This window comes from Arthrobacter sp. 01N442 (genome assembly GCF_056399345.1).
Genome location: NZ_JBFTRD010000004.1, coordinates 678,786 through 792,059 on the forward strand (window position 1 = coordinate 678,786; position 113,274 = coordinate 792,059).

The following is a 113,274-nucleotide window of genomic DNA, read 5'->3' on the forward strand; positions in this document are numbered from 1 at the left end:
TCCCCCAGGCTCTGCTCGATCCGGTCAAGGATGACGGCGTTGTTGCTGCTGCCGGCCACGGTCATGTTTTTCTTCCGGCGCCGGAGCGTCACGCCGCACTCGATGTCTGCGCCAACGGACTGGCTCAGGGTGGAGGCGGAAAATTCCGCGAGGCGGTCAAGGAAGTCTTCGACGCTGTCGGTACCCACAATGAGGTCCTGCAGCTGGATGGCGGCGTCGTTCCCGGCGTACTTGCTCATGGCCTAAATGTAGCGGCTAAACGTACCCGTCGACGATTGCGGCGGCAATCTCCCGGTACGCCCGGCGGGTCTCGGGCCGGAGCGAGTCGAGCGTGACGAGGTCGCCGTCGGCCACGCCGCGGTCATGCGGGACGGCGATCAGCTGCCGGCAGATGCCGGAGAGGTGGTCCTCGATGGCATCCTTGTCCACGCGGGAGGAGACTTCGTCCTTGTCCGTGATGACCACGACGGCGTTCCGTGCGAGGTCCTCGTAGCCGTGGCTGGCGAGCCAGTGCAGCGTGCTGCGGGCGCGCTTGGCGCCGCTGACGGCGTAGCCTGCCGCGATGATCAAGTTGTCCGTGGACTGCAGGATCCCGCTCATCGCGTTGTGCGTAACGCCGGTGCCGCAGTCGGTGAGGGCCACGGAATAGTAGCCGGAGATGAGCTTGCGGATCCGCAGGTATTCCTCCGCGGTGAGCGAATCGGACACCTCCGGGTCCTGTTCGCCGGCGATCAGGTGCAGGCGGCCGGCGTGGTGCATGTAGCGGGCCAGCGCGGTGAGCGAATCGATGGATTCGACGTTGCGGAGCAGGTCGCTGATGGTCCGCGGGGCCTGCTGCTGGTAGATCCCCTCACCGAGGGCGCGCTCGACGAGGTCACCCGAGTCCGGGTTGGCATCGATGGCGCACGGCGGGTCGCCGCGGTATTCGGCCAAGGTCAGCCCGACGCCGACCGTGGTGGACGTCTTGCCGATGCCGCCCTTGAGGCTCAGCACCGCCGTGTTGTAGCTGCCCTGGAGCTGGCGGGAAATCCGGCGTGCCAGTTCGTCCTCTTCACGTTGCCGGGCGCTCGGGCCCAAATTCAGGCTGCCGCCCGTCAGTTTGTAGAGGGCGCCGCGCACCCCGCCGACCGGGCGGGGCTTCTGTTCCCGGACAAAGAGGCCCGGGGAGCTGATGAAGTCCGGAACCGGCCCGTTGGCCAGTGCGGCCGCACGGCTGGCCGAGCGGGTGGCACGGGTGGGCTGTGGCGGCACGGAGCCGGCTGCCGCGGGGGCCTCGGGGGCTTCGGGCCCTGCCGGCTCCTCCGGGGTTACCGGTTCCTCCGGCGCTGCCGGCTCCTCGGGCACTGCCGACGTCGGCGGGGCGGCGGGCGGCCGCGGCGCGGCCGGTACCTGGCTGATCACCGGGGTGGCCCCGGTAAGCGGGTTTCCAAAACGCTCATCTGCGGCTTCGGCGGCCTGCGCCCAGGAACTGCTGCGCAGCGGAGCCGTGCGGGAAGGGGCCCCTGAGGGCTCCGCGGGGATACTGCGGGGGTTGACGACCGGCATGGTTCCTGTCCGGACAGCGGAGGCCTCACCGTCGGCGCGACGCAGGTCGCGGCGACGGCGGAGTTCAGGCTGTCCTGAGTTTTCAGCAGTGGCAGCTGAGTTGTCTTCCACCGATTCGGGCATCTTTTGGTTTCTCCCCCAGGACTCACAGCGGAGCACGCTGCGGCGCTTGTTGTGACTACTTTCAAACAGCAAGTCTAGGCGCAGTCGCCAGTACCCTTAGCTCCTGCCCAAATCGGGGCCGGATTCGGGGCCCATTCGGGGCCCAATTGGCGGCGCAATTCGGGGCCCGTTCGCGGCACGTTCCGGGCCGCATCAGTGGTGGGCGCGGGTCTCCTGCAGGCGCCGGATGAACCACCGGGACTGTTCCGGACCGTACGGCAGGATCGGCACGGCCTTGGTGGCGTCGTTCGGCGTCTCCCGGGTGGCCTGGGTGGCCTGCCGCACGGCCGTGCTCATGGTGTTGGCCATGGTTTTGACGAACTGGTCACTGCACGGTTCGCCGTGGCCCGGGATCAGGAACTCGTAGCGGTGCCGCAACGCGGACAGGTGCCGCAGGGCATCGGCCCATTCCTCCGGGAAGGAATCCTCGAACGACGGGTGGGCGCCCTGCTCCACCAGATCACCGGCGAACAGTGTGGTGCCGGTGCCGACCAGCAGGTCGCCGTCGGTGTGCCCGCGGCCCAGGTAGAACAGCGTTGCCGTCTGGCCGCCCAAATCCACCAGCACCGGCTGGTCCTTGACGATCGCGTTGGGCACCACCAGTTCCACCGACTGGCCCTCGCCGGCCGCCATTTCCGGTTCCGCCGCCTCCACGAAGTGCCGCTGGGCGTCCCCGTTCTCCTCGATGTCCGCCGCGCAGTTTTCGTGCCCCCAGAACTCGGTCACGCCGTCTTCGGCGAACACGGCGTTGCCAAAGAAGTGGTCGTAGTGCGCATGCGTGTTGACCACCACCAGCGGCAGCTGCGTCTTTTCCCGGACGGCATCCAGGATCTCGCGGCCCTGCCGCGGCCCGCCGCCGGTGTCGATCACCATGGCGCGTTCGGCGCCCACAACCAGTCCGGTGTTGAGCAGGGATCCTTGCGTGGTCAGTACGTAGTTGTCCTGACCGACCTCGAGCCATCGTGACATGAAATCTCCGTATTCCGACGCTGCGCCGGCATGGTTGGTGCGATGTTCTGGCCTCGATTCTACCCGCGGGGTACCCGGAATTCCCGGCAGCGGCACCGGCGCCGCCTCCCGCCGCTGCTCCCCAACGCCCGGCGCCTACGCCGGCAGGATGCCCGAGCGGCTCAGCAGCGCCCGGGTTTTCGGATGCTGCGGGGCCGTGAAGATCCGGCTGGGCGGCCCCTCTTCCACGATGATGCCCTGGTCCATGACGACGATCCGGTCGGCTATGTCCCGCGCGAACTGCATCTCATGGGTGACGATCACCATGGTGGTCCCCTGCTGGGCGATTTTCTTGATCACCGACAGCACCTCGCCCACCAGCTCCGGATCCAACGCGGACGTGGGCTCATCGAAGAGCATGACACTCGGTTGCATGGCCAGGGCACGGGCAATCGCCACCCGCTGCTTCTGGCCGCCGGAAAGCTTGCTGGGGTAGTTGTCCATCTTGTCCCCCAGGCCCACCATTTCGAGGTTGGGGACGGCAATCTCCCTGGCCTCCGCCGCAGGCAGTTTCTTGACGTCACGCAGCGGCGCCATGACATTGCCCAGCGCGGTCTTGTTCAGGAAGAGGTTGAAGTGCTGGAACACGAAGCCGATGTCGGTCCGCTTCCGGGCCGTGACGGACGCCTTCTCGGCGATCAGTTCGCCGTTGCGCTCCTCGTAGCCGATCAGGTGGCCGTTGACGTAGATGCGGCCGGCGTCGATGGTCTCCAGCTTGTTGATGCAGCGCAGCAGAGTACTCTTGCCGGACCCGCTGGAGCCCAGGATGGCGATCGTTTCGCCCCGGTGGACCACAAGGTCCACGCCCTTGAGCACTTCCACCCGCTTCTGCACATGGGCCTTGCCGGTGAGCCGTTTCCACCAGGCCTGCTTTGAGGTCGAGACAAAGGTCTTGTATACGTCCCGGACGTCGATAATGGTCTCTTCAGCCATTGGCCCGTGCCTTTCGTTCAAGCACCACCACGACGCGCGAGAGTGGAAGGCTGATTATCAGATAGAGAATGGCCGCTGCCGTGTAGATGGCCGTGGTCTGGAATGTCTGGCTGTTGAGGATGTTGGCGGTCTTCAGGATCTCCGTCACGGCGATCACCGACGTCAAGGCGGTGTCCTTGATCATGGCAATGAAGTAGTTGCCGATCGGCCCCATGGAAACCACGAAGGATTGCGGTATGACCACTTTCCATAGGGTCTTGTTGGGCGTGTACCCGAGGGACAGCGCGGCTTCGGTCTGGCCGTGCTCCACGGAAAGGATCGCCGAGCGGAAAACCTCCGACAGATAGGCCGCGTAGTTGAGGCCCAGGCCCAGGATGCCGGCCGGTACCGGGTCGATGCTCACGCCGATGCTGGGAAGCACGAAGAAGATGTAAACCAGCTGTACCAGCAGCGGGGTACCGCGGAGCACCTCAAGGTAGACGGTGGCTATGCCGCGGAGGATCTTGATCGTGGAGATGCGCGCCAAGGCGATCAGGAGTCCCAGCACGAGAGCCAGCGCCATGGCGCCCAGCGCCAGTTGTACGACGACGGGTACCGCCTGCAGGAGCGCCGGGAACACGGCCATGGTGTTGGTAACGAAGTCCACTGGGAATCCCTAGCTTAGGGTCGGGCAGTGGCCGGCGTGCGCCGCGATGATGATGCGGCCGCCCGCCGGCCCTGCATGAGTCTGGAACTTATTTGACGGCGTTGGCTTCGGTCAGCCCGTACTTCTTGAGGATCTCCTGGTACTTGGGGGTCTTCTTCAGGTCCGCCAGCCCGGAGTTCAGGTCCTGGAGCAGTTGCGAATCGTCCTTGCGGACGCCCGCGCCGATGATCCCGGGATAGAACGGCTTGTACGGCGAGACAAGCTTCAGCTTGGGGTTCGGTTTCTGCACCAGGCTGTAGCCGATCACCGCACTGTCCGTGAAGACCGCGTCAACTTGCTTGTTCTCCACCGCAGCAAGCAGGGCCGCCTGCGAGTCGAAGAGCTTGACCTGGCTGCCGCCGAGGCTGTCAACGAGGTCCTTGAACACTGTGCCGGTCTGGGCGCCAAGGATCTTGCCCTTCACGTCATCGCGCGAGGCCAGCGTCGAATCCGCCGGAACCACCATTGCTTCACCCTCGGTGTACCAGGGGTCGGTGAAGTTGATCTGCTTCTTCCGCTCGTCCGTGATGTACATGGCGTCGACGATGACGTCGGCTTTCTTGGCGTTGAGCGCCGCGATCAGGGTCGCGTACTCGGAGGTGAAGACCTTGATCTTCCAGCCTTTGGCCTGGGCGATGGCGTTGATCATCTCGCCGTCGATGCCTTTGAGCTCTCCGGAGGCCTGGTCGGTGAAGGAGAACGGGGCGTCGTTGGACGTTGCGATCGTGATGGTTTTCTCGCCGCCGCCGCTGGCCCCGGACCCTGACCCGCCGCCGGACGAGCCACAGGCTGTCATGGCCAGGGCCACTGCGACGCCCATGGGCACCAATGCAGCAAAGCGCTTGCGGAGGATTTTTCTATTCATCATGAGGTGCCTTTGCTAGAGATGGATTTCTACCGGTTGAAGCGGTCCAGCCGCAGTGTGGCGGTTGCCTTATGGGCTGCCATTCCTTCGGTGTCGGAGATCGTGGTGACGTAGTTGGCCAGTCGCGGGGTTGCACTCTTTTCGATGCGCTGGAACGTGAGGGGTTTGAGGAACCGGGACACGGAGAGCCCCGCGGATGATCGCGCGCCGCCTCCGGTCGGGAGCACATGGTTCGTGCCGGATGAGCCCTTGTCGGAGTAGGCCACCGTTGACCACTGGCCCAGGAAAATGGAGCCGTAGTTCTGCAGGTTTTCGTGGTAGTAGGCATCGTCCGAGGTCTGTATTTCCAGGTGTTCCGGTGCCAGCAGGTCCATGATCCGCACTGCCGTTTCCCGGTCCTCGGCCACGTAGACGGTGCCGTAGTCCCGCCAGGCCGGCCCAGCAATCTCCCGGGTGGCCAGGGTCCGCAGCTGCTTGTTGATCTGCCGGATGACCTCCTCTCCGAGCGAGCGGGAGGTCGTTACGAGGGATGCCGGGGACTGCGGGCCGTGTTCGGCCTGGCCAAGGAGGTCCGCGGCGACGAGTTCGGCGTCGGCAGATTCGTCTGCGATGACGGCGACCTCGGACGGACCGGCCAGCAGATCGATCCCGACGCGTCCGAACAGCTGCCGCTTGGCCTCGGTCACGTAGGCGTTTCCTGCGCCGACCAGGATGTCGGCCGGCTGCTCCCCCAGCAGTCCGAAGGCCATGGCAGCCATGGCCTGGACGCCGCCGAGGGCAAACGCCCTGTCCACCCCGGCCAAATAGGCGGAGTACAGCACCGCGGGGTTTCCGCGGCCTTCGGCTGTGGGCGGCGTGCAGGCCAGGACGTTCTGGACGCCGGCGGCTTTGGCCACTCCCACCGTCATAAAGGCGCTGGCGAGTATCGGAAACCGGCCCGACGGAAGGTAGGCACCCACGCGCGCCACCGGGACGTATTTTTGTCCGGTGAAGACTCCTGGGATGAGCTCGATTTCAAAATCGGAGAGGTGCTCTCGTTGCTCCACCGCGAACAACCTGGTTCGCTCGGCACTGGCCATCAGGGCCTCCCGCAGCTCCGCGGAGAGGGCCTCGCCGGTCTTCGCCAGCACCTTCTCGCCGATCTCCAGGCTCTCGCCCTGCCACCCGTCCAGCTCCCGGGCGTATTTGAGGGCCGCGTCCATGCCGTTGGCCTCAATGTCGCTCAGCATCGAGGAGACGGTCGCCACAACTTCGGGAAGCCGTTGCGCCGGCACGTCCTCGATGCCGGGGGCCTTGAGGGTGACAAAGTTTCCGGGAATGTGAGCCTTGTCACTGTCGGTGATGTGCATGGCTACAAGGTACTTACGCCCGGGCCATCGCACAACGGGACCCCGTCATGTGTCTTGCATAGGGTTGCCCTATGCTTTGACTAGCTGATTCCGCGCCAGCGGGCAGTGCATCCCATGCCTGAAGATCGTTCACAAACCCGCGGATTGCCTTCTGATAGTTAGGGTGAGCCATGACACTCGCGCAACTCCGGGCCTTCCTTGCGGCCTACGAACTCGGGTCTTTCACTGCCGCGGCACGAAAACTGGAAACAAGCCAGGCGTCCGTCTCCGAGCTCATCAGCAGGCTCGAACACGAACTCAACCACAGCCTCTTCACCCGGGGCGGCCGGCAACTCATTCCCACCACTGCCGCTGTTGAGCTGCAGGTGCACGCGCTGCAGTCCGTCACGTCCTTCGACAACGGCATGGAGGCGCTGAGGTCAATGTCGGCGCTGGAGGGTGGCGTCTGCACCTTCGGTGTGCTGCGCTATGGAGCCCACTACGACCTGGCCGATCTGGTGCAGCGCTTCCACCGCCGGTATCCCAAGGTGAAGGTGCGCCTGGTGGGGTTGAACTCCGTGTCGGTGGCCGAGTCCGTCGCGTCGGGCGAGGTTGAGGCCGGGCTCATTGTCCTGCCGGTTGCCGCGGCAGGGCTCCAGGTCAGGACACTGTTCCGGGACGAAGTCTTCTTCGTCTCGGCCACCCGGGACCCCTCACGCGGCCCCATGACCATCGAGGAACTGGCGGCGTCGAAGCTGGTGCTCTACGACGCGTTCGCCGGCTGGCGCGACCCTACCCGCCGGCAGATATTGGAGCGTGCCCACCTCAAGGGGCTGAAGATCGATCCGGCGATCGAGGTGGAGCATGTCGATACGGCCCTGGGACTGGTGGCTGCCGGCGCCGCGGACACTTTCGTTCCGCAGGCCATTGCCAGCGGCCCGGGATTTCCGAAAAACGTCCATGCCGTCCCGTTTGCGGAACCACTGTTCGACACGATCGCCCTGATCCAGCGGGAGGGCACTTTCCTGTCGCCGGCGACCCGCAAGATGGCCCAGATGGCCGCCCGCACCCTGCTGTCCCGGGTGGCGCCGGACATCCGGCCCGTCGTGCAGTAGCCCCGGCCGTCTCTTACAGATCGGCCAGCACGGACCCCGGGTTCTCGATCGCGTCGGCAACGTAGCGCAGGAATCCGCCGGCGGTTCCGCCGTCGCAGACGCGGTGGTCGAAGGTAAGCGTCAGCTCGGTGACCTTCCGCACGGCGAGCTCGCCGTTGACCACCCACGGCTTGTCGATGATGCGCCCGACGCCGAGAATCCCCACCTCGGGGTGGTTGATGATCGCCGCGGAGCCGTCCACGCCGAAGACGCCGTAGTTGTTCAGCGTGAAGGTTCCGCTGCCCAGTTCCGCAGGCGTCGCCTTGCCGTCGCGGACGACGGCGGTGAGCCGCCGGATCTCCGCGTCCAGTTCGCGGGCACTCAGTTTGTCCGCGTTCCGCACGGAGGGGACCATCAGGCCCCTGTCCGTCTGCGCCGCGAAGCCGAGGTTGACGCCGTCGAAGGCCACGATTTCCTGGCTGGCCCCGCCGGCGGCGTCCTCGGTGGTCACGATCCGGGTGTTCAGCTCCGGGAACTTCTTGAGCCCGGCGGTGACGAAGCGGGCAATGAATGCCAGCAGCCCCGGGGTGTGGTGCGGGTCGGTCTTCTTCAGCGCGGCACGCAGCTCCACCAGCGCCGTGGCGTCCACGTCCACCCAGACGGTGGCCTCGGGAATCTCCGAGCGGCTGCGGCTCATGTTCGCGGCCACGGCCTTTCGCACGCCCCGGACCGGGGTGCGCCCGGAGATGCCAAGCCCGGTCCGCGCGTCGGTGGCACCGCCAGTCTCGCCCGCCGGCACCGGCGCCTCATCAGGCTGCGCGGCAGGGCGCTCAACCGCCGGAGCAGGCTTGATCGCGGCCTCGACGTCGCGGCGCATGATCAGCCCGCTGGTGCCCGAGCCTTGGAGTTCCCCCAAATCAACCCCATGGTCCCGCGCCATCCGCCGCACCAGCGGAGAAATCACAGCCCCCAGCTTCCCCGGAACCCGGGTCCGCAGGAGCAAAAGGTCGTCAGCAGCCTTCTCAGCATCCGAGACCAGGGCAGCAGCTTCGCCCACCGCAGTGCCGGCCGAACCCTTCCGAGCCCGAGTCCGCCGAGTAACCCCATGCCCGCCCGGCGTCCCGTACCCGATCAGCACGTTTCCGGACCCGGCTTTCTCCTCCTCGCGGTAAACCTCGGCAGCAACAGCGGCCGGCGATTCGGCCACAACGGAAGGCGAGTCAGCGACAGCGGCCGGCGAGTCGACAGCGCTACCAGCCGACGCAGGCATTGCCGCCCCGGGAGTGGCATCGGGCCTGTCGGAGCCGGCAGCATCGTCCGCAGGACGGATGCTGTCCGGCGAAGGGGCGGGGGCGGCATTGCCTGTGGCGGCGCCAGCCGCGGCAGCTCCACTAGCGCCAGCCGCGACTCCAACCGGCATCACCGAAATCAAAGGCTTACCGACGTCGAGCGTCTGGCCGGGCTCGCCGTGCAGCACGGCAACGGTGCCAGCGTACGGGGAGGGAACCTCGACCATGGACTTGGCCGTCTCAACCTCGGCGATCGGCTGGTCCACGCGGATTTCGTCGCCCACGGCCACAAGCCAGTTGATGAGTTCGGCTTCGGTCAGGCCCTCGCCGAGGTCCGGCAGGAGGAATACTTTGGGTTCGCTCATGGTCAGTCTTCCCACTGGAGGTCGTCAACGGCGTCGAGGATGCGGTCCACGCCGGGCAGGTAGTAGTGCTCGAGTTTCGGCGCCGGGTAGGGCACGTCGAAGCCCGTGACGCGGCGAATCGGCGCGGCGAGGTGATGGAAGCAGCGTTCCTGGACCCGGGCCACGATCTCCGAGGCGACGGAGGCGAAGCCGTGGGCCTCGGCAATCACAACGGCTCGGCCGGTCTTGCGGACCGAGGCGCAGACCGTCTCGTCGTCGAACGGCACGATCGAGCGGACGTCGATCACCTCGAGTGAGCGTCCCTCCTCGGCGGCGGCGGCCGCGGCCGCGAGCGCTGTCGGAACGGACGGGCCGTAGGCGATCAGCGTGGCGTCGGTGCCGGGGCGGGCGACGGCGGCTCGGCCCTCGGAGGAGGTCCCGCGTTCGGTGTTCGCGGCGTGCTCGGCGCGCAGGGCGTCCAGGTCCACTTGGTCCTTGGACCAGTACAGCTTCTTGGGCTCCATGAACATCACCGGATCATCCGAGTCGATGGCTTCGCGGAGCATCCGGTAGCCGTCGGCCACGGTGGCCGGCGTGAAGACCTTGAGGCCGGCGGTGTGCGCGTAGTAGGCCTCGGAGGAGTCGCAGTGGTGTTCCACTCCGCCGATCCCGCCGGCGTACGGTACGCGGATGACGATGGGCAACTTCACGGTGCCCTTGGTGCGGTTGTGCATCTTGGCCACGTGGCTGACGATCTGTTCGAACGCCGGGTAGGCGAAGGCGTCGAACTGCATCTCCATGACCGGGCGCATGCCGTTCATCGCCATGCCCACGGCCATGCCCACGATGCCGGACTCGGCCAGCGGGGTGTCGAAGCAGCGGCTTGTCCCGAAGGTCTTGGTGAGACCGTCGGTGATGCGGAAAACGCCACCGAGCATCCCGACGTCTTCGCCGAAGACCAGGACGGAGTCATCGGCGTGCATGGCGTCGGCCATGGCGGTGTTGAGCGCCTTGGCGAGGGTGATGTTCTGCGGACCTGATTTTTCGGCCTCAACCGCGGCCTTGGCGGCAGCCCGGGCCGTGGCAGCGCTGACGTTGCCGTTCGCCTCGGAGGAGGTGGTGATGGTGGGGCTCATCGTGCGGACTCCTCGGAAGTCGTGGCGGAGGCGGCGTCGCGGGCCAGTTCGTCGGCGAGCATGGCGGACTGTTCCTTCAGCTGCGGGGTCGGGGTGGAGAAGACGTACTTGAAGAGATCCTGGGGATCCACCGGGACGTCCTCGCCCAGGCCCTCGCGCAGCTGCGCGGCCACGGCTTCGGCCTTGCCGGCGATCCGGGCGGCGCCGTCGTCGTCGAGCAGCCCGCGCTCGGTCAGGTAGGTCTTCATCCGGCTCAGCGGATCCTTGGCCACCCATTCGGCCACTTCGCTGTCCTGCCGGTAGCGGGTGGCGTCGTCGGCGTTGGTGTGCGCCTGCATCCGGTAGGTGTGCGCTTCCACCAGGAGCGGGCCGGAGCCCTCGCGGGCCAGCTTCACGGCCCGGCCCAGCACGGCGAGCAGCGCCACAATGTCGTTGCCGTCCACGCGTTCGCCGGCCATGCCGTAACCAACGGCCTTGTGCGCGAGCGACGGCGCAACCGACTGGTGTGCCAGCGGCACGGAAATGGCGTACTGGTTGTTCTGGACGAAGAAGACCACCGGGAGGTGGAACACGGCGGCGAAGTTCAGCGCCTCGTGGAAGTCCCCCTCGCTGGTCGCGCCGTCGCCGCACATGGCCAGCACCACGGTGTCCTCGCCGCGCAGTTTGGCTGCGTGGGCAACGCCGACGGCGTGGAGCAGCTGGGTGGTGAGCGGCGTGCACTGGATGCCGACCTTGTGCTTGGCCGGGTCATAGCCGCCGTGCCAGTCGCCGCGGAAAAGCGTCATGGTCTGGACCGGGTCCACGCCGCGGGCCATCACGGCCACGGAGTCGCGGTAGGTGGGGAAGATCCAGTCGCCGTCGGAGAGGCAGAGCGCCGCCGCGACCTGGCAGGCCTCCTGGCCGTGGCTGGAGGGGTAGACGGCCATCCGGCCCTGCCGGACCAGGGCGGAGTTTTGGTCGTTGACGCGGCGTCCGACGACGAGCTGCTCGTAGGCGGCCATCAGTTCCGCGTCCCCGGGGAGGCTGTATTCGTGGCCGGGCTGGGCGCCCTGCTCGGTGTGGGCGTTCACCGCGCCGTCGGGTCCGACGATCTGGATCGGGTGCCGGGCGGGCAGCATGTAGTCCTCGACCGTGATGCCGAACTTGCGCACAGCCTCGCTGGCGGCGTTTTCCGCCATGGCGGAGGCCGCCGGTCCGGGAACCGGGTGTTGCGCGTCCACAGGCTGCTGCGCAGGGTGGTCTGCGGAGATCGTCATTGGTCCGTCCTTCTGTAGCCACTATTCCGTCCCAGTATGGCCCCGGGAGCTGTTTCGTATCCACCTCTGGGCAAAATCGTGGAGAAGTCCCGGAATTTGCCCTAATCTGGAAGACAGAATGTAAATGTGAGCTGGATTACCGGCGGGGGTCGTGGACAAATGGCAGGAACAGAAGCGGATCAGGCGGTTCCGCTGGATGACGTGGACCGGGACATCATTGCGGAGCTGACCCGGGATGGGCGGATGTCCGTGACCCAGGTGGCCGAGAACGTCCACATTTCGCGCGCCCACGCGTACACCCGGATTGCCCGGCTGACCGGCGAGGGTGTGCTCACCAAATTCACGGCGCTGGTAGATCCAATCAAGGCCGGGCTGAAATCCTCCGCTTATGTGACCCTGAAGGTCCGCCAGCATTCCTGGCGAGAACTGAGGGAGCTGCTTCGCGCGATTCCCGAGGTGCACCACATCGCGCTGGTAGGCGGGGACTTCGACGTCATCCTGCTGGTCCGCGCGGTGGACAACGTGGATCTGCGCCGCGTGATCTTCGACCAGCTGCAGTCCATGCCCGGGGTCCTGGATACGCAGACGTTCCTGGTGTTCGAGGACCTGGATACGCGCTAGCTGCCGGAAGGGCGTTAGTTGATGAAGCCCTTGAGCCAGATTTTGAGTTCTTCGCCGAACTCCACGCGCTCGGAGGCCAGCGAAATGACGGCCTTGAGGTAGCTGAGTTTGTCTCCGGTGTCATAGCGCCGGCCCTGGAAGATGACGCCGTGGACGCCGCCACCCTCGGCGTCGGAGGCGGCGAGGGTCTGCAGCGCGTCGGTGAGCTGGATCTCGCCGCCACGGCCGGGGCCCGTCTCTTCGAGGACGTCGAAGACGGCCGGGTGGAGCACGTACCGGCCGATCACGGCCAGGTTCGACGGCGCGTCCCCGGGCGCGGGTTTCTCCACCAGGCCGTTCACCTTGAAGTACTCCTCGCCGGCCACCGGGGTGACGGCGGCGCAGCCGTAGGAACTGATTTGGGAGGGGTCCACCTCGATCAGCGCCACCACCGAGCCGCCGGTCTTGGCCTGTACGTCGATCATGGCGCCCAGCAGTTCGTCGCGTTCGTCGATCAGGTCGTCTCCGAGGAGCACCGCGAAGGGCTCGTCGCCGACGTGCTGCCTGGCGCACAGCACCGCGTGCCCCAACCCTTGGGGATCCCCCTGGCGGAGGTAGTGGATGGGGGCGATGCTGGAGGCGTGCTGCACCGCCTCCAGCCGTTCCAGGTCCCCTTTGAGCTCCAGCCTCCGCTCAAGGGCGGGCGCCCGGTCGAAGTGGTCCTCCAGGGCGCGTTTCTGCCGCCCGGTGATCATCAACAGGTCCGTGAGTCCGGCCCGGACCGCCTCTTCCACCACGTACTGGATGGCGGGCTGGTCCACGACAGGCAACATTTCCTTCGGCATCGCCTTCGTTGCCGGCAGGAAGCGGGTGCCCAAGCCCGCAGCGGGTATGACAGCCTTGGTTACGGATTTCCCCAAATTCATAACCGAACCTTACAAGCGGGTCCGGGAAATGAGAATGCTTCGGAGCAAAGACGGGTACCCGCTGGGCTTACCCTCGCCGTCCTTCGACCGGGGTCCGGGAGGAGCCAGCCTCCGCAAGGATACGCACGACGGCGTCCCTCAGGGCAGCGCGCGAGGCCTGGCCGGTGAGGGCCACCAGCGAGCTCCGCAGCCCCTCCCCTGGCTCATTGTCCGCGGCGTCGTCCCGGCCGCCTCCGGGCAACCCCAACAGGCCGCTCGGCTGCCGGGCGAGAATGTCCACGTCTGCGGGCAACTCCCGCTCGGGGTCGGCGACAACTGCTACCGGATACCCGGCCACGCAGGCCTGGACCACGGCCGAACTCGTCACGGCCACCACGCCGTCGCCCGGCTGGAGCTTTGCAAAGAAGTCACCCTCGGCCAGTTCGGTCCGGTCCGCTAGTTCCGCAATGGGTTCCCAGCTGCCGAGGTCCGTATGGTTCCGGGCCCTGGGGTGCAGCCTGAGTTCACTGGCCACACCCCGATCGCGCAGTTCCGAGACCAGCCCCCGCAACGAGAGGCCTTCGGTTTCGGAGAGCTCCTCCATCGAGTGGCAGAGGATGACACGCCGCAGCCGGCCGGCCGGCGGACGGAACTCTTCGGCTTCCGGACGCCCGATCACCACCCGCGCGGTCCCGGGGCTGTGCCGGCCGAACCACTCGTCCTGCGCCGCTCCCCAGACGCCCACCCAGTCCGCGAGGACCGGGATGTAATTCATCTGGTTCGGCGTTCCGTGCACCAGGGTCATCGTCGGAATGCCCAGCTTCTTGGCCACCCAGACCAGCGGGCGGCAGTAACTGTCACGGTCAAAGTCCGTCAGCACCAGCGCGGCCCCGGCCACTGCGTCTTCCGCCGCTTGGTACCGCACGGCCTGGGCAAGGAAAAGATATTCCCCGTACACGCGGGCCACCGGAAGGGTCCGTAGGGCCCCGGCGGGAAGCGCCCGCCGGAGCCGGACTGCGCGGGCCAGGCGCTGCCAGCTCGAGACCTGCAGCATTGAAGCCGGCGCCAGCCCGGGAAACGAGAACCCCACCTCCAATTCTTTGGAGGCGTGTCTGGCGTCGGCGACGAGTTCCGCAGAGTGGCCAGCCAGCGCGGCGCCCACGGCCGCGGCCAGAATGGCGCCGTGCGCGACGGGGCTGGCAAACGCGGTCAGGACGGTGCCGTCCACGGGGCGGCGGCCGGCACCGCGACGCCGTAACGCGCCGCCGAGCAGGGCGCCGAAGCCCGCGGCTGCCCGGAGCCCCTGGCGATCCAACGACGTTTCCGCCCCGATTGCCAGGGAGGCGGCAATCTCCAACCCCAGCTCCGTGCTAGCCACGGCGGAGCGAGGCGAGGCTGTTCCGCACCATCCGCCAAGCCGCCAGTACGCTTCCGGCTGCTGACTTCGCCAGCGATTGGAGCCAGGGGAAGCCCGGTTTGCCGATCGCGGCTCGGGGCCGCCGCGGCAGGGGTTCCGCGCCCCACCGCGTGGCCCTCAGGTAGTCCATGCCGTGCGTCTCGTCCGGCTCCAGGTACGAGCCCTCCGCCCATTCGTTCCAGGCGTTGACGAAGACCATGCCGTGCTGCCGCCGCGCCTCGCTGGCGCGGGCAAACTGCAGCCAGCGGCGGTAGCCTTCGGGCGAGGAATCCAGGTAGATCGTGGAGTTGTTGGAGCGCCGCGCGGTGTTGTCCCACCCAGGGGCAACGGCGCGGTAGCGCACAAAGCCGGGCTCCGGGCGGCGCATAAAGCGGTCCACCATCCGCGGGTAGGACATGATGCGACCGCGGAAGTCCGGGCTTAGCCCGGCCGGCGGAACCAGCTTGGCGGCGGCCAGGGTGTTGGAGCCGACCGGGGGGAACTCGCTGACGGCGTCGAAGCCGAACGGGGCCGGACGGATGCCGGGCTTGGTCTCGGCCGCGATGAGTTCCAGCGGGCCCACGCCGTGCTGGTCGGCCAGTTCACGCCACGTCCGCGCGAACTGCGGGGCGTCGGGCAGGTGGTCCACCCGGTGCACCATAATGACGGCGCGCCCGTCGTTGCGCAGGTAGCGGGGGTCCCGGAGGTAGGGCAGGAAGTCCAGGAAGACCTGTTCTGCCGTGCCCTCCGCGTAGTCCTGGCCGATCAGTACGGACTGATCCTGGCCGTCCCAGCGCCGCGTCCAGTTTTCGTTGGCCCAGGAGATGCAGAACGGGAAATCGGGCCCGCGTTCGACGTAATCGTCAATGGGGCGTTCCAGCAGCCGCTTGCCAGCGAACCAGTAGTAGTAGAAGCAGAAAGCATCGACGTCGTTGGCCCGGGCGAGCTCGGCCTGCCGGTCGGCGACACCGGCCACCGTCAGGTCGTAGTAGCCGAGGTCGGCGGGCCGACGCGGGTGGTCATGTCCGTCGAAGAGGGCCGTGGCCTTCCGGACGTTCGTCCACTCGGTGAAGCCTGTCCCCCACCACTCATCGTTTTCGGGAATCGCGTGGTACTGCGGGAGGTAGAACGCCACCGTGAGGGGGCGGTTGGCTGCCTCCGCGGGAACCGGTGTCCCGCCGTCGTCGAGCGCACCCTGTGGCACACCGGACCCGCTCCGGGCGGCGGCGGTGACGACGACGCCCACCGCCACGGCGAGCAGCAGGAAGCCCAGCACCTCGTAAAGGGAGCCGCGAAGGACCATAAACAGGAGGGCGCCCACGGGTGCGGCCATCGCCCGGCCCGACAACGTCGCCGTAGTGCCGGGGAATCGGGGACCTGCCCAGGCCAGGAGAACGCCCATCAGGATGAACGCCGCGAAGACTCCCAGGAAGCCACCTACCAGGTGGGCTTCGCCCCAGAGCGGCATGGAGACGTTGGTGTAGTTCATCCCCGTCAGCTTGGCGACGACGGGTCCGCTGGCGTGCCCCTGGACGAGGTTGGACAGCACCGGGATCCAGCGCAGGAAGGGTGCGATGAAGAGGTCCAGACGGTCCGGCATTCCGGCAGGGATGGACTGCACTGAGACCTCGCGCAGCAGCATCTCGAACGCATCGAAATCAAAGTTGAGCAGGGTGGCGCTCGGCAGGGATGCGCCCACGGACGTGGAGCCGGTCCCGTCGCCGCGCATGAGGTCCAGGGTCGGGAAGACGGTGACGAACACCAACACGGTGGATGCCGGCAGCCACCGGAGCCATTTGCTGTTGATCAGGTACGCCGCTACAACGGCCACGACGAAGCTCCCCGTGAGGAACCGTGAACCGATCAGGGGGTTGGTCACGATTGCTCCGGCGACGACGGCCGCCACCAGGAGTTTTCCGGACACCTTGATTCCGCTGCGGTACAAGGCAATGCCGGCGGCGGGGATGGCGATAGCGCCGGCTTCGGCGAGGAAGTACAGCGAACCGCCGCCCGGGAGGTCAGCTACGCGAAGCAAGGTCTCCCGGAAAGCCACCCGGCCGGTCGTCAGTCCGGATCCCATCAGCGCTGCGAACAGCAGGCCGGTGACGACCTGCGCCCACAGCATTGCGGTCATGGCTACACCGATCCCCGGCTGCCACCACCGCGGGCCGCGGCCCGACGTCGTCGGTTCAGGCCGCCAGGGCAGGCGGCGTGCAGCGAAGTAGCCGATTGCTGCTGCGGCGAGCCCGGCCAGGACCACCTGCTGCGCCGTCGCGACGGTCCCGGCCGCGAACGTTCCCTTCCAGGGGAACCGTGAGGCTGCCAGCTGGAAGGCCGGGGCCAAGGCCATGAAGATGAACGCCCAGGTCCAGAAAATGGTCCAGGCAATGTTGAAGGTCTGGCTCACCACGCAGCGGTACAGCATCACCGAGGTGACAACCAGTGTGATGACGGCCTGGCAGATCAGCCACCCGTCGCGGGTTGCCCCGAAGGTGACCGCTCCGGCGCCCCAGATGGCAAGGGAAAACAGGACCGCAGCCGAGAAGACCCGCACTACGCGCCCGGCGTGTGGCAAGGGCTTGGATACGGACGGTTGGAAAGCTTCGGCCCAGCGGTTGGCCATCACCGGGGCGCTCATTTGCCGGCCCCAACCGGCTGGCCGGAACGCTCAATAATCGCGGCGTAACGGCGTTGCGCCGGCCGCCGCACGGGCAGCAGCAACAGGGGGTGCCTCCGGTAAAACCTCACGGCGGAGGCGACTTCCCGCACCCAGGGCATGAGCCTCACGCCGTGCGTCTCGCGGCGCCAGCCATGGACCCACCGGGACGTGGGATCCACGATCACCGGCGCATTGTTCCGCCAGGCGTCGAGGCCCATGGCGTGGTCCTCGTAGTAGAGGAAGAACCGCTGATCCCAGCCGCCGGTGGTTTTGAAGTATTCCGTGGAGCCGCAGACGGCTGCGCCCATAGCCCAGGCAACGTAGGTGGGCGCCTCGGACGTTGACGGCAGGTACGCCTCGGCGTCTGCACCGGGAAGCGAGATCCCGCGGTGGGCGAATTTGTCCATCAGGAACGGCAGGCCCCTGCCATTGGGCTGCAAGGTCCCGTCGGGGTTGACCAGCTGGGGTGCGACGACGGCGCCGTGCGTCCGGCTCATCTCGGCCAGCCGGGGCAGATCGGCCGCGTTCACGGACACGTCCGGGTTGACGAAGGCGACATAGGGAGTCTCGACCAGCGCGAGGGCAGCGTTGTTGGCGGTGGCGAAGCCGAGGTTTTCTGCCTGCGTGATGACTTCGGCGCCAAGGCCACGGGCCACCGCGACGGAATCGTCTGTTGATCCGTTATCCACCACGATCCAGCGGTAGGGCTTGGGCGTCTCGGCGGCCCACCACTGTTGAAGATCAGCCGAACTGTTGTAGCTGACCGTGATGATGGTCCAGTTGGATGCGGTCATGTGAGGGTCCTCCTTGTACGCCCCGCCCAGATGCTGCCGGCCAGAATGGCCAATGAGCGTGCGGGAGGTGAGTGGTGTGCAACGACGGCACGAATGATGATGTTAGCAAGCTGCAGGTTGGCGGAACGTGCGGCGAACGCCTTCACGATCCGCAGTTTTTCCTCAGGAATAGGTGCCCGCTCGAGGAGCGTCCGGCACATCCGGGCCCTCCAGCCGAAGCGGTGTTCACTGAGGTGGTCCAGTTGGCCGCCAAGCCCTCCGGCCGAAGCGCCCCGAAGTTTGGCAAGGCGGCTGGCGGCGGAGCGCCCCAGCTCTTCGCCGATAACGTTTGCCCCGTGCTGCTGGTAGTCCTGGACGACGTCGGGCAGGATTTTGAGTCCGCCGTCGACGTCGGCGCAAAGCGCGAGCCAGTGGTCGTGGTACGCGGCGTCGGTCGGCGCCGGGAAAGGCAGTGCCACCTTAAGGAGCGAGCCCCGCATGACAGACAGGCTGCCGGTGACGCAGTTGTCGAGGAGCAGCGGGCCGAGTCCGTGCATGGTCCGGTCGGTGAAGGTGTCCGGCGCTGCGTCGTCCCCGCCGCGCAAATCAACGATTCGCGCCTGGCCAGCCACCAAGGCATGCGATTCCAGCGCCGGCACCATGATCTCGAGCTTGTTCGGATACCAGTAGTCGTCCTGGTCGGCCAGGGCCACCCACGCGGCGTCGGGGTGTACCTCCGCCATGGTCCGTTCGAAGTTCCGGTAGAAGCCGAGGCGCTCGGGGAATTCGCGGATGACGAAGCGGGCGTCGGAGCCGACGACGTCGCCGATCTGCCGGACCGCTTCTGGATCGCGCCCGTCGATGCCGATCACGCACGTCCAGTCCGCCAGTGTCTGGGCGGCGATTGACTCGAGCTGCACCCGCAGCAGGCCGGGGTCCGGCCGATACACGGCGAGGCAGATGGCGCCAGGTTGATTAGGCCGCACTGGGGGTCCTCACTTGGGCGGTGATGTGCCGCCTGTTCTGGAATACGCCGAGGGCAAGCGCCGCGACGGAGACGATCAGGGCCACCCGGAAGTCACCGGTAAGGGCGCCCGCCGCGAGGGCCGTCAGCCCCAGCGCCGAGGTCATGATGCCGCCAAGCGTGGGGGCCATCGGAAGCCCGGTGCGGCGGCGAAGCCAGAGGCTCCAGAGCCACTGGAACAGCTGGAATGCCGGGATCGCGGCGGCGACCGCCCACAAGGGGCCGGACGCTTGTCCTGCGATGACCGCGGCCAGGGTTACGGCCGCGGCAGCTGCCAGCGGCGTGGTCAGCGCCAGCAGCCCGGTGCGTCCGCTGAGGAACACGAGGTGGGTGTTGACCAGGTAGGCGCTCATGGCCGCCGTTGCTGCTGCGACCACCATGGCGCTCTGCACGACGCCCGGCTGGTCGGCCACCGGACCGCCCACCAGATGGATGACCGGCGGACCCACGACCGCGAATCCGGCCAGGAGCAGGAGCACCAAGAGGGACACAGTGCGGAAGGTGCTGCCCAGGAGGGCGGTTCGTTGCGCTTCCGGGCTTCGGTAGACCATTGGCGCCCAGGCGTTGTTGATCGCGCCCAGCAGCACCATCGGTGTCGAGCCAAGCGTGATGGCCAGTTGCAGGCCACCGGCGATCGCCACCCCGGAGGATGCCACGGTGACCGCCACCAGGACCACCAGCAGAAGCGAGCTCGCAACTTGGTGCGGGACCGTCGGCAGCCCGACGCGGAGCGCTGCGAGCGTCTCTTGCACGGTGATTCTTGGGCGCGAGCCGCGGCAGGCCCAAAGCATGGAGAGGGCGCCGACGGCCAAGTGCCCGGCGGCGACGAAGGGCAGGTAATTGGCCGCGGTCGCCCCGGCCAGCGAGGCCATGATCAAGCCGAGGCCGATGGGGACGACGGCGGAGAGCGCCGCGAAGAAGGTGAAGGCACGGACATTCTCGGAAGCGCGGAACATGGACTGGCTCCCGGTCAGCACCGATAGCCCCACCGCGGAGATCAACGGCCAGACCACCAGGCCGCGATGGCCCGCGGGCATCATGAGCGGCGCCCACAGCGGCGCCGCGGCCAGAAGTACCCCGGCGAGCAGCACCGCGAGCAGGGCACTCGCGGCCGCAATGCCCCGTGCCCCCGCCAGGCCCGACTTCTCCACGATTGCGTGGCGCGTGATGGACGTGGCGAATCCGAGGCCCAGCAGGACTGCTCCGAGCTGGTAAAGCGTGATGGACACGCCCACCAAGCCGTATTCGAAGGGTCCCAGCAAGCGGGTCAGGACCGGGGTGAGTCCGAGCGTCACCAGGATGGGCGCCACTGTCGCGACGGCGTAAACGCTGCCCTGGCCCAGCAGTTTCCGGCCGATGGCGGGCGCGGCTTGCCCCTCGATCAAACGGGCCGCCATCTAGCGCGTCACCGTCCGAAGGACCATCAGTAGGCCCCTTCACTGGCGTAGACGGCGCGCAGGGTGCGGGCGAGGATGCGCATGTCGGTCGTCAGCGACCAGTTCTCAACGTAGTACAGGTCCAGCCGGGCGCTGTCGTCAGGGCTGAGGTTGTTGCGGCCGCTCACCTGCCACAGGCCGGTAATCCCAGGCTTGACGTAGAGCCGCCGCGTCAGGTGGTTGTCGTAGAGGTCAACCTCCCGCTGGATTTGCGGGCGCGGACCGACGAGGGCCATATCCCCGGCAAGAACGTTGATCAGCTGCGGCAGTTCGTCGATCGAGTAGCGGCGCAGGATGCGGCCCAGACGGGTGACCCGGGGGTCTTTCTTAGCCTTGTAGAAGACCCGGAAGCCGTCCTCCGCGTCCAGCACACTGTCCAGGTCGTCCTGGGCGTTGGCCACCATGGACCGGAACTTCCACATGCCGAAAGGCTTGCCGCGGAGGCCGATCCGTTCCTGGCGGAAGAACACCGGGCCCTTGCTGTCAAGCTTGATGGCGATCGCGACGGCGATGAAGACGGGCAGGAGTGCGACGAAACCGACCGCCGACACCAGGAAGTCCGCCGTCCGCTTTACAAACAGCTTGGCGCCTTCGTAGTCGGGGAGCTCCACGTGAACCAGCGGAAGACCCTCGACCGGCCGGACGTGGATCCTCGGCCCGGCAATATTGGTCAGTTCGGACGCGACGATCAGCTCGGCGCGGATTTCTTCCAGCGCCCAGCCGAGGTCCCGGATGTATTCAAAGCGCGGCTTGGTCTGGCCTGCGACGACGACGGCGTCCGCCCGGGCGCGGAGGACGGCGCTCACGATGGTCTCAGGGGGCCCGACGACGTCGACGACGTGGCCGGAGATGTTTAGCGAACCTGATTCGGGCCCGTCGAGGAGGGCAGCCCCGACCACCCGGTATCCCGCTTCGGGGAGCTGATCGAGCCGCCGGACGACGCGGTTAAGGTCGTCGTGGGCGCCGACCACCAGCACGCGGGAGGAGTACTCGCCCCTGCGTCGCTGCTTGGTGAGCCATTTGCGCCAGAGCCACCGGCTGAGCAAAAGTCCCAGGGCCCCCACCGGGAAGGAAAGGGCCAGGTAGCTGCGGGCAATGTCGATCTGGAACACCATGGCGATGATCGCCGTCAAGCCAAAGACCCGGAGAGTTGCGGCCAATGAACGACGGTATTCATCGGCACCGAGCCCCAGCACCTTTGCATCGGCTGTCTTGTAGACGATGAGGGAAAAACACCAGGCCAGGCCGATTAGTACCGACAAGAGTTCGTAGCTGAACCTGAAGCTAGTTCCCTGGACGGGCTCACTCGGGGGCCCGAACTTGGCAGCCTGCGCCAACATCACTGCCGCCGCGACAACGACGAAATCAGTAAAGCGCAGCCACCGCGTGTGCCTTTTCAGAACGTTGGTTACCCGGTCCTGGCTGGGAATCTCTGCTGCCGGGACCTCGACTGTCGTCAGAGTTTCCACGAGTCGAAATTCTTCCGCTTAGCAGCGGATTCGCTGGCGCCGCAGACTGCGGCTCGGCAACTTCCCCCAAACAATGCACTTCCCCTTACTTGAACTTGCTGGTGCCCCCACGCTGGAACAAATTCGTCCGTGCCGGCACTAGAGCAGACTACACCGCCCGGCATAACAGCTTTCGCTGCGAACTCCCCGGACCTGGCGCGTGCCTGCGCGGCTGCTTATTTTCCTTGCTTCGAAGCCTGCACGTATGCGGCCATGGAGTCCGATTTCAAGGCCTCGGACACTTTGCGGATTTCGTTGTAGTCCGGCACGACAATTGACTGGCCGTCAGCGGAGGTGCCGGTGCCCAGGTTCGGCAGGGTGAACATGGAGACGTTGGAGGTCCGCACGTCCTTGAGCTGCACGCCCAGCGCCGCCACGGCGCCGGCGTCCAAGGATTTGTCAACGCTGACGAACGGAGAGAACTTGGTCACGATGTCGTTGATGGTGACGGGGTTGGACAGGGTGCCCGCCGTCAGCATCTTGGACATCACTGCCTTCAGGAAGGCCTGCTGGTTCTTCACACGCTGGTAGTCGCCGTCGGGGAAGGCGTAGCGTTCCCGTACGTAGGCCAGCGCCGTGGCGCCGTCCATCAGCTGCTTGCCCTTGGCGAACGTCTTGCCGGGCATGTGGAAGGACTTGAATTCGTAGGGCACGTCAATTTCGACTCCGCCGAGTGCGTCTGTCAGCGCCTCGAACCCTGCAAAGTCCATGCCGGCAACATGGTCGATGCGCACGCCGAACAGGCCCTCAAGCGTCTGGACCACCAGGGGCACTCCGCCGTTCGCGAGAGCGGCGTTGATCTTTGCTTCGCCCTTGCCCGGGATATCAATCCAGGTGTCGCGCATGACGGACATCACATAGATGTTTTTACGGTCAGCCGGAATGTGAAGCAGCATCAGGGTGTCCGAGCGCTGGTCGCTCGCTTGTCCGTCCTTGGATGCGTCCACCGAAGCGCTGCGGGCATCGCTGCCCATCAACAAGATGTTTACCGGAGCCGGCTTGCCGTCTTTGCCTTCCGCGGCCGCGGGCCGCAGGCTCTCGTCCGGGAATGCCGACTCGATTTTCTGGGTGTTGTTGTTGAAACTACTGGCGAGGTTATAGGCGTAGGCGCCCACCGCGACGCCGGCAATCGCCAGAACTGCAACCACGGAGATGATGACTATGAGAAGAGGCCGCCTGGATTTCTTCTTCGACAGGTGGCGGGAATTAGCCGGCTCCCGCTTGCCGCCATTTTCGGTGCCTTCATACGACTCGGTCACAGTCGCCCACTCCCCCAACTAGAATCCACAAGGGCTCAATAGTAACCGAATGGGGCATGGACATCTGACAGCTGCGATGCTCCCCTCACGGCTGGAAACCAGCCGTAATTGGCAGAAACACTGTTCGGGACCGTTGTGCGTGGAGCTTGTGAAGGGCACCGCTCAAGGTTTTTAAAGGTTGCCGCAGGCAGGATGAGCCTATTAGCCAACTCTTGGAGATGGTCATGAAACCTCATTCCCGTGGTCCTTCAATTCCAGAGTTCGATCGCCGGCGTTTCGGCCTTGTTATTGGCGGTGGCGCGCTGCTGCCGGCCGCTTTAGGGAAAGCCACCCTCCCCGATGCGCGGCTGACGGTCCCTGCGAGCCTTGCCAGCGGCCAACTGGTGCTCAACGTCCAGGACTATGGCGCCAAGGGCGACGGCAAGACTGACGACACAGCGGCCCTGCAGGCCGCCATTGACGCAGCGCAGCCGGGGTCGACGGTTTACTTCCCTGGCACCGGGTCGGGCGCCTGGTACACGGTCAGTTCGAGTCTTAGCGTGACCAAGCCGAACATACGGTTTCTCGGGCAGCCCCGCGATGGATATGCCGTGTCAATCCGGCCGTCCGCCCCGAACATCGCCGTCATCGTTGTGAAGCACGCGGGATTCGTTTTCGAGGACATGGCGATCATCGGCGACGGCGGCGGCAACATGACGGCGACAACCGTGACGGGCATCGACCTTTACGGTTCCACGAACGCCGACGTCGACTGCTGCATTATCGGCGGCACCATCCAGTGGTGCCGGATCGGCATCATTGTCCGCGGCCGCAATGCTGCCATCACGAGAACGCTGTTCTCGGGTTGTGCCCGGGCCATCGTCGTCGACGGGCTGGCGGCATTCCACGTCGGTGCCGGCGCCGGTAACGGGAACCGCGGGAACACCATCGAAAACTGCCGGTTCCACGGAACGGGAACGGCGGCCGTCGACATCACCACCACGGCAAAGGTCCGGCACATGCTCATAGCCGGCAACTACTTCGACTCCAACGGTTTGGGGTCACACGTGCGTGCCACGGGGACAAGCACGGCGGCCCACGAGAAGCTGACGATCCGCGACAACAAGTCAACGGAAGTTGCCGCCGTCGTCTACGCACTCACGTACGTCAACAATTCGACCATCGACGGCATAGACATCATGGGGGACACGACCGCCCTGAACTACGCCAATGGCATTGAGCTGAACAACTGCAGCACGGTGATGGTCCGGAACGTCTTCGGCGTCCAACTTGGCGGCGGCGGAATTTACGCCCGCAATTGCTCCTTCCTGGTCATCGAAAGCATCAAGTGGCGCGCCCTCGGAATGGGAGGACGGGCCGCCCATGGCTTCGACATCGACTCCACCAACTCACGATGCACACTGGACGGTCTTCGAGTGGAACGGACCACCGGCTGGGGGTTGAGCGGCTCTCCGGCCGACTCCTCCATGACCAACCACGAATTCCTCGCCTGCGCCCTCGGTGGCATCAACTCGGAGACCCTCCTTAGCAGGGCAAGCCAAGGACGGAACGTGTACATCGAAGGCGCCGGCGGCCGGAAACAGGACTATGCGTCGAAGTCGTTCGATCTCGCCGTAGGTGCAGTCACACCCCTGGCAACAATCGTGGCGAACAGCAATTACAGCTCGTTCGAGGTCGAGGTGAAGGTGGTAGGCCGCAACGCGGCCGGAACGGTGTATGCCAGATACATCCGCTACGTGCGTCCGGAAAACGGTGCGCCGCAATACACAACACCGGTGGCTGACGTAATCCAAGGCACCCTCACCCTGTCCTTCTCGACCTCCGGGACCACCGGAGTTTCGGTGTCCGCGAAGGCAAGCGGTTCCTCGGCCTTCGTGACAGCGCATGTCACCGCCCTGGCGGGCGGCGGCGCGTCGAGCGCCAACGCCCGTGGCGTCACCGTGAGAATGGCCTAGACCGTCGCAGCTTCCGGCGCAGCTTTCCTAACGACGATTTTGTCCTTCAGCTTCAAAATCGGACTTTCCACAAAACGGAAACTCAGCCATGCCGCGGCGTAGGTGAGCACGGCCGCGATCACGGTCATCGTCCCGCCATGTTTGTAGCCCAGCATCCCCAAAGCCGAAAGCACCATGTAGTGCCAGAGGTACAGTCCATAGCTGAGCACTCCGAAGTGGACGAAGATGCGGGATGAGAAGAAGCGGACGAGGGGTCCCCGACCAAACGCCAGATGCAGGATGAGGAACGGAACAGTGAGGCTCACGAGCGGCAGTGTCCAGTCACGCCCAATCGCGCCCACCGACTCCAGGTACGCACATGCGACGAACAGACCCACCGAGAGGTACGCCAACGCCGGGCTCTGCCATGTACGCCGCTCGACGAGGAACGCTACCAGGCAACCAATAAGTAGCCCGCCGGCCTTCAACAGCGGGTTGTAGGGCTGGTCCGCTCCGAAAAGCGACCACGCGGCTAGCCCTCCGGCCGCGAGGACTGCCAGGAAGAACTCCGGTCGGCGGAACCGGAGCAACACCAGCAGCAGGATCGGCCAGACAAGGTAGAACTGCTCTTCCATCGCCAACGACCACGTATGCGACAAATGACCGATGTAGGTTCCAGTCACCGTCATCCAGATGTTCGAAATATAGGCGAGCGCCACTCCCGTCACTTTCAGCAGCGCGATCGGCAGCGCATGCCGCAGAGCGACGAAGAAAACAATGAACGCCACACACGCCAAGAGCAAGGCCGGATAAAGTCGCAGCGCCCGCTTCAGGTAGAAGGCACGCAAATCAATCCGCCCGTCACGCCGGTACTCCTTTAGCAGGATCCGCGTGATCAGGAACCCGCTGATCACGAAGAAGACGTCTACCCCTAGTCCGCCGGGGAACCGGAGCGCGGGCAATGCGTGGACGGTGAATACCATCCCCACCGACAGTGCCCGCAAGCCGTCAAGCGCAGGCATGTACTGCAGCGATTTTGAACGCAACCGATCCCCCATAGTTTAAAAGTCAACGACCCAATGCTACCCAGCACTTCTTTCCGCGCTGAACGGGCGCTTTGCTGCCGGGTTCCCGCCGAAGCCGGGCACGCCGGCCGGGCCACATAGTGAGTCGTCAATTTTTCTTCCACCGTAGGCGGCATGAGTTCGCCCGGCCGACCGGCGCATTGCGCCTGCCCTAACCGGCAAGGGCTAAGCATCAGCGGGGCTTGAACACGCAGAATTGCGGCGCCGCCAGGGGGCGAGCCCCGGGTTAGCCCTTGAAAACAGGCGTGCGCTTCTCCTGGAACGCGAGGAACCCCTCGGCGTAGTCTTCGCTCTTGCAGAGACGGGCCTGCTCGGCGTTCTCCTCCTCCATCGCTTCCCAGAGGCCAAGGCGCTGGTCGCGGAGGTGCGCCACCAATTCCTTGCTGGCGTTGAAAGCTCCGGTGGCGCCAGTGGCAACCTTGGCCACGATGGACCGGGTGTTCTCCAGCAGGTCCTCCGCAGGCATGGCGCGGCTGAAGAGCCCCTGCGCCACTGCTTCCGCCCCGCTCATGAGCTCGGCCGTGTAGATCAGGTCCAGGGTGCGGTGCATCCCAAGCCGTTCGGTGAAGTACCAGTGCCCGCCGGAATCCAGCGTGGCCCCGAGCTTCGCGAAAGGGGATCCGAACTTCGCCGTGTCCGCGACGTACACGACGTCCGTGGCCAGCAGCAGGCCGAGTCCCACGCCCAGGCATGCGCCCTGCGCTGCGGCGAAGGTGGGCGCCGGGAAGGAGCTCATCTTCTTCAGCAACGGCTGGACCAGGCCGCCCAGGTAGGCCTGGGCGTCGTCGTTCGCGGGGGTCACTCCGGCGATGTCCCTGCCCGCGCAGAAGGCACGGCCCTCGCCGCGGAGCAGCAGTGCCCGCACCTCCCCGCGGGAGGCGGCCTCGGCCGCGTCGTCGTACGCCTGTGCCAGATCCTGGAGCGCCTGCTCGTCCAGCGAGTTCAGCTTCTGCGGCGCGTTCAGGACAACCTCAGCAATGCCGTCGGCGATGGTCAGGGAAATCATGCGGCTCCTTGGGTGGTGAAGGCTTAGACGTCGAAGTCGACGGTGACTTCGGGGGTGGTGGGGTGGGACTGGCAGGTCAGGACGTAGCCCTTGTCCAGTTCGTCCTGCTCCAGCGCGTAGTTCTCGTCCATCGTGACCGAGCCGCTGACCACCTTCGCGCGGCAGGTGCCGCAGACGCCGCCGGCGCAGGCGAAGGGGACGTCCGGGCGGACCCGCAGGGCCGCGTTGAGGATGGATTCGCGGGCGTGCGTGGGGCTCGCGACTTCGCCCTGGAGGCCGTCGAGCTTGAAGGTGATCTTGTACGTCTCCTTGGACTCGTCCGCGATCACGGGGCGGCCGATGTTGCCCTCGGGGCGGTCCGGCTTGCCGGTGGTGAACAGTTCGAAGCGGATGTGGTCCGGTTCGACGCCACGTTCGGCCAGGGTGTCGCGGCACAGCTGGACGAGCTCGAACGGCCCGCAGAGGAACCATTCGTCGACGTCGTCCGCGTGGATCGCGGTGCCCAGCAGCGCCTGCAGCTTTTCGGCGTCGATCCGGCCGCTGAGCAGCGGGGCGATCCGCTGCTCACGGGACAGCACGTGGTGCAGCGCGAGCCTGGCCGGGTACTTGTCCTTGAGGTCCGCGAGTTCCTCGAGGAACATCACGTCCATGGCGGCCTTGTTGGCGTAGATGAGGTCGAAGCGGGTTTCCGGGTGGGCTGCGAGCAGCGTCCGGGCAATGGCGATCACGGGAGTGATGCCGGAGCCGGCGGCAATCGCGACGAACGCACCGGGCTCCCCCGCGAGCTCTTCCGGATGGTTCATCGAGTTCATCAGGTTCTGCTCTTTGCCGTCACGTCCATGCTTGGACACGAACGCGCCCATCGGGCTCATGACGTCCAGGACGTCCCCGGCCTTGAGCTCGGCGTTGACCCAGGTGGAGAAGAGTCCGCCGAGGTCCTTCTTGACGGCCACGCGGATTTCGCTGCTGCCGTCCGCAAAGCTGCGCGGTTCGGCGCAGATCGAGTAGCTGCGCCGAATCTCCTTCGGCTCACCGGACTCATCCGGCAGCGTGGTGCGCAGGGCGACGTACTGGCCGGGGAGGTAATCGAACTGGCCGGCGAGCTCAGCCGGAACGCCGAAGGTCACCTCGACCGCGTCGTCGGTGAGTCGGCGGACTTCGTTCACCGTCAGGGCGTGGAAGGACGCACGACGGCGGCCGGTGGCTGCGGCCGACTCGGCGGCGGTCTGGCGGACAACAGTCATGGAGGCACCTGTTCCTTACAAAACTTTGAAGTAGTCGAACGGTTCCTTGCAGTCCTGGCACACGTACAGCGCCTTGCAGGAAGTGGAACCGAAGCGGGTGAGTTCCTTGGTGTTCAGCGATGAACACTGCGGGCATTTGACGGCGAGGGACAGGCGGATCGGCCCGGCGTGCCGTACGGCGCTGGAATGGCCGGAGGGCGGGGCGATCCCGTACTCCTCCAGCTTGGCCTTGCCGGACTCGCTCATCCAGTCGGTGGTCCATGCCGGGGAGAGAACCATCTCGACGTCGACGATGGGGTAACCCTCCCGGTGGAAGGCGGTCTTGAGGTCGTCGCGGATGGCGTCCATGGCAGGGCAGCCCGAGTACGTGGGCGTGATGGTGACCTGCACTGCGGGAACCATCCCGCCGTCGTCGGCCTTCGGTTCCTTGGTCACCCGCACGTCGCGCAGAATCCCGAGGTCCGCGATGGTGAGGACCGGAATTTCCGGGTCGCAGACGGTGGCGGCGACGTCCCAGGCCTTCTGGTCCGCAGTCTTCTGCTCCCCCGGAGCTGTGGCGTCGGCGGTGGGGTGGCTGATGAACATGTCCGGCATGGCTACCAGCTCGCTCCGGGGAATTCGCGCGCCAGGACCTGCATCTCTGCGAGGAGGTAGCCCAGGTGCTCGGAGTGGAGTCCGCGGCGGCCGCCGCCCGGGGCGGGCTGGACCTGCGGTACGTCGAGTTCCGCTTCTGCGAGCACCGCGCCCGTGAGGCGGTCGAAGTCGGCGCGCAGGCTGGACGGCTCGACGGCGGCGCCGGACGCGCTGAGGCGGCCGGTGAGCTCGTCGTCGCGGAAGAGTTCGTCGACGTAGGGCCAGATGACCTTGAAGCCGTGGATCATCCGCTGGCGGGACTCGTCCGTGCCCAGGGCCAGGCGCAGCACCCACTGGGCGCTGTGGTCGCGGTGGTAGTCCACTTCCTTGACGGCCTTCGCCGCGATGCCGGCGAGGGTGGCGTCGGTGGAGTCGACCAGCCGGCGGTACAGCTCGAACTGGTAGTAGCTCACGACGAATTGCCGGGCGATGGTGACGGCGAAGTCGCCGTTGGGCTGTTCGAACAGCTCCACAGAGCGGAATTCATGCTCGCGGCGGAAGTACGCGAGCTCGTCCTCGCTCTTTCCGTCCAGGCCGCCGGCGTAGCTCAGGAACGAGCGGGCGTGGCCCAGCTGGTCCAGCGCGATGTTGCCGAGGGCGATGTCCTCTTCGAGTTCCGGCGCCCGGGAGATCCAGTGGCCCAGGCGCTGGGCCAGGACCAGGGCGTCGTCGCCCAGGCGCAGGGCGAACTCGGCGACGTCCTCGCTGGGCTTGGCGGTACCGCGGCTGACTGCCAAGGCGATGTCCTCCGGGCGGAGGGCATTGCCCGGAGTGATCCGGGTGGCGCTGGCCGCGCCGTCGCCGCCGGCTCCTGCACCGGTGACACCAACGGAGATGTCCCCGTGGCCGCCGTCGTGGACGTTGGCTTCAGTCGCTGCTTCGGGAGTGCTCACAGGTGCTTCACGCCTTCGCTCTTGGTGTAGTACGTCGCGTGCCGGTAATCCTTGCCCTGCGGCGACTCGAAGAAGGAGCCCTTGGAGTCCGGGTCGCTGGACGCGATGGCGTCCGCGGGGACCACCCAGATGGAGACGCCTTCATTGCGGCGGGTGTAGAGGTCGCGCGCGTTGCGCAGCGCCATGGCGGCGTCGGGGGCATGCAGCGAGCCGGCATGAACGTGGGAGAGGCCGCGGCTGGAGCGGACGAAGACTTCCCAGATGGGCCAGACGTTGCCTGCGTGGGGTTCGGGGGTTGTCATGCCACTTCCTTCTCTGCGTGCTTTTTGGCCTGCTTTTCCGCGTAGGCAGCGGCTGCTTCGCGCACCCAGGCGCCGTTCTCGTGGGCTTCGCGGCGCCGTTCCAGACGCTGGGCGTTGCACGGCCCGCGGCCGGCCAGGACCTCGTGGAATTCATCCCAGTCCAGCGGCCCGTGCTCCCACTTCTTGGTTTCTTCGTTGAAACGGATGTCCTTGTCCGGGAGGGTGAGCCCCAGGACCTTGACCTGCTCCATCATCATGCCGACGAAGCGGTTGCGGAGCTCGTCGTTGCTGAAACGCTTGATGTTCCAGGCCATGGACTGCTTGGAGTTGGGGGAATCGTCGTCCGGCGGGCCGAACATCATCAGGGCCGGCGCGTACCAGCGGTTCACCGCGTCCTGGGCCATCTGCTTCTGCTCGGGGGTGCCGTTCGAGAGTTCCAGCAGGATTTCGAAGCCCTGCCGCTGGTGGAAGGACTCTTCCTTGCAGACGCGGACCATGGCGCGGCCGTAGGGGCCGAAGGAGGCCCGGCAGAGCGGCACCTGGTTGGCGATCGCGGCGCCGTCGACCATCCAGCCGATGGCACCCATGTCCGCCCAGGTCCGGGCCGGGTAATTGAAGATGGAGGAGTACTTGGCCTTGCCGTCCATCAGGTCCTGCATCATCGCATCGCGCGGCTGGCCGAGGGTCTCGGCTGCGGAGTAGAGGTAGAGGCCGTGGCCGGCCTCGTCCTGGACCTTGGCCATCAGGATGGCCTTGCGCTTGAGGCTCGGGGCGCGGGAGATCCAGTTGGCTTCCGGCTGCATGCCGATGATCTCCGAGTGGGCGTGCTGTGAGATCTGGCGCAGCAGGGTCTTGCGGTAGGCCGGCGGCATCCAGTCACGGGGTTCGATCCGGGAGTCCTCGGCCATGACTTTGTCGAAATAGGCCTGCCCTTCGGCATCACGCCGGGCCGCGTCCTCGGGGCTCATTTCATGCCGCGTTTCGTGCCGCGCCGGCGATGGCTCGGCGGGCACTGACTGCAGGGTCTGCGATGCCATGGTTGCTCCTATGCATTTCCGATAAATAATTACCGACCGTTCGTTCAGGATATGCGGAAGGCGGGAAGGGAGTCAAGCACCGGGCGGCGTCGCCGCCCCTATTTTCCCGCCGGCATTTTCCCGCCGGCCCATCCACCGGCTGTGCGGCCGGGATGTTAAGTTTGTAGCGGGGGCCAAGACCCGGACAGCTCGCCGGCCGACCTTGAGGATGCCATGACACACCCGTTCGACCCCGACGCCCCCGCCCCCGCCCCCGAGCCGGCAGCCAGCAGGCTGAAGCCCGCCAGGAAGCGACGCGGACGCAGGGTGCTGATCGCCATTGCCGTCGTCGTGGCTCTTGTGGCGGTGGTGGTCGGCGGCTACCTCTTCAACCTGGCCCACACCTGGGACTCCGGCACGCACAAGCTGGAACAGGCCTTCCCGGCGGATTCGTCGCGGCCGGCCAAGACCGGCGCAGCCCAGGGCGCGATGAACATCCTGGTCATGGGCAGCGACAACCGTGGAACCGCAGGAACGGACAACACGGGCGCGGCGGCCTCGGACCAGCGCGCGGACACGCTGATCCTCCTGCACATCCCTGCGGACAGGCAGCATATCTACTCCATTTCCATCATGCGCGACCTCTGGGTACCCATCCCCGGCCACGGCGAGTCAAAAATCAACGCGGCGCTGGCCCTCGGCGGCACCCCGCTGATGGTGCAGACCATCGAGTCACTTTTCAAGCAGCGCATCGACCACGTCGCCATGGTCGATTTCGAGGGATTCAAGGGCCTCACCGACGCCCTGGGCGGGGTGACCGTGAACATCAAACTGCCCTTCACCTCCGATGCCCTGCCCGGCAAGACCTACGCCCCCGGCGAGCACACCTTTAACGGCACCGAGGCGCTGGCCTTCGTCCGCGAGCGCCACGCCTACGCCGACGGCGACTACCAGCGGGTCCGCAACCAGCAGGAGTTCCTGCGGGAAATCATCAAGAAGTCGATCTCCGGCTCCACGCTGACCAACCCGGTGACGGTCAACAACATGGTGGGGGCTGTGGCACCGTTCCTGACGGTGGACAAAGGGATGGACTCCGCCACAGTGGGCGGCCTTGCCTTCGAACTGCGGAACATCCGGTCGCAGAACACTGTGATGTTCACACTGCCCACCGGGGGTGTCGGAACGTCGGCGGACGGGCAGTCAATTGTGGTGGCGGATCCGAAAGCCATCCAGGACCTCGCCGGGGCAATGGCCGCGGACAAGCTGGGCGAATACGTCACGGCGAACAAGTTGGAAAACGGAAACTGAACTCCGCCGTGTGAGGCCGTCCGGGCGGGACCGGCGGTGATACTGTCCCGTCATGGCAACGCCTGAACCCGCAGACCAACCGGCAACTCCGCCCCCGCCACCGGCCCCGCCGGCGGCGCAGAAGCGGCGCCGAATCCTGTTCGCCGCCCTGGGGCTGCTGCTGGCCGTCGGCATTGCCGCAGCGGCCTTCCTGATGGCACCACGGACGGAGAACGCGGCTCCGGCCCCGAGCCCCACCCCGACAGCGACGCCCAAGGCCACACCGAAGCCCACCCCCAAACCCGCCCCGCCGCCGGAGCCTCCGCCCACCGCGCTGAATATCCTGCTGGTGGGCAGCGACAGCCGGGACAACCAGCGGGCCGCGGCCGCGGCGGGCAAGCCGTCCAACCAACTGGCGGACAGCATCGTGTTCCTGCACATCCCCGCCAACCGGAAGCAGGCCTACGGTATCTCCCTGATGCGTGACCTGTGGGTGGATATCCCCGGCCACGGCCAGGCCAAGATCAACTCAAGCATGCTGATGGGCGGCCTCCCCTTGGTGACACGGACCGTCGAGTCCCTGCTGGGCCAGCACATCAATCACACCGTCATGGTCGATTTCCAGACTTTCGCCGCCCTGACTGACGCAGTCGGCGGCGTCGACGTCAACGTGAAGCTGCCCTTTGAGTCGACCATCGACCCGGGGGTCAAGTTTCCGGCCGGAGTCAACCGCCTCAACGGCGCCCGGGCCCTGGACTTCGTCCGCGAACGAAAGGCGTTCGTCGACGGCGATTACCAGCGCGTCCGCAATCAGCAGACCTTCCTCAAGGCGGTGCTGACCAAGGTCGTCAAGCAGGGCGTGACCGACCGCGCCACCGCCCGCAAATTGGCGACCACCGCACTTCCGCGTATCACGGTGACCCCGGGCTTGACCCTGGACGCCCTGGCCCGCCTGGCGTTCAGCTTCCACACCACCCCGGCCAACGGCGCCGTGTTCTTCACCCTGCCGACGGCGGGGGTCGGAACCAGTGGGGACGGGCAGTCGATTGTGCTCGAGGATCCAGCCGCCACCGCAGAGATCGCGGCAGCCCTCCGCGCGAATAAGATCAGCAACTACGTGGCCGCCCACAAACTGCAAAACGGCAACTGAAGCGGCTGGCCTCGGCCAGTCATAGCCAGTCCCAGCCGGCCCTAGCCAGCCAGGAAGTCGGCGAGGTAGCCGGACAGGGCCTTGTCCATGTTCCGCGGCCGGAATCCGGCCGCGTGAATCTTGTCCAACGACAGGACACTGTTGAGCGGGCGCGGCGCGGCGGCCTTCCCCTGGAAGTAGTCCTCGGTGCTGACCCCGGCGACTGCGTCCCGCGGCTTGCCGCACAATTCGTACACGTCCGCGGCGAGGTCCGCCCAGGACTTGGGCTCGCCGTCGTTGCTCAGGTTGTACGTCCCGTACTCCGCCCCGGACTCCAGCAGGTGGCGGATGCCGGCGGCGATATCCTCCGTGAAGCTGAGCCGGCCAATCTGGTCGTTGACCACCGAGGGCTCGATGCCGCGGCCCGCGAGGGATGCCATGGTGCGGACAAAGTTGTTTCCCTCGCCCACAACCCAGCTGGTCCGCACGATGTAGTGCTTCGGCACCACGCTGACGGCGACGTCCCCGGCGGCCTTGGTCTGTCCGTAGACCCCCAGCGGAGACAAGGGCTCGTCCTCGGCGTGCGCACCGCGGGTCCCGTCGAAAACGTAGTCCGAGGAGATGTGGACGAGCACCAGGTCGTGCTCGACGGCAGTCCGCGCCAGGCGCGCGACGGCGGTGGCGTTGACGGCCCACGCCGCGCAGCCGCCCTCGGCGGTCTCCGCCGCATCGACGGCAGTGTACGCGCCCGCGTTGATGATCGTGGAGTAGTTCTTCCAGTTCCGGGAGCTGAGCGCTTCCGCGCTGCCCAAATCGAAGTCCGCCCGACCGGCGAATTCAACCGAGGTGTCGCCGTCGTACGCCTTGCGCAGGGCCTTGCCGAGCTGGCCGTCGGCGCCGAGGACGAGGATTTTCTTCCTCCGCATCGGGGTGACGTCGGCGAGACGCGGCTGGGTTTTGTCCTTGTCGGAGAGTTCGGCCTGGGCCAGGGGTATGGGCCACGCGATGGCTGCGGTCTCGTCGGCGAGGTTGAGGAACGTGTACTGGCCCTGGGCGTCCGCCGACCAGTGGTCGTTGACCAGGTAGGAGTACGCCGTGTTGTCCTCGAGCGTCTGGAAGGCGTTGCCCACACCTCGGGGAATGAAGATGGCCTGGCTAGGATCCAGCTCGGCGGTGAACACAGCCCCAAACGTGGGGCCCTCGCGCAGGTCCACCCAGGCACCGAAAATGCGCCCGGTGGCGACGGAAATGAACTTGTCCCACGGCTCCGCGTGGATGCCGCGGGTGGTTCCGGCCGATTCGTTGAACGAGATGTTGTTCTGAACCGGACGGAAGTCCGGCAGGCCCAGCGCCACCATCTTTTCCCGCTGCCAGTTCTCCTTGAACCATCCCCGGTTGTCACCGTGGACGGGAAGGTCGTAGAGGACGACGCCGGGGATCGGCGTGTTGCGGGCGGTGAGCTTCTTCGAGAACTCGATCGACATGCGCTACTGGCCCTGTTCCGTGTACTTGGCTTCCGTCGCGGCCTTTTGCGGACGCCACCAGTCCTCGTTGTTTCGGTACCAGTCGATGGTGTCCTCGATGCCGGCGTCGAAGTTGGAGAAGCGCGGCTCCCAGCCGAGTTCATCGCGAAGCTTGGAGGAGTCGATGGCATAGCGCAGGTCGTGGCCGGGCCGGTCCACCACGTGGTCGTAGGCGTCCGGGGTCTGGCCCAGGTGCTTAAGAATGAGTTCGACGACGTCCTTGTTGTTCTTCTCGCCGTCGGCGCCGATCAGGTAGGTCTCCCCGATCCGGCCCTTCGCGATGATCGCCAGGACGGCGGACGAGTGGTCATTGGCATGGATCCAGTCGCGGACGTTTTCGCCCTTGCCGTACAACTTGGGCCGGACGCCGTCGAGCACGTTGGTGATCTGCCGCGGGATGAACTTCTCCACGTGCTGGAACGGACCGTAGTTGTTGGAGCAGTTGCTGATGGTCGCCCGCAGCCCGAACGACCGCACCCAGGCCCGGACCAGCAGGTCCGAGCCTGCCTTGGTGGAGGAATACGGGCTGGATGGGTTGTACGGGGTGTCCTCGGTGAACCGCTCCGGATCGTCCAGCTCGAGGTCCCCGTAGACCTCGTCGGTGGAGATGTGGTGGAAACGCTTGTCGTGCTTCCGGGCGGCCTCGATCAGGGTGTACGTGCCGATGATGTTCGTGTCGAGGAACGGGCGCGGATCGTGCAGCGAGTTGTCGTTGTGGGATTCCGCGGCGTAGTGCACCACGACGTCGGCCTCCGCCACCAGTCCGTCAACCAGCGCCGCATCGCAAATGTCTCCCTGTACGAACCGGAACCGCTCCTGGGGCAGGTCGCTGAGGGACGCCAAATTGCCCGCGTAGGTGAGTTTGTCCAGCACCGTGACGTGATCGTCGGTGTTCTCGAGAACGTAGTGGACAAAATTGGAACCGATAAAGCCGGCGCCGCCGGTGACAAGAAGTCGCTGCATGCCCTCCATCGTTCCACAGCATGTCAGATTTGGTTGAACGTGAAACCGCAGTGGAAGATTGGCCTCATGCGCGGAATTATCCTCGCCGGGGGGACCGGTTCAAGACTTCATCCAATTACCCTGGGCATCAGCAAACAGCTGGTCCCGGTTTATGACAAACCAATGATCTATTACCCGCTCTCCACGCTGATGCTGGCTGGAATTCGGGACATCCTGATCATCACCACCCCCCTCGACGGCGACCAGTTCGAGCGCCTGCTCGGTGACGGCAGCCGGTTCGGCGTCAACATCACCTACAAACAGCAGCCCTCCCCTGACGGGCTGGCCCAGGCGTTTGTACTGGGCGCCGAGCACATCGGCGACGGACCCGTCGCCCTGGTGCTGGGCGACAACATCTTCTACGGCCACGGCATGGGTACACAGCTGCGCCGCTTCGCGAACATCGACGGCGGCGCCGTCTTCGGCTACTGGGTTGCCGACCCGTCCTCGTACGGCGTCGTGGAGTTCGACGAGTCGGGCAAGGCTATCTCGCTCGAAGAAAAGCCCGCGCAGCCCAAGAGCCACTACGCGGTGCCCGGGCTCTACTTCTACGACAATGACGTCGTGGACATCGCCCGGAACCTTAAGCCCTCGGCCCGCGGCGAGCTGGAAATTACCGACGTGAACCGCGTTTATTTGGAACGCGACAAACTCCAGGTGGAAATTCTTCCCCGCGGATCGGCGTGGCTGGATACGGGAACATTCGATTCGCTCAATGAGGCATCGGAATTCGTCCGCACGGTCCAGAAGCGCCAGGGCCTTTCCATCGGCTGCCCAGAGGAAATCGCATGGCGGCTTGGATTCCTGGACGACTCCGAGCTCCGCGAGCGCGCCGAGCCGCTGGCCAAGAGCGGCTACGGGAGCTACCTGCTGGAGTTGCTGGCCCAGTAGTTTCCGCTTTGATCCCTCTACCGTAAGCCAAACGTGCGGGGCCGCCGCGGCGGCTCTATATATTGGTGAGCATGACTGAGATTCCCGCGACTCGTGGCCCGTCCGGCACCGTCGACCATTCCGCCGTAACCGCCCCCGTCGCCAAGAAGGTCCCGTCCCGCCGCACCCACCACGGCGACGTGTTCGACGACAACTACGAGTGGCTGCGGGACAAGGAATCCCCCGAGGTCGTGGAACTCCTGAAGGCAGAAAACGCCTACCAGGAAGCCGTGACCGCCCACCAGGAACCGCTGCGCGAGGCCATCTTCCAGGAGATCAAGGGCCGCACCCAGGAGACCGACCTCTCGGTCCCGAACCGCAAGGACGGCTGGTGGTACTACACCCGCTCGGTCGAGGGCAAGGAATATGGCATCCAGTGCCGTGTCCGGGCGCAGGACAGCGGCGACCGCGTCGCTGACTGGACTCCGCCCGCCGTCGAGGTTGGCGTCGAAATTTCCGGCGAGGAAGTGCTCCTGGACGGCAACGCGGAAGCCGAGGGCAAACCGTTCTTCGCCGTTGCCGGCTCCGCCGTGACCATCGACGGGAACCTGTACGCCTACGCCGTGGACAACGCCGGCGACGAGCGGTTCACCCTCCGGATCAAGGACCTGCGGACCGGCGAACTGCTGCCGGACGTGATCGAGAATGTCTTCTACGGCATTTCCTTCTCCCCCGACGGCAGCCGCATCTTCTACACCGTGGTCGACGCGTCCTGGCGCCCGTACCAGGTGAAGTCCCACGTCCTGGGCACGCCCGTCAGCGAGGACGAGGTGATCTACCAGGAGGACGACGTCGCCATGTGGCTCGGCTTCGAGCTCTCCGCGGACCGCCGGCACCTGGTCCTCGGCATCGGCTGCTCCGAGTTCAGTGAGACCCGGCTGCTGCGCTTCGATGACCCCGACGCCGCCCTCACCACCGTCATCTCCCGCGACGAACGGATCCTCTACGAGGCCGAACCGTTCCTGCTGGCCGGCCCGGGCGGGGAGAAGACCGAGACCATCCTGCTGACCCACAACAAGGACGCCATCAACTCGATGGTCTCGCTCGTGGACCCGGCCGAGCTCGCCAAGCCGGCCGCCGAGCAGCAGTGGCGGACCGTCGTCGCGCATTCCGACCAGGTACGCGTCAACGGAGCCGGCGTCACCTCCACCCACCTGGTGCTGTCCATCCGCAAGGACACGATCGAACGGGTCCAGGTCCTCCCGCTGGCAGGGCTCGGCTCCCCGGACCAGGGCGCGCCCGTGGAGCCCGCCTTCGACGAGGAGCTGTACACCGCCGGGGTGGCCGGCTCCGACTACGAAGCGCCCGTAATCCGGATGGGGTACACCTCCTACTTCACGCCGTCGCGCGTCTACGACTTCGTTCTCCCGACGGCGGAGCAGCCGGCCGGTGAGCTGCTGCTGCGTAAGGAAAGCCCGGTGCTGGGCGGCTACTCGGCCACCGACTACGTCGCCACCCGGGAATGGGCGATGGCCTCCGACGGGACCCGGATCCCGCTCTCGGTGCTCCGGCACGCCTCGGTCTCCCGCGACTCCTCGGCGGCAGGCCTGGTCTACGGCTACGGCTCCTACGAAATGAGCATGGATCCGGGCTTCGGCATTCCCCGGCTCTCGCTGCTGGACCGCGGCATCGTGTTCGTGATCGCGCACGTGCGCGGCGGCGGCGAACTCGGCCGGCACTGGTACGACGACGGGAAGAAGCTGCACAAGAAGAACACCTTCACCGACTTCATTGCAGCCACCGACTGGCTGGCCGGATCCGGCTGGGTGGACCCGGCCCGGATCGCGGCCATGGGCGGCTCCGCGGGCGGCCTGCTAATGGGCGCCGTGGCGAATCTGGCGCCGGAAAAGTACGCGGCGATTGTCGCGGCCGTCCCGTTCGTGGATGCCCTGACCACCATCTTGGACCCCGAACTGCCGCTCTCGGCGCTGGAGTGGGAGGAGTGGGGAAACCCGATCACCGACCCGGATGTGTACGCCTACATGAAGTCCTACACCCCGTACGAGAACGTCCGGGCGGCGTCATACCCCAAGATCGCCGCGGTGACCTCGTTCAACGACACCCGGGTGCTGTACGTCGAACCGGCCAAGTGGGTGCAGCGGCTGCGCGAGGCGAACACGGGCAGCGAGCCGATCGTGATGAAGATCGAGATGGAGGGCGGCCACGGCGGCGCCTCCGGCCGCTACGTGCAGTGGAAGGAACGCGCCTGGGACTACGCCTTTGTCGCTGATTCCCTCGGCGCCACGGAGCTGCTGCCCGGCGCAGGCCTGAAGTAGCTCGATCTCGATCGATTGCTCCGTAACCGCCCTTTTGGACCCTCAAAACGGCGGCTACGGAGCAATCGATGGGTTACTCGATGGTTTCGTCGATGGTTTACCGGGACGCCCGGGTACCCAAAATTGATCATCATGCTTACTATTGACCTGCACTAGGCACGTCGGTGGTGGTACTGCTCACTGGGGGCAGCAGCAACCGTGCCGGAATTGGAGTCAATCGTGAGCACCGAACAAGCAATGAACGGCCTGTCCGACGAGGAACTGATGGCAGAGAGCGCCACCGCCCTGCCGGACAAGGAAGTGGCGTCCGTATTGGATTTGAACGCCGACCTGAACCTCGGCATCGAAGCCGCGGCACCGATCGACCTCGGCGTGGCAGCCAACGCCAACGTGGCCGCCCCGATCGACGCGGCGGCCTCGGCCAACGTCCTCTCGTTCGGCTCTGAGTCCCAGGCTCTTGCCGACCAGGGCACCATCATCAACCAGGGCGTCACGGGCGACGCCACCGCGCACTCCGTGCAGGACAGCGGCATTGACCAGGGCGGTACCACCGACGCCGGAACGGCCACCGACCCGACCGCCGCACCCGCCACCACGGATCCGTCCTCAGCCGACCTCGCCGCGGGCGTGGATGCCGGCGCTGTTCCCACCGACGCCACGGGCGGAATCCTGCCCGACGGCACGGCCCCGGACCTGAGCGGCGCCACGGACGCGGTCGGAGCTGCCGGCGCTGCGGGCGCCCTGAACGGCAATCTGCTCAACGTCGACGTGAACCTGGATGCCAACGCCGGCATCGCAGCACCCATCAACGGCGCGGTGGCCGCCAACGCCAACGTGGCGGCGCCGATCGACGCTGCCGTCGGCGCCAACATCGGCTCCATCGACAGCAACGCGTTCGCCGTCGCCCAGCAGGATGCCATCATCAACCAGGACATCCACGGCGATGCCACGGCTTCGGCCGACCAGCAGTCCGACCTGAAGCAGTAGCACCTAGATGAGCACTGTTGACGGAGGGCCGTCCGGACAGGACGGCCCTCCGGCCCTGTCTGCCGCCGGCAGCGCCGCACCCGGAGCCCAAGCCGGCGCGCCCTACACCGCCGACGGCGGCCACCCGGCGTCCGCTGGTGCCGGCCACCTGGCGTCGTCCGCAGGTGCCAGCCTCCCGGCGTCGTCCTCGGTGGCTGGAACGCTGCCACCGCCGGCACTGGCCGACGGCGTCCAGCTGATCGGCGAGACCAAGGGCTCCGGCTACAAACAGGCCCCGTCCTTGGTCCGCCGCGCCGACGGACAGACCCTGCAACTGACCCGTCTGCTCTACCTGGTGCTCGAGGCCGTGGACGGCCGGCGGGGCCCCGAAGAGATCGCGGAGCTCGCGGGCGCTAAATTCGGCAAGCAGGTCAGCGCCGAAAACGTCCGGACGCTGATCGATTCCCAGTTACTCCCGCTTGGCCTCCTGCGGCTGGCGGACGGCTCGCAGCCCGAAGTCAAGAAGGCCAACCCGCTCCTGGGCATGCGCTTCCGGTATTCCGTCACAGATCCTGAACGCACTCGGAAACTCACCGCGCCCTTCGCCACACTGTTCAGCCCGCTGATCGTGGTGGCCGTGACCGCCGCCTTCCTCGCCACCTGCTGGTGGGTGCTGATGGTCAAGGGACTCGCCTCCGCCACCCATGAGGCCTTTGCCAATCCGGGCCTGGTGCTGCTGATCCTGCTGGTCACCGTGCTGTCTGCCGGCTTCCACGAATTTGGCCACGCCGCCGCCGCCCGCCGCGGCGGCGCAACACCGGGCGCCATGGGAACCGGCCTGTACCTCATGTGGCCGGCGTTCTATACCGACGTCACGGATTCATACCGGCTGGGCCGCGCCGGCCGGATCCGCACCGACTTGGGCGGCCTGTACTTCAACGCAATCGTCGCCGTCGCCATCATGGGCGTCTGGTGGGCCACCGGATTCGACGCCCTGCTGCTGGTGGTGGTCACCCAGATCCTGCAGATGGTCCGGCAGCTGATGCCAATGGTCCGCTTCGACGGCTACCACATCCTGGCCGACGCCACCGGTGTCCCGGATCTGTTCCAGCGGATCAAGCCGACCCTGCTGGCCCTGGTTCCCTGGCGAAAAGCCGATCCTGAAGCCCAGCTTCTGAAGCCCTGGGCGCGCGCGGTGGTCACTGTCTGGGTGCTCGTCACGGTGCCGCTGCTAGCGTTCAGCCTGGTCACGATGGTGCTGACCCTGCCCCGGGTCCTCGGCACCGCCTGGGACAACGGCTTGAAGCAGCAAGCCATGCTCTCCCACAGCGTGGCCTCCGGAAACTTTGCCGACGCCGCCGTGCGGGTGCTGGCCATCATCTGCATCGCGCTGCCGATCCTGGGCATTTTCTATATCCTGGTGCGCCTGGGCCGGCAGTTCGTGACCGGCCTCTGGGAACGGACGCGCGGCAAGGCGTTGCAGCGCGGCGTCGCGATGGCCGCCATCCTGGCGGTCACGGCGGGTCTCGCGTGGGCCTGGTGGCCCGGAGCCGAGACCTATCGCCCGGTCCAACCCTACGAACGCGGCACCCTCCGCGACATCACCACCACTGTCCTCCCCCCCTCCTCCGCCACGGCGCTGAAGGAGGGCCAGGCCGGCCGTACAGTGGCGCTCTGGCCTGCCGGGACGAAGAAACCCACCCGCGAGGAACCACAGCTCAGCATGGTGCTGGTGCCCCGGGGGGCGTCGGCCCAGACCGGTGGATCCGGCGGCACTACGGCTGCGCCGTCCTGGGTTTTCCCGTTCGACAAACCGTCCGCGCCCGAAGAGGGCGGCAACCAATCGCTTGCAGTCAACACCACGGATGGCTCGGTAGTTTACGACGTCGCCTTCGCCTTGGTCTGGGCCGAGGATGGCGAGGACGTCCGCAACCGCAACGAGGCCTACGCCTTCGCCAGCTGCAAGGACTGCGCCGCAGTGGCGGTGGGTTTCCAGGTGGTGCTGATCGTGGGGCAGGCGGATGTGGTGGTTCCGGAGAACCTCTCCGCGGCAGCGAACTACAACTGCCTCCGCTGCCTCACCTACGCCCTGGCCAGCCAGTTGGTCCTCACGCTCGACGGGCCACTGAGCCCGGAGGGGACTTCCCGGCTCAACGCGCTGTGGCAGCAGATTGCGGATTATGGCCGCAACCTGCAGAACGTCCCGCTCTCCGAGATCCAGGGCAAGCTGAGCGGGTTCAAGGAACAGATCATGGAGATCGTCCGGACAGATCCCAGCGCCACACCGGGCGGGGACGGCACCCCAACGGCACCGGCAACGGCCTCCCCCGGGGCAACGCAATCACCGTCGCCCGGCGCCACGGACCAGCCCTCACCGGGTGAAACCGTGGTGCCTGCGCCGGCCGAAACGACCGCCCCGGAACCCACGCTCGCGCCCGACCCCAGCCAGTCGGCCGGCGGCGCCGTCGAACCGGCCCCGGTCACGACGTCGGCCACCCCCACGGACACAGCCCCGCCGGCACCGTAGGGGCCGGGCCGGGGCTGTAGGTGAGGCTGGGCCTGCAGGTCAGGCCGGCGCGAGGCAAGCCGGAGCGGGGGCGTATCCGGGACTGCAGGCCAGGCCGGAGCGCGGGCGTATCCGGGACTGCAGGCTAGACCGGAGCCCTACGCACAGGTCCGTTTGCCGAAGATGGCCGTTATGGAACTCCCATAGCGGCCATCTTTGGCAATTCACCGACGTCGTGGCCTCGCCGTCGGCGTCCCCCACAGCCCAGACAACCCGCCGGGTCCTCGCTGCGGAGCTCCCGGCACGACAGGCTCAGCGGGACTTCGGGCGCGTTGTGCCTACCGCATCGGAGGCTCCAGCCCAGTTACCTGCTGCCACGCTCCTGGCTAGCGGCAAGCAAACCGCGAGATTCCGGGCCCGGGCGGCGCCGAGGCAGGCTACGGACAGGAGTAACTGGGCAGGAGCGTACACCTCAGGTCCGGGTGGACTGCCCCGCGCAGGTCCGTTAGCCGAACATGGCCGCTCTGGAACTCCCATAGCGGCCATTATTGGCAATTCACCGAGGTCGTGGCCTCGCCGTCGACGTCCCCTCCGGTCCAGACAACCCGCCGGACCGCGGCTGTGGATCTCCTGGCTGGACAGGCTCGGCGGGGCTTCGGGCGTGTTGTGCCCACCGCACCGGACGCTCCAGCCCAGTTACCTGCTGCCACACCTCGCGATAGCGGCAAGAAACCGCGAGATTCGGGGCCAGAGCGGCGCCGAGGCAGGCTGCGGGCCGGAGTAACTGGGCAGGAACGTACGGCTCAGGCCGCCGACCCACGCCCCTCAACCCCGAAGTCCACCCCGACGCCTACCCCGGCTGCCGGGCCTGCCATTCCTCGGCGAGCAGCGCGTAAACAACCTCGGTGGCCCATTGTCCCTTGTAGTGCCACTTGTCCACCTGGGTGGATTCCAGCCGCATCCCGAGGCGTTCGCAGAGAGCTGCGGAGGCCGTATTCAGGGCATCCAGCTTGGCGTCAATCCGATGGAAGCCAAGGTCTTCGAAGCCAAGCTTCAGCATCGCCGCGGCAGCCTCCGCCGCGTACCCTTTGCCACGGGCTTCCGGCGCCAGGCTCCAGCCGACCTCAGCCTGGCCGCAGCCCGGCAGCCACTTGAGCACCACTTCACCCAGCAGGCCTGGCGAATCCGCCGCCTCGATCGCCAGTGCCACCCAGTCGCCTTCCTTTTCGAATTCAAAGTTGGCGTACTTGCCCACGTATTCCATCGACTGGGTGTAGCTCTTGGCCTCCCGCGGCAGGAAGCGCGCGGTCTCGGGCAGCGAGTGGTAGGCGTGGAAGGCTTCCAGGTCCCCGGCCTCGAAGCGGCGCAGGATCAGTCGCTCGGTGCGGAGCGGCAGCTGGAAGGAGAGATTCAAGTCGGTCATCCCCCTAGCCTAGGACCCGCTCCCCCGAACCATTCCTCAGCGAGCGCCGCCCCGGCCGCCGTAAGCGCTGCTACCGAGCAACCGAGGAGTGGGCGACGACGGCGGCGGTCGCCTCCGCAATCGCGCGTTCCTCATCGGTCGGCACCACCAGCACCGGCATGGCCGACGCGGGCGTGGAAATCACGCGGGGTTCCTTGGAACGCTCACGGTTCAACCCGGCGTCGAGCTCCACGCCGAGGGCACCCAGCCGTTCGGTGACCAGGCTGCGGAATTGGTGCGAGTTTTCGCCGATCCCCGCCGTGAAGACGAGGGCCTTCGCGCCGCCGACGGCCACGTGGTAGCCGCCGATGTACTTCGAGAGCCGGTAGGACGCCACGGCGAGGGCCATGGCGGATTTGGCATCCCCGGCCTCGGCCGCCTCGACGACGGAACGCATGTCGTTGTTACCGGCGAGGCCCTTGAGCCCGGACTGTCGGTTGAGCATGGAATCGAGGTCCTCGGCGGACCAGCCCGCCCTGGCGAGGAAGACCAGGATCGAGGGGTCCAGATCGCCCGAGCGGGTGCCCATCACGAGTCCCTCGAGCGGGGTGAAGCCCATCGACGTGTCGATGGACTCGCCGCCGCGGATGGCGGTAACCGAGGCGCCGTTGCCCAGGTGCGCGATCACGGCGTCGAACTCCTCCACCGGGACGTCCAGCAACGCGGCGGCGCGGTGTGCCACGTACTCGTGCGAGGTGCCGTGGAAGCCGTAACGCCGGATCCCGTGGTTCGTGTAGAGCTCGTCCGGCACGGCGTAGCGCCAGGCGTGCTCGGGCAGGCTGCGGTGGAAGGCGGTGTCAAACACGGCGACCTGCGGCAGCTCCGGCCACTTCTTCGCGATCGCGCGGATGCCGAGGACATTGGCCGGGTTGTGCAGCGGCGCCAACGGGTTCAACCGTTCGATGGCGCGGGTGATCTCGTTGTTGACCAGGACGGGCTCGGCGAACCGCTCGCCGCCGTGGACCACGCGGTGGCCGACGGCGTCCAGCGGCCGGTCGCCCAGCGCCTCGTGGATCGCACCGTCCACCTGTTCCAGGGCCTCCGCATGGTCGCGGGGGCCCTCGATCGCGCCGTCGCCTTCCCCGCCGTTGCCCATCCCGATCTTCTCAACCAGCCCCTCCGCGAGGACACTGCCCGCTTCGACGTCGCGGACCTGGAACTTGAGCGAGGACGAGCCTGAGTTGATGACGAGCACGAGCATGGGGCCTCCTAAGCCTTGGCTTCGACGGTCGGTTCGGCGGGCTGTGCGGTGGCCGGCCCGGCTGTGCCGGCCGCGGCTGGTTGGACCGACTGCGGTTGGACCGACTGAGGTTGGACCGACTGGGCCTGGATCGCGGTGATGGCGACCGTGTTCAGGATGTCGTCCACCGTGCAGCCGCGGGACAGGTCGTTGACCGGTTTGCGGAGTCCCTGCAGCACGGGTCCGACGGCCACCGCGCCCGAGGACTGCTGGACCGCTTTGTAGGTGTTGTTGCCGGTGTTCAGGTCCGGGAAGATGAACACCGTCGCCTGGCCGGCCACGGACGACCCGGGCATCTTGGACTCGGCGATGGCGGCGTCGACGGCGGCGTCGTACTGGATGGGGCCCTCGACGGCGAGGTCGGGGCGGCGCGCACGGACAAGCTCGGTGGCCTGGCGGACCGCGTCGACGGCTTCGCCTGCCCCGGATCCGCCGGTGGAGTAGGACAGCATGGCCACGCGGGGCTCGACGCCGAACTGGGCGGCTGTCTCAGCCGAGGCCAGCGCGATGTCCGCGAGCTGCTCCACATTCGGCTCGGGGTTGACCGCGCAGTCGCCGTAGACCAGCACCCGGTCCGGCATCAGCATCAGGAACACCGAGGAGACGATCTTGACGCCCTCACGGGTCTTCACGAACTCTAGCGCCGGCCGGATGGTGTGCGCCGTGGTGTGCGCTGCGCCGGAGACCATGCCGTCCACCACGCCGAGCTGGACCATCATGGTGCCGAAGTAGCTCTCGTCCTGCATCACTTCGAGCGCCTTCGCCAGGTCCACGCCCTTGTGCGCGCGCAGCTCGGCATACTTCTGCGCGAAACCCTGGCGCAGCTCCGAGGTGGCCGGGTCCACGATGTTGATCCCGGTGAGGTCGATCCCCTGGGTGGCGGCAAGTTCGCGCACGTCGGCCTCACGGCCCAGCACGGTGAGCTCGCAGACGTCGCGGCGGTGCAGGATCTCCGCGGCCCGCAGGATCCGGACGTCCGTGCCTTCCGGCAGGACGATGTGGCGGCGCTGTGAACGGGCCCGTTCGATCAGGTCGTGCAAGAATCGCAGCGGCGTCATGCGCTCCGGCCGGGGCAGGTGCAGCCGTTCCAGCAGTTCGGCCTCATCCACGCGCTTGGCCCAGAGGCCCAGTGCGGAGGCGACCTTGCGCCGGTGGCCGGACCAGATTTCGCTGCGCACCTCGGAGACGCGTTTGGCGGTCACATAGGTGTCGTCCGGTGCGGCGAAGATCGGGAAGGGGGCCTGCGCCAGCAGCGAATAGATGGTGGGGTCCGGGGCCAGGCCGCCGCTCAGGATCAGCGCCGACGGCACCGGGAACTCCGGTGAGAAGGAGGAGGCCAGGCAGGCAACCAGCACATCCGCCCGGTCGCCCGGAACGATCACCAGCGCGCCGTCGTCTAGCACGTGCAGGAAGTTTGCCACGTTCATGGCCGCCACCTTCACCGAGTGCACATCGCGCTCCAGATCCGGCAGCCCGGCCACCTGGCCGATGCCCAGCGCGGCCGCCACCTCACCGGTGGTGGGCCTGGCAATGTCCTCCAGCTCGGGGAAGACATACACCGGCCGGCCGGAGGCGCCCGGGCGTACCGCGGCGGCGATCGCCTCCAGGTCCTCGGGGTCGGCGCGGTTGACCATGATCGCCAGCAGGCTGCACCGCTCCGCCAGGAGTTCCTTGCGGGCCACCTCGACGGCGTCCGCGGTTTCAGCGACCGTGCGGCCCTTAGCCCCGACGACGGCGACCATCGGCGCGGCGAGGTTGTTGGCGAGCCGGGCATTGAGGTCGAATTCGACGGCGGCATCCTGGCCGGTCAGGTCCGTGCCCTCGATGATCACCACGTCGCAGTGGCGGGACATCTCGGCGAAGATCTCGACGCAACGCGAGTCGATTTCCTCGCGCTTTCCTTCCGCGAGCAGGCCCCGGACCTCGGCGAATGTCAGGCCGCCGCGGCAGCGCTCGTCGTCGAGGTCGAAGCGGGACTTCATCAGGGTCACCATCGGGTCCGCGTCGGCCCGGCCATGCACCACAGGCTTGAAGAAGCCGATGCGGTCCGCATGCCGGTGCAGCGTGTCCGCCAGGCCCAGGGCTATGAGCGACTTCCCGGATCCCGGCGTCGTCGCGCTGACATATATTCCTTTGGCCATGTGTCCCAGCATACTTACACCCCTTGACAGCAGGCACCCAAATGGGATTACCTAATGAACATTCGGTAAATAAAGCTGGAGGCAATGACGCATGGCTGAACTGACGATTTCGGGTGACACCCACCCCATCCTGAAAGACGACTACGCCTCAGAGTGGATGGGTATTGAGGTGCTGGCGCTCGACGACGGCCACGCCACCATCCGGATGCCGCTCCGGCAGGAGATGCTCAACGGCTTCGGCATGGCCCACGGGGGCATGATCTTCGCCTTCGGCGACACCGCCTTCGCCCTCGCCTGCAACCCGATGAAGCCGGCGCCCGGCGAGGAGAACAGCATTACCGTTGCCTCCGGCGTCGACATCAACTTCATCAAACCGGCCTTCCGCGGCCAGATCCTGACCGCCGTCGCCAACCACCGCGCCAGTACCGGCCGCAGTGGGATCTACGACATCCAGATCTACGCCGCGGATCCCGGACTTCCCGCCGACACCTCCACCCCCGCTTCCGCGGGAGAACTCATCGCCGAGTTCCGCGGCCGCAGCCGCACCATCTCCAAGAAATAGAAACAGGGAACCCCAGATGACCACCCCCACCGCTGAATCTGCCCTCGCCCCCAGCGACGCCGTCCTGGACCGCGAAGAAACCATCTCCCGCGACGAGCTCGAGGCCTTGCAGCTCAGCCGCCTGCAGCACACCGTGGCGTACGCCTACGACCGTGTTCCCCTGTACAAGCGCAAGTTCGACGAGACCGGGGTGCACCCCACGGACCTCCGCGAGCTCTCGGACCTGGGCAAGTTCCCCTTCACCACCAAGGAAGACCTCCGGCTCGAATACCCCTTCGGCATGTTCGCGGTGCCGCAGCGCGAAGTGGCCCGGATCCACGCCAGCTCCGGCACCACCGGCCGCGCCACCGTGGTGGGCTACACCAAGAAGGACCTCGCCGACTGGGCCAAGCTCGTAGCCCGCTCGCTCCGTGCCTCCGGCGTCCGGCCGGGCATGAAGGTCCACAACGCCTACGGCTACGGCCTGTTCACCGGCGGGATGGGCGCCCACGCCGGCGCCGAGGCGCTGGGTTGCACCGTGATCCCGATCTCGGGCGGCCAGACCGAACGCCAGATCACGCTGATCCAGGACTTCCAGCCCGATGCCATCCTGGCCACCCCCACGTACCTGCTGACCATCGCCGACGCCATGATCAAGCAGGGCATCGACCCGGCTTCCACCTCGCTCAAGTACGCCGTCCTCGGCGCTGAGCCCTGGACGGAGGAGATGCGGCACGAGCTCGAAGTCACCATGAACATCAAGGCCTGCGACATTTACGGCCTCTCCGAGGTGATGGGCCCCGGCGTCGCCGGCGAGGCCGTGGAAACCCAGGACGGCAGCCACATCTGGGAGGACCACTTCCGGCCCGAGATCATCGACGCCTTCGATCCCTCCGTTGTCCTGGGCGACGGCGAGCCGGGCGAACTGGTCTTCACCTCGCTCACCAAGGAAGCCCTGCCGATCATCCGGTACCGCACCAAGGATCTCACCCGGCTGCTGCCCGGCACTGCCCGGCCTGCGCACCGCCGCATGGGGCGGATCACCGGCCGCAGCGACGACATGATCATCCTGCGCGGCGTGAACCTGTTCCCCTCGCAGATCGAGGAAATCGCGCTGCGCATCCCGGAGCTCAGCCCGCACTTCCAGCTGGAGCTCACCCGCCCCGAGGGCCAGCGGATGGACCAGTTGACCGTCAAGATTGAACGCCGCGAGGCCGTCACGATCGAGGGCAGTGCGGCGGCGGCGAAGGTGCTGCAGCAGCAGATCAAGATCCACGTCGGATCCTCCTGCGCCGTCGACGTCGTCGAGCCCGGCTCGCTGGAACGGTCCAACGGCAAACTCCGCCGGATCTACGATATGCGTCCCAAGGGCTGACCCGGCCCTCCTTCTGGCCGGTCCGGCAGACGCTTCCTTAGGGCCGCGGCTGCCGGGCCGACCGACCGTTCATGAGAAACTAGCGAGTATGCCCAGCACAGCAACCACCACCAAGCGCGGCCGTCCCGGCTATGACCAGCAGTCGGTGCTGCTGATCGCCGTCGACGTCTTCAACCGCCACGGCTACGACGCCACCTCGATGGGCATCCTTGCCGAGAACCTGGGCATCTCCAAGTCCGCGATCTACCACCACGTGCCGTCCAAGGGCGACCTCCTGAAGCTCGCCTTGGACCACGCGCTGGGCGGGCTCGAAGCCATCCTGGACCGGCCGGAGGCGCGGACCGGATCGGCCGATGCCCGGTTGGAATTCGTGGTCCGCGAGACCATCTCCGTGCTGGTGGAACGGCTGCCGTTCGTCACCCTGCTGCTGCGGCTGCGCGGAAACACCGAGATTGAACGGGACGCCCTGGAGCGCCGGCGCACTTTCGACCACAAGGTGGCCGCCCTCATCTCCGCGGCCCGCGACGAAGGCTCACTGCGCCAGGACATCGACCCGCGCACCGTCACCCGCCTGCTGTTCGGCACCATCAACTCGATCGTCGAATGGTACAAACCGGGCGGTTCGCTCTCCCCCGAAAAGCTGGCCGACGACGTCATCACCATGGCCTTCCACGGCCTCCACGTCCCCAGCCGGGACTGACCGCCGGCGGCCGAAGGCCGGCAGGGTCCGTCCCGGTGGCCCCATTGACGGGCCGCCGGCGACAGGCCACGCTGTGAGGATGGCCACCAGGTTATCCGAGGTGCTCATCGGCACCTTCCCCCAGTTCCGCTACGAGCCCACGGCCAAGCGTATCCGCGCCAGCCACGACGGCGTGCCGGTGGTGGACACCTCGCACGCGTACCTGGTCTGGGAACCGCGGCGGATCACCCCGATCTTCGCCGTCCCGGAGCAGGACCTGCTCGCCGGGCTCGCTCCCCCGTCACTGCCGGCGTCCGACGTCGAAGAGCACGCCTTCGCGCTTCGGGCCGGTACCGCTGCCACGTCACTGGACCCCGTCACCGGCTTCGGCCGGCACACCGCGCCCGGCGAGGAATTCGACGTCGTGACCCCGTCCGCCACCGTCGCCCGGGCCGCCTTCCGGCCCGCGGACCCGGACCTGGCCGGGCACATCGTCCTGGATTTCGCGGCCTTCGACTGGCTGGAGGACGATGAGGAGATCATCGGCCACCCCCGCGATCCGTTCCACCGGGTGGACATCCGCACGTCGTCGGCGGAGGTGGAGGTGGCGTTCGACGGCTTCACCCTGGCCCGAACCGCCGGTGCGCAACTGCTGTACGAAACCATGATGCCGGTCCGCTACTACTTCCAGCCCGCGGACGTGCGGCTGGACCTGCTGGTGGCCAGTCCCAAGCGGACCGTCTGCCCCTACAAGGGCGAGGCCAGCTACTGGAGCTACCCGGCATCGGAGCAGGGCAGCAACCTCGCCTGGAGCTACGACCGACGGTTCCGCGATGCCGCGCAGATCCACGGCCTCATCTGTTTTTTCAACGAACGGCTGGACCTAACGGTCGATGGGGTGCTGCAGCCCCGGCCAGTGTCGCCGTGGTCCCGGCCGGACCGGCCAGGCGGCCCGGGGGCACCTTGACCCCTTGGCCGGCCTCTCGGGGAGGAAGTCCCGACGTGTCCGCGTCAATGTGCCCCGCCCGGCGGTAGGCGCCGGGCCCGAGCGCGCAACAGCACCCCGGTGGACCGGGGTGCTGTTGACCGTTCTCAGAGCTGGTAGTCGGCCGCCGTCATGATGTTCTCGTGCACGCAAAGAATGTTGTGCTCGGAGTCCATGAACCAGGCGCACTTCTCCGAATCCGTGGTGCAAATGTGGTTCTCGGTCTTGAGATCGGGGAGGTTGTAGTCCTGGAACATGACGCCCTTGGCTTCCATCTCCCGGACAGTGCGTTCGATCTCGCTGACTTCGAAACTCAGGGTGGTGTGCTCTGAATGCTTTCCATCCTTGACAGGCATCAGCTGCAGCATTGGGCCGCCTTCTGAGCCGAACAATTCGCTTCCGTCGTCTGCCACGCCACGGTGCGGGAGCCCCAGGGTGTCCGCATAGAAATGCCGAGCACGCGCTGCATCATCGACTGGCAGGACTGTTGTGGCTTTGCTAAGTACTAGGGACATTTCGCCACCTCCTACGAGCACGATTTTACGCCGGGCCAGGGTGGAAAGAGCCCTGCACTTCCCCTCGCCGCCAACGCTCCCTCAGCTCCTGCCGCCGAGAAGCCAACGCTCCCTCAGCTCCTACCGCCTAACCACAAGCGCTCCCTCACGGAAGTGAGGGAGCGTCGGGCAGGACGGCACCGGAAGTGAGGGAGCGTCCGGCAGGACAGCACCAAACGTGAGGGAGCGTCCGGGGGTGGGAGGGGTTACTTCTCCACGAGGGTCAGGACGTCGTAAGTCGCCACGATTTCGTCGTTCTGATTGGTCAGGACGGCGTCCCAGGCCACTTCGCCGTACTCATCGGTCTCGCGCGGGGTGATCTTCTTGGCCGTCAGGGTGACCCGGATGGAGTCCCCGGCCGCGACGGGCGTGATGAAGCGCAGGTTCTCCAGGCCGTAGTTGGCCAGCACCGGGCCCGGCGCGGGTTCCACGAACAAGCCGGCACCCCAGGCCAGGAGCAGGTAGCCGTGGGCAACGATGCCCGGGAAGAACGGGTTGGCCTCCGCCGCCTCCTGGTTGGTGTGGGCATAGAAGGTGTCGCCGGTGGAGTTGGCGAACTTGGTGATCTCGTCCAGCGACACCTCCCGCAGCTCCGAGCGGATGGCGTCGCCGATGTGCAGCGTGGCCAGGGACTTCCGGAACGGGTGCTGGCCCTCGGTCTCGAGCGTGAAGTTACGGTCAGCGCCGGTGTGCCAGACCCCGGTGACGGCCGTGAGCATGTTGGGCGAGCCCTGGATGGCGGTCCGCTGCATGTGGTGCATGACCGAGCGGATGCCGCCGAGTTCCTCGCCGCCGCCGGCGCGGCCCGGGCCGCCGTGGACCAGGTGCGGGACGGGCGAGCCGTGGCCGGTGGAGCTGCGGGCATCCTCGCGGTTGAGCATGAGCACGCGGCCGTGGTGGGCTGCGATGCCGGTGACGAGTTCACGGGCCACCGCCGGATCGTTGGTGCAGACCGAGGCGACCAGCGAACCCCCGCCGCGGGCGGCAAGGCGGACGGCGTCGGCGAGGTCGGTGTAGCCGATGACCGAGGAGACTGGACCGAAGGCCTCGAGGGAGTGCACCTCCTCGGCTTCCGGGTCGGCCCAGCTCAGCAGCACCGGGGACATGAAGGCACCGCCGTCGACGACGCCGACGCTCCCGTCCGCGCTGGTGACCTTCGGCGAATCGAGGCTGCCGTAGGCAAGCTCGCCGCCGGCGTCGAGCATCGACTGGACGGCGGCGCGCACGTCGGCGAGCTGCTCCAGGGAAGCGAGGGCGCCCATGGTGACGCCTTCGGCGCGGGGGTCGCCCAGCACGACGCGTTCGGTGATCCGCTCCCCCACGGCGGCGACGACGTCGGACACCAGTTCCTGCGGCACGATTGCGCGGCGGATCGAGGTGCACTTCTGGCCGGCCTTGGCAGTCATCTCGGTGACGAGGGACTTGATGAAGGCGTCGAATTCCGGGGTGCCCTTGACGGCGTCCGGGCCGAGGATGGCGGCGTTGAGGGAGTCGGTTTCGGAGGTGAAGCGCACTCCGCCCTTGACCACGTTGGGGTGGGACTTGAGCGTGTTGGCGGTGGACGCGGAGCCGGTGAAGGCGACCAGGTCGCGGTAGTCGAGGTGATCGAGCAGGGTGCGGACCGAGCCGGAGACCAGCTGCAGCGAGCCCTCGGGCAGGATGCCGGATTCGTCGATCGCCTTCACCACGGCCGCGGCAACGTAGCCGGTGGGGGTGGCCGGCTTCACGATGGTGGGAACGCCGGCGATGAAGGCCGGGGCGAGCTTCTCGAGCATGCCCCAGACCGGGAAGTTGAAGGCGTTGATCTGTACGGCGACGCCGGGGATCCGGGTGTAGATGTGTTCGCCGGCGAAGGAACCGTCCCGGGACAGGATTTCCATGGGCCCGTCCACCACTACCTGGGCGTTGGGCAGCTCGCGCCGGCCCTTGGAGCCGAAGGTGAACAGCACGCCGATGCCGCCGTCAATGTCGATCATCGAATCGACCTTGGTGGCACCGGTCTGCGCGGAGAGCGCGTAGAACTCGTCGCGGCGGCCGTTGAGGTACTGGGCCAGTTCCTTGAGCTTGAGGGCGCGCTGGTGGAAGGTCAGCTTCCCCAGTTCCGCCTGACCGGTGGTGCGGCCGTAGTCGACGACGGCGGCCAGGTCGAGGCCCTCGGTGCTCACCTTGGCGAGGAGCTCACCGGTGCTGGCGTCCAGGACGGCGGCAGCCCCGGCGGCGGCGGCCGCATCGGGGGTCCACCACGAGTTCCGGACGAAACTGGGGACGATCTCGACGGTGCCCACTGAGGGTTCCGGAGCTGTGGCAGTGGTGGTCATCGTTGACGGGTCCTTCCAACGCGGGGCAAGATCAACACGGCCAGCGCATTACTGACCGTCCGTTCGGTAATATGTCTACAGTACATGAAGGAGCCCTGCGGCACACTAGTAGCGGCAGGACCAACCGGCCCGTGACAGGCCCGAGCCCCCAGAGGAGACGCAATGACGCCCGATCCCCGCGGTACCGAGCTGTGGAAGATCACCCTCGGTGAACTTGACGAGAAGATGGGGGTCAAGATCGTTGAGCAGTCGGTGGAACGCGTCGTGGCCACCATGCCGGTGGAGGGCAACCGGCAATCCTTCGGGCTGCTGCACGGCGGTGCCTCGCTGGCCGTCGGAGAGGCCGTGGGCTCCTGGGCCGCGGTGATCCACGCCAGCACCCTGGGCAAGACCGCCGTCGGCGTCGACGTCTCCGCCACCCACCACAAGTCAGCCCGCGAGGGCCTCATCACCATCACGGCCACCCCCATCCACCTGGGCGGCACGATGACGACCCACGAAGTCCTGATCACCAACGCGGCCGGCCAGCGGTTGTGCACGCTGCGGATCACCAACCTGTTGCTGGACCGCAAGGACTGAACAGTTCCGCTGGAGCGCCCGCCTGCCTACCCGACCTACGGCAGAGTGCCGGCTACGGTGCTGGCCCGGACGACCAGGCGCGCGGGGTAGATGAGCGGCTCGCGGCTGGCCCCCGGGTCTTCGATGTCAGCGAGAAGCAGGCGGCCCGCTTCGGCAGCCATTTCCACCGTGGACTGGTTGATGGTGGTCAGCGGCAGTTCGCCGGGAGCCGTCAGATGGTCATCGAAGCCGACGACGGCGACGTCCCCGGGCACCGACCGGCCGGACGCCAGCAGGGCCGTGATGGCGCCGCGGGCCATCAGGTCTGAGGCGGCAAAGATGCCGTCCACGCTGCCGTCCTCGGCCAGGATCTGCTCGGCGGCTGCGGTGCCACCGGCGGGCGTGAAGTCTCCATGGGCCACCGGTCCCGCCGTCAGCCCGGCTTCCCTGAGGCCCGCCTGCCATCCCGCGAGCCGGTCCGCGGCCGCGGTCATGTCCAGTGGGCCGGTAATGGTTGCCAGCCGGGTGCGTCCCGCGTCGGCCAGGTGGAGCGCGGCCAGCCGGCCGCCATCGAAGCTGTCCACGTCGACGTAATGGATCCCGAGGCCGGTATCCCACGGCCTTCCGATGAAAACGGTGGGCAGCCCCGACGCTGCGAGGTCCTCGGTCCAGCCGTCCGCCTTGTGGTGCGAGACGACTATGGCGCCGTCGACGTGGCCGCCGCGCAGATAGCGGACCGTCCGGGATGGATCACCGCCGGCCCGTGACATCAGGAGCACCAACTGCATGTCCGTGTCACGGAGCGCCTCGGTCACGCCGGTAATGACGGCGGCAAAGAACGGATCCATCATGACGCGCGCGTCGGGTTCGTTGATGACCAGGGCGATGGACGAGGTCCGGCGGGTGACGAGGCTGCGGGCGGCCCGGTTCGGGGTGTAGCCGAGGGAAATTACCGCGGCGTCCACCGCGGCCTGGGCCTCCGGGCTGACGCGGGACCCGCCGTTGATAGCCCGCGACGCGGTGGAGCGGGACACTCCGGCCGCCGTCGCGAGGTCTTCAAGGGTGGGGGTGGGTTTGGCCGGTCCGGCCCGGAGACCCCGGTGGATCTGTGCGCTCATTACCTCGAGAATACGACATCCCCGGTGTCCGCTTTGACCAACACTTCCTGCTGCGCCGGCAGCGCGTTGGCCGCCGCCGCCGTTGCGTACCAGAGCCCGCTCGCCTTGGGGATGCGCTCCAAGGTCTCGTAGTCGACCCGCACCAGGCCGAAGCGCTGGTGGTATCCGTAGGCCCACTCGAAATTGTCCAGCAGCGACCAGGCGAGGTAGCCGCGCACGTCCGCGCCGTCGTCGATCGCTGCCCGGACCGCGCGCAGGTGGGCGTCGAAGAACGCAAGCCGGTCCTGGTCGTCGACATAGCCGTCGGCGTCCGGCGCGTCCGGGTAGGCTGCGCCGTTTTCGGTCATGTAGATCGGGATGCCGGCCGGGCCGGTGTACTCGCGCTGCAGCCGGGTCAGCAAGCGGTGCAGGCCCTCGGGCTGCACTTCCCAGCCCATTCCGGTCACCGGCAGGCCGCGCGGCACGGAGTGCACACCCTCGGCGGAGACGAACGGGGTTGCCTCCGGCTTGCCGGCGGACTCCGGCGCTGCCTGGGCCGTGGTCGTGACGGTGTCCTGCGTGCCCTGCTCATCGGCGGCTGCCGCTTTGGTCAGGGCTTCACCCTGGTAGTAGTTGACGCCCAGCAGGTCCATGGGCATCGAGATGACGGCCAGGTCGCCGTCCTGCACCACGGCGTCGAAGCCCAGGCCGGCGACGTCGTCGAGCACATCTGCGGGGTAGGCGCCGCGGAAGAGCGGGTCGAGGAAGATCCGGTTGTGCAGGCCGTCGATCCGGCGGGCCGCGTCCCGGTCCTCCGCGGAAGCGGGGTCTGCCGGGTCGGCGACGGTGAGGTTCAGAGTGATGCCGAGGATCGCTTCCGGGTCGCGCCGGCGCAGTTCCGCGGCGGCGAGTCCGTGCCCGAGCAGGAGGTGGTGCGCGGCGGCGAGGGCGGCCGCCGGTTCCTGCCGGCCCGGGGCATGGACGCCGGCGGCGTAACCGAGGAACGCCGAGCACCACGGTTCGTTGAGTGTGGTCCAGATGCGGACCCGGTCGCCCAGGGCCGCATGCATGAGCGCCGCGTAGGCTGCGAAAAGCTCGGCCGTCTCGCGGTTGGCCCAGCCGCCTTCATCCTCCAGCGCCTGGGGCAGGTCCCAGTGGTACAGGGTCAGCCAGGGAGTGATGCCCGCGGCGAGGAGCTCATCGACCAGCCGGGAGTAGAAGGCGATCCCCTCGGGGTTGGGTGTCCTACCGTCGGGCATGCAACGCGCCCACGACGTCGAGAAGCGGTACGCCTTGAGGTTCAGCGATTTCATCAACTCGACGTCCTGGCCCGAGCGGTGGTAGTGGTCGCAGGCCACGTCGCCGTTGTGGGCGTCCGCGACGGCGCCCGGGACCCGGGCGAATGTGTCCCAGATGGAGTCCTGCCGGCCGCCCTCATGGGCGGCTCCTTCGATCTGGTAAGCGGCCGTGGCCGCACCCCAGAGGAAACCTTCGGGGAAAGCTAGCGGGGTGATGCTCATCCTTTGACTGCTCCTTGCATAATTCCTGAAACGAGTTGGCGACCGGCCGCGATGAAGAGCAGCAGGAGCGGGATGGTGGCCAGCACAGCGCCGGCCAGCACCACTGAATAGTCGACGAAGTGGGCTGCCTGCAGCAGCTGCAGTGCCACCGGCAGAGTCGGGTTGGACGGATCCAGCACAATGAAGGGCCAGAAGAAGTTGGTCCACGTGGCGACGAAGGTGAAGAGGGCCAGCATGGCCGCAGCGGGCCGCGCCGCGGGGAACCCGACGTACCAGAAGGCCTGGATCATCGAGGCCCCATCCATCCGGACGGCTTCAATGAGCTCGTCCGGCAGGGCGTCACGCAGGTACTGGGTCATCCAGAAGACGCCGAAGGCCGTGACGACGCCGGGAATGATGACGGCCCACAGGGAGCCTGTCCAGCCCAGCTTCGCCATCACGATAAACAGCGGAACCACGCCGAGCTGGGTGGGCACCGCCATGGTGGCGATCACGAAGACGAGCAGGCCCTTGCTGCCGCGGAAGCGAAGCTTGGCGAAAGCAAATCCCGCGAGGGTCGAGAAAACCACCACCGAGCAGGCCGTCACCGTGGAGACCAGAAGGCTGTTGCCCATGGCTTTCCAGAACGGGATACTGTCGAAGACTTTCGCCGCGTTGGCCAGGAAGTTCCCGCCCGGAAGCAGCGGAATCCCGCGGCTAAGCGCCGTGCTGTCGTGGCTGCCCACCAAAAAGGACCAGTACAACGGGAACAGGGACGCCAGCAGCACTGCTCCCAGGGCGCCGTAGCTCAGGGCTCCCGGACGGCGCACGCCCCCAGCGCCGCCTCGGTTGCGCCCGGGGGTGCGTCCGCGGCCGGGACCGGCAGGCCGGTTCAGCCGCTTGGCGGCCGTCTTGGCGGCGCCCTCACCGACGGTCTGTCGGATCATGGGGATGGAGCTCATTTGCGGCCTCCTTGGCTTGCGATGCGCCGCGTGAGAAGGAAGTTCAGGAGGGCGATCAGCACGATCATCAGGAACAGCAGCCACGCGACCGCGGATGCCCTGCCGAAGTTGCGCTGTCCCCAACCCAGTTCCCAGATGTACATGGTCAGCGTCTGCCACTGCCGGTCGGCGCCGCCGAGCCCGGACTGGTCGAACACCCTCGGCTCGTCGAAGATCTGCAATCCGCCGATCGTGGACGTGATGGCTACGAAAATCACGGTGGGCCGAAGCATCGGAACCGTCACCGACAGGAACTGACGGACGCGGCCGGCCCCGTCGATGGTGGCGGCCTCGAAGACGTCCCGCGGGATGGCCTGCATCGCCGCCAGGAAGATCAGCGAGTTGTAGCCGATCCAGCGGAAATTCACCATGGTGGCGATTGCGAGGTGGCTGGCCAGCTGGTCGGAGTGCCAACGGACCGGGTCAAGGCCGGCAAGGCTCAACAGCTCGTTGACGAGACCGAACTGGTCTGCGAACAGGTTGTTGAAGATCAGTCCAACGGCCACGGGAGCGACGACGAATGGCACCAGGACACCAATCCGCCAGAACGTCTTGGCCCGCAGGTTCGCGTCCAGCGCGGCTGCGATCAGCAGCGCCAGCACGACCTGCGGCACGGAGGAGAGCAGGAAAATGCTCAGCGTGTTCCCCACCGCGTTCCAGAAGTACGGCTGTCCGAGGACAAAGCCGAAGTTCTCCATTCCGATGAACTTGCCCTGGCCACCGATGAGATTCCAGTTGTGCAGGGAAACCCAGCCGGTGTAGAGCAACGGAAACAATCCCGTGAGCGCAAACAGCAGGAAGAACGGCGAGATGTACAGGTAGGGCGAAACCTTGACGTCCCACCGGGACAGCTGCTGCGAGAACGCGAGCCGCCGCACACTCTTCGCGTCCGTTCTTTCCTCGTCGAACAATGATTCTTGGGGCCTGACCCGGTCCGTTACCGGCATGACTTACAGGGACTTCACAGCGGTGAGGAACTTCGCCCAGGAGGACTCGGCGTCGTCCTTCTTGTCCACGTCCACGCGGGTGAGTGCCTGCTGCATGGCGTCGTTGATGGCAAAGAACTTCGGGCCCTTGAACGGGGTGGCGCCCACGGCCTTGGCCCGCTCGGCGAAGATCTTCCCGGTGGGGGCGTTGTTGAAGAACTTGTTGGTCTGGCCGAGCAGCGCTTCGCTGTCCAGTGCCGCGACCTGGCTCGGGAAGGTGCCCTTGGCCTTGAAGGCCTTGATCTGCTGTTCGGGGGCGGTCAGCCAGGCGGCGAGCTTCTTGGCTTCGGCCTGGTGCTTGCCCTGTGCCGGCACGGTCAGGTACGAACCGCCCCAGTTTCCGCCGCCGCCGGGGAAGACGTTGGCGACGTCCCAGCCCTTGACGCCGGTGGCGTTGCCCTCGATCACACCGAGCATCCAGCCCGGGCAGAGCGTGGTGGCGAACTTCTGGGACTGGAATCCTGCTACCCAGTCGTTGCTCCACTGGCCCAGGTGAGCCGACAGGTTGTCCTTCGTGGAGGCGTTGAGGACCTTGGTGTAGACCTCCTTGACCGCAGGGTTTTCGGCGGCGATGACGGTGCCGTCTTCGTTTTCGTAGGCCTTCTCCAATTGGTTGCTCATGCCCTGGTAGATGGCTCCGGCGGAATCGAACCAGGCCGCCCCGGTCTTCGCGGCGACAAACTTCTTGCCGGCGTCGAAGTAGCTGTCCCAGGTCGTGCCGAGCATCTTGGCGACGGACTCGCGGTCAGTCGGCAGCCCGGCCGCCTTGAGCAGGGACGAGTTGTAGCAGACGGCCTCGGGACCGGAGTCGGTGCCGTAGCCGATAAGGTGGCCGTCCTGCGTGGTCGCCGCCTTCGTCTTCCAGTCCAGCCAGCGGCCTTCCACGGCGGGATCCTTCAGGTCCACGAACTGGTCCGGATACTGCTTGAGTTCGGAGAGCCAGTCGACCTCGATTGCTTCGACGTCAGAGAGGCCCGAGCCGGCGGCCAGGCGGGTGGTCAGGTTGTCACGCGCCTCGTTGGTGGTGGCGGCCTTCTTGTGCTGGATCTTGACGTTCGGGTTGAGCGATTCGTACTCCTTGAGCAAGCTTTCGTAGCCGAACTCGTTGAACGTGGCGAGAGTGAGGGTCACGGGCTCCTTCCCCGTCTCGCCGGTGGGTGCCGCGGCTTTGGGTGCGTCTGCTCCGCAGGCGCTCAAGGCAAGGGTGAGGCAGGCAGCCGACGCCGACAGTGCGGCAAGCTTGCTGGGGAATTTCACGCAGGGACTCCTTTGTCGGGATGAGGCACGAAGAGTGCGGGGCGATGCGCCCAGATTGGGAGCGCTCCCACATACAGCATGGGAGCGCTCTCACGAGCATGGTGTCGCACATCACAGCGGCTTGTCAAGACGGCGCCCAGGGCCGGATTCGGACCCTTGCCCGCCTCCGGGGGCGGTGTTAGGCTTCCCGGCGGGAGCGCTCCCACACCCGGCCTTCACCAGAGCCGGGCGCCTCATTCCCTTCACTCCCCTTCCGCAGCCCGTGCAAAATCCGCACCCCAAGAGAGCAGGACAAGCAATGCCGCTAGCCCACCTCCGCCGCCGCCGGGCGGCCCATCCGACGTCCTTCCGGACGCCAACGCACCACCAGAGACGGCTGCTTGCCGGCGCGGTAGCGGTGATGCTTGGCGTGCTGGGCGCCGGAGCCGCCCCCGCCGCCAACGCCGCACCGCCACCGGCGATGAACCCGGCGATAAACCCGGCGATGAAACCGGCCAAGGCCACGCCCGCGCCGGCCCCCGACTTCGGCGCCAACGTGCGGATCTTCGATCCGAGCATGCCTGTCGCCGACATCCAGGCCGAGGTGGCCGCCATTGCGGCCAAGCAGGTCGACGACGAGATGGGCACCAACCGCTATTCCCTGCTGTTCAAGCCCGGCACCTATGGCAGCGCGGAAACGCCGCTGATCATCCAGGTGGGCTATTCGACCGAGGTGGCCGGCCTGGGCGCCTCACCCACGGACGTCACCATCAACGGCCATGTGGACACGTACAACCGGTGCCTCACCGCGGACAACTGCATCGCCCTGAACAATTTCTGGCGCTCCGTCTCCAACCTCACCATCAACGTCACCGGGCTCGAGGGCTGCCGCAGCTCGGCGAACTTCTGGGCCGCATCGCAGGCATCGCCCATGCGGCGGGTCAACATCACCGGCGGCAACCTTTCCCTGATGGACTACTGCACCGCCGGCCCGCAGTACGCCAGCGGCGGCTTCATTTCCGATTCAAAAGCCGGCACGGTCATCAACGGTTCGCAGCAGCAGTACCTGGTCCGCGACAGCAGCATCGGCAGCTGGTCCAACGGCGTCTGGAATCAGGTCTTCTCCGGGGTGAACGGGGCCCCGGCCCAGTCCTTCCCGGATCCGCCCTACACCACCCTGGCCAGCACCCCGGTCAGCCGGGAAAAGCCCTACTTGACCCTGGACTCCGCCGGCCAGTACAGCGTCTTCGTTCCCGCGGTGCGCCGGGACTCCGCCGGCACCACATGGGAAAACGGTCCGACGGCGGGCCGCAGCATCCCGCTGTCAGACTTCTTCCTCGCCCGGCCCTCGGATTCGGTCCAGACCATCAACTCCCAGCTGGCCCGCGGCAAGAACCTGCTGCTGACCCCGGGTGTCTACGACATTGACCGCAGCATCGAAGTCAAGCGCGCCAACACCGTCGTCCTCGGGCTCGGCATGGCCACCCTCACCGCCGTCGACGGTTCCGTGCCGCTGACGGTCGCGGATGTCCCCGGCGTCGACATTGCCGCCGTTACCGTGGACGCCGGCGAGAAGAATTCACCGGTCCTGCTGCGCGTCGGCACCCAGCGTGCCGCAACGGGCAGCGCCCGCGCCCACAACGGCTGGAGCGATCCCGCCAACCCCACCACCCTCCACGATGTGTTCTTCCGGATCGGCGGGCCCCACGTCGGCAAGGCCTCGCTGAGCCTGGAGGTCAACAGTGACAACGTGCTCCTGGACCACATCTGGGCCTGGCGCGCCGACCACGGAAACGGCGTGGGCTGGACCACCAACACCGCAGACAACGGCGTCATCATCAACGGCGACGGCGTCACCGCCACCGGCCTGTTCGTGGAGCACTACCAGCAGTACAACGTGATCTGGAACGGCGAACGCGGGAAGACCATCTTCTTCCAGAATGAGCTGCCCTACGACGCCCCCAACCAGGCTGCCTGGCAGCACGACGGAGTCCTGGGCTGGGCCGGTTACAAGGTGGCCGACCAGGTCAAGAACCACGAACTCTGGGGCGGCGGGAGCTACGTCTACAACAACGTGGATCCCTCGATCCACGCCACGCGGGGCTTCGAGGTTCCGGTGACGCCAGGGGTGAAGCTGCACAGCCTGCTGACCGTCAACCTCGGTGCAGGAACGCTGGACCACGTCATCAATGACACCGGCGCTGCGGTCTCGACCGACGCCGTGGGCAAGCCCAGCTACGTAGCCAACTTCGGCTGAAAAACGGCGGGCGGGAGCCCTAAGGCCCCGCCCGCCGGCAGCTAGCGCACCGGCCTGCGCCGCCCCAGTGCGACGCAGGCCGCGCCGAGCAACATGGCCGCGGCCCCCACAGCGGCCGTTGTAACCACGCCGTCGGCGCCGGTGCTGGCCAGCATCGCCGGGGCGACCGGTTGCATCGGAGCCGCCGCAGGGGCCTCCACAGCTGCGGCCGTCGGCGATGCGTTTGCAGCCATGGCCGCCGATGCCGCCGGAGCGATCGAGAACCTGGCCGCTACCGGCGAAGAGGCAATCGAGTCGAGGGACTGGGTAACGGACAGAGTGTGCGGCCCTACGGCCAGGCCGGCGGGGAATCGTACACTCCACCGTCCGTCGGCCACGAGCACGTGCGGGAACAGCGAAGGGAATACTGCTTTCGTCCCGACGCCGGATCCGCCCTGCTGCACTCCACCGATTGGCCGCCCATCGATCGATACGGTGACGGCGGCACCCTCGATGCCCGTTCCGGAGATCGCGTCCGGCGGTCCGTCCTGCGGGAACGAGAGACCGTTCCAGTGACCGGCAACAGCGGGCGCCGGCGGCGGCACGGTGAAAGCCATCGTGGCCGGCGGGCTGTCCACGTGTCCGGGCGCGGTCTGCACGGCCGTGACCGAGAGCTTGCCATACGCCGGCTGGCTGCCGACGGGAACACTCCACTGCCCGGCAGGCGTCACCGTCGCGGAGCCGCTCAAATCGCCCGAAAGCTTCACGACGTTCCCCGGTGTGCCGGTCCCCACGATCCTGTCCAGGGCTGCTGGGGTGGATCCGGGAGTGGTGATCACCGGTGCGGGCAGTTCGGAGACGCTAAGGCTGAAGGTCGTGGCGCCCGAGCGGCTGTAGCCGTTGACGGTCTCGGCCGTGAACTGGAACGCGCCTTCCGAGGACGGTGCGTTGAAGGACCAGTTTCCCGCATCGTCAACCGGGAGTTCGACGGCGTCCTGGTTCGGGCGAACCAGGCGCACCAAGGAGTTTGCAGCGACGCCGGAGGCGGGGGCTGCAGGCACGCGGCCCCGGACCTGGCTGCCCGGCGAGACCGTGCCGGCATCCGGGGTCCCTGCGAGTTCGGGCTTGTTCAGGAACAGTTGGAGCTGGACGGGCCCGGGAACGTAGCCCAGCGCGTCCTCGAGTGTTGTTGCGACGGCGAAATTCTGCGCCGCGCCCCGTGGTTCCCCGGCGGAGTGTGTGCCGACGGCGAAGTTTCCGCTGATCCAGGGCCCCCCGGAGTCTCCGCCGCCGGACTGGACGTCGTAGGACAGGAATCCTTTGAAGGCCCGCAAATCTCCTGCGGCGGCGGTTCGTCCGCCCACCACGTAGATCCCGGTTTCCGCCACCTTGCCGCAGGACCATCCGGTTGTCCGACCGGACCGGCAGACAGCCTGGCCCTGGTACGGCGCGGCGGTGCCGATGATTTTCACGGAGGTCTTGGCGGGGCTGGCCATGTTGTTCCAGGTGATGGCAGAGGACTGCACCGTGAGCCCGGGCCGCAGCTCATTGATGACGGCGATGTCGGTGCCAATGTTGCCCGGGCTCGACTCCGAGCCGGTGATCGGGGAGTTGTTCGTGCCGCCGAATTGGCTGAACCCGAACGTTCCCAGGGACTCGAGCACATCCGGGCGGGGTGTCGTGGACCCGCCGGCCGGCGCCGCGCTTAGGGGTTCGACGTCGGCCTTGACCGCCGTCCCGTCTTCGGCGCAGTGCCCGGCCGTCAGCACCAGCGGCAGGCCGGACGGGCTGAAGGCCCCAAAACCGGCAGAACAAATCGTCATGTTGTCGACGACGTATCCCTGGCCGCCGTAATAGTCCTCTTCGGTCTTGATGGCGGCGCCCTTTTCCAGCTCCACGTTGGCGTAGCGGGAGACGAAATCCGCGGCCGAGATCTTTCCCGGAGCCGGCTCGGCGACCGGCTCCAGGCCCCGGGGCGCCAAGGCTGCCACGGCAGCCGAGCCTTCGGCCGTATTGGTGCCGCCGGTGCGGATGACAAAGTGGCCGTCGGTAAAGGCCACAGCCTGCAGCCCGGCAGGGCCGACTTCACGGAGGTATGCCTGGAAGAGCTGCTCGGCACTGCCGGCGACGAGTTCGGGCTTCGGGGCGGCGGCCGGCGATGCCGCGGTCCCCGCGGGAGCCTCAAGCGTGCGCGCGGCCGGCGCCTCCAGCGTGAACAGGGCCGGGCCGGACTGGTTCAGTTCATCAATCCGGGTCCGAAGTTCGGCGCCGCTGCCCTGGACCACGATTCTTCCGTCCCGCAGGAGGATCCCGACGTAGCCAGGCAGCCCGCGCAGCGACGGGACGGCGTCGGCGGCGCGCTTGGCCAAGGCACCCGCGGCGTCGAACTCCTCCATCGTCATGCCGAGATCCCGCTGGACCGCGTCGGCGAGGCCGGCGTCGCTGATACCCGGCTGCGGGGACGGGGACGGCTCAGCGGACGGCGCCGGGGCTGAGGCTGTGGCTTCCGGGCTGGCGCTGGTCGAGGGCGAGGGGGACGCCGCGGCCGGGTCGGGTGAGCCGGACTCAGCCAGCGCGGGGACCGCCAGGGTCGAACCCGCGAGCGCAATGGCGACAGCCGCCGTCGCCCGCATTACCAGCGCATACGTGGGAGTCTTCACCCGGTTACTCTAGTGCCCCAATTTGCCCCGAACGGCAGTCAGCTCAGGAACCGTTACCCCATTGTGGCCCAAAAATTCGGCAGTTTTTACCTCGCGCACAAAGCGGAGCAGGCTTTCCTGTCGTGCCTTGACCAGCGGCTCGAGGACGTCCTCGGGCAGGTAACGCTCATGCGGATGCGGGGTGGCGGACACCCGGTGGTGTTCGTTGATGCCCCGCATGGCCCGCGCGTAGGCCAGGGCAATGGCGTCCTCACCGGCTCCGGCGAGGTCCTGGAGCATGGCCGCGATCATGCCGCTGCGGTCCCGTCCGGCCGAACAATGGATTATGACGCCGCCGGGAGCTGCCGCTACAGCTTTGAACACCGCCGCGAGCTTCCCGGGGAAGATCCTGGCGTTGTCCGGGTAGGACACCGGGTTGTTCAGGTACGGCACACAGAGCGCGCGGAATTCGGCGTTGCTGGGGTCCTCGGTGGGCGAATGCACAATGTCGAACGCCGCCAGGGTCTCCTGGTCCACGCCGGGATCGGTGTCGCGGCGGCGGATCTCGTCCGGGTTGCGGAGGTCGATCACGGTCCGGACGCCGGCGTCGTAGGCCTGCTGCCAGCCGGTCTCGGTGAGCCATTCGCGGCGCCCCATCCGGTACACGCTTCCCGCAATGTGCCAGGCGTTGACAGCCCCGTCCCAGTTCACGGCCCCGCACTCCGGCAGGCTACCCACGGGGTCCCTGCTTCCGCTGCTTGGCCAGCCGGAACTCCAGGCCGCTTCGCACCATCGGCCATTCATGTTCCAGGATGGAGAACACCACGGTGTCGCGCAGCTCGCCGTCGGCCGTGCGGGTGTGACTGCGAAGTACGCCGTCCTGCTTGGCGCCGAGCCGGGCGATCGCCTCGCGGGATTGGTGGTTGAGCCAGTGCGTGCGGAATTCCACGGCCGGGCAGCCGAGTGTTTCGAAGGCATGCCGGAGCAGCAGGAGCTTGGAGTCCGGGTTGCTGCCGCTGCCCTGCGCCGACGCGGCGTTCCAGGTGGAACCGATCTCCACCCGGGGTGTGGCGGCGTCGATGTTCATGTAGGTGGTCATGCCGATCACCTTGCCCCGACCGCCCGTGGCCGGGTCGAGCAACCGGGTGGTGAACGGCAGCATCGAGCCGGCCTCCTGCAGGGCCAGCCGCCGGTCGATCTCGGCCGCCATCGCCTTCGGAGCCGGGACCGAGGTGTACCAAAGCTTCCAGAGCTCCCCGTCCCGGACCGCCTCCACCAGGCCGTCGTGGTGGGCATGGCTCAGCGGCTCCAGCACCACGTGCTGGCCGGTGAGCGTGATGGGTTCAATGCGCGGCGGGGTGGTAGTCACTGCACCATCCTAGGCACGCGGGCGGCCGCGGGGCGCGGCCTGGGGGGGCCGGTCGCGGGTCACCCTGGGGGCTGGACGCCGCGGGTAGGCTGGGCCCATGATCACAGTCACCGGTACGGTCCGCACGCCGCTGGAGGCCGGCCGGGCCTTCGACTACCTCTCAGCCTTCGAGCACACCCCCGAATGGGACCCCGGCACCCCGGTGGTCAAGAAGCTCACGGACGGGCCCGTCGCCGTGGGCCACCGCTACCACGCAGAGGCGGAGTTCCGCGGCAAACGGCAGGCGCTGACCTACGAAGTGGTCGAACTGGCCGGATCCGTGATCAAGCTGCGCGGCGAAAACAAGAGCGTCGTTTCCGTCGACACCATCGAGGTCCGGCCGGCGGGATCCGGCAGCGAGGTCCGCTACACCGCGGAATTCCAGCTGAAGGGCTGGCGGAAGGTCGCCGAACCATTCGCCAGGCCCGCCTTCCAGTCCTTGGCTGACCCCGCGATGAACGGCATGAAGCGGACGCTGGACTCGCTAGCCGCGCACTAGGAAGCGCGCGGCACCCGTCCCGTCCGGGAACGGCTCAGGCGGTCCAGTCGAAGAATCCCTTGCCGGTCTTGCGTCCCAGTTCGCCGCGGGCCACCTTGTCCCGGAGGATCTGCGGCGGCGCGAAGCGCTCCCCCAGCGTGGACGCCAGGTACTCGGCGATGCCGAGCCGGACGTCGAGGCCGACGATGTCCGTGGTGCGCAGCGGGCCGGTGGGGTGCTTGTAGCCCAGGACCATGGCGTTATCGATGTCTTCGGGCGAGGCGACGCCCTCCTCCACCATGCGCATCGCTTCGAGGGCGATCGCGACGCCCAGCCGCGAGGAGGCGAAGCCCGGGGCATCGTTGACGACGACGGCGGTCTTGCCGAGCGCGCCGACCCAGCCGCGGGCCGCGGCGGCAAGCGTTTCAGAGGTCTGTTCGCCGAGGACGACCTCGATCAGCGTGGATGCGGGGACCGGGTTGAAGAAGTGCAGGCCCAGGAAGTTCTGCGGACGCTTCAGCTCGCGGGCCAGCCCGTTGACCGAAAGCGAGGAGGTGTTGGAGGCGAGGTAGGCGTCCGCGGCGAGCCGTTCCTCGATCCCTTGCAGCGAGGCGACCTTCAGGTCCCAGTCCTCGGGTACGGCCTCGATCACGAGCTGCCGGTCCCGGAAATCGTCGTAGTCCACGGTGACGGAGAGCCGGGAGACCATTTCGTCGAGGTTGGCGTCGGAGGCGCCGCGTTCAATGCTCTTGGCCGCCGCGGACTCCACGCGTTCGCGGGCCGCCTCGGCGGATTCCTCATCGCGTTCGACGACGAGGACGTTGGCGCCGTTGACCAGAAAGGCGTGCGCGATGCCGGCGCCCATCCGGCCGCCGCCGAGCACTCCCACGGAGTGGGGAAGAACGCTCTGGGGAAGGCCCTCGGGGTGTGCGGAATTGCTCATGGTTACTTGGTCCCGTCTTGCTGGTCTGAATTCTTGGCTGGCTTTTTGTCTTTTTTCTTGTCCAGGAAAGCCTGCATGCGGTCGAACTTCGCCTGCGACTCGAAGAGAATGCCCTGAGCCAGCTGGTCGATCAGCGGGTGCGCCTCGGCGGGGGCATGGAACACGGACTTGGTGATCCGCACCGCCAGCGGGTCCTGCTGCGCGATCCGGTCGGCGAGCGCGTGCGCGCCGTCCATCAGTTCTGCGGGTTCGTGAATCTCGGTGATGAGCCCGACGGCGAGGGCCCGCTCGGCGCGGAGGACTGCTCCGGCCAGGAGCATGTCCTTAGCCACGGGCTCCCCCACCAGCTCCTTTAGGCGCCAGCTGGCCCCGGCGGCGGCGAGGATGCCGAGGCCGGTTTCGGGGTTGCCGATCCTGACCCCGGGCGTGCCGATCCGGAAGTCTGCCGCGTAGGCCAGCTCGGCGCCGCCGCCCAGGCAGAAACCGTCGAGCGCCGCGATGACCGGCATCGGCAGCTTGGCGATCCGGACGAAGATGGTGGAGTTGATGCCCTGCAGGGCGTCGTCGCGACGGCGTTCGCGCAGCTGGGCGATGTCGGCGCCGGAGGCGAACACCCCTTCCGCGCCGGTGAGGATCAGCACCTTGGGGGTCTGCTCGAGGTGGGCGCAGACGCTGTGGAGTTCGTCGACCATCTGCTGGTCGATTGCGTTGCGGACCTCCGGACGGTTGAGCTGCACCACCAGCCGGTCCTCGCGCTCCTCGACCAGGAGCGTCCCGAAGCCTGCGGCGTTCAGGCCGCCCAGCCCGGCCGCCACTAGACGCGCTCCAGCAGCATGGCCGTGCCCTGGCCGACGCCGATGCACATGGTGGCGAGGCCGATCTTGGCGTCCTCGCGTTCCATCCGGCCCAGCAGGGTGATGGCGATCCGGGAGCCGGACGAGCCGAGCGGGTGCCCCAGGGAGATCGCGCCGCCGTCGCGGTTGACGATCTCCGGGTCGAGCCCAAGCCGGCGCATGCTGGCCAGCGACTGGGTGGCGAAAGCTTCGTTGAGTTCGACGGCGCCGAGGTCGCCGACGCTGAGCCCGGTGCGCTTGAGGACCTTCTGGGTCGCCGGGACCGGGCCGATGCCCATGATCTCGGGCTCGCAGCCGGCGGAGGCGCCGTCGATGATGCGCGCCCGGGGGGTGAGGCCGAGCTTCTGGATTGCCGATTCGGAGGCGATGATGATCGCGGAGGCGCCGTCGTTGAGGGTCGAGGAGTTGCCGGCGGTGACGACGGAGCCGCCCGCCACGACGGGGCGCAGCCCGGCGAGCACGTCCATGGTGGTGCCGGACCGCGGGCCTTCGTCGGTGTCCACGATCGTCTCGCCCTTGCGGGTCTTGACGGTCACGGGGACGATCTCGTCGGCGAAGCGTCCGGCGGCGATCGCGTCCAGTGCACGCTCGTGCGAACGGACGGCGAACGCGTCGGCGTCCTCGCGGGAAATACCGTCCACCCGGGCTACTTCCTCTGCCGTCTCGGGCATGGAGTAGGTCATTTTGCCGTCCCGGGAGAGTTCGCCCTTTTGGAACAGCGGGTTGGCGAAGCGCCAGCCGATCGAGGTGTCGAAGATCTGGCCCGGCTTGGCGAAGGCGGTCTGCGGCTTCTCCTGCACCCAGGGCGCGCGGCTCATGGATTCAACGCCGCCGGCAATGACGATGTCCGCGGCGCCGGACTTGATCATCTGGCTGGCCATGATGATGGCGCTGAGGCCGGAGGCGCAGAGCCGGTTGACGGTGATGCCGGGGATGTGGAGCGGGAGTCCGGCCAGGATGGTGGCCATCCTGGCTACGTTGCGGTTTTCCTCCCCGGCCCCGTTGGCGTTGCCGAGGATGACCTCGTCGATGGCGTCCGGGTCCACTCCGGCGCGGGCCACGGCTTCGCGGACCACCAGCGCCGCAAGGTCATCGGGCCGGACCGCCGAAAGGGCGCCGCCGTAGCGCCCCACCGGAGTGCGGGCACCGCCAACAAGAAAAGCCTCGACCATGAGAACATCCTTCACCAAGGGAGCAGGGCCGGCAGCAGAGTAAATTACCGACCGTTCGTTCTATAAAGATTACACAACGGGTCAAGGGGGTCAACCGGACGGCCCCGGATGACGCGGCCGGAAGTCAGGCCACGGTGATGCCCAGGTGCCCTGCCAGCAGCGGGGCCAGCAGGGTGAGCTGGTACTCGTCGACAACAAGGCCCGCGAGGCTGCCGAGGCCGCTGAGGGACCGGAACTCCGTGCCGCGAAGGTCGAAGTCCTTCAGCCGGGCACCGGTGAGGTCCAAACTTCCGATGGTGCAGTTCCTCAGGGCCATGCGGGTGGCCGTGCAGGAGCCAAGGTCCAGCTCGTTGATGATGCAGTCGCTGATCTGCGCGTCCACCAGCTTGGAGCCGCGGAGGTTGACGTAGTCCAGCTTCCCGCCGTCGATCCGCACCGACTGCCAGCCGCTCTCGTAGAGCTCGGCGGACCCCCAGCGGGGGTTGCGGATCTCGACGTCGCGCAGGCTTGAGCGCGCGGCGGTGAGTACCGGGGCGTAGACCTCCGCCAGGCGGCAGTCGCGGAAGCTGGCACCGCGCAGCTGGGTCTCGTTGAAGGATGCGCCGTTGAACTCGCACTCCGCGAAATCCGTGCCGCTGAGCTCCAGCCCGTCCGCGGCCGCGCGGCTGTAGCGGATGCCGTCGTAGCGCTCTCCGCGCCGGAAATCGGGGGCGGGATCCTCCGTGAGTTCGGTCAGCCGGACCGGGGCGAGGCGCGGCGCAGTGACTTTGGGCGCGCGCTGGGGCATGGCCATCACAGCGGCACCGCCTCGTTCGCGGCCCCGGCGGGGGCGGTGTTGGACTCCATGACTAGAGCCTAGCCGCGCCCGGGAAACCTCCGGGAAAACCTTCAGCCGGGGCCGGGCCGATTGATTCGGCAAAGGACTTGAAATAGTAAGCATGCTTCGTGTTATGGTGAAACTGCGTTGAATTTCAACCGGAAACGAAAGGTGGAGCACACCATGGGTATCGGAGACAAGATTCAGAACGAAGCGGAGCACCTCGGCGGCAAGGCCAAGGAAGCTACCGGAAACGCCACGGACAATGACCGCCTGAAGGCCGAAGGCCAGAAGGATCAGGTCGTCGCCGACGCAAAGAAGGTCGGCGAGAACGTCAAGGACGCGGTCAACCGCGACTAATCCTCGACATCGAAGGCGTCGGACATTCCTTTGGGGGATGTCCGGCGCCGTTTTTTGTGCCCGGATGGAAGACTGTCCGAACATGGCACCAGCGTGACCCGGCAGTACGACACAGGAGCGAAGATGGCCAGCAACGCCCCCGAGGGGAAACAAACCCCGGATCTGCACAATGTCGACCTCAGCAAGGCCAGCATCGCCGCCGGCGGATCGCCGCGGCTGCTCGGCTACCTGGCGGAGCCGGAGGGCGAGGGGCCCTTCCCCGCCGTGCTGATGATCCACGAAGCCTTTGGCCTGGATGAAATCACCGTCCGGCACGCGCAGCGGATGGCGGCGGCCGGCTACCTGACCCTGGCGGTGGACCTGTTCAGCGACGGCGGCACCCGGCGCTGCCTCGTTTCGACCATGCGGTCCCTGGCCGCCGGGCAGGGCCGGGCGTTCACCGACCTCGCGACGGCCAGGCAGTGGCTCCTGGACTCGGACCGCACCACGGGAAAGATCGGCGTTATCGGTTTCTGCATGGGCGGCGGCTTCGCCCTACTGCTGGCCAATGACGGCTTCGACGCCGCGGCGGTGAACTACGGCAGGCTGCCGAAGGACCCGGAAACCGCGCTGGCGGGTGCCTGCCCGATCGTTGCCAACTTTGGTGCGAAGGACCGCAGCCTGCGCGGTACGCCGGCCCGGCTCACGTCCGTCCTCGAGGGCCTCGGCGTCGAGCACGATGTCAAGGAATTCGCGACCGCCGGCCACTCTTTCCTAAACGACGCGGAGATCGGGCCAAAGGCGCTGCGTCCGCTGTTCCGGGTGATGGGCGTGGGCCCGGATCCGCAGTCGGCGCCGGAAGCCTGGCGCCGGATCGAGGACCATTTCGCCCGGCATTTGAAGGGCTGAACCTCGTCGATTGCTCCAAGGACGCCGTTTTGAGGCCTCAAAACGGCGCTAACGGAGCAATCGATGGGTCCGGGACAGACGACGGCGGCGGCCACCTGTGCAAGGTGGCCCCCCCCAGACCTCGCCGGACTTGCTGGTCATGGTGTCGAAACCGATCAGCACCGTGATGGCCAGCAGTGCCACGAGTCCGGCCCAGCTGGTCCACGGCGACCCCGGCATCGGCAGGGAGGAAGCGTTGCCCTTGGTCTTGCGCAGTGCGATCTGGCTGGCGAAGATCGAGCCCCAGGTGAAGATGACGCCGATCGAGGCGGTGTTCAGCGCCAGGTCGAAGGCGTGCGAACCGCCCAGCCAGATGTTGAGCAGGATGCCGACCAGGTAGACCGAGCCGATCGCCAGGATCGCGGCGTAGGGCACGTGGCTCTTGGACATCCGGGTCAGCCACTGCGGGGCATGCCCGTTGTTGGCCATGGTGCGGAAGATCCGTCCGATCGAGTACAGGCCCGAGTTGCAGGAGGACAGCGCGGCGGTAATGACGATCATGTTCATGACGTCGCCCATCCACGGCAGGCCCATCTGGCCGAAAACGGTGACGAACGGGGAGGTGCCGGCCTTGTACTGGTCCGAGGGAAGCAGCATGGCCAGCAGGGTCACCGAGCCGACGTAGAACACCACGATGCGGATCACGACGGCGCGGATCGCCTTGGGGACCTCCTTGGCCGGGTCCTCCATCTCGCCGGCGGTGATGCCGACGAGTTCGATGGCGTTGTAGGCGAAGATCACGGCGTTCAGCACGAGGATCATCACCAGGGCACCCTTGGGGAACATGCCTCCGTCGGCCGCGAAGAGGTTGTTCACGGAGGCGTGGCCGGCGCCGACCTTGGCGTTGGTGACCACCATGAAGGTGCCGACGGCCAGGAAGATCAGGATCGCGGCGACCTTGAGGACCGAGGCCCAGAACTCGAATTCACCGAAGGCCTTGACGCTCAGCAGATTCACGCCGACAAGGAGCAGCAACGCCGCGATGGCGGTCAGCTCCACCGGCACGTTGGGGAAGAAGAACTGGAAGTACAGCCCGATCGCGATCAGCTCGGCGATGCCGGTCATGGCCCAGTTGATGAAGTACATCCACCCGGACAGGTAGGCGCCCTTCCGGCCGAACATCTCGCCCGCGTAGCTGACGAATGAACCGGACGTCTGGCGGTACATGATCAGCTCGCCCAGGGCCCGCATCAGCAGGTAGGCGATGACGCCGGCGATGGCGTAGGAGAAGATCAGGGCGGGGCCGGTGGAGGCCAGGCGCCCGCCGGCGCCCATGAAGAGGCCGACGCCGATTGCGCCGCCCATGGCGATCATGGTGACCTGGCGGCCGTTCAGGGACTTCTTGTAGCCCTCGGCGCTGAGGGTCGAGTCGACGACGGCGGATTGCGCCGGCGCGCTCTTAACATCTGTGGAAGTACTTTGTGGCACAACTGTTCCTTGTAGGTCGGGGTGTTGGCGGGACGGACATCGGCTCCGGGAGCACAAATTCGACCGAATCCTGCCCTTTGCCCGGGGAAACGGGCAGGGGCGAAGGCCGAAACTCTCAACGGGTTGCAGCGTCGCGCGGCACGTCCATACTACTAGCTTTCAGCGCCGCGCCGTGACGCGGGCTACACCGGCTGGTGCGCCCAAACCGCCCGCCAGGGGGCAGGAAACCGCAATTAAAACCGTGTTTTGCCGCAAAGTCGCTGGTCAGGCGGCAGTTTCCATTACTCTAAGCACACCGGCCGGGACTTGCTCCCGGCCGTGACGCCTGCAACATCACTGCAGGCCACGGCGGTACGCCGTGAGTCAGGGGGGACTATGAAACAGAGAGCGCTACTGCCCGCAGTGCTGCTTCTCGCACTAGCGGGGTGCTCGAGCGCCGGTTCCGGTCCGGCCGGGCCCAGCCAAAGCCGCACCGCAGCACCATCAGCAACAGCAACGCCATCGGCATCAGCATCGCCGGCGCCGGACACCTCCGCGCCCGCCGATGTTTCCACTTCGCTGAACGCACCCGACGCCTTGCGGCAGCCCGTCTGCCGCGCGACGGCCGGCGGGTCGTGGTCCTTCACGGGGACCCTCGTCAACAGCAGCGACAAGAGCAAGGTGTTCACCGTGGCGATCGCGGTCACCTCGGGCCCTGCGGTGGCAGGGCACACGATCATCACCAAAACCGTCGCTGCAGGCCAGTCGGCCCAGATCACAGCCACGAACTTTGCCAAGACCAACGACAGTGCCGGGACCTGCACGCCGGTCGTCTCCGTAGAGGATGCGAAATGAAAAAACTACTTCTCGTCACCGCGGTGGTCTTCGGCTTGGCCGCCCCGCTGGGGGTTGGACCGGCCTTCGCCGAGACGGCGCCGGAGGTCACTTCCAGCCCGACAGCGACTCCCACCGACACTGCGGTGCCGACCGAGTCGGCGTCGGCCCCCGCAGATCCCAGCCCGGAAATCACAGTGAGCCCTGCGGTGACGGTGGAACCCACCGTTGAGCCGACGGCTCCGGTTGTGACGCCGAGTCCGACTCCGACGCCGACTCCGACTCCTACCCAGGAACCGACGCCCGCGCCCTTCGTGGTCGAGGGAGCCATCCAGGCGAAGTGGACCGAACTGAAGGGTGCAGCCGGTCCCCTTGGCGCGGCGACCGCCAACCAGGTGTGCTCTCTGGGAGTCTGCAGCCAAGCGTTTGTGGGCGGATCCGTGTTCTGGACCGCCGCCACCGGCGCCCACGCGGTCCTGCGGACAGCCGGCCACGCCGGCCCCCGCTGGCACGTCCAGGGCGGCCCGGAGCTCTACGGCTACCCGGTCACGGACGAGACAGCCGTCTCCGGCGGAACGATCCAGAAGTTCTCCAGCGGCCGGTACCTCGCGTGGACCACGAAGGGTATCCAGCAGATTTGGTCGCGGGGCGGCATTGGAGGCCTGTGGCGCGCCATGGGTGAGGTGAACGGGCTCGGCCTGCCGGTCTCCGCCGAGGTCTGCGGGCTGACGGCCCGGGGCTGCTCGCAGTTCTTTGTCAACGGAGCCGTGTTCTGGTCGCCGAAGACCGCAGCCCAGGTAATCAAGGGAACGCTTTACACCCGGTGGAAAGCGGCACGCGGGGAAGCCGGCGTCATGGGCTATCCCACCGGCGCGAGAATCTGCGCCCAGGCGGGCGGCGGATGCCTGCAGCGTTTCCAGGGCGGAACCGTTTACTGGTCCTCGACGACCGGTTCATGGATCTCGCGCGGCGGCATCGGCGCCCGGTACGTCACCGCCGGCGCCACCCGGAGCAGCCTGGGATATCCCCTGGCGAACGAAAAATGCGCCAGCGGGCAGTGCATCCAGGCCTTCCAGCGCGGGTTCATCGGCTGGGCAGGCCGAGCGGGCGCCCGGGTGTACGGAATGACGGAGTGCCAGAACCTCAACAACGGCAAGTCCAAGTACCCCACCTACGGAGCAAACCGTGTCCTGCTCACCTGGACGCAGGGTTACGGGCTGAACCACGCAACCAACCTGTACTGCATGAAGGTCGCCGGAACGTATGTGCCGGACTGGCGGACTGACGGTTATGTCGGCAAATCCGGGTTCAAGGCACCGGGAGTGCCGTCCGGCCCCACCCGGAACCTGTTCTCCCCCACGGGCTCGTTCTCCGTGACCGAGGCCTTCGGCCTGGGCAACCCGGGAACGAAGCTTTCCTACCGGACGCTGAACCCCCGTTCGCGCTGGGGCGGCAACCCCTGGACGGCCACGTACAACAAGTACCACGAGTCCTCCTCCTGGGTGGGCTGGGATGAGAACATGTGGTGGTTCGCCAGCCTGGGCTACTACCGCCAGGGCGTGGTGATCAACTACAACCGGCCGAAGATTGTCCAGGATGCAGGCTTCGCCATCTTCCTGCACATGAAGAAAATCCCGACGGCCGGCTGCATCTCGCTGGATGACTGGGCTGTGGTCGACTACATCCGCAAGTCCACCCCGGGAGACCGGATCATCATGGGCACCTACAAGTCGCTGTTCCGGTAGGAACACGAAGATCAGCAACGGCAGCTAACGCCCGGCGCCCTCGGCCCGGGCGTTAGCTGTGTCCGCGCAGCGGCGGACTAGGCTGGGGTTATGGGCACAGCTCTCCGTCAACCACCCCCGCCGCGTCCGGAACTGTATGCCTTCTCCCGGCTGGACTACTTCACGGCGGGAATCTACGTGGCAGTGGCCGCCTTATTCGCCGTCGCCTCGGGGCTGCTGGCACCGCTGGTGCTGCAGCTCTCGCCCAATCCGGCGGTGGCGTCCTACGCCGTGAACCTGGCCTTCTATACGGTGATCGGTTTACTCGCGCTGGCAGCCGCCCGCCAGGTCGCCCGCCGGGACCTGCGCGTGCTGGCCACCAGGCCCTGGTTCACCCTGCTGATGGTGCCGCTGGCGGTTGTGGCTGCGATGATCCTGACCGCCGTCCTGGTGGCCGTCAGCGGCCCTCCGCAGACCTCCGCGAACCAGGCCGGCCTGCAGGCCATCATGCAGCAGGTGCCCGCCTGGCTGATGGTTCCCCTGCTCGTGGTGGTGGGGCCCTTTGTGGAGGAGTACATGTTCCGCCACCTACTGATCGGCAAACTGAGCCGGAAGCTGAACCTCTGGCTCTGCTGTGCGCTCTCCGTGGTGCTGTTCGCGGCCCTGCACATCGTCGGCCAGGAGTCCCTGACGCTGCCGGTGCTGATGCCATATCTCGCCATGGGCGCTACCTTGGTGTTTGTCTACGTCTGGACCGGCAAGAACGTGATGTTCTCCTACTTTGTCCATGCCGCGAAGAACCTGCTGGCTGTCATCTTCATCTACGCCATCCCGCCGGAGATCCTGGAGCAAGTTCAGTAGCTCCCGCGCGGAGGGGGCCACCGCGGTGTAGGCCTTTACGGGTCCGGAGGGAGTCGCGCAGCTCGGGCAGCCCGAATTCGCTGAGCAGGGCAAAGTAGGCCAATGCGTGAGCATGATTGGAGGCAAAGCGGTGCTCTGGGTCCATGTCCAACATCATGGAGCGCACCTTGTCGTCGAATGGATCAAAGAGGAGTGGAACCAACCTGTCCGCCTCCCAAAAATCGCGTGCGGACAGCACCAAGGTACTGAGTTCGTTGAAGGTCACATCGACCCGGGCCAAATAGGCGAAGCACGGCTGCCAGCGTTGGGTATCCAGGAAGACGCCGGTCCGTTGCAGCGAGATGACACGCGCCAACGACCCCACGTCGTTTCCCAGCGCCATCTCCTCCTTCAGCCCGCGAAGCGCAGCGACGTCAGGATTTAGCAGGTTCGCGGCGTCCACGTCCGTCGGCAAAACGCCTTCCGCCACAAAATGGACAGACGCTCGAGTTTCTGCACCGTCGCCGTCGAAATCGCTTGCTACGAACGTTCGGCCGCGCACTCCCAACACCATGTAGTCATCCTTTGTCACGACGACGACGCCGCATCCCAATTTCGCCGGGGAGGGAAGCCCGCTGAGATCTTCGAGCCGGGTTGGCCGCTTGTTCCAGCGTTCCCGCAGGGTCTGCTCGGGACCGCCGATGGCAGCCTTTTCCTCCGCAGTGAGATGCCGGTCCAACGATGCGCTCGTCGATGCCCAGACGAAGTAACTGGTCTTCCTCGGTACCAGCTCGTACACCGTTTCGCTTAGGGCACGGGAGCGTACGGTCTTCACCACTCCTGCATTGACGATGTCGATCGCTTCGTCGTCAGTGAACACCACGGACTCAGCCGCCGCCTTGCGAACCAGGTCCTGCAGTCGTCCATCCCTCAGCGCTGGCCATTCCTCCGGAACGCGCTGCTCCCGGTCGTCAAGAGGGGCAAACTCGAAGCGCACATGCGTTGACAGCGGGTCGCTCCCCATCGATGCCACCGGGATGATGCCGGGGATTGACATCTCACCCAGAACAAGGGCCCGCCCGTGTTCGGCTTGCCGTCGAAGGGCGGCGAGAACTCTGTCACGACGACGGCGGCGTATCCGGGCGGATAACGCATAGAACGTGATGATGAGAGCCGTGGCGGCGTTGACAGCCGCGCCGAGAGCTGCCGAGCCGAGTTGGCCCATGAATCCTAGGAAGCGTCCGTCGTCGGACGGCTCGCCCATGGCCAGAAGGAACCACGATGCCGCCAGCAGCACCATGACCAGCAGCAGCCACAATCCCGCCGTCCTCAAATTCGTCTTGAACAACACGCCCCCATAACTTCCTGTGCAGATCCGCAAAAACCCGAGTCTACGCTCGAGGATCTTGCGATCAGCCGCGAACGCCTAGCGCCGCGGACTCCGTCGTCGTAGGTTTCTCCCATGGCACTGAACATCCAGATCGCAGTTGACTGCATCGATCCGCACGGCCTCGCCGATTGGTGGGCCGAAACCCTCGACTGGGCCGTGGAGCCGCAGGACGAGGACTTCATCCGCTCCATGATCGAACAGGGCTTCGCAACCGACGCGGAGACCAAGCTGCACCACGGGAAGCTGGTCTGGCGGACCGGCGCCGCCATCCGGCCGCCGGAGGACCTCGAGGCCAAACCGCCCACCCGGCGGATCCTGTTCCAAAGCGCGGCGGAGCCGAAAAGCGTCAAGAACCGCATCCACTGGGACGTAAACCTGGCCGGCGCGGACAAGGACGAGGTCCGGGCCACCCTCGAGGCCCGGGGCGCCACGTTCCTCTGGACTGCCAACGAGGGCCCGCATTCCTGGCACACCATGGCGGACCCGGAAGGCAACGAGTTCTGCATCAGCTGAGCCGATTACTAGACTCGGACTGTGAGCAACGAAATCCCCGCCAAGGTGTCCGACGTCTTTGACCCCACCCGCTGGCGCACCGTAACCGGCTTCGACGACTTCCAGGACATGACCTACCACCGGCAGGTGGAGCGCGCCGCGGATGGCACCGTGGTCCGCGACCTCCCCGCCGTCCGGATCGCCTTCAACCGTCCGGAGGTGCGCAATGCGTTTCGGCCCGGCACGGTGGACGAGCTGTACCGCGCCATGGATCACGCCCGGATGACCCCGGATGTTGCCACCGTCCTGCTCACCGGCAACGGCCCGTCCGCCAAGGACGGTGGGCACTCCTTCTGCTCCGGCGGAGACCAGCGGATCCGCGGCCGCGACGGGTACCGCTATGCGGATGGCGAAACGAAGGAGACCATCGACCCCGCTCGCGCCGGCCGGCTGCACATCCTCGAGGTCCAGCGGCTGATGCGGACCATGCCCAAGGTGGTCATCGCCGTCGTCAACGGCTGGGCAGCCGGCGGCGGCCACTCGCTGCACGTCGTCTCCGACCTCACCATCGCTTCCCGGCAACACGGAAAGTTCAAGCAGACGGACGCGACCGTGGGCAGTTTCGACGCCGGCTACGGCTCGGCGCTGCTGGCCCGCCAGATTGGCCAGAAGGCCGCCCGCGAAATTTTCTTCCTGGCGCGCGAATATTCCGCCGAGGACATGGTCCGGATGGGCGCCGTGAACGAGGCCGTGGACCACGAACGGCTCGAGGAGGTGGCGCTGGAGTACGCCGCGGACATCGCCCGGCAGTCCCCGCAGGCCATCCGCATGCTCAAATTCGCCTTCAACCTCGCCGACGACGGCCTGGCCGGCCAGCAGGTCTTCGCCGGTGAGGCCACTCGCTTGGCGTACATGACGGACGAGGCGGTGGAGGGCAAGGAGGCCTTCCTGGAGAAGCGTGATCCGGACTGGTCCCAGTTCCCGTACTACTTCTAAGGGAACCGCCATGACTTCCGGAGCGGTGAACATCGAGCCCGCCCTCGCAGCCCTCGCGGCCGCCCTCCGAGGGGAGGGACCCGCCGTCGAACTCTCCGCCGGCCCGGACGGCTCCCCCGTCGTCGGGCTGGTGGAAACGCCCGGCTTCGAGGACGCCGCCGTCGTGGTCCGGACCTCCGGCTCCACCGGCGTGCCCAAGGCCACGGTCCTGACCGTGGACGCCCTGGCCGCCTCCTCGATGGCAACGGCCATGGCACTCAAGGGCGAAGGCCAGTGGCTGCTGGCCCTGCCGGTGCAGTTTGTGGCCGGGGTCCAAGTGCTGGTCCGGTCTCTCTTCGCCGGCACCCGGCCGTGGGCGATGGACCTCTCTGGCGGTTTCACCCCGGAGGCCTTCACTTCCGCGGCCCGCGAACTCACGGACAAGATCCGTTTCACTTCCCTGGTTCCCACGCAGTTGCAGCGGCTGCTGGAGGAGCCCTCGGCGGAAACACTGGCAGTCCTCCGGCGCTTCAACGCAGTCCTGCTGGGCGGCGCCCCGGCGTCGGCGGAGCTGCTCTCCGCGGCCCGCGAGGCCGGCGTCCGGGTGGTCACCACCTACGGCTCCGCCGAGACCTGCGGCGGCTGCGTGTACGACGGCGTCCCGCTGGAGGGCGTCGAGGTCAGCATCGCCGCGGACGGCCGGATCCTGCTCGGCGGCGCCACCATTGCGGCCGGGTACCTCGACGAGCCCGGGCTCACGGATGCCGCGTTTACGGAGGCCGACGGGACGCGCTGGTACCGCACCAACGACTTGGGCGCGCTGTCGGCGGACGGAGTCCTTGCCGTGCTCGGGCGCGCCGACGACGTCGTCATCACCGGCGGCGTCAAGGTCTCCGCCGCGCATGTGCAGGCAGAGCTGGAGAAGCTCGACGGCGTCCGGGCGGCCTTCGTGGCGGGTGTCCCCTCCGCCGAGTGGGGCCAGTCGCTGGCGGCCTACGTCGTCCTGGCCGACGACTCTCCGGAGGCGGCGGATGACCTCGCAGCGCGCTTGGCTGCAGGCGACGCCCCGGGGTTGGCGGGGGCGCTGGTCCCTAAAACCCTGCTCACCGCCGCGGAACTGCTGATGCTTCCGAACGGAAAACCGGACCGGCTGGGCATGACAGTTCGGCTGGACGCCCACCATCAGGGAAAATAGAAAAGCTTCACGCACGTCTCTTCACCAGATCAACACCCAAACCAACGAGGTACTGAACGTGGCCACAGCCGCACAATGGATCCAAGGCGCCCGACTGCGCACCCTGCCAGCCGCGATCGCGCCGGTCCTGATCGGGTCCGCAGCCGCCTATGAGATGAACGCGTTCCGGCCCGTCAACGCCCTGTTGGCCGCCATGGTGGCCTTGCTGCTCCAGATTGGCGTGAACTTCGCCAACGACTACTCGGACGGCATCCGCGGCACCGACGAGGACAGGGTGGGCCCGCTCCGCCTGGTGGGTTCCGGGCTCGCGGAGCCTGAGCACGTCAAGCGCGCTGCCTTCGCGGCGTTTGGCCTGGCAATGCTGTTCGGACTGGTGCTGGTCATCATCACGCAGGCTTGGTGGCTCATCCTCGTGGGTGTGGGCTGCGTTCTCGCTGCCTGGGGCTACACCGGGGGCAAGAATCCCTACGGCTACCTTGGCCTGGGCGACCTGTTCGTCTTTGTGTTCTTCGGGCTCGTCGCCACGCTGGGCACCACCTACACGCAGGCCGGCCAGCTCAGCCTCGCGGCCATCATCGGCGCGATCGGCACTGGCCTCATCGCCTGCGCCCTGCTCATGGCCAACAACGTGCGGGACATCCCCACCGACCGCGTCGCCGGGAAAAAGACACTGGCTGTCCGGCTTGGAGACAAGCACGCCCGCGAAAGCTACGTGCTGATGCTCGCCGTCGCGATCCTGCTGGTGATTGTGCTGGCGCCCGGGCGGCCGTGGATGCTGATCGTGCTGCTGCTGATCCCGGCAATCCTGATGCCGTCCTGGCTGATGATCGCGGGCCGGCGCCGCAAGAGCCTGATCCCGGTGCTGAAGCAGACGGGGCTGATCAACCTGGGCTACGCCGTGCTGTTCTCGCTCGGCCTGGTGCTGAGCCGCGGGTTCTAGGGGCGTTCGGGGGGGGTCTGGGGGCGCCTTCGGGGCACTCTGGGGGCTAGGGGCGCTCTGGGATCTTCTGAGGGAAACTCTTAGTGCCCTCTGCGAGCCTGGGCCGGTCGCTCTGGGGGCACCTGCGCGTTAGGCTTTCGTAGACTGGTGCAGCCCCGCCTCAGTCGGGTTACCGCAGGTGCTAGGAGTCCTTGGGCCGGCTGTCGGTGCGTACGGTGACGTCGGGGTGCTCGTCCACCAGGCGGTCCTCAACGGCGGCGTCCTCGACCTCCCCCGCGCTGCGCAGCGGCTTGGCCTTGCCGGAGAAACGCTGGTGGATCGAGGCGGTGGCCGCGTCGCGCTGCTTTTGGAAGAACAGGAAGCTGATCGCGAAGGCCATCATCCCGGCGCAGAGCGCGGCCAGCAGCCAGCCGAGCTGCAAGTAGACGAACAGGGCGAACAACGGCACGAACAGCACCAAGCGGATCAGGGAGTATTTCAGGAAAGCCACACTCCCAGTTTAGCCGTCCGGGCCCGTCACAGGCGCCGGTGGCCGGGTAGCCGGGTGGTGGCGGTGCGCGAAGATAGCGCGGGTGGGTAGGTTCAGGGCCGGCCGCCCGGCGGTTGCTCGGCGTCGGCCCCCCGGCGCCGGAAGCTCGCGCGGAGGCTAAACTGAAGCTATGCTCCGTGTCGTGGTACCAATCGTTGTACTGGTCGTCTTTGTCTACGGACTGATCGACCTCATCCGGACTGACCCACGCCTGACCAAGGGCATTTCCAAGCCGGCCTGGATCGTGGTGCAGATCCTTCTCCCGGTGATCGGCGCGGTTCTCTGGTTCCTCATCGGCCGGCCCCGCGGCGAGGCCGCAGCAGCCCCGTCCAGCTACCGCCACCCCACCGCCCCGGACGACGATCCGGACTTCCTCCGCAATCTGGAGCTGCGCCGGCGCAACCAGGCGGAGGCCGACCGGCTGAAGAAGCTGAAGGACGAACTGGACGCCAAGGAGCGCGAACTAGGGGACGCAGGCGACCACCGCGGCCCGGGATCCGGCGAAGCCCACGGCAGCGGAGACCCCACGCAGGGCACCGACGAGGTCAAGTAGCTCCGGCTCCGCCGCTCTAAAGACACCCGAGGGGCCGCCAAGCACGTTGCTTGGCGGCCCCTGCGCTTTCACGCCCAGCCCAGCCTGCCGATTTCATAGCTCCCGCCACGCTTCCCTCGTACCGCGGCCTTCCCTCCAGCTCGCGCCATTCGCCACAGATGGCCGGTATGGCCGCCCGCCTGGGGCCATCTGTGGGCGAACCGCCGTCGCCTGTTGGCCGTCCCTGCGCCGGGCCCCTGGCGCCCACTAGTCCTCCACATCCTCCCTGTCCTGTGGATAACGCCCGACCCTGCTCGTACCGGGCGCAGACTTTCCATATGCGCCATCCCAGCGAGCTCCCACCGAGGCTTCGAAGCACGCCATTTACGCTCGCGGAGGCCCGAGCGGCGGGACTGAGCCGGCGTCGGACACGCTCCCGCGATCTTGTCAGCCCCTGCCACGGAGTACGCGCCGCCGCCACGACGCCGCGCACCCTACTGGCACGCGTGCATGCCTTGGCTGCTGTGACGTACGCGGTGGTGAGCCATGCAACCGCTGCCCTGCTCTGGGGCTTTCCCCTCCCGGCGGCTGTGGCGGACCTCGACGTCGTTCATCTAACCAGCCGGCCGGGCAATCGGGCTGTGCGTCGAAAGAATGTCGTGGGCCATCAACGGTGGCTTGAACCCGAAGAGATCGTGGCCGGTTCTAGGGTCCATTGCACATCACCGCTGCGGACCTGGTTCGACCTGGCCAGCATGCTTAGCCTCGACGACCTGGTGATTGCCGGCGACTTCCTGCTGCAGCGGAGGCATCCCCTGGCCACGCTCGACGAGCTCGACGCGTACCTCAGCGGACGGAAGGGAAGGCCGGGTTACCCAAAGGCCATGCGGGCCAGGGCGCTGCTCCGCGCTGGCACGGACTCCCCCAAGGAGACCGAGCTCCGCCTGCTCCTTGTCCGCCACGGCCTGCCCGAGCCGGCCATCAACGTTCCGATGTTCGATGCCACCGGCGGCTGGATCCAAGACCCCGATCTTTCATACGAACAGGAACGCGTCGCAATACAGTACGACGGCGGCCACCATGCCACTCCGGCGCAGCGTCGCAGTGACATCTTCCGGGACGAGAGCGCGCGGGATGCCGGGTGGCGGGTAGTCGTGCTGACCCAGTGGGATCTGACCCCCCTCGGTCCGGGCATGGAGCCAACGGCTGTCACTAGGGTGCGGGCCGCGTTGATGGAGCGAGGCTGGGCGCCCGATCGCAGACGGAAGCCGAAGCGGTCCGGCCGCACCTTCGGCTCCGATCTGACGCAAACGGCCGCTAACCGGGCGGGATAGCGGCCATCTGTGGCGAATGGACGGTTCACGTGGAAGGCGTAGCGGCCGTCTGTGGCGAATCGCGGGGTACGGGCCACGTTGGAGCGACTGGGTTGGAGGCCAAATGCGGAGGGAAGCCGAACCCCCTACGCACCCACCCCGACACCCCGGTACCCAGCCGATCGGGCTGTAACTCCGGTGCCATCAAGCCTGGCCGACGCCGTCGTCGCCACCCATCTGATACAAATGGCCGCTAACCGGGCGGCTTAGCGGCCATCTGTGGCGAATGGATGCTTCCCGCGGAGCGCGTAGATCGCTGGCGCGACGGGGTTGGAGGCCAGGTGGAGAAGTAAGCCTGGCTCCAATTCGCAGCCACCCCGACGCCCCCGTGCCCAGCAATTCGAGGTACAACTCCAGTGCCATCGAGCCTCGCCGACGCCGTCGTCGCCACCCATCCGACGCAAATGGCCGCTAACGGGGCACGTTAGCGGCCATCTGTGGCGAACCGAGCACTCGGCCGCAGCGACTCAAACCGATTCTGCACCCCTCGTCGCCGAAGCGCAGGAACTGAGCGTCTACAGCCCCGAGTAGGAGTGCAGTCCGTTGAAGAACTGGTTGACGATGGTGAAGTTGAAGACCACGCACAGGTAGCCCACGATCGAGAGCCAGGCCGCGCGTGTACCGGTCCAGCCGCGGGTGGCCCGGGCGTGCAGGTAGCCGGCGTAAACCACCCAGATTACGAAGGTCCAGACTTCCTTGGTGTCCCAGCCCCAGAACCGGCCCCAGGCCTTCTCCGCCCAGATCGCGCCGAACATCAACGTGAAAGTCCACCCGACAAAAGCAATCGCGTTGATGCGGTAGGACAGGTTCTCCAGGCTCAGGGCGTTGGGAACGAGGCGCATGAAGCCGAGCTTGTCGGCGCCACCGGCGGCAACGGTCTTCTGCCGGTGCGACTGGACCAGCTGCAGCGCGGACATCGCGAAGGTCAGCGTGAAGAGGGCCGAGGACAGCACCGCGATGGAAACGTGGATGATCAGCCAGTAGCTCTGCAGCGCGGGCACGAGGTGTCCCACGGGCGTCCAGAACGCGACGGACGCGGCGACCAGCATGATGATGGCCAGGCCGATCACGAAGGTGCCGAGGAAGCGCAGGTCGCGGCGGATCAGCACCAGCAGGAAGACCGCAACGGCCACGAATGCGCCGGTGGTCAGGAACTCGTACATGTTGCCCCACGGCACCCGGCCCGCGCCGAGCGCACGTGTGATGACGCCGGCGGCGTGGATGGCGGCACCCAGCACCGCGAGGGCGACGGCGACCCGCGCCGGAACGCGGCGCTCAGCGCCGTAGCGCATACCGCCGTCGGCCGTCAGGCCAGCCCCGCTGCCCTGGCTGCCGGAGACCGACGACGTCGGGCGCTCGGCCCGGCCGACCGGCCCGGCCACCTCGGAGTCGGCGCGGTCCACGGAGGCCGAAGAGGCCCCGACACCGGCACCCACCGGAACGCGGGCTGCCTCGGCGCCGGAGAGTTCCGCTGCTTTCTGGTCCACCGCGCGCAGGGTCTTGCTGCTCTTGGCCAGGTCCCAGGCGAAGGCGATGAACGCCACCGTGTAGGTGCCGGCCGCGAGCAGCATGAAGAGCTCGCTGTATTGGCCCATGGTTTCGTTGATGGGGAACATTACTGATCCTTCTTTGACTCAGGAGAGCCTGCTGTGGACTGGATGAAGTCTGTTGCGGGTTGTTCCGAGGAGGCGTCCGTGCCGGTGTCGGCGCCGGTGTCCGCCCGGCCATTATCCGCCGTCGCGCTGGGAGCAGGCTGGGAATCCTCCCCCGGTTCGTCCAGCGGCCAGGCTGCCGAGAGCAGGGCGCGGATGGCGGCGGCTTCGCCGGCCAGGCGGTGGTCCTCGCCGCGGGCCAGCAGTCCGTACTCCACCATGGTGCGGCCGTCCGCGTGGGTACCGGTGCGAACCCAGACACGGCGGCGGTTCACGTACAGCGAGGTGACCAGGCCGGCGACGGCGAGCAGCGCGAAGAACAGCGCGTAGCCCTGGCCGGGGTTGTGGTGGATATCAACGCCAACGTAGCGCTTGACGCCGTCGAAGCTGATGGTGCCCTTGCCGTTGGGCAGGGTGTGCGTGGTTCCCGGGGTCAGCACGATGCCCTTGGTGGGCAGGTTGCGGGCGTTCAGCGGCGTCAGTTTCTTCACGTCGAGCTCGAACACGTTCTGCGGAGAGCCGCTGTCCAGTCCGAGGTCGCCGTAGTACGAGTTCAGCGTCAGCTGCGGATTGAACAGTTCCGGATCGCCGCTGAAGGAAACGCCTTCCTTGGTGATGAACGCGGTGGGCAGGAAGAAGCCGGCGAAGGCGAGCTGCTCGGGCTTGGCGTCGGGAACCTTGATGACCACCGAGGAGTAGTAGTTGTCGCCCTGCAGCTTGGCCACCACCGGGCCCTGCATGGCGATGTTGCCGGCGCCGTCCCGCACCGTGACCACCGGGGCGTAGCCGTTGCCGGTCAGGTAGATGCTGGTTCCGCCCAGGCTGAGCGGGTCGTTGACCTTCAGCACTTCCTTCTTGGCAGGCGCGCCCGGGTTCTCCTTCGTGGTCACATCGGCCTGGAAATCGATGGGCTGGCCGAACTTGCCCTTCGATTCGCGGTCAAAGGTGATGTGGAACTTGTCCAGCTGGATGGAGTAGGGCTCCAGCTGGCTGCTCTGGAAATTGGTGCCCGGGCTGAACTGGTCGTAGCCCACGAGGGTGTTCACGAAGGTGTCCCCCTCGACCAGGATCCGCTGGCCGCTGTAGCCGAACAGGCCGCCGGCCGCGACGGATACCAGCACGCCGATCAGGGCCGTGTGGAAGACGAGGTTGCCCACCTCCCGGAGGAAGCCGCGTTCCGCGCCGAGCGAGGGCCGTTCGCCGTCGCGGTCCCGCACGTCGACGCGGTAACCGCGTTTCTTCAGCAGGGCGGCGGCGTCGTCGATGGCCCGCGACGCCGGGATGCCGGCGTCGGCGGGTACCACCAGGGTGCCGTACTCGGGCAGCCGGGACAGCCGCGCCGGGGTGCGAGGGGGCTGGGAGCGCATCGCCTTGTAGTGCACGATGGCGCGCGGCACCACGCAGCCGATCAGCGAGGTGAACAGCAGGATATAGATGGCGGAGAACCACGCCGAGGAGTAGACATCGTAGAGCTGCAGCGAGTCCAGGATCTTGCCGTAATCCGGGTGGTCCTTGATGTACTGGGTCACCACGGCGGGGTTCGCGGGCCGCTGCGGGAACAGCGAACCGGGAACGGCGGCGACGGCGAGCAGGAGCAGCAGGAACAGCGCGGTGCGCATGCTGGTCAGCTGCGTCCACGCCCAGCGGAGCATGCCCACCGGTCCGAGCGACGGCAGTACAGCGTCAGCCTTGGCGGCGGAAACAGCGGTGTCGACGGAGCCGCTGCCTGCCTCGGGCGTGCCGGGGGACGGGGATTTCTTCTCTACGTTCACTCGCTCGCTCATCAGATCGGCAATTTCACATCGGTTTGGAACCAGTACTGCAGCCCGGAGACCCAGGCCCCCCAGACCCCGCTGGCCATCAGCACGCCCAGGACGATCAGGATCCCGCCGCCGGTGCGCTGGATGGCGAGCCGGTGCTTGCGGAAGAAGGAGAGCACCCCGATGCCGCGGCGGACGGCCAGGGCGATCAACAGGAACGGGATGCCCAGCCCAAGGCTATACACGAACGCCAGGAGGGCGCCCTTCGCCGCGGACGATCCGCCGGACAAGCTCAGCAGCTGGACCGCCGAATAGGTCGGGCCGATGCAGGGCGCCCAGCCAAGGCCGAAGGTGATGCCCAGTAAAGGCGCACCCCAAAGCCCGGCGGGTGGCTTCGCGTGGATCTTCGCATCGCGCTGCAGCCAGCCGAAGCCGCCCATGAACACGATGCCCATCACAATCACCACGACGCCGAGTACCTGGGTGATCCAGGCGTTCTGCGACCCGGTGATCAGCGTTCCCAGCTGGCCGAAGGCCCCGCCGAGGAGGACGAAAATCACCGAGAAGCCGAGGACGAACAACCCGATCCCGGCCAGCATTCGGCCCCGCTTCTGCTTCTGCAGGTCGACGCCGGTCAGGCCCGTCACATAGCCGAGGTAGCCCGGCACCAACGGCAGCACGCAGGGCGAGAGGAAGGACACGAGTCCCGCCAGCAGCGCCACCGGAATGGCGAGCAGCAGCGAACCGTTCAGGATGGCTTCGGCGAAGGGGCTGTTCATGGCGCGTGCCCTACTCGGCCACGGCGGCTGCGATGAGGGACTTGAGGGTGCCCTTCTGGATCTCGCCGAGCACGCGGGCGGAGACCCGGCCCTGCTTGTCGAGCACCAGCGTGGTGGGAACCGCGCCGGGCGGAACCAGCCCGGAAACGGCCAGCAGCACCGCGCCGTCCTTGTCGTTGAAGCTCGGGTACGTCAGGTTGAAGGTCTTGTCGAACGCTTCCGCGGTGGGTTTCTCATCGCGCAGGTTGACGCCGAAGAACTGGACGCCTTGGCTCTTGAATTCCTGGTGCAGGGCTTCCAGCGACGGCGCCTCCACCCGGCAGGGCGCGCACGCGGCGAACCAGAAGTTGAGCACGGTCACCTTGCCTTGGAACTGCGACGCCGTGACGGTGGTGCCGTCGAACAGGGTCCCCTTGCTCTCCACCGGCTTTTTCCGGTCGGCAGCGGCGAACTCGGTCACCGAGCCATCGCCGGCGACGTAGTTCTTGTTATCCCCCGCCTTGGCCTGCTTGGCGAGGTCGTCTTCCTGCGCGCAGCCGGTGAGCCCCAGAATGGCGGCCAAGGCCGCACCGCCGGCGGTGAGGGCACTGCGCCGGGACAACCCCGCATCGTTTCCGAACATGCTCAAGCCCCCGGGGTGCTGGACGCACCGGGCAGGAGGACGGCGGCAGGCTCGCTGTAGTCGACGCGAAGAAGCGTCCCGTCCTCGTTGAATACGAGGGAAGTCACGGAGGTGAGTGTGCATTCGCGCTTGCGCGGATCGTGCCATAACGGCCGGCCCTCTGCACTGAGCCGGGTGGCCCAGATGGGCAGCTGGTGGCTGACCAGGATCGCCTCGGCGCCGTCGCCACCGAGCTCAAGGGCACGGAGCCGCGCATCCTGCACCGCGGCGGTCACACGCGCGGCCTGCTCCTTGTACGGCTCGCCCCAGGACGGCCGGAGCGGGTTTCGCAGCATCGGCCAGTGCTTGGGCTTGAAGATCTCGCCCTTGGAGACCTGCAACCCCTGGAAGTAGTTGGCGGCCTCGATAATCCGCTCCTCGGTGGCGATCTCGAGGCCGAGGGCCTCGGAGATCGGCTGCGCCGTTTCCTGCGCGCGGGTCAACGGCGAAGCCGCGAGGTGAACGATTTTAGCCCCCTGCGCGGCCCGATCGCTGAAGTGCCCGGCAAGCATCCGGGCCATCTCTCGGCCCAGTTCGGAGAGGTGGAACTCAGGCAGCCTGCCGTACAGGACGCCTTCGGGATTGTGGACCTCGCCGTGGCGGAGCAAGTGAACAGTGGCTTGGGGCATGTGTACCAGTTTCTCAAAGGGCAGGGGCAATGACGAAATCTTCTACGAGAGGTAGAACTGAAACTTTTTCCGAAATGTTCCCCGGGTGCGGAATAAAAGATGCAAATGCATGTTTATACTGGGTGAAGCAGTTAGTTGAGACTTCAACCAATGAAGTTCCGGCCGACGATCAGATGACCTTCCGCACGACCCACCCGACTCAAGGAGAACCACCATGGCACTTCCCGCAAACCTCACCACCGGCACCTGGACCCTCGACTCCTCGCACAGCGAGATCGGCTTCACCGTCCGCCACGCGGGCATCAGCAAGGTCCGCGGCCAGTTCAAGGAAGCCGACGCAACCCTGGACCTCGCCGAGAACGTCGCCGACTCCAAGGTGAACGCCACCATCAAGACCGCGAGCTTCGATTCCGGCGACGCCAACCGCGACGGCCACGTCCGCGGCGAAGACTTCTTCGACGTCGAGAAGTTCCCGGAGATCTCCTTCGTTTCCAACGCCATCGTCCCCAAGGGCGACGCCTACGAACTGCAGGGCGACCTGACCATCAAGGGTGTCACCCGCCCGGTGGCGCTGGAAACCGAGCTCAACGGCGTTGCCGTTGACCCGTTCGGCAACACCCGCGCCGGCCTGACCGCCGAGACCACGATCAGCCGCAAGGACTTCGGCCTGACCTGGAACGCCGTCCTCGAGGCCGGCGGCGTGCTGGTCAGCGACAAGGTTGCCATCAACCTCGAACTGGCTTTCATCGCCCCCGCAGCGTAGTACCTCTCCGTCCCGAGCGACGGACGGAGCCGGCCCAGCGCCGGCACCCCTCCAGACACCCCGCGCCATTCCCGGATGGCGCGGGGTGTCTGGCTTTCCAGGGTCCGGCCCCGGGGCCAGCCAGGAGTCTGACCCAGGGTCCGCGCAGGGGTGCGCTGGGCGCGTTGAACAAGGGCGCCTGGGCGCGTTGAACAGGGGCGCCCAGCAGCCTCGCGTCCGGCTCCGGCGCCGGCTAGGAAGCACCGATTCAGCGGTCTAAAGTGAAATCCATGAGTACTACCGGCGACGTCCCCGAGCCAGATCAGCCAGGCGCCAATCCGCAGGGACCGGGCAACGTCCCGCCGGCCGGACCAGGCCCCGAGGGCCCAGCGTCGCAGGGACAGCCCGGGGTGCCGGGCCACCCAGGCGCCCCCGGACAGCCGGGCCGCCTCGGCGGATTCCGGCTCGAGTGGCCGGCCGACCGGCCCCAAAACTTTCGAGGCACCCTGCCCGTGGGCGGCTACTCCGGGATATTCAGCGTCCCGGCCATGCCGATGGAGCTGAAGGCCTCTTACTGGGTCTGGGTCATTGGCGGGTTGCTGGGCTTGCTCGCAGGGGTGATCGGCGTCTTTGGCGCCCTGGTGCTCTTTGTGGTTTCGCCGCCGTCGGGCATCCTGCTGCTCTTGCTGGTACTGGTGGCGGTTGGCTTGGCCGCCGCGCAGGTAACGCTGGCAATGAAGATGAAGGAGGGCTGGGAGTGGGCCCGCTTCGCGCTGACCATTGCCGCCGGAGTCAGCCTGGTGCTGGCGTTGGCCAGCATCGGCGTCGCTGGCGGCGGCAGTTGGCCCGGCTTCGCCATCAGCCTGCTGGCGACCGTGCTGATGTGGCTGCCAAAGTCGCAGGCCTGGTTCGACGCAGCCAAGGGCCGCATCTGACGTTCATTTGCACGGAGCGGCGCCATGCCGCCCAAGGTCCGGAAGCCCGGGCTGCGCGGTCACGGCGACCCCGAAAATGCCCCTCAGAATCCCTCTGCGGAATGACCCAAACGGGCGCAGGCGCGGGGTACGGTGTAGTTAAACCACGCTGGGGGCAGGGTTATAGACACTGGTCCCGGCAGCCCATCCCGTCATCGAATGCAAAGGACCGCCATGAGTAACCCGCCAGTCGAGCCTTCCAACCCGGACGGACCCGAGTCGGGCAAGCAGGCTCCGCAGTACGGCCAGCAGCCGCCCGCCTATGGGCAGAACGCGCCCCAGTACGGCCAGCAGCCGCCCGCCTACGGGCAGAACGCCCCGCAATATGGCCAGCAGTACGGCCAGCAGGCGCCTGGATACGGCCAGAACGCTCCGCAGTACGGCCAGCAGTACGGCCAGCAGCCGCCGGCGTACGGGCAGAACGCGCCCCAGTACGGCCAGCAGCCGCCGGCTTACGGGCAGGCGCAGGGCCAATACGGCCAGAGCCCCTATGGCCAGTCCCCCTACGCACAGTATCCCTCGGAGCTCCCCGCGGGCGGGGCCGGGACCCGGCCGGCTCAGCTGGACCTCGCCTTTTGGCTCATCATCGGTGCGGGCATCCTGTCCTTCATCAGCAGCCTGGTCATCGCCTTCACCGCCCCGGACTACCTTGAGACCTCCATGCAGCAGGCCGCGGCGCAGCAGGGCAAGAGGCTCACGGCGGACGATCTCAACGCCGTGCGCGCCATCGTCCCCATCAGCGGCATCATTGGCGGGCTCATTTCCTTGGGCCTCTATGCCCTGGTTGCATTCCCGGTCCGCAAGGGCAAGAACTGGGCCCGCATCCTGGGAACGGTCTTTGCCGCCTTCTCGCTGCTGGGCCTGTTCGGCGGCGCGTTCGCCCTGGGTGTCCTCTCCGGCGTGCTGCAGATCATCGTGATCCTGATGGGCGTGGCCGGCATCGTGATCCTGTACCTGCCGACGGTGTCGCCCTACTTCAGCAAGCAGCAGCCGTTCGCCAACCCGTACGCGCAGAACCCTTACGGCCGCTAAGCCGGGGCCGTAAGCCAGCACCTCAGGAAGGGGCGTGGGAGCCGGAGGGACCAACTGAACTCAGTCGGCGTCTTCCGGGTCCTGCGCCCTTTGTGCGTGGTAGGCAAGGATTTGCAGTTCCGTGGCCATGTCCACCTTGCGGAGATTGACTCCCGGGGGCACCTGCAGCATGACCGGGGCAAAGCTCAGGATGCTGCGCACGCCCGCGGCCACCACCCGGTCGCACACGCTCTGCGCCACAGCGGCGGGCAGCGCCAGGACCACCATGTTGGTCCGGGTGCGTTCCAGCACGGCTTCCAGGTCCGCGGCGTCGCTCACCCGCAGCCAGCCCACCTCGCTACCCACCACCATCTGGTCGGCGTCGAGAATCGCAACGATGTCAAAGCCCCTGGATTCGAAGCCGCCGTACCGGGCCAGGGCCTTGCCGAGGTTGCCGGCGCCGACGATCGCGACTTTCCAGTCGTGGGTCAGGCCCAGGGCCGCGGCAATGTGCCGGTTCAGGTACTGCACCTCATAGCCCACGCCCCGGGTTCCATAGGAGCCCACATAGGAGAGGTCCTTGCGGAGGGTGGAGGAGCTGACGCCCGAGGCCTCAGCCAGCGATTCGGAGGAAACGCGGTCCACGCCTTCAGCCAGCAGGGTTGTCAAGGCGCGCAGATAGAGCGTCAGCCGCGCCACGGCCGCGGGCGGGATCTGCTTGGCGGCAGGTCCGGCTCCCCCGGGCAGGGCGTCGGGTGAAGAATCCAGCGAAGTCACTATCTGCTCCATTGCGTCGCGTTGTGACTCCACTCTAGAGCCCCCGCAGTTCAGGCCACAAAGCAGCAGCCCGCGGGTCCCCGGTTGCCTGGCCGGGGCGCGCTCAGGCCGACTGGCCGAGGGCGCGGCGCAGGGTCCGGGCCAGCCGGACCTCGTCGATCCGCCAGAAATCCCGCTGGACTCCGTCCACCAGCAGCACCGGGATCTCCTCGGCATAACGCTCGCGAAGCTCAGCGTCGTCGTCGATCGACCGCTCGGACCAGCCGAGCCCCAGCGCGGAGGTGACCCGGCCGACAGCGTCACGCGCGTCGGCGCACAGGTGGCAGTCAGCTTTGGTGATGAGTACGACGTCGGGGCGGGGCGCGGTTTCAGCCATGCCTCCACGGTAGCCCGGCGCCAGGTACGACGTCGACGCGAGGCGCGTCCGGTTCGCGCGGCCGGTGCGGCGGAGCCGTTCTGCGCGTAGGATCCCGCGGCATTGACTAGACTCGTGGCATGCCCGAGGAGAAGATCGTCGCTGTGGCCACGCGGCCCGTTGCGTCACCGCAGCACGGCGAAGCCGCCTTCTTCGACGTTGACAACACCCTCATGAGGGGCGCCAGCCTCTTCCATGTGGCCCGCAAAATGCATCAGCGCGGGGCGTTCACCATTCCCCAGGCGGCGGGCTTCGCCTGGAAGCAACTGATGTTCGTGTTCCGCGGCGAAAACATCGAAGACGTCCACGCCGTCCGCGACACCGCACTGAGCCTCGCCTCGGGGTTCACCGTGCAGGACATCGAAGCCCTCGGCGAGGAAGTCTACGACGAGATGATCGAGTCGCGGATCTGGCCCGGCACCAAGGCCCTGGCCGAACAGCACCTGCGGGTGGGGCGCCGCGTCTGGCTCGTCACCGCCACGCCGATCGAGGTTGCCGCCGTAATTTCCACCCGCCTGGGCCTCACCGGCGCCCTCGGCACGGTGGGCGAGATCCGCGACGGCTCCTACACCGGGAAGCTGGTGGGCGACATCCTGCACGGACCGGCAAAGGCCGTCGCAGTCCGCGCGATTGCCGAAGCGGAGGGCCTGGATCTCAACCGCTGCTGGGCCTACAGCGACTCGCACAACGACATTCCGCTGCTCAGCATGGTCGGCCACCCGGTAGCCATCAACCCCGATGCACGGCTGCGCCGCCACGCCCGCGAACACAACTGGCCGGTCTACGACTTCCGGTCCGGCCGCCGCGCGGCCACCCTGGGCCTGAAGGCCGCCACCATCGGCGGAGCCATCTACGGTCTTTGGCGCGGCTTCTCCCGCTTCCGCGGCCCCACCGTCTAGCCACCCTCCCCCGGGACCGCCCGGCCCGCCGCTGCGCCTTCGGACGGCCGCGCCTTCGGACGTGCGCACCCCGGATCCGCGGCGCGCTTGTCCGCCACCGCCGCGTCTTCCCGTATCCGAGGCCCAAAAGAAAATGCCCGCCGCCGGAAAGGCAACGGGCATTGACGCTGTTCGAAGTATCTCTACTTCTTATTGCGACGCTGGTGGCGCGTCTTGCGAAGCAGCTTGCGGTGCTTCTTCTTGGCCATACGCTTGCGACGCTTCTTAATAACTGAACCCACGAAAGTTCCTTACCGGCTAGATGCAGTACCTGCCTGTTGGGGACGGTCCGCGGGCTAGGCAAGCAGACTAAACAACTGACAGGTTCTTACAATGACGTAAAACGTTCCTTAACAGGGTACCGCCTATCCGGGGCACACCACGACCGCAGGCCCCGCGGAGGGGTCTGTCGCGGCCCGGTATGACAGTGGAAGACTCAGGCCGTCTCGGTGTGTCCGTCGACGACAGCACCCTTGAGGTACTGTTCGACGGCGTTTTCCGGAACCCGGTAGGAGCGGCCAAAGCGCACCGCCGGCATTTCGCCGGAGTGCACCAGGCGATACACGGTCATTTTGGATACCCGCATGACGTCCGCGACCTCGGCCACGGTGAGAAAGCGCGCGTTGGAGAAGTTGGCCTCCGAAGACATTTCCCTATTCCTTTTGCTCAAGCGAACGGCTGCCCCGTCTGAACGACATGGCGGTGTGCCGATGCTGAGCCATCAAACAACCATGTGCTAGATACTCTAGGGGTTCATGGTGCCAATGTGAAAGGTTTCCGCAGGATTCTGCGAAGGATTTCCGCAGGATTTTTCCGCCCGGGCCGCTCTCCGGCACCCGCACTCAGCCCCGGACGCGCCGGGTGCGTGCCGAGGCCGCCAGCTGGTCCAGCAACGACGCGGTGACGTCCCAGTCCATGCAGGCGTCGGTGACGCTCTGGCCGTAGAGCAGCTGGTCGGCTCCGGCAGCGTGTTCGGCAACGTCAAGGGACTGCGCCCCGCCCACGAGGAAGCTCTCCAGCATGATGCCGGCGATGGCCGAGGCGGAGGCTCCGCCGTCTTCGAGCTGGGCGCCGATCTCCAGTGCCACCTCGGCCTGCCGGTGGTGGTTCTTGCCGCTGTTGGCGTGGCTGGCATCCACGATCAGCCGCGGGTTCAGGTGCTTGGCGGCAAGCCTGGCGGAGGCAGCCTCGACGTCGACTGCGGAGAAGTTGGGGCCGTCGCTGCCGCCGCGCAGGATGACGTGGGTGTCGGGGTTGCCGGCGGTGCTGACCAGGGCCGCCCGGCCGTCGTCGTCGATTCCCAGGAAGGCCTGGGCGGCCCCGGCGGCGCTGCAGGCGTCGAGCGCCACCTGCAGTCCGCCGTCGGTCCCGTTCTTGAAGCCGATCGGCATGGACAGCCCGGAAGCCAGCTGCCGGTGGATCTGGCTCTCGGTGGTGCGCGCCCCGATGGCACCCCAGGCGACGAGGTCGGCCACGTATTGCGGGCTGATGGGCTCGAGGAATTCCGTGGCGGTGGGCAGTCCCAGTGCGGTGACCTGCTGCAGGAACCGGCGCGCGGCGCGCAGGCCCGCTGCAATGTCGTGGCTGCCGTCCAGCCGCGGATCGTTGATCAGGCCCTTCCAGCCGACCGTGGTGCGCGGCTTCTCGAAGTAGGTGCGCATGACGATCAGCAGGTCTTCGCGGTGCTTCTCGGCCTGGCTGACCAGCCGGCGGGCGTATTCCAGCCCGGCCTTGGGGTCGTGGATGGAGCACGGGCCGACGATCACCAGGAGCCGGTCGTCGACGCCGTCCATGATCGCGCGGACCTCGTCCCGGCCGCGGCCGACGACGTCGGATCCCCGGGCATCCAGCGGGAGTTCCGCGATGATTTCCTGCGGGGTGGGCAGCGCGGTGAATTGGCTGACGCGCAGGTTGGATGTGGCCTGGTGGCTGTCAGGGGCTGCTTCGATGCTCATGTTCGGGTCCTGTTCCGGGTGCGGAGCGGGCCCTGATCAGAACCCGCCGGAGAAATGGCGAAGGGCAGAGAATCATCTCTGCCCTGTTGGCTCTGAAGGTGTGTTGGATGCGTGTCAGTTAGACGCGGGCCCCTCCAGTGCCAACGAAAAATACGCATACCAACGGTTAGTCATGCCATTGACCATAGCCCGCTCCGGCGCCGGAGCACAAAGCGGCGGCGTAATATTCCGACGGCCGGCCCGTCAGCCCTGCGGTGCGGCCGCCCCGTGCCCCGCAGGCGCTTCGCTAAGCCCGGCCTCCGCGTAGTAGCCCTCTATGTGCTCCGCCACGAGCCTGGCCGCCCCGGCGCCGTCGTGCTGGTTGATGGCGGCCAGGACGCCCCGGTGCTCCTGCCGCAGCCGCGCGGCGGTGGCGTTCCAGTCTGGCAGGTTCCCGGTGAGCCGCCCGGCGTAGTCCTGGATGGCCTCGCGCAGGGAGCCCATCATGGCACTGACCACGGCATTGCCCGCGGCGTCGGCCAATGCCAGGTGGAACCGGACGTCGAGTGCCAGGAACTCTTCGGTGGCCGTGCAGCCCTCCATTTCCGCCAGGAGGGCGGCCGCCTCAGCTAGCGCCGCCGATCCGGGCTGCGCGCGGGCCGCGGCCCAGGACTCGAGCAGCACCCGGGTCTGCACTATGTCCGCCACAGGAAAATGCGACGTGGCGACGTGGAGCCGCAGCGCCGCGCCGAGCGCCGACGTCGGGTCCGAAATCACCACCGTGCCGGCGTCGGGACCGGAGCCCACCCCGGCTCGGACAACGCCCATGGCCTCCAGGATCCGGATCGCCTCGCGCACCGAGGTGCGGGAGACGCCCAACTGCTCGGCAAGGGTGCGCTCCGCCGGAAGCCGGCCGCCCACCACGAGCCGTCCGGTGGAGAGCTGTTCTTCGATCCACTGCAGGACGAGGCGGTGCGTGCGCATGAACCAATCGTAGTTGATGTGGTTGGACCACATACCCTAGAGTGTGGTTGGACCACAGTCTTGGCACGAGACCCGTCGGAATCAGACGCCCCGGAGGCAGCAATGACGCAACCCCTGAAGTTCAGCAACCCCGGCAACCCGGAGGCCCCCACGACGCCGGAGGACACCGCCACCACCCATGCCAGTCCGGTGCCGGCTGCCGATGGCGTTCCGGCGTCCGGTGGTGGGCTGCCGGCCGCGCTCAGGCGCCGGGTGCCCAAGTACGCGGACCTCGCCCCGCTGATGCAATTCAAGAAGCCGGAGTTGGGCCGCGAGGCCAGGCTGCGGCGGGCGAGCACCATCTGGGACCTCCGTGACATGGCCAAGCGGCGCACGCCCAAGGCACCCTTCGATTACACGGACGGGGCTGCCGAAGCGGAAATCACCCTGCGCCGGGCACGCCAGGCCTTCCTCGACGTCGAGTTCCGCCCCGGCATCCTGCGCGACGTCTCCAGCGTGGACCTCAGCACGCAGATCCTCGACAAACCCTCCCGGCTGCCCTTCGGCATCGCGCCCACAGGCTTCACCCGGATGATGCAATCCGAAGGCGAGTATGCCGGCTCCCGGGCCGCCGCGGCCGCCGGCATCCCGTACACGCTCTCCACGATGGGCACCGCGTCGATTGAGGACGTGGCCGCGGCCGCCCCGGGCGGACGCAACTGGTTCCAGCTCTACCTCTGGACCGACCGGGACCGCTCGCTGGAACTCATCGAGCGCGCGGCCAAGGCAGGCAACGACACGCTCATGGTGACGGTGGATACCGCCGTCGCCGGCGCCCGCCTGCGCGATGTCCGCAACGGCATGACCATCCCGCCGGCGCTGACGCTCAAGACCGTGCTGGACGCCTCCTACCGGCCCGCGTGGTGGTTCAACTTCCTCACCCACGAGCCGCTGACCTTTGCCTCCCTGTCGCGCTACACCGGCACCGTGGCGGACCTCATCAACTCCATGTTCGATCCCACGCTGACCTTCGAGGACCTCGATTGGCTGCGCGAAACGTGGAAGGGCAAGCTCGTGGTCAAGGGGATCCAGACCGTCGAGGACGCGCGCAAGGTCGTGGACCACGGGGCGGACGGCATCGTGCTCTCCAACCACGGCGGCCGCCAGTTGGACCGTGCCCCCATCCCGTTCCACCTGCTCCCCGAGGTCTCCGCGGCGCTCAAGGCGGATAACAGCGGCGCTGCCGTCATCCTGGACACGGGCATCATGAGCGGCGCGGACATCATCGCCGCGCTGGCGCTGGGTGCGGACTTCACCCTGATCGGCCGCGCCTACCTCTACGGCCTGATGGCCGGCGGCCGGGCCGGCGTGGATAGGGCCATCCAGATCCTGGAGGCGGATATGCGCCGCACCATGGCGCTCCTGGGCGTCAGCCGGATCTCGGAGCTCACCCCGGACCACGTCCGGCTGCTGGCCCGCTAACCCTCCGGCGCGCGAGAGGACAGCTTACGGCGGTGTTTGTGCCTGCCGAACATTGCCGCGAACTGTCACCTCGGTGCGGCATTGCATCCCACCCGGAAGTCGCGAGCGCGCCGGAACGGCGAGGCAGCTACTTCTTGCGGCCGAACTTCGGCAGGTTGGCGAGCAGGTCCGCGGCCCGGGTGGCGGCGCGGCCCACCGTCCGGCCGATCTGCTGCGGCCGCCTGTCATCCCCGGCGGTGCCGACGGGAAGGGCGACGGCGGGGCTCAGCGTGCTGCCCGCCGGCAGGTCCGCCAACGCGGGAGCGGCCGGCTCGGATCCGGCCGCTGCCGCGGCGGCGAGGCTTTCCGGAACAGCCGGGGCCTGGGCGGCGGCCTGCGGCGCCGGTTCGGCAACGCGGCCGACGTCGAACGTCTCCAGCCAGCTGGCGACGCCGGCAAGCGGCTTGGGGTTGAGGGCGTAATAACGCTTCTGGCCCTGGGCACGCATGCTGACGAGGTCGGCCTCGCGCAGGACTTTGAGGTGCTTGGAAATGGTGGGCTGGCTCGCCTCGAGTTCCTCGACCAGCTCCCCCACCGCTTTGTCCCCCTCGCGGAGGGACACCAGAATGTCGCGCCGGGTTGCCTCAGCAATGACGGCAAATACGTCGTCTGTCACCATGCTCTCCACCCTAGCGACATATACGCCAGATGGCATCCACTAAATTACGGGCGTCCGGATGGGCGCTGCCTGGGCCGGGCCGGCGGTTCGAAAACGACCCTCAGTCGAACCACGGATCCAGGCCGTAGAGCGGGAAAACTTCCTTGCGGGTGGCCATTACGGTGCGGTCCACCTCGTCGTTGGGGTCGAAGCCGACCTCCCAGGACCGCCACCAGAGATCGACGTCGTCGCCCATCACCGTGGGCGGTTCGACGCCGTACTTGGATCCGTATTTCTCGCGCACGTACCGCCGCCAGTCCTCGGGAACCGGCGTCCGCAGCGGCACCGGCCGCCCCGCGGCAATCGCGACCAGATGGCTCCAGGAACGCGGCACCACGGTGATGACGTTATAGCCCCCGCCACCGGTGGATATCCACCGGTTGTCGCAGTACCGGGCCGCGAGGTTGCCGATCGCGGTGGCGGCCTCACGCTGCCCGTCCACGCTGATGTTCAGGTGTGTCAACGGGTCCAGGCGGTGCGAGTCACAGCCATGCTGGCTGACGATGACTTCAGGTTCAAAGGCTCCCACGAGCTGCGGCACGATTGCGTGGAAGGCCCGCAGCCAGCCGGCATCCCCGGTCCCGGTCGGCAACGCAACGTTCACGGCACTGCCCTGTGCATTGGGGCCGCCAATCTCGTTGGCGAAGCCCGTTCCCGGGAACAGCGTCAGCCCGGTCTCGTGCAGCGAGATCGTCAGCACCCTCGGGTCGTCCCAGAAGATGCTCTGCGTTCCGTCACCGTGGTGGGCATCGACGTCGACGTAGGCCACCCTCTGCACGCCGCCGTCGAGCAGCCGCTGAATGGCCAGGGCGGCGTCGTTGTAGATGCAGAAGCCGCTGGCCCGCTCGCGGGAGGCGTGGTGCATGCCGCCGCCGAAGTTGACGGCCCGGACCGCGCTGCCGTCCAGGATGGCGGCCGCCGCGAGCAGGGAACCCCCGGCCAGCCGCGCGCTGGCCTCATGCATGCCGGCGAAAGCCGGGTCGTCTTCGGTGCCGAGGCCGCGTTCCAGGTCCGGGGTGTCCGGGTCGGCGCTGACCCGGCGGACGGCGGCGACATAGTCCGCGCTGTGCACGGCACCCAGTTCCTCATCGGTGGCCACCGAGGGGGCCGCCACACTCACGTGGTCCAGGTCCAGCAGGCCCAGGCTGCGGGCCAGCCGCGCGGTGAGCTCCATCCGTTCCGGCGCCATCGGGTGGCTGTGGCCAAAGTTGTAGGCCGTCATGGCGGAGTCCCACACCACCGTCGTCGGCAGGGCGGTCTGGGCGAGTCCGGGCAGGAAGGTCATCAATCACAGGCTACCGGAGCGCACCGCGCCGATCCCCAGTCGTTGCGCGGAATATAGTGGTTTACTACTGAAGGACGCCGTTTCAACCGAGGACAAGCCGCACATGACGCAAAGCCAGTCGAGGTCACCGAGCCCGACCAGCTGGCACCCCGGCCAGCCGGAACGCGAGGGCCTGTGGATCTTCACCCGGCTGCGGGACTTCGTCGACGACATCGCCAATACCTCCCCGGCCCGCCTGGCCGTCTCCGCCTTCGCCATCGTCGTCCTGATCTTCACCACCCTGCTTTCCCTGCCGGCGTCCTCCGCCACGGGGCAGGCAACGCCGCTGCACCAGGCCCTCTTCACTGCCGTGTCGGCCGTGTGCGTGACCGGGCTGACCGTCGTCTCCACGGCGGTGCACTGGTCCTTCTTCGGCCAACTCGTGATCCTGGTCGGCATCTTTGTCGGCGGTCTCGGCACCCTGACGCTGGCCTCGCTGCTGGCCCTGATGGTCAGCAAGAAGCTCGGCGTCCGCGGCAAGCTGATCGCCCAGGAGGCCATGAACAACGCCGGCCGCCTCGGCGAGGTTGGCACCCTGCTGCGGATCGTCATCGTTACCTCCGTGGTGATTGAGGCTATCCTGGCAGCGGCGCTCATTCCCCGGTTCCTGGCCCTTGGCGAAAGCCTCGGCCAGTCGGTCTGGCACGGCGTGTTCTATGCCATTTCCGCTTTCAACAATGCCGGCTTCACTCCTCATTCGGACGGCATCGTGCCTTACGAGACGGACCTGTGGATCCTCATTCCGCTGATGATCGGCGTCTTCCTCGGCAGCCTCGGCTTTCCCGTGGTCATGGTGCTGCAGCAAAACGGGCTGAACTGGAAGAAATGGAACCTGCACACCAAGCTGACCATCCAGGTCTCCCTGATCCTGCTGGCCGCCGGCACCGTGCTTTGGGGCCTGATGGAGTGGGAGAACATGCGCACCATCGGCGGGATGAGCTTGGGCGACAAGATCACCCACTCGCTCTTCGCCTCGGTGATGACCCGTTCCGGCGGCTTCAACCTCGTAGACCAGAACCAGATGGACTCCACCACCATGCTGCTGACGGACGCGCTGATGTTCGCCGGCGGCGGCTCGGCGTCGACCGCCGGCGGTATCAAGGTGACCACCATCGCGGTGATGTTCCTGGCCATCATCGCCGAAGCCCGCGGCGACGCGGACGTGAAGATCTACGGCCGCACCATCCCGGAAGGCACCATGCGGGTGGCTATCTCGGTCATCGTCGCCGGCGCCACCCTGGTGGCCGTCTCCGCCCTGCTGCTGCTGCAAATCAGCGGCGCGTCCCTGGACCGGGTGCTGTTTGAAACTATTTCCGCATTCGCCACCGTGGGCCTGAGTACCAACCTCAGCGCCGAACTGCCCCCGGCGGGCGTCTACGTCCTGACAGCCCTCATGTTTGCCGGCCGCGTCGGCACCGTGACCCTCGCCGCTGGGCTGGCCCTGCGCCAGCGCAGCCAGCTGTACCACTACCCGGAAGAGAGACCGATCATTGGCTAGTTCCTCAGGCGCCGTCAACCGCCCCGCCCACAACGCGCCCGTGCTGGTGATCGGGCTGGGCCGCTTCGGCGCGTCCACCGCCGAGCAGCTCGTGAAGCAGGGCCGCGAGGTGCTGGCGATCGAACGTGACCGGAACCTCGTGCAGAAATGGGCCAGCGTGCTGACCCACGTGGTGGAGGCAGACGCCACCAACATCGATGCGCTCCGCCAGCTCGGCGCGCAGGAGTTCAGCTCCGCCGTCGTGGGCGTGGGCACGTCCATCGAGTCCTCGGTGCTGATCACGGTCAACCTCGTGGACCTCGGCATCGAGCACCTCTGGGTCAAGGCGATCACGCCCTCGCACGGCAAGATCCTGACCCGGATCGGCGCCAACCACGTGATCTACCCGGAAGCCGACGCCGGTGTCCGCGCCGCGCACCTGGTCTCCGGCAGGATGCTCGACTTCATCGAGTTCGACGACGACTTCGCGATCGTGAAGATGTACCCGCCGCGCGAGACCGTGGGCTTCACCCTGGACGAGTCGAAGGTGCGCTCCAAATACGGTGTCACGATCGTGGGCGTGAAATCACCGGGTGAGGACTTCACCTACGCCCGGCCCGAGACCAAGGTTTCCGCGCGGGACATGCTCATTGTTTCCGGCCACGTGGACCTGCTGGAACGCTTCGCCGCCCGGCCGTAGCGCCTGCGGTTGGTAGCTAACGCCGCCGCCTGCCTGGCTCAGCCACCCGGGCCGGCCGCCGCCGCCTGCCTGGCTCAGAGGGCATCCGGCGGCGGGCCCGCTGCGAGGTTCCTGGTGGCGGGCCCCTGGAGCACTGTGCCGTCAGTGCTGAACCGGGAGCCATGGCAGGGGCAGTCCCACGTCACGTCGGCCTGGTTGAACTCCACGGTGCAGCCGAGGTGCGTGCAGACGGCCGAGACCGCACGGACTTCCCCCGCGGGACTGACGTACACGGCGGTCTTGGCACCGTGGACGTCCACCACCTTGCCTTCTCCCGGCGCCACGTCCGCCGGAACACCCCCGGATCGCGGCGTCTCCTCCGCCAGCGGCCGGGACGGGGCCGCAATTCCCCCCTGGCTCCGGGTGCTGTCGAACACGGCTGCCCACGCGTTAGGGGTGCCGCCCAGGGTGTCCCGGAGGATCAAGGCAGCGGCAGTGCCGTTGCTGAGTCCCCATTTTCGCAGCCCCGTGATGACGTGGACGTGCCGGAACTCCGGGGCCAGGCGGCCGACGTAGGGCAGCCCGTCGGCGGGCATCGCGTCCTGGGTGGACCAGCGGAAGGCGATCTCCCCGGCTCCCAGGCGGTCGCGGGCAAAGGTCCCCAGCCTCCGGTAGCGTTCGGCGGAATCGACGGTTTCGGAGGCCCGGTGTCCTTCGCCGCCGGCCAGCACGTAACTGGTGCCGTCGACGTCGGCGGTGAGGATGGAGCGCATTGGCTCATCAACGCTGACGAAGCTGGCATCCAGCGGGGCGACGGTGCTGCGGGCTGCGACGACATACGAGCGGTGGGCGTAGCAGCGTTCGGCGTAGCGTGCGCCGTCACCGAACGGCAGGTTGGTCGCGACGATGATGTCTTTCGCCCGGACCCTTCCCCGGTCCGTCCCCACCACGGCGGGAGCGCCGTCGCGGTAACCGGTGGCGGCCGTCTCCTCAAAGACAAAGCTGCCGTTTCCGTCCACGGCACGGGCCAGGCCCTGCACGTACCGGAACGCGTGGATCTGGGCCTGCCCGTCGAAACGGACGGCGCCCCGGACCGCGAACGGAAGCGGGACATCGGTGGTGAAGGATGCGGGCAGGCCCAGCCGCGCCGCCAGTGCCGCTTCCTCCCGGACCCGGGCCAGCGCCTCGACCGATTCGGCGTAGGTGTAATTGGCCACCCGCCGGAAGCCGCAGTCGATTCCCTCCGCCGCCACAACGGCCGCGATGTGTTCAATGGCCGCCTCGTTCGCCTGCCCGTACGTGGCGGCGGCGCTGTCCCCGTGGCGGGCCGCAAGGTCGGTGTAGGCAAGCCGGTGCAGCGAGGTGACCTTGCCCGTCGTGTTCCCGGTGACGCCGGTACCTACCCGCGCCGCCTCCAGGACGGCCACCGTCTGGCCGGCCCGTTTCAGGGCCAGCGCGGCAGTCAGTCCTGCGATGCCGCCGCCGATCACGGCAACGTCCACGTCCAGGGGCGCGTCGAGGGGCGCGTAGGTGGCAGTCCCGCCGGTGGCAGACCAGAGGGAGAGGAGTCGTCCTGCCGGCTGTTCATCCACGTCCCCGACCTCCACGCGCTAGGTACCTCCGCCGTTCCCTCCGACGTCGGGCGTCCCGGCGTCGGAGGCTGAGCTACCGCAGGATCAGGGCCCTGCGGTCTTCGCCGTCTTAGCCGCGGCCTTGGCAGCCTGCTTGCTGGCCCGAACCTTGCTCAGCGACTCCGGATCCACAATGTCAGCGACCGACAGGTAGGAGTTTTCCTGGCCGTAGTGGCCGGCAGCCTCGCGCCAGCCATCGGCCTGGAGCCCGCACTGCTTACCCAGTAGCGCCAGGAAGATCTTCGCCTTTTGCTCGCCATAGCCGGGTAAAGCCTTAAGCCGCCGCAGCACTTCCTGACCGTCTGGCTCGCCCCTCGTCCAGATGGCAGTGGCATCGCCGTCCCAGTTCGTCTGTACGGTCTCAGCCAGGGCTTGGACGCGCCCGGCCATGGATCCGGGAAAGCGGTGCACGGCCGGGCGCTCCTTGAACAGCTCGACGAACTGCTGTGGGTCGTAGCCTGCAATCGCGGCGGGATCCATGGACCCAAGGCGGGTCCGGATCTTTTCCGGGCCGGCAAAAGCCGATTCCATGGTCACCTGCTGGTCCAGCAACATGCCGGTGAGCAGGGCAAAGGCGTCGTCGCTGAGGAGTTTGTCCGCCGCAGGGTCTCCGGTGATGTGCAGTTCCATGGGTCCTATCCTGCCACCCGGCCCGCTCCGCGTCATGGGCTGCGCCGGCGTTCCGGTCAGCCGAGCTGCTTGGTGATTTCGGCCGCGCGCTCGGCGGCGGCCCGGGCGCCGTCGGCGATGATCGCCGGGAGTCCGCGCTCGTCAAAGGTGGCGATCGCCCGCTCCGTGGTGCCGTTCGGGCTGGTCACCGCCTTGCGCAGGGCGGCGGGGTCGGCGCCCGGCTCGGCCAGCATCAGCCCGGCACCAGCAACCGTTTCGCGAGCCAGCAGCAGCGAAAGCTCGGCATCCAGGCCCAGCTCGGCGCCCGCCGCCGCCATTGCCTCGGCCAGGTAGAAGGCGTAGGCCGGGCCGGAACCGCTGATGGCGGACAGCGCGTCCACCTGTTCCTCGGGGATCTCGACGACGGTGCCGACGGCGGCGAAGATGTCCTTCGCCTGCTGCAGTTGCTCCGCCGAGCAGTGCTTCCCGGCGGAGACGGAGACGACGCCGCGGCCCAGCCGTGCAGGCGTGTTCGGCATAGCGCGGATCACCGGCTGTCCGGCCGGAAGCGCCGCTTCCAGCTGCTCCAACGACACCGCCGCGGCGACGCTGACCACGATGGTCTCCGGCGAGAGCGAACCGCTGATCTCCCGGGCCAGATCGGCGATGCCCACCGGCTTGACGCCCAGCACCACGACGGCGGCGCCGGTGGCGGCCTGGGTGTTGTTCTCCGGTTCTTCTTCGCCGGCGATGGCCGTGATGCCGTGGTGCCGCTCGGCCAGTTCGGCCGCCCGCTCGGCGCGGCGCACCGTGGCGACGATGTCCGCGGGGTCCGTGCCGCCCGCGATCATGCCGCCCATGATTGCCTCGTTCATTGACCCACAGCCCAGGAATGCGATTCGGTTGCTCATTCCCCCATCATTGCAGTCCCGCCCGATTCACAGCCAGCTCACATCCTCAGCGCAGCTTGCTCACAAACTCGAAGATTAGCGTAGGTACTACCTCATTGAGGGTGCGAGTGATGATAGGCAGTCATGCGGATGTCTGCCCGGCACCGGTGGGCTGCAGCGGGTTTCCCCCATTTTCCCGTAGCAGACCGCCGGTGCCTTCGTCGTTTAACGTTGTTCCGCCTGTCTCGTCCCGTCGAGTGCTGGACTCCGGGCTAGTGCCAGGTTCCGGGCTAATGCTGGATTGGCCGCACTTCGATGGGAAGCGTGGTGGCGCGGGCCATCTTCCCCGCCCAGTCCAGGGCGGCGTCGAGGTCGGGCGCGTCAATCACCGTGAATCCGCCCAGGTGCTCCTTCGCCTCGGCAAAGGGGCCGTCCGTGATGAGCATCCCGGCCCCGTCCTGCCGCACGACCGTGGCCGTGTCCGTGGGGTGGAGTCCCGCGGCGAAGACCCACGCTCCGGCGGCCTTCATTTCACGGTTCAGGGCCTCGAGGTCCCGCATGATGGGCTCCAGGACCTCCGGGGCCGGAGCCGGTCCGACGGGCTGGTAAACGCTGAGCAGGTACTGTGCCATGATGCGGTCCTCCTTGACGATTGGGCCGGCGGATTACCGGCCTTCACCCTTAAGACGAACGGCGCGCCTCCGGATCGACACCTGGGCTCTCGCGCCCGTTACGTTTCGTCCGGGCCCTCGGGGTCGGGGAGCTGCGGCACGGCGGGCTCGTCGGCCTGGGCAACATGCGGCGCGGGCTGCAGCGGCCCCTCGAAGACCAGCTGGTCCAGCCGGCGGAGGATCAGCCCTTCACGGAGGGCCCAGGGGCAGATTTCCAGGCTGGGAAACTCGAACATTTCGAGGGCCGCTTCCGCCACCAGCGCCCCGGCCAGAAGCTGGTGGGCGCGGGCTTCGGAGACGCCCGGAAGGTTCAGCCGGTCCTCCACCTCCATGGCCGAGATGCGTTGCGCCCACAGGCCAAGGTCCGTGGCGAACAATTCCCGCTTGACGTAGGGCCCGGCGCCGCTGGGGGCCGCGCCGGCGATGCGGGCGAGCGAGCGGAAAGTCTTGGAGGTGCCGGCCACGTGGTTGGCCTTGCCCAGCTTCTCGAAGTCCCGCACCACCGGCTTCAAGGTGGTCCGGATGTGACGGCGCAGTTCCTTGACGCTCTTGGCCGACGGCGGGTCCTCCTGCAGCCAGTCGCGGGTGAGCCGGCTGGCGCCGAGCGGGACCGACGTCGCCAGTTCGGGCAGTTCGTCCTCCCCGTAGGCCATTTCGAAGGAACCGCCGCCGATGTCCAGGTTCAGCATGGGGCCCGCTCCCCAGCCGTACCAGCGGCGGACGGCGAAGAACGTCATGGAGGCCTCTTCGCTGCCGGAAAGCTCGCGGAGGGTCACGGTGGTCTCGTCCTTGACCCGGGCCAGGACGGCCGAGCCGTTGGTGGCCTCACGGATCGCGGAGGTGCAGAACGCCAGCAGGTCCTCGGCCTTGTGCTTGGCCGCGAACTCCCAGGCTTCGAGGACGAACTCGATCAGCTCATGCTGGCCGGAGTCGTTGATGTTGCCGTCCGCATCGAGGAACTGCACCAGGGAGAGCGGGCGCTTATGCGAGGCGAACGGAACCGGGCGCGCGCCAGGGTGGGCATCCACGAGGAGGAGGTGGACAGTGTTGGACCCGATATCGAGGACGCCTAGCCGCATGCTGCCATTATTCTCCCCGGAGGGACTCTGCCCTAACCGGGCGCCCGGCGGGGCGTCGTGCAGAGTCCGCCCGGCGTGGAGGCCTTAGGCCTGGCTGTCGTCCTCCGCGTCCGGTTCCTGCTCGGCCGGCTTGAAGTCGCGGCGGATGTTGGCCACGCCCTCCGGATCGATTTCAAAGCCGTAGACGGCGCCGGGGTTGATGACCATGCCCAGCTGGTCGCCGAGGTTGCCGATGATGGCCGAGCCCTGGGTGCCGAGCACGTTAGGGGCCGCCGCGAGGTACTGTTCGGCGACGCGGCTCGGGTGCGAGAAGACGGCCAGCACGGGCTCGCCGGCGGAGTTGGCGAGGACCAGCGGCTCCACCTGGGAATCCGGGCCTTCGAGCGTGTCGGAGCTGACGATGTAGACCTCGTTGTTGAGGAAGGACAGGATGACATCCACCGGGTTGGCGTCCGGCTGCTCCCCCCGGGCGAGCTTCTCTTCGAGGTCGTTGAGCGGCTGGAGGTCCATGGGTGCTGGCTGTTCAGTCATGTTCCTACTCGATCACGTTGAGCCGTGGTCCGCAATTCCTTCTTGGGCGCCCGGCCGGGTCGCGGGTTCCGTTCCGGCTCGCGGTACGGACACCGCGAGCCCGGCTCAAGCCCGCAAGCAGACGGCCATCTCAACCAGCCAGCAACCGGAGCAGCCTAGCCTTCAGCTCCTGCTCGCGGAACAGGTCCCGCCATTCGAGCCGGATGAACTTCCAGCCCAGCTCCATGAGTGCTTTCTCCCGGCGCCGCTCGGCAAAAATGGCCTCGGCAGTGGGCTGATAGTCGAAGTATTTCCGGCGGCCGTCGAACTCCCCCGCCACCCGCTGCTCCGGCCATGCGAAGTCCAGCCGGTGTGTCCCCAGCCTCGTCCGGACCTCGAACTGGAGCTCCGGGGCAGGGATCCTCAGCCGCCTGAACAGGTCGCGGGAGAGGGTTTCGCCGGGTGACTCGGAGCGCGGATCCGCATGCGCGAGCACCTTCTTCAGCGTCGCGACACCGGGTGCGCCGCGGAGCCGGGCGCACTCCAGTTCCAGCGCGTCCCGGCTGGCACCGATGCGTAGGGCATGGTCCACCAGGATCAGTCCCTGCGAGTAGTTGAGCACCAGGCAGCTGTCCGCGGCCGTTCGAACCAGCGAGGTCACCCGGTGCCCTGCCACGTGCAGGATGTCGGCGGGAGCCAGCGCCCGGGTGTGGGCCTTCACGTCGCCCGCGTGGCCACCGGAGGACGGGAGGAACGGCACCGTGAGGTGGATCGTATCGTCTACTTGCCAAAGAAAGAGCCCGTGGAGCCTGGCGGCTGTGGTGTGGCTGAACACGTAAGTGCCCGTTGAGCTCGTCAGGCAGCGGTGGGCGTAGGCCTCGATCCGGCAGAGCGAGGCACCGTTCGCATCGAGCGTCACCCAGAAGGAGCGTCGGACGTAGCAGCCGCGGCGCAGCTTGAAGATGGCGCCGCTTCCTGTCAGCTGCCGGATTTGCCGTGCGGACAGGCCTCGGTCCAGCAGTTCCTCGGTGCGCCACAGCTTGGCGCTACCGGACAACGTCGTGTCCAGGACTGCTGCCGAGGGGTGCCGGGCCGTCGTCGCGGGCTGGACCGGCTCCGCGGAAGCGGCCCAGAGGGCGGCGAGGGGGTCCTCAGGCTGGGCGGTGGCGTATTCCATGCCGCCAGCCTGCCTCCGCCGCCACGGACGCGACAGCCCCGTGCAGCAGTTATGTGGACAACGACTCGCGGGTTCCGTCCGCCGTCGGCGTCTTCTGACGTCGAACAGGGAAGGAACCCGCGAGCTGGAGCGAAATGCCGCCTATTTCTTGGCGGTGGCCTTCCGGGCCGGGGCCTTGCGGGCCGCGGGCTTGCGCTTGACCGGGCCCTTGGCGCGCTTCTCGGCGAGGAGTTCGACGGCCTGTTCCCGGGTGAGCTCCTCGATGGAGGTGCTGCGCGGCACGGTGATGTTGGTGACGCCGTCGGTGATGTACGGGCCGAAACGGCCTTCCTTCACCACGATGTTCTTCTCCGACACCGGATCCGGACCGAACTCCGCCAGCGGCGGCACGGCGGCACGGGCGCCGCGCTGCTTCGGCTGCGAGTAGATCTCCAGGGCCTGTTCCAGCGTGATCGTGAAGATTTCCTCTTCCGAGCCGATCGAGCGGGAATCCGTGCCCTTCTTTAGGTACGGGCCGAAGCGGCCGTTCTGCACCGTGATGGGGTTGCCCTCGGCGTCCTGGCCGAGCACCCGCGGCAGGCTCATGAGCTGCAGGGCATCGTCCAGGGTCACGGTGTCCACGCTCATGGAGGCGAACAGCGACCCGGTGCGCGGCTTGGCCTTGACCGGCTTTTTCGGCGGCTTCGGCTTTCCGTTCTTGTAGTACTCCACCGGCTGGTTGGCGAGCTGCTCCTCGGTCATCTCGGGGATGACCTCGGTGACGTAGGCGCCGTAGCGGCCGTTCTTGGCGACGACGGTGTGCCCGGTGTGCGGGTCCGTGCCGAGCACGCGCTCCTCCGGGGCGGCGGTCTCCATGAGCTCGACTGCCTTGGCTGCGGTGAGCTCGTCCGGAGCCAGGTCCTCGGGGACGTTGGCGCGAGCGGACTCGATGACCTCGCCTGTCTTCGGGTCCACGGTGGGCACCGAGCTTTCCAGGTACGGGCCGAACTTGCCCACGCGCAGGGTGATGCCGTCGGTGATCGGGATGGAGTTGATTTCGCGCGCGTCGATCTCGCCCAGGTTGTTTACGATGCTCAGCAGCCCGGGCTCGGAGTCCTCGCCGAAGTAGAAGTGCTTGAGCCAGGCCGGTCCGGCTTCCTGGCCGTTGGCGATCTTGTCCAGGTCGGCTTCCATATCGGCCGTGAAGTCGTAGTCCACGTAGTCGTGGAAGTGCTGCTCGAGCAGACGGATCACGGAGAAGGCGATCCAGCTCGGCACCAGCGCGGAGCCTTGCTTCCGGACGTAGCCGCGGTCCTGGATGGTGGAGATGGTGGAGGCGTAGGTCGACGGACGGCCGATGCCCTTCTTTTCCAGTTCCGCGGTCAGCGACGCTTCGGTGTAACGCGGCGGCGGGGAGGTTTCGTGCCCGACGGCGACAATCTCCGAGGCGGTCAGGGCGTCGTCCTTGGCCACGTTGGGCAGGCGGCGCGCTTCGTCGGAGTCCTCGTCGCCGCGGCTCTCGTCCTTGCCTTCCTCGTACGCTGCGAGGAAGCCCGGGAAGGTGATGACCGTGCCGGAGGCGGAGAACTCGGCGTCCCGGCCCGCGGCCGCGCCGCCAACGGTGACCGCACCGAGGCGGATGGTCGCGGTGGAGCCCTTGGCGTCGGCCATCTGGGAGGCGACGGTGCGCTTCCAGATCAGCTCGTAGAGACGGAACTCGTCGCCGGAGAGCTGCTTGGCGACCTGCGCGGGGGTGCGGAAGGAGTCGCCGGCGGGGCGGATGGCCTCGTGGGCTTCCTGCGCGTTGGCTGCCTTGCCGCTGTAAACGCGCGGAGACTGAGGGACGTACTCGGGACCGTACAGCTCGGATGCCTGGCGCCGCGCGGCGGTGATGGCCTCGTTGCTCAGCGCATTCGAGTCGGTACGCATATAGGTGATGTAGCCGTTTTCGTAGAGCCGCTGCGCCACCTGCATGGTGCTCTTCGAGGAGAAGCGCAGCTTGCGGCCGGCCTCCTGCTGCAGCGTGGAGGTGGTGAACGGCGCCGCGGGACGGCGGGTGTACGGCTTGGTGTCGACGGAGCGGACACGGAAGTCCGCGTCCTGCAGGCCGGCGGCGAGGGCGCCGGCGAGTTCCTGGTCCAGGTGGACGACGTTGCGCGAGGTGAGCTCGCCGTCGTCGTTGAAGTCACGGCCGCTGGCGACCTTGGAGCCGTCCACGGCGGCCAGTTTCGCCTTGAAAGAGCCGGAGTCCGCACCGAACTGGCCGGTCAGGTCCCAGTACGACGCCGACTTGAAGGCCATGCGCTCGCGTTCCCGGTCAACCACCATGCGGGTCACCACGGACTGCACGCGGCCGGCGGACAGGCCGCGGGCCACCTTGCGCCACAGCACCGGGGAAATCTCGTAGCCGTAGAGGCGGTCCAGCACACGGCGGGTTTCCTGCGCGTCGACGAGGTCCTGGTCCACATCGCGGAGGTTGTCCATCGCGCGGTGGATGGCTTCCTTGGTGATTTCACCGAAGGTCATCCGGTACACGGGGACCTTGGGCTTGAGGACTTCCAGCAGGTGCCACGCGATGGCCTCGCCCTCGCGGTCCCCATCGGTTGCGAGATAGAGCGCGTCGGCGCCCTTGAGCTGGGCCTTGAGTTCGGCGACCTTCTTCTTCTTGTCCGGAGACACAACGTAGTACGGCTTGAAGTCGTGTTCGATATCGACGGCGAACTTGCCCAGCGGCGTTTTCTTCAGCTCGGCGGGGAGCTCGGACGGCTGCGGCAGGTCGCGGATGTGACCGATGGAGGCCTCAACGATGAAACCTTCGCCCAGGTACTTGGCGATGGTCTTGCTCTTGGCCGGAGACTCCACAATCACGAGTTTCTTGCCGGTGGGGGCCTTGCTTGGCACGGTGCTCCTACAGAAAAAGGTTGCTCGGGCAGATGCGCCCATACCCGCCTAGTTCACCATATTTTGCCGATTCCCGCGCATCCGGCCCCGCAATCGCCCCTTTTACGGCGGCCCGCATCAGGTCCAACCCGGGGCGGCTGCTCCGTGGGGCGGGGGCCTATACCTCGGCGCCGGATGCTGATAAAGCTTGACCCGGGCAACTGTTTGTTTTCCGCGGCCGGGCGCCGTGGAAGGAAAGAGGAGAGCAACCATGGTCGAT

Annotated in this window: 103 protein-coding genes (2 of these 103 running past the window's edge); 35 read left to right on the top strand and 68 right to left on the bottom strand. The window is 67.2% G+C overall.

Going from position 1 to position 113,274, the window contains the following annotated elements:
• The 7 genes from AC1DNC_RS10600 to hisD form a co-directional block, all read right to left on the bottom strand.
• On the bottom strand, positions 1-239 hold the 5' end (the start) of the coding sequence (locus AC1DNC_RS10600; RefSeq protein WP_476862496.1) for a GAF and ANTAR domain-containing protein. 496 nt of this gene lie to the left of the window's left edge; 239 of the gene's 735 nt are visible here — the first part of the coding sequence; its start codon is at positions 237-239; its stop codon lies off the left edge, out of view.
• 16 nt (positions 240-255) lie between these two features.
• Positions 256-1,545 carry a MinD/ParA family ATP-binding protein gene (locus AC1DNC_RS10605; protein WP_476862497.1) on the bottom strand — a complete coding sequence of 430 codons (1,290 nt, stop codon included), beginning with the start codon at positions 1,543-1,545 and terminating at the stop codon, positions 256-258.
• Between the two features lie 315 nt (positions 1,546-1,860).
• Positions 1,861-2,676 carry an MBL fold metallo-hydrolase gene (locus tag AC1DNC_RS10610; protein ID WP_476862498.1) on the bottom strand — a complete coding sequence of 272 codons (816 nt, stop codon included), beginning with the start codon at positions 2,674-2,676 and terminating at the stop codon, positions 1,861-1,863.
• A 135-nt stretch (positions 2,677-2,811) separates the two neighbouring features.
• Positions 2,812-3,648 carry an amino acid ABC transporter ATP-binding protein gene (locus tag AC1DNC_RS10615; RefSeq protein WP_476862499.1) on the bottom strand — a complete coding sequence of 279 codons (837 nt, stop codon included), beginning with the start codon at positions 3,646-3,648 and terminating at the stop codon, positions 2,812-2,814.
• Positions 3,641-4,294, bottom strand: a complete 654-nt coding sequence (locus AC1DNC_RS10620; RefSeq protein ID WP_476862500.1) for an amino acid ABC transporter permease — start codon at positions 4,292-4,294, stop codon at positions 3,641-3,643. The genes AC1DNC_RS10615 and AC1DNC_RS10620 overlap by 8 nt, the downstream gene beginning before the upstream one ends.
• An 88-nt stretch (positions 4,295-4,382) precedes the next feature.
• The gene (locus AC1DNC_RS10625; RefSeq protein ID WP_476862501.1) at positions 4,383-5,198 is read right to left on the bottom strand and encodes an ABC transporter substrate-binding protein; all 816 of its coding nucleotides are present in this window, start codon (positions 5,196-5,198) and stop codon (positions 4,383-4,385) included.
• A gap of 29 nt (positions 5,199-5,227) precedes the next feature.
• The gene (hisD, locus tag AC1DNC_RS10630) at positions 5,228-6,547 is read right to left on the bottom strand and encodes a histidinol dehydrogenase (RefSeq protein WP_476862502.1); all 1,320 of its coding nucleotides are present in this window, start codon (positions 6,545-6,547) and stop codon (positions 5,228-5,230) included.
• 170 nt (positions 6,548-6,717) lie between these two features.
• Here hisD and AC1DNC_RS10635 point away from each other — a divergent pair, with 170 nt between their 5' ends.
• The gene (locus AC1DNC_RS10635) at positions 6,718-7,641 is read left to right on the top strand and encodes a LysR family transcriptional regulator (protein ID WP_476862503.1); all 924 of its coding nucleotides are present in this window, start codon (positions 6,718-6,720) and stop codon (positions 7,639-7,641) included.
• Positions 7,642-7,654: 13 nt separating this feature from the next.
• Here AC1DNC_RS10635 and AC1DNC_RS10640 read toward each other — a convergent pair whose 3' ends face one another.
• The 3 genes from AC1DNC_RS10640 to pdhA are packed head-to-tail and all read right to left on the bottom strand — an operon-like array spanning position 7,655 to position 11,645.
• Positions 7,655-9,274, bottom strand: coding sequence for a dihydrolipoamide acetyltransferase family protein (locus tag AC1DNC_RS10640; protein WP_476862504.1), 1,620 nt, complete (start codon positions 9,272-9,274; stop codon positions 7,655-7,657).
• Positions 9,275-9,276: 2 nt separating this feature from the next.
• Positions 9,277-10,389 (bottom strand): alpha-ketoacid dehydrogenase subunit beta, encoded by a 1,113-nt coding sequence (locus AC1DNC_RS10645; RefSeq protein ID WP_476862505.1) that lies wholly within the window; start codon positions 10,387-10,389, stop codon positions 9,277-9,279.
• A complete protein-coding gene (pdhA, locus tag AC1DNC_RS10650; protein ID WP_476862506.1) occupies positions 10,386-11,645 on the bottom strand; it encodes a pyruvate dehydrogenase (acetyl-transferring) E1 component subunit alpha in 1,260 nt (419 codons plus the stop codon). Before pdhA ends, AC1DNC_RS10645 begins: the two co-directional genes overlap by 4 nt.
• 159 nt (positions 11,646-11,804) lie before the next feature.
• On the opposite strand from pdhA, the gene AC1DNC_RS10655 reads away from it, so the two are divergent.
• On the top strand, positions 11,805-12,266 hold the full coding sequence (locus AC1DNC_RS10655) for an Lrp/AsnC family transcriptional regulator (RefSeq protein WP_476862507.1): 462 nt from the start codon (positions 11,805-11,807) through the stop codon (positions 12,264-12,266).
• A gap of 14 nt (positions 12,267-12,280) precedes the next feature.
• Here AC1DNC_RS10655 and galU read toward each other — a convergent pair whose 3' ends face one another.
• From galU to AC1DNC_RS10695, 8 genes are all read right to left on the bottom strand, one after another.
• Positions 12,281-13,171, bottom strand: coding sequence for a UTP--glucose-1-phosphate uridylyltransferase GalU (gene galU, locus AC1DNC_RS10660; RefSeq protein WP_476862508.1), 891 nt, complete (start codon positions 13,169-13,171; stop codon positions 12,281-12,283).
• A 67-nt stretch (positions 13,172-13,238) separates the two neighbouring features.
• The gene (locus AC1DNC_RS10665; protein WP_476862509.1) at positions 13,239-14,528 is read right to left on the bottom strand and encodes a hypothetical protein; all 1,290 of its coding nucleotides are present in this window, start codon (positions 14,526-14,528) and stop codon (positions 13,239-13,241) included.
• A complete protein-coding gene (locus AC1DNC_RS10670) occupies positions 14,521-17,184 on the bottom strand; it encodes a glycosyltransferase WbsX family protein (protein ID WP_476862510.1) in 2,664 nt (887 codons plus the stop codon). The genes AC1DNC_RS10665 and AC1DNC_RS10670 overlap by 8 nt, the downstream gene beginning before the upstream one ends.
• A complete protein-coding gene (locus tag AC1DNC_RS10675) occupies positions 17,181-17,999 on the bottom strand; it encodes a glycosyltransferase (RefSeq protein WP_476862511.1) in 819 nt (272 codons plus the stop codon). Before AC1DNC_RS10675 ends, AC1DNC_RS10670 begins: the two co-directional genes overlap by 4 nt.
• The gene (locus AC1DNC_RS10680; RefSeq protein ID WP_476862512.1) at positions 17,996-18,964 is read right to left on the bottom strand and encodes a glycosyltransferase; all 969 of its coding nucleotides are present in this window, start codon (positions 18,962-18,964) and stop codon (positions 17,996-17,998) included. The genes AC1DNC_RS10675 and AC1DNC_RS10680 overlap by 4 nt, the downstream gene beginning before the upstream one ends.
• Positions 18,954-20,399 (bottom strand): lipopolysaccharide biosynthesis protein, encoded by a 1,446-nt coding sequence (locus tag AC1DNC_RS10685; protein ID WP_476862513.1) that lies wholly within the window; start codon positions 20,397-20,399, stop codon positions 18,954-18,956. Before AC1DNC_RS10685 ends, AC1DNC_RS10680 begins: the two co-directional genes overlap by 11 nt.
• A 26-nt stretch (positions 20,400-20,425) precedes the next feature.
• Entirely contained in the window at positions 20,426-21,907 is a 1,482-nt protein-coding gene (locus AC1DNC_RS10690) for a sugar transferase (RefSeq protein ID WP_476862514.1), read from the bottom strand.
• Between the two features lie 215 nt (positions 21,908-22,122).
• Positions 22,123-23,094 (bottom strand): LCP family protein, encoded by a 972-nt coding sequence (locus AC1DNC_RS10695; RefSeq protein WP_476862515.1) that lies wholly within the window; start codon positions 23,092-23,094, stop codon positions 22,123-22,125.
• A gap of 335 nt (positions 23,095-23,429) precedes the next feature.
• Here AC1DNC_RS10695 and AC1DNC_RS10700 point away from each other — a divergent pair, with 335 nt between their 5' ends.
• The gene (locus AC1DNC_RS10700; RefSeq protein ID WP_476862516.1) at positions 23,430-25,160 is read left to right on the top strand and encodes a glycosyl hydrolase family 28-related protein; all 1,731 of its coding nucleotides are present in this window, start codon (positions 23,430-23,432) and stop codon (positions 25,158-25,160) included.
• Here the strand turns inward: AC1DNC_RS10700 and AC1DNC_RS10705 are convergent.
• From AC1DNC_RS10705 to paaA, 7 genes are all read right to left on the bottom strand, one after another.
• Positions 25,157-26,185, bottom strand: a complete 1,029-nt coding sequence (locus AC1DNC_RS10705) for an acyltransferase family protein (protein WP_476862517.1) — start codon at positions 26,183-26,185, stop codon at positions 25,157-25,159. The genes AC1DNC_RS10700 and AC1DNC_RS10705 overlap by 4 nt on opposite strands.
• A 265-nt stretch (positions 26,186-26,450) precedes the next feature.
• Positions 26,451-27,230: an enoyl-CoA hydratase/isomerase family protein gene (locus tag AC1DNC_RS10710; RefSeq protein WP_476862518.1), complete on the bottom strand. Its 780-nt coding sequence runs from the start codon at positions 27,228-27,230 to the stop codon at positions 26,451-26,453.
• Positions 27,231-27,253: 23 nt separating this feature from the next.
• Positions 27,254-28,474: a 1,2-phenylacetyl-CoA epoxidase subunit PaaE gene (paaE, locus tag AC1DNC_RS10715; protein WP_476862519.1), complete on the bottom strand. Its 1,221-nt coding sequence runs from the start codon at positions 28,472-28,474 to the stop codon at positions 27,254-27,256.
• A 15-nt stretch (positions 28,475-28,489) separates the two neighbouring features.
• Entirely contained in the window at positions 28,490-29,059 is a 570-nt protein-coding gene (paaD, locus tag AC1DNC_RS10720; RefSeq protein ID WP_476862631.1) for a 1,2-phenylacetyl-CoA epoxidase subunit PaaD, read from the bottom strand.
• Positions 29,060-29,070: 11 nt separating this feature from the next.
• The gene (gene paaC, locus AC1DNC_RS10725) at positions 29,071-30,000 is read right to left on the bottom strand and encodes a 1,2-phenylacetyl-CoA epoxidase subunit PaaC (protein WP_476862520.1); all 930 of its coding nucleotides are present in this window, start codon (positions 29,998-30,000) and stop codon (positions 29,071-29,073) included.
• A complete protein-coding gene (gene paaB, locus AC1DNC_RS10730) occupies positions 29,997-30,302 on the bottom strand; it encodes a 1,2-phenylacetyl-CoA epoxidase subunit PaaB (protein ID WP_028265291.1) in 306 nt (101 codons plus the stop codon). The genes paaC and paaB overlap by 4 nt, the downstream gene beginning before the upstream one ends.
• Positions 30,299-31,339 carry a 1,2-phenylacetyl-CoA epoxidase subunit PaaA gene (paaA, locus tag AC1DNC_RS10735; protein WP_476862521.1) on the bottom strand — a complete coding sequence of 347 codons (1,041 nt, stop codon included), beginning with the start codon at positions 31,337-31,339 and terminating at the stop codon, positions 30,299-30,301. The genes paaB and paaA overlap by 4 nt, the downstream gene beginning before the upstream one ends.
• A 213-nt stretch (positions 31,340-31,552) precedes the next feature.
• Between paaA and AC1DNC_RS10740 the strand changes: the two genes are divergently transcribed.
• Positions 31,553-32,626, top strand: a complete 1,074-nt coding sequence (locus AC1DNC_RS10740) for an LCP family protein (RefSeq protein WP_476862522.1) — start codon at positions 31,553-31,555, stop codon at positions 32,624-32,626.
• Positions 32,627-32,678: 52 nt separating this feature from the next.
• Positions 32,679-33,755, top strand: a complete 1,077-nt coding sequence (locus AC1DNC_RS10745; protein WP_476862523.1) for an LCP family protein — start codon at positions 32,679-32,681, stop codon at positions 33,753-33,755.
• 41 nt (positions 33,756-33,796) lie between these two features.
• On the opposite strand, the gene AC1DNC_RS10750 is transcribed toward AC1DNC_RS10745, so the two are convergent.
• Positions 33,797-35,218 (bottom strand): sugar nucleotide-binding protein, encoded by a 1,422-nt coding sequence (locus tag AC1DNC_RS10750; RefSeq protein WP_476862524.1) that lies wholly within the window; start codon positions 35,216-35,218, stop codon positions 33,797-33,799.
• A gap of 3 nt (positions 35,219-35,221) precedes the next feature.
• The gene (rfbB, locus tag AC1DNC_RS10755) at positions 35,222-36,220 is read right to left on the bottom strand and encodes a dTDP-glucose 4,6-dehydratase (RefSeq protein WP_476862525.1); all 999 of its coding nucleotides are present in this window, start codon (positions 36,218-36,220) and stop codon (positions 35,222-35,224) included.
• A gap of 66 nt (positions 36,221-36,286) precedes the next feature.
• Here rfbB and rfbA point away from each other — a divergent pair, with 66 nt between their 5' ends.
• The 4 genes from rfbA (at position 36,287) to AC1DNC_RS10775 (ending at position 42,958) form a co-directional block, all read left to right on the top strand.
• Positions 36,287-37,150, top strand: a complete 864-nt coding sequence (gene rfbA, locus AC1DNC_RS10760; RefSeq protein WP_476862526.1) for a glucose-1-phosphate thymidylyltransferase RfbA — start codon at positions 36,287-36,289, stop codon at positions 37,148-37,150.
• Positions 37,151-37,221: 71 nt separating this feature from the next.
• Complete coding sequence (locus AC1DNC_RS10765; RefSeq protein WP_476862527.1) at positions 37,222-39,465, top strand: S9 family peptidase; 2,244 nt, start codon at positions 37,222-37,224, stop codon at positions 39,463-39,465.
• Between the two features lie 219 nt (positions 39,466-39,684).
• Entirely contained in the window at positions 39,685-40,452 is a 768-nt protein-coding gene (locus tag AC1DNC_RS10770; protein WP_476862528.1) for a peptidoglycan-binding protein, read from the top strand.
• A 7-nt stretch (positions 40,453-40,459) separates the two neighbouring features.
• On the top strand, positions 40,460-42,958 hold the full coding sequence (locus tag AC1DNC_RS10775; RefSeq protein ID WP_476862529.1) for a hypothetical protein: 2,499 nt from the start codon (positions 40,460-40,462) through the stop codon (positions 42,956-42,958).
• Positions 42,959-43,787: 829 nt separating this feature from the next.
• Here AC1DNC_RS10775 and AC1DNC_RS10780 read toward each other — a convergent pair.
• The 3 genes from AC1DNC_RS10780 to pta form a co-directional block, all read right to left on the bottom strand.
• Entirely contained in the window at positions 43,788-44,360 is a 573-nt protein-coding gene (locus tag AC1DNC_RS10780; protein WP_476862530.1) for a GNAT family N-acetyltransferase, read from the bottom strand.
• Between the two features lie 70 nt (positions 44,361-44,430).
• On the bottom strand, positions 44,431-45,600 hold the full coding sequence (locus AC1DNC_RS10785) for an acetate kinase (protein ID WP_476862531.1): 1,170 nt from the start codon (positions 45,598-45,600) through the stop codon (positions 44,431-44,433).
• 8 nt (positions 45,601-45,608) lie between these two features.
• Positions 45,609-47,780, bottom strand: coding sequence for a phosphate acetyltransferase (pta, locus tag AC1DNC_RS10790; protein WP_476862532.1), 2,172 nt, complete (start codon positions 47,778-47,780; stop codon positions 45,609-45,611).
• 91 nt (positions 47,781-47,871) lie between these two features.
• Between pta and AC1DNC_RS10795 the strand changes: the two genes are divergently transcribed.
• From AC1DNC_RS10795 to AC1DNC_RS10810, 4 genes are all read left to right on the top strand, one after another.
• Positions 47,872-48,342 (top strand): hotdog fold thioesterase, encoded by a 471-nt coding sequence (locus tag AC1DNC_RS10795; protein WP_476862533.1) that lies wholly within the window; start codon positions 47,872-47,874, stop codon positions 48,340-48,342.
• A gap of 16 nt (positions 48,343-48,358) precedes the next feature.
• On the top strand, positions 48,359-49,696 hold the full coding sequence (paaK, locus tag AC1DNC_RS10800; protein WP_476862534.1) for a phenylacetate--CoA ligase PaaK: 1,338 nt from the start codon (positions 48,359-48,361) through the stop codon (positions 49,694-49,696).
• Between the two features lie 88 nt (positions 49,697-49,784).
• Positions 49,785-50,396 (top strand): TetR/AcrR family transcriptional regulator, encoded by a 612-nt coding sequence (locus tag AC1DNC_RS10805; protein WP_476862535.1) that lies wholly within the window; start codon positions 49,785-49,787, stop codon positions 50,394-50,396.
• A 79-nt stretch (positions 50,397-50,475) separates the two neighbouring features.
• Complete coding sequence (locus AC1DNC_RS10810; protein ID WP_476862536.1) at positions 50,476-51,342, top strand: DUF427 domain-containing protein; 867 nt, start codon at positions 50,476-50,478, stop codon at positions 51,340-51,342.
• A gap of 125 nt (positions 51,343-51,467) precedes the next feature.
• On the opposite strand, the gene AC1DNC_RS10815 is transcribed toward AC1DNC_RS10810, so the two are convergent.
• Together AC1DNC_RS10815 and paaZ are read right to left on the bottom strand one after the other, a co-directional pair.
• Positions 51,468-51,875, bottom strand: coding sequence for a VOC family protein (locus AC1DNC_RS10815; protein ID WP_476862537.1), 408 nt, complete (start codon positions 51,873-51,875; stop codon positions 51,468-51,470).
• Between the two features lie 245 nt (positions 51,876-52,120).
• Positions 52,121-54,232 (bottom strand): phenylacetic acid degradation bifunctional protein PaaZ, encoded by a 2,112-nt coding sequence (gene paaZ / locus AC1DNC_RS10820; RefSeq protein WP_476862538.1) that lies wholly within the window; start codon positions 54,230-54,232, stop codon positions 52,121-52,123.
• 162 nt (positions 54,233-54,394) lie between these two features.
• Here paaZ and AC1DNC_RS10825 point away from each other — a divergent pair, with 162 nt between their 5' ends.
• Positions 54,395-54,811, top strand: a complete 417-nt coding sequence (locus AC1DNC_RS10825) for a PaaI family thioesterase (protein ID WP_476862539.1) — start codon at positions 54,395-54,397, stop codon at positions 54,809-54,811.
• Between the two features lie 35 nt (positions 54,812-54,846).
• Here the strand turns inward: AC1DNC_RS10825 and AC1DNC_RS10830 are convergent, their stop codons facing one another.
• Genes AC1DNC_RS10830 through AC1DNC_RS10850 form a run of 5 tightly spaced genes read right to left on the bottom strand, consistent with a single transcriptional unit; the run spans position 54,847 to position 60,630 of the window.
• A complete protein-coding gene (locus tag AC1DNC_RS10830) occupies positions 54,847-55,908 on the bottom strand; it encodes a LacI family DNA-binding transcriptional regulator (RefSeq protein WP_476862540.1) in 1,062 nt (353 codons plus the stop codon).
• Complete coding sequence (locus AC1DNC_RS10835; protein ID WP_476862541.1) at positions 55,908-57,407, bottom strand: glycoside hydrolase family 1 protein; 1,500 nt, start codon at positions 57,405-57,407, stop codon at positions 55,908-55,910. Before AC1DNC_RS10835 ends, AC1DNC_RS10830 begins: the two co-directional genes overlap by 1 nt.
• Complete coding sequence (locus AC1DNC_RS10840; RefSeq protein WP_476862542.1) at positions 57,404-58,348, bottom strand: carbohydrate ABC transporter permease; 945 nt, start codon at positions 58,346-58,348, stop codon at positions 57,404-57,406. Before AC1DNC_RS10840 ends, AC1DNC_RS10835 begins: the two co-directional genes overlap by 4 nt.
• Positions 58,345-59,334 (bottom strand): carbohydrate ABC transporter permease, encoded by a 990-nt coding sequence (locus tag AC1DNC_RS10845; protein ID WP_476862543.1) that lies wholly within the window; start codon positions 59,332-59,334, stop codon positions 58,345-58,347. The genes AC1DNC_RS10840 and AC1DNC_RS10845 overlap by 4 nt, the downstream gene beginning before the upstream one ends.
• 3 nt (positions 59,335-59,337) lie before the next feature.
• Positions 59,338-60,630, bottom strand: coding sequence for an ABC transporter substrate-binding protein (locus AC1DNC_RS10850; protein ID WP_476862544.1), 1,293 nt, complete (start codon positions 60,628-60,630; stop codon positions 59,338-59,340).
• 400 nt (positions 60,631-61,030) lie between these two features.
• Between AC1DNC_RS10850 and AC1DNC_RS10855 the strand changes: the two genes are divergently transcribed.
• Positions 61,031-62,866: an adenylyl cyclase gene (locus tag AC1DNC_RS10855; protein WP_476862632.1), complete on the top strand. Its 1,836-nt coding sequence runs from the start codon at positions 61,031-61,033 to the stop codon at positions 62,864-62,866.
• A 41-nt stretch (positions 62,867-62,907) separates the two neighbouring features.
• Here AC1DNC_RS10855 and AC1DNC_RS10860 read toward each other — a convergent pair whose 3' ends face one another.
• From AC1DNC_RS10860 to AC1DNC_RS10870, 3 genes are read right to left on the bottom strand one after another with little or no spacing between them, the layout of a single operon-like run.
• The gene (locus AC1DNC_RS10860) at positions 62,908-65,505 is read right to left on the bottom strand and encodes a S1 family peptidase (RefSeq protein ID WP_476862545.1); all 2,598 of its coding nucleotides are present in this window, start codon (positions 65,503-65,505) and stop codon (positions 62,908-62,910) included.
• A 9-nt stretch (positions 65,506-65,514) separates the two neighbouring features.
• Entirely contained in the window at positions 65,515-66,222 is a 708-nt protein-coding gene (locus AC1DNC_RS10865) for a tyrosine-protein phosphatase (RefSeq protein ID WP_476862546.1), read from the bottom strand.
• The gene (locus AC1DNC_RS10870) at positions 66,215-66,853 is read right to left on the bottom strand and encodes a GNAT family N-acetyltransferase (RefSeq protein WP_476862547.1); all 639 of its coding nucleotides are present in this window, start codon (positions 66,851-66,853) and stop codon (positions 66,215-66,217) included. The genes AC1DNC_RS10865 and AC1DNC_RS10870 overlap by 8 nt, the downstream gene beginning before the upstream one ends.
• Positions 66,854-66,950: 97 nt before the next feature.
• Here AC1DNC_RS10870 and AC1DNC_RS10875 point away from each other — a divergent pair, with 97 nt between their 5' ends.
• Positions 66,951-67,391, top strand: a complete 441-nt coding sequence (locus AC1DNC_RS10875) for an SRPBCC family protein (protein ID WP_476862548.1) — start codon at positions 66,951-66,953, stop codon at positions 67,389-67,391.
• Between the two features lie 34 nt (positions 67,392-67,425).
• On the opposite strand, the gene AC1DNC_RS10880 is transcribed toward AC1DNC_RS10875, so the two are convergent.
• The 4 genes from AC1DNC_RS10880 to AC1DNC_RS10895 all read right to left on the bottom strand — a co-directional run bounded on the left by AC1DNC_RS10880 (position 67,426) and on the right by AC1DNC_RS10895 (position 71,132).
• On the bottom strand, positions 67,426-68,313 hold the full coding sequence (locus AC1DNC_RS10880; protein ID WP_476862549.1) for a 3-hydroxyacyl-CoA dehydrogenase family protein: 888 nt from the start codon (positions 68,311-68,313) through the stop codon (positions 67,426-67,428).
• Positions 68,314-68,315: 2 nt separating this feature from the next.
• Positions 68,316-69,128: an enoyl-CoA hydratase/isomerase family protein gene (locus AC1DNC_RS10885; RefSeq protein ID WP_476862550.1), complete on the bottom strand. Its 813-nt coding sequence runs from the start codon at positions 69,126-69,128 to the stop codon at positions 68,316-68,318.
• A complete protein-coding gene (locus tag AC1DNC_RS10890; protein ID WP_476862551.1) occupies positions 69,128-70,339 on the bottom strand; it encodes a thiolase family protein in 1,212 nt (403 codons plus the stop codon). Before AC1DNC_RS10890 ends, AC1DNC_RS10885 begins: the two co-directional genes overlap by 1 nt.
• A gap of 124 nt (positions 70,340-70,463) precedes the next feature.
• On the bottom strand, positions 70,464-71,132 hold the full coding sequence (locus AC1DNC_RS10895; protein WP_476862552.1) for a pentapeptide repeat-containing protein: 669 nt from the start codon (positions 71,130-71,132) through the stop codon (positions 70,464-70,466).
• A 207-nt stretch (positions 71,133-71,339) separates the two neighbouring features.
• On the opposite strand from AC1DNC_RS10895, the gene AC1DNC_RS10900 reads away from it, so the two are divergent.
• Both AC1DNC_RS10900 and AC1DNC_RS10905 read left to right on the top strand, forming a co-directional pair.
• On the top strand, positions 71,340-71,516 hold the full coding sequence (locus tag AC1DNC_RS10900; RefSeq protein ID WP_476862553.1) for a CsbD family protein: 177 nt from the start codon (positions 71,340-71,342) through the stop codon (positions 71,514-71,516).
• 123 nt (positions 71,517-71,639) lie between these two features.
• A complete protein-coding gene (locus AC1DNC_RS10905; RefSeq protein WP_476862554.1) occupies positions 71,640-72,404 on the top strand; it encodes a dienelactone hydrolase family protein in 765 nt (254 codons plus the stop codon).
• 48 nt (positions 72,405-72,452) lie between these two features.
• Here the strand turns inward: AC1DNC_RS10905 and AC1DNC_RS10910 are convergent, their stop codons facing one another.
• Positions 72,453-73,871 carry an amino acid permease gene (locus AC1DNC_RS10910; protein WP_476862555.1) on the bottom strand — a complete coding sequence of 473 codons (1,419 nt, stop codon included), beginning with the start codon at positions 73,869-73,871 and terminating at the stop codon, positions 72,453-72,455.
• A 576-nt stretch (positions 73,872-74,447) separates the two neighbouring features.
• Between AC1DNC_RS10910 and AC1DNC_RS10915 the strand changes: the two genes are divergently transcribed.
• The 3 genes from AC1DNC_RS10915 (at position 74,448) to AC1DNC_RS10925 (ending at position 77,269) form a co-directional block, all read left to right on the top strand.
• Positions 74,448-74,705, top strand: coding sequence for a hypothetical protein (locus tag AC1DNC_RS10915; RefSeq protein WP_476862556.1), 258 nt, complete (start codon positions 74,448-74,450; stop codon positions 74,703-74,705).
• On the top strand, positions 74,702-76,429 hold the full coding sequence (locus AC1DNC_RS10920; protein ID WP_476862557.1) for a hypothetical protein: 1,728 nt from the start codon (positions 74,702-74,704) through the stop codon (positions 76,427-76,429). Before AC1DNC_RS10915 ends, AC1DNC_RS10920 begins: the two co-directional genes overlap by 4 nt.
• A 90-nt stretch (positions 76,430-76,519) precedes the next feature.
• Positions 76,520-77,269: a lysostaphin resistance A-like protein gene (locus tag AC1DNC_RS10925; RefSeq protein WP_476862558.1), complete on the top strand. Its 750-nt coding sequence runs from the start codon at positions 76,520-76,522 to the stop codon at positions 77,267-77,269.
• Here AC1DNC_RS10925 and AC1DNC_RS10930 read toward each other — a convergent pair.
• Positions 77,226-78,599 carry a hypothetical protein gene (locus tag AC1DNC_RS10930; protein WP_476862559.1) on the bottom strand — a complete coding sequence of 458 codons (1,374 nt, stop codon included), beginning with the start codon at positions 78,597-78,599 and terminating at the stop codon, positions 77,226-77,228. The genes AC1DNC_RS10925 and AC1DNC_RS10930 overlap by 44 nt on opposite strands.
• Before the next feature lie 111 nt (positions 78,600-78,710).
• Here AC1DNC_RS10930 and AC1DNC_RS10935 point away from each other — a divergent pair, with 111 nt between their 5' ends.
• The 4 genes from AC1DNC_RS10935 to AC1DNC_RS10950 are packed head-to-tail and all read left to right on the top strand — an operon-like array spanning position 78,711 to position 82,240.
• Complete coding sequence (locus AC1DNC_RS10935) at positions 78,711-79,151, top strand: VOC family protein (RefSeq protein ID WP_476862560.1); 441 nt, start codon at positions 78,711-78,713, stop codon at positions 79,149-79,151.
• A 21-nt stretch (positions 79,152-79,172) separates the two neighbouring features.
• Positions 79,173-80,126 (top strand): 1,4-dihydroxy-2-naphthoyl-CoA synthase, encoded by a 954-nt coding sequence (locus AC1DNC_RS10940; RefSeq protein WP_476862561.1) that lies wholly within the window; start codon positions 79,173-79,175, stop codon positions 80,124-80,126.
• Positions 80,127-80,136: 10 nt separating this feature from the next.
• Positions 80,137-81,300: an AMP-binding protein gene (locus AC1DNC_RS10945; RefSeq protein WP_476862562.1), complete on the top strand. Its 1,164-nt coding sequence runs from the start codon at positions 80,137-80,139 to the stop codon at positions 81,298-81,300.
• Between the two features lie 58 nt (positions 81,301-81,358).
• The gene (locus AC1DNC_RS10950; protein ID WP_476862563.1) at positions 81,359-82,240 is read left to right on the top strand and encodes a 1,4-dihydroxy-2-naphthoate polyprenyltransferase; all 882 of its coding nucleotides are present in this window, start codon (positions 81,359-81,361) and stop codon (positions 82,238-82,240) included.
• A gap of 181 nt (positions 82,241-82,421) precedes the next feature.
• Here AC1DNC_RS10950 and AC1DNC_RS10955 read toward each other — a convergent pair whose 3' ends face one another.
• Complete coding sequence (locus tag AC1DNC_RS10955; protein ID WP_476862564.1) at positions 82,422-82,730, bottom strand: DUF4229 domain-containing protein; 309 nt, start codon at positions 82,728-82,730, stop codon at positions 82,422-82,424.
• A gap of 169 nt (positions 82,731-82,899) precedes the next feature.
• Between AC1DNC_RS10955 and AC1DNC_RS10960 the strand changes: the two genes are divergently transcribed.
• The gene (locus tag AC1DNC_RS10960; protein WP_476862565.1) at positions 82,900-83,322 is read left to right on the top strand and encodes a PLD nuclease N-terminal domain-containing protein; all 423 of its coding nucleotides are present in this window, start codon (positions 82,900-82,902) and stop codon (positions 83,320-83,322) included.
• Between the two features lie 638 nt (positions 83,323-83,960).
• On the top strand, positions 83,961-84,635 hold the full coding sequence (locus tag AC1DNC_RS10965; RefSeq protein WP_476862566.1) for a hypothetical protein: 675 nt from the start codon (positions 83,961-83,963) through the stop codon (positions 84,633-84,635).
• Positions 84,636-85,189: 554 nt separating this feature from the next.
• On the opposite strand, the gene ccsB is transcribed toward AC1DNC_RS10965, so the two are convergent.
• The 5 genes from ccsB to AC1DNC_RS10990 are packed head-to-tail and all read right to left on the bottom strand — an operon-like array spanning position 85,190 to position 90,155.
• Positions 85,190-86,290 (bottom strand): c-type cytochrome biogenesis protein CcsB, encoded by a 1,101-nt coding sequence (gene ccsB, locus AC1DNC_RS10970; RefSeq protein ID WP_476862567.1) that lies wholly within the window; start codon positions 86,288-86,290, stop codon positions 85,190-85,192.
• Positions 86,290-88,110: a cytochrome c biogenesis protein ResB gene (gene resB, locus AC1DNC_RS10975; protein ID WP_476862568.1), complete on the bottom strand. Its 1,821-nt coding sequence runs from the start codon at positions 88,108-88,110 to the stop codon at positions 86,290-86,292. Before resB ends, ccsB begins: the two co-directional genes overlap by 1 nt.
• Positions 88,110-88,865, bottom strand: a complete 756-nt coding sequence (locus AC1DNC_RS10980; RefSeq protein WP_476862569.1) for a cytochrome c biogenesis CcdA family protein — start codon at positions 88,863-88,865, stop codon at positions 88,110-88,112. Before AC1DNC_RS10980 ends, resB begins: the two co-directional genes overlap by 1 nt.
• A gap of 10 nt (positions 88,866-88,875) precedes the next feature.
• Complete coding sequence (locus tag AC1DNC_RS10985; RefSeq protein WP_476862570.1) at positions 88,876-89,487, bottom strand: TlpA family protein disulfide reductase; 612 nt, start codon at positions 89,485-89,487, stop codon at positions 88,876-88,878.
• Positions 89,488-89,489: 2 nt separating this feature from the next.
• Positions 89,490-90,155 (bottom strand): histidine phosphatase family protein, encoded by a 666-nt coding sequence (locus AC1DNC_RS10990; protein ID WP_476862571.1) that lies wholly within the window; start codon positions 90,153-90,155, stop codon positions 89,490-89,492.
• Positions 90,156-90,369: 214 nt separating this feature from the next.
• On the opposite strand from AC1DNC_RS10990, the gene AC1DNC_RS10995 reads away from it, so the two are divergent.
• The 3 genes from AC1DNC_RS10995 (at position 90,370) to AC1DNC_RS11005 (ending at position 92,903) form a co-directional block, all read left to right on the top strand.
• On the top strand, positions 90,370-90,918 hold the full coding sequence (locus tag AC1DNC_RS10995; RefSeq protein WP_138768379.1) for a YceI family protein: 549 nt from the start codon (positions 90,370-90,372) through the stop codon (positions 90,916-90,918).
• A gap of 269 nt (positions 90,919-91,187) precedes the next feature.
• Positions 91,188-91,832, top strand: a complete 645-nt coding sequence (locus tag AC1DNC_RS11000) for a hypothetical protein (protein WP_476862572.1) — start codon at positions 91,188-91,190, stop codon at positions 91,830-91,832.
• A 213-nt stretch (positions 91,833-92,045) separates the two neighbouring features.
• A complete protein-coding gene (locus tag AC1DNC_RS11005) occupies positions 92,046-92,903 on the top strand; it encodes a hypothetical protein (protein ID WP_476862573.1) in 858 nt (285 codons plus the stop codon).
• A 60-nt stretch (positions 92,904-92,963) separates the two neighbouring features.
• On the opposite strand, the gene AC1DNC_RS11010 is transcribed toward AC1DNC_RS11005, so the two are convergent.
• Both AC1DNC_RS11010 and AC1DNC_RS11015 read right to left on the bottom strand, forming a co-directional pair.
• Positions 92,964-93,659 (bottom strand): redox-sensing transcriptional repressor Rex, encoded by a 696-nt coding sequence (locus tag AC1DNC_RS11010; RefSeq protein ID WP_476862574.1) that lies wholly within the window; start codon positions 93,657-93,659, stop codon positions 92,964-92,966.
• Between the two features lie 103 nt (positions 93,660-93,762).
• On the bottom strand, positions 93,763-94,035 hold the full coding sequence (locus tag AC1DNC_RS11015) for a glutaredoxin family protein (RefSeq protein WP_476862575.1): 273 nt from the start codon (positions 94,033-94,035) through the stop codon (positions 93,763-93,765).
• Between the two features lie 119 nt (positions 94,036-94,154).
• On the opposite strand from AC1DNC_RS11015, the gene AC1DNC_RS11020 reads away from it, so the two are divergent.
• Positions 94,155-94,973, top strand: a complete 819-nt coding sequence (locus AC1DNC_RS11020; RefSeq protein WP_476862576.1) for an HAD family hydrolase — start codon at positions 94,155-94,157, stop codon at positions 94,971-94,973.
• 182 nt (positions 94,974-95,155) lie between these two features.
• On the opposite strand, the gene AC1DNC_RS11025 is transcribed toward AC1DNC_RS11020, so the two are convergent.
• The 4 genes from AC1DNC_RS11025 to AC1DNC_RS11040 form a co-directional block, all read right to left on the bottom strand.
• Complete coding sequence (locus AC1DNC_RS11025; protein WP_003792170.1) at positions 95,156-95,254, bottom strand: 30S ribosomal protein bS22; 99 nt, start codon at positions 95,252-95,254, stop codon at positions 95,156-95,158.
• A 194-nt stretch (positions 95,255-95,448) separates the two neighbouring features.
• Positions 95,449-95,661, bottom strand: coding sequence for a helix-turn-helix domain-containing protein (locus AC1DNC_RS11030; protein WP_138768374.1), 213 nt, complete (start codon positions 95,659-95,661; stop codon positions 95,449-95,451).
• A gap of 193 nt (positions 95,662-95,854) precedes the next feature.
• Positions 95,855-96,967, bottom strand: a complete 1,113-nt coding sequence (locus tag AC1DNC_RS11035; protein WP_476862577.1) for a 3-deoxy-7-phosphoheptulonate synthase — start codon at positions 96,965-96,967, stop codon at positions 95,855-95,857.
• 243 nt (positions 96,968-97,210) lie between these two features.
• Positions 97,211-97,930 (bottom strand): FadR/GntR family transcriptional regulator, encoded by a 720-nt coding sequence (locus AC1DNC_RS11040; RefSeq protein WP_476862578.1) that lies wholly within the window; start codon positions 97,928-97,930, stop codon positions 97,211-97,213.
• Between the two features lie 102 nt (positions 97,931-98,032).
• On the opposite strand from AC1DNC_RS11040, the gene AC1DNC_RS11045 reads away from it, so the two are divergent.
• Entirely contained in the window at positions 98,033-99,391 is a 1,359-nt protein-coding gene (locus AC1DNC_RS11045; protein WP_476862579.1) for an alpha-hydroxy acid oxidase, read from the top strand.
• Between the two features lie 127 nt (positions 99,392-99,518).
• On the opposite strand, the gene AC1DNC_RS11050 is transcribed toward AC1DNC_RS11045, so the two are convergent.
• Together AC1DNC_RS11050 and AC1DNC_RS11055 are read right to left on the bottom strand one after the other, a co-directional pair.
• Positions 99,519-100,049, bottom strand: a complete 531-nt coding sequence (locus tag AC1DNC_RS11050; RefSeq protein WP_476862580.1) for an ArsR/SmtB family transcription factor — start codon at positions 100,047-100,049, stop codon at positions 99,519-99,521.
• A gap of 100 nt (positions 100,050-100,149) precedes the next feature.
• Positions 100,150-101,373, bottom strand: a complete 1,224-nt coding sequence (locus AC1DNC_RS11055) for an acetoin utilization protein AcuC (RefSeq protein ID WP_476862581.1) — start codon at positions 101,371-101,373, stop codon at positions 100,150-100,152.
• Positions 101,374-101,476: 103 nt separating this feature from the next.
• Between AC1DNC_RS11055 and AC1DNC_RS11060 the strand changes: the two genes are divergently transcribed.
• Both AC1DNC_RS11060 and AC1DNC_RS11065 read left to right on the top strand, forming a co-directional pair.
• Complete coding sequence (locus AC1DNC_RS11060) at positions 101,477-102,910, top strand: TrkH family potassium uptake protein (RefSeq protein ID WP_476862582.1); 1,434 nt, start codon at positions 101,477-101,479, stop codon at positions 102,908-102,910.
• A gap of 40 nt (positions 102,911-102,950) precedes the next feature.
• Entirely contained in the window at positions 102,951-103,589 is a 639-nt protein-coding gene (locus AC1DNC_RS11065) for a potassium channel family protein (RefSeq protein ID WP_175321539.1), read from the top strand.
• Between the two features lie 74 nt (positions 103,590-103,663).
• On the opposite strand, the gene AC1DNC_RS11070 is transcribed toward AC1DNC_RS11065, so the two are convergent.
• The 8 genes from AC1DNC_RS11070 to topA all read right to left on the bottom strand — a co-directional run bounded on the left by AC1DNC_RS11070 (position 103,664) and on the right by topA (position 113,015).
• Positions 103,664-105,160 carry an FAD-dependent oxidoreductase gene (locus tag AC1DNC_RS11070; RefSeq protein WP_476862583.1) on the bottom strand — a complete coding sequence of 499 codons (1,497 nt, stop codon included), beginning with the start codon at positions 105,158-105,160 and terminating at the stop codon, positions 103,664-103,666.
• 84 nt (positions 105,161-105,244) lie between these two features.
• Positions 105,245-105,829, bottom strand: coding sequence for an HhH-GPD-type base excision DNA repair protein (locus AC1DNC_RS11075; RefSeq protein ID WP_476862584.1), 585 nt, complete (start codon positions 105,827-105,829; stop codon positions 105,245-105,247).
• Between the two features lie 56 nt (positions 105,830-105,885).
• On the bottom strand, positions 105,886-106,719 hold the full coding sequence (gene proC, locus AC1DNC_RS11080) for a pyrroline-5-carboxylate reductase (RefSeq protein ID WP_476862585.1): 834 nt from the start codon (positions 106,717-106,719) through the stop codon (positions 105,886-105,888).
• A 269-nt stretch (positions 106,720-106,988) separates the two neighbouring features.
• Complete coding sequence (locus AC1DNC_RS11085) at positions 106,989-107,330, bottom strand: YciI family protein (protein WP_476862586.1); 342 nt, start codon at positions 107,328-107,330, stop codon at positions 106,989-106,991.
• A 98-nt stretch (positions 107,331-107,428) separates the two neighbouring features.
• A complete protein-coding gene (locus AC1DNC_RS11090) occupies positions 107,429-108,448 on the bottom strand; it encodes a Ppx/GppA phosphatase family protein (RefSeq protein ID WP_476862587.1) in 1,020 nt (339 codons plus the stop codon).
• A gap of 84 nt (positions 108,449-108,532) precedes the next feature.
• A complete protein-coding gene (locus tag AC1DNC_RS11095; protein WP_476862588.1) occupies positions 108,533-108,979 on the bottom strand; it encodes an SseB family protein in 447 nt (148 codons plus the stop codon).
• A gap of 130 nt (positions 108,980-109,109) precedes the next feature.
• Positions 109,110-110,135, bottom strand: a complete 1,026-nt coding sequence (locus AC1DNC_RS11100; protein WP_476862589.1) for a type IV toxin-antitoxin system AbiEi family antitoxin domain-containing protein — start codon at positions 110,133-110,135, stop codon at positions 109,110-109,112.
• 141 nt (positions 110,136-110,276) lie between these two features.
• The gene (gene topA, locus AC1DNC_RS11105; RefSeq protein WP_476862590.1) at positions 110,277-113,015 is read right to left on the bottom strand and encodes a type I DNA topoisomerase; all 2,739 of its coding nucleotides are present in this window, start codon (positions 113,013-113,015) and stop codon (positions 110,277-110,279) included.
• A gap of 250 nt (positions 113,016-113,265) precedes the next feature.
• Here topA and AC1DNC_RS11110 point away from each other — a divergent pair, with 250 nt between their 5' ends.
• Positions 113,266-113,274, top strand: partial view of a molybdopterin oxidoreductase family protein gene (locus tag AC1DNC_RS11110; RefSeq protein ID WP_476862591.1) — the 5' end (the start) only. Its footprint extends 2,544 nt past the window's final position; the window shows 9 of its 2,553 coding nt (coding positions 1-9); the start codon lies at positions 113,266-113,268; its stop codon lies off the right edge, out of view.

Excerpts from the sequence above, each read along its gene's own strand:
- AC1DNC_RS10605 (WP_476862497.1), bottom strand. The coding sequence starts at position 1,545 with ATGCCGGTCGTCAACCCCCGCAGTATCCCCGCGGAGCCCTCAGGGGCC.
- AC1DNC_RS10610 (WP_476862498.1), bottom strand. The coding sequence starts at position 2,676 with ATGTCACGATGGCTCGAGGTCGGTCAGGACAACTACGTACTGACCACG.
- AC1DNC_RS10615 (WP_476862499.1), bottom strand. The coding sequence starts at position 3,648 with ATGGCTGAAGAGACCATTATCGACGTCCGGGACGTATACAAGACCTTT.
- AC1DNC_RS10625 (WP_476862501.1), bottom strand. The coding sequence starts at position 5,198 with ATGAATAGAAAAATCCTCCGCAAGCGCTTTGCTGCATTGGTGCCCATG.
- hisD (WP_476862502.1), bottom strand. The coding sequence starts at position 6,547 with ATGCACATCACCGACAGTGACAAGGCTCACATTCCCGGAAACTTTGTC.
- AC1DNC_RS10635 (WP_476862503.1), top strand. The coding sequence starts at position 6,718 with ATGACACTCGCGCAACTCCGGGCCTTCCTTGCGGCCTACGAACTCGGG.
- AC1DNC_RS10640 (WP_476862504.1), bottom strand. The coding sequence starts at position 9,274 with ATGAGCGAACCCAAAGTATTCCTCCTGCCGGACCTCGGCGAGGGCCTG.
- AC1DNC_RS10645 (WP_476862505.1), bottom strand. The coding sequence starts at position 10,389 with ATGAGCCCCACCATCACCACCTCCTCCGAGGCGAACGGCAACGTCAGC.
- pdhA (WP_476862506.1), bottom strand. The coding sequence starts at position 11,645 with ATGACGATCTCCGCAGACCACCCTGCGCAGCAGCCTGTGGACGCGCAA.
- AC1DNC_RS10655 (WP_476862507.1), top strand. The coding sequence starts at position 11,805 with ATGGCAGGAACAGAAGCGGATCAGGCGGTTCCGCTGGATGACGTGGAC.
- galU (WP_476862508.1), bottom strand. The coding sequence starts at position 13,171 with ATGAATTTGGGGAAATCCGTAACCAAGGCTGTCATACCCGCTGCGGGC.
- AC1DNC_RS10670 (WP_476862510.1), bottom strand. The coding sequence starts at position 17,184 with ATGAGCGCCCCGGTGATGGCCAACCGCTGGGCCGAAGCTTTCCAACCG.
- AC1DNC_RS10675 (WP_476862511.1), bottom strand. The coding sequence starts at position 17,999 with ATGACCGCATCCAACTGGACCATCATCACGGTCAGCTACAACAGTTCG.
- AC1DNC_RS10685 (WP_476862513.1), bottom strand. The coding sequence starts at position 20,399 with ATGGCGGCCCGTTTGATCGAGGGGCAAGCCGCGCCCGCCATCGGCCGG.
- AC1DNC_RS10700 (WP_476862516.1), top strand. The coding sequence starts at position 23,430 with ATGAAACCTCATTCCCGTGGTCCTTCAATTCCAGAGTTCGATCGCCGG.
- AC1DNC_RS10710 (WP_476862518.1), bottom strand. The coding sequence starts at position 27,230 with ATGATTTCCCTGACCATCGCCGACGGCATTGCTGAGGTTGTCCTGAAC.
- paaE (WP_476862519.1), bottom strand. The coding sequence starts at position 28,474 with ATGACTGTTGTCCGCCAGACCGCCGCCGAGTCGGCCGCAGCCACCGGC.
- paaD (WP_476862631.1), bottom strand. The coding sequence starts at position 29,059 with ATGTTCATCAGCCACCCCACCGCCGACGCCACAGCTCCGGGGGAGCAG.
- paaB (WP_028265291.1), bottom strand. The coding sequence starts at position 30,302 with ATGACAACCCCCGAACCCCACGCAGGCAACGTCTGGCCCATCTGGGAA.
- paaA (WP_476862521.1), bottom strand. The coding sequence starts at position 31,339 with ATGGCATCGCAGACCCTGCAGTCAGTGCCCGCCGAGCCATCGCCGGCG.
- AC1DNC_RS10740 (WP_476862522.1), top strand. The coding sequence starts at position 31,553 with ATGACACACCCGTTCGACCCCGACGCCCCCGCCCCCGCCCCCGAGCCG.
- AC1DNC_RS10745 (WP_476862523.1), top strand. The coding sequence starts at position 32,679 with ATGGCAACGCCTGAACCCGCAGACCAACCGGCAACTCCGCCCCCGCCA.
- AC1DNC_RS10750 (WP_476862524.1), bottom strand. The coding sequence starts at position 35,218 with ATGTCGATCGAGTTCTCGAAGAAGCTCACCGCCCGCAACACGCCGATC.
- rfbB (WP_476862525.1), bottom strand. The coding sequence starts at position 36,220 with ATGCAGCGACTTCTTGTCACCGGCGGCGCCGGCTTTATCGGTTCCAAT.
- rfbA (WP_476862526.1), top strand. The coding sequence starts at position 36,287 with ATGCGCGGAATTATCCTCGCCGGGGGGACCGGTTCAAGACTTCATCCA.
- AC1DNC_RS10765 (WP_476862527.1), top strand. The coding sequence starts at position 37,222 with ATGACTGAGATTCCCGCGACTCGTGGCCCGTCCGGCACCGTCGACCAT.
- AC1DNC_RS10775 (WP_476862529.1), top strand. The coding sequence starts at position 40,460 with ATGAGCACTGTTGACGGAGGGCCGTCCGGACAGGACGGCCCTCCGGCC.
- AC1DNC_RS10780 (WP_476862530.1), bottom strand. The coding sequence starts at position 44,360 with ATGACCGACTTGAATCTCTCCTTCCAGCTGCCGCTCCGCACCGAGCGA.
- AC1DNC_RS10785 (WP_476862531.1), bottom strand. The coding sequence starts at position 45,600 with ATGCTCGTGCTCGTCATCAACTCAGGCTCGTCCTCGCTCAAGTTCCAG.
- pta (WP_476862532.1), bottom strand. The coding sequence starts at position 47,780 with ATGGCCAAAGGAATATATGTCAGCGCGACGACGCCGGGATCCGGGAAG.
- AC1DNC_RS10795 (WP_476862533.1), top strand. The coding sequence starts at position 47,872 with ATGGCTGAACTGACGATTTCGGGTGACACCCACCCCATCCTGAAAGAC.
- paaK (WP_476862534.1), top strand. The coding sequence starts at position 48,359 with ATGACCACCCCCACCGCTGAATCTGCCCTCGCCCCCAGCGACGCCGTC.
- AC1DNC_RS10805 (WP_476862535.1), top strand. The coding sequence starts at position 49,785 with ATGCCCAGCACAGCAACCACCACCAAGCGCGGCCGTCCCGGCTATGAC.
- AC1DNC_RS10810 (WP_476862536.1), top strand. The coding sequence starts at position 50,476 with ATGGCCACCAGGTTATCCGAGGTGCTCATCGGCACCTTCCCCCAGTTC.
- AC1DNC_RS10815 (WP_476862537.1), bottom strand. The coding sequence starts at position 51,875 with ATGTCCCTAGTACTTAGCAAAGCCACAACAGTCCTGCCAGTCGATGAT.
- paaZ (WP_476862538.1), bottom strand. The coding sequence starts at position 54,232 with ATGACCACCACTGCCACAGCTCCGGAACCCTCAGTGGGCACCGTCGAG.
- AC1DNC_RS10825 (WP_476862539.1), top strand. The coding sequence starts at position 54,395 with ATGACGCCCGATCCCCGCGGTACCGAGCTGTGGAAGATCACCCTCGGT.
- AC1DNC_RS10830 (WP_476862540.1), bottom strand. The coding sequence starts at position 55,908 with ATGAGCGCACAGATCCACCGGGGTCTCCGGGCCGGACCGGCCAAACCC.
- AC1DNC_RS10835 (WP_476862541.1), bottom strand. The coding sequence starts at position 57,407 with ATGAGCATCACCCCGCTAGCTTTCCCCGAAGGTTTCCTCTGGGGTGCG.
- AC1DNC_RS10840 (WP_476862542.1), bottom strand. The coding sequence starts at position 58,348 with ATGAGCTCCATCCCCATGATCCGACAGACCGTCGGTGAGGGCGCCGCC.
- AC1DNC_RS10845 (WP_476862543.1), bottom strand. The coding sequence starts at position 59,334 with ATGCCGGTAACGGACCGGGTCAGGCCCCAAGAATCATTGTTCGACGAG.
- AC1DNC_RS10855 (WP_476862632.1), top strand. The coding sequence starts at position 61,031 with ATGCTTGGCGTGCTGGGCGCCGGAGCCGCCCCCGCCGCCAACGCCGCA.
- AC1DNC_RS10875 (WP_476862548.1), top strand. The coding sequence starts at position 66,951 with ATGATCACAGTCACCGGTACGGTCCGCACGCCGCTGGAGGCCGGCCGG.
- AC1DNC_RS10880 (WP_476862549.1), bottom strand. The coding sequence starts at position 68,313 with ATGAGCAATTCCGCACACCCCGAGGGCCTTCCCCAGAGCGTTCTTCCC.
- AC1DNC_RS10890 (WP_476862551.1), bottom strand. The coding sequence starts at position 70,339 with ATGGTCGAGGCTTTTCTTGTTGGCGGTGCCCGCACTCCGGTGGGGCGC.
- AC1DNC_RS10895 (WP_476862552.1), bottom strand. The coding sequence starts at position 71,132 with ATGGCCATGCCCCAGCGCGCGCCCAAAGTCACTGCGCCGCGCCTCGCC.
- AC1DNC_RS10900 (WP_476862553.1), top strand. The coding sequence starts at position 71,340 with ATGGGTATCGGAGACAAGATTCAGAACGAAGCGGAGCACCTCGGCGGC.
- AC1DNC_RS10905 (WP_476862554.1), top strand. The coding sequence starts at position 71,640 with ATGGCCAGCAACGCCCCCGAGGGGAAACAAACCCCGGATCTGCACAAT.
- AC1DNC_RS10920 (WP_476862557.1), top strand. The coding sequence starts at position 74,702 with ATGAAAAAACTACTTCTCGTCACCGCGGTGGTCTTCGGCTTGGCCGCC.
- AC1DNC_RS10925 (WP_476862558.1), top strand. The coding sequence starts at position 76,520 with ATGGGCACAGCTCTCCGTCAACCACCCCCGCCGCGTCCGGAACTGTAT.
- AC1DNC_RS10935 (WP_476862560.1), top strand. The coding sequence starts at position 78,711 with ATGGCACTGAACATCCAGATCGCAGTTGACTGCATCGATCCGCACGGC.
- AC1DNC_RS10945 (WP_476862562.1), top strand. The coding sequence starts at position 80,137 with ATGACTTCCGGAGCGGTGAACATCGAGCCCGCCCTCGCAGCCCTCGCG.
- AC1DNC_RS10960 (WP_476862565.1), top strand. The coding sequence starts at position 82,900 with ATGCTCCGTGTCGTGGTACCAATCGTTGTACTGGTCGTCTTTGTCTAC.
- ccsB (WP_476862567.1), bottom strand. The coding sequence starts at position 86,290 with ATGTTCCCCATCAACGAAACCATGGGCCAATACAGCGAGCTCTTCATG.
- resB (WP_476862568.1), bottom strand. The coding sequence starts at position 88,110 with ATGAGCGAGCGAGTGAACGTAGAGAAGAAATCCCCGTCCCCCGGCACG.
- AC1DNC_RS10980 (WP_476862569.1), bottom strand. The coding sequence starts at position 88,865 with ATGAACAGCCCCTTCGCCGAAGCCATCCTGAACGGTTCGCTGCTGCTC.
- AC1DNC_RS10985 (WP_476862570.1), bottom strand. The coding sequence starts at position 89,487 with ATGTTCGGAAACGATGCGGGGTTGTCCCGGCGCAGTGCCCTCACCGCC.
- AC1DNC_RS10990 (WP_476862571.1), bottom strand. The coding sequence starts at position 90,155 with ATGCCCCAAGCCACTGTTCACTTGCTCCGCCACGGCGAGGTCCACAAT.
- AC1DNC_RS10995 (WP_138768379.1), top strand. The coding sequence starts at position 90,370 with ATGGCACTTCCCGCAAACCTCACCACCGGCACCTGGACCCTCGACTCC.
- AC1DNC_RS11000 (WP_476862572.1), top strand. The coding sequence starts at position 91,188 with ATGAGTACTACCGGCGACGTCCCCGAGCCAGATCAGCCAGGCGCCAAT.
- AC1DNC_RS11005 (WP_476862573.1), top strand. The coding sequence starts at position 92,046 with ATGAGTAACCCGCCAGTCGAGCCTTCCAACCCGGACGGACCCGAGTCG.
- AC1DNC_RS11015 (WP_476862575.1), bottom strand. The coding sequence starts at position 94,035 with ATGGCTGAAACCGCGCCCCGCCCCGACGTCGTACTCATCACCAAAGCT.
- AC1DNC_RS11020 (WP_476862576.1), top strand. The coding sequence starts at position 94,155 with ATGCCCGAGGAGAAGATCGTCGCTGTGGCCACGCGGCCCGTTGCGTCA.
- AC1DNC_RS11030 (WP_138768374.1), bottom strand. The coding sequence starts at position 95,661 with ATGTCTTCGGAGGCCAACTTCTCCAACGCGCGCTTTCTCACCGTGGCC.
- AC1DNC_RS11035 (WP_476862577.1), bottom strand. The coding sequence starts at position 96,967 with ATGAGCATCGAAGCAGCCCCTGACAGCCACCAGGCCACATCCAACCTG.
- AC1DNC_RS11040 (WP_476862578.1), bottom strand. The coding sequence starts at position 97,930 with ATGCGCACGCACCGCCTCGTCCTGCAGTGGATCGAAGAACAGCTCTCC.
- AC1DNC_RS11045 (WP_476862579.1), top strand. The coding sequence starts at position 98,033 with ATGACGCAACCCCTGAAGTTCAGCAACCCCGGCAACCCGGAGGCCCCC.
- AC1DNC_RS11050 (WP_476862580.1), bottom strand. The coding sequence starts at position 100,049 with ATGGTGACAGACGACGTATTTGCCGTCATTGCTGAGGCAACCCGGCGC.
- AC1DNC_RS11055 (WP_476862581.1), bottom strand. The coding sequence starts at position 101,373 with ATGACCTTCCTGCCCGGACTCGCCCAGACCGCCCTGCCGACGACGGTG.
- AC1DNC_RS11060 (WP_476862582.1), top strand. The coding sequence starts at position 101,477 with ATGACGCAAAGCCAGTCGAGGTCACCGAGCCCGACCAGCTGGCACCCC.
- AC1DNC_RS11075 (WP_476862584.1), bottom strand. The coding sequence starts at position 105,829 with ATGGAACTGCACATCACCGGAGACCCTGCGGCGGACAAACTCCTCAGC.
- proC (WP_476862585.1), bottom strand. The coding sequence starts at position 106,719 with ATGAGCAACCGAATCGCATTCCTGGGCTGTGGGTCAATGAACGAGGCA.
- AC1DNC_RS11085 (WP_476862586.1), bottom strand. The coding sequence starts at position 107,330 with ATGGCACAGTACCTGCTCAGCGTTTACCAGCCCGTCGGACCGGCTCCG.
- AC1DNC_RS11090 (WP_476862587.1), bottom strand. The coding sequence starts at position 108,448 with ATGCGGCTAGGCGTCCTCGATATCGGGTCCAACACTGTCCACCTCCTC.
- AC1DNC_RS11095 (WP_476862588.1), bottom strand. The coding sequence starts at position 108,979 with ATGACTGAACAGCCAGCACCCATGGACCTCCAGCCGCTCAACGACCTC.
- AC1DNC_RS11100 (WP_476862589.1), bottom strand. The coding sequence starts at position 110,135 with ATGGAATACGCCACCGCCCAGCCTGAGGACCCCCTCGCCGCCCTCTGG.